At 72.6% G+C, this 112,506-nt stretch carries 107 protein-coding genes (2 of these 107 cut by a window edge); 45 read left to right on the top strand and 62 right to left on the bottom strand.

Features of this window, described 5'->3' with window-relative positions; genetic code table 11:
• The 3 genes from RNL97_RS14130 to RNL97_RS14140 form a co-directional block, all read right to left on the bottom strand.
• Positions 1-155, bottom strand: the start of a protein-coding gene (locus RNL97_RS14130) for an ABC transporter ATP-binding protein (protein WP_313750758.1). Its footprint begins 718 nt before the window's first position; 155 of the gene's 873 nt are visible here — the first part of the coding sequence; the start codon lies at positions 153-155; its stop codon lies off the left edge, out of view.
• A gap of 121 nt (positions 156-276) precedes the next feature.
• The gene (locus tag RNL97_RS14135; RefSeq protein WP_243314271.1) at positions 277-792 is read right to left on the bottom strand and encodes a hypothetical protein; all 516 of its coding nucleotides are present in this window, start codon (positions 790-792) and stop codon (positions 277-279) included.
• A gap of 44 nt (positions 793-836) precedes the next feature.
• A complete protein-coding gene (locus RNL97_RS14140; protein WP_030581644.1) occupies positions 837-1,181 on the bottom strand; it encodes an SH3 domain-containing protein in 345 nt (114 codons plus the stop codon).
• A 133-nt stretch (positions 1,182-1,314) separates the two neighbouring features.
• Between RNL97_RS14140 and RNL97_RS14145 the strand changes: the two genes are divergently transcribed.
• On the top strand, positions 1,315-3,468 hold the full coding sequence (locus RNL97_RS14145; protein WP_030581647.1) for a protein kinase domain-containing protein: 2,154 nt from the start codon (positions 1,315-1,317) through the stop codon (positions 3,466-3,468).
• 162 nt (positions 3,469-3,630) lie between these two features.
• Here the strand turns inward: RNL97_RS14145 and ilvD are convergent, their stop codons facing one another.
• The 4 genes from ilvD to RNL97_RS14165 all read right to left on the bottom strand — a co-directional run bounded on the left by ilvD (position 3,631) and on the right by RNL97_RS14165 (position 8,240).
• Positions 3,631-5,481 carry a dihydroxy-acid dehydratase gene (gene ilvD, locus RNL97_RS14150; protein WP_313750759.1) on the bottom strand — a complete coding sequence of 617 codons (1,851 nt, stop codon included), beginning with the start codon at positions 5,479-5,481 and terminating at the stop codon, positions 3,631-3,633.
• A 170-nt stretch (positions 5,482-5,651) separates the two neighbouring features.
• Positions 5,652-6,296 (bottom strand): TetR/AcrR family transcriptional regulator, encoded by a 645-nt coding sequence (locus RNL97_RS14155; protein ID WP_030581653.1) that lies wholly within the window; start codon positions 6,294-6,296, stop codon positions 5,652-5,654.
• A gap of 22 nt (positions 6,297-6,318) precedes the next feature.
• A complete protein-coding gene (locus tag RNL97_RS14160) occupies positions 6,319-7,152 on the bottom strand; it encodes a sugar phosphate isomerase/epimerase family protein (protein ID WP_030581656.1) in 834 nt (277 codons plus the stop codon).
• A 137-nt stretch (positions 7,153-7,289) separates the two neighbouring features.
• Entirely contained in the window at positions 7,290-8,240 is a 951-nt protein-coding gene (locus RNL97_RS14165) for a Ppx/GppA family phosphatase (protein ID WP_030581660.1), read from the bottom strand.
• A gap of 39 nt (positions 8,241-8,279) precedes the next feature.
• Here RNL97_RS14165 and RNL97_RS14170 point away from each other — a divergent pair, with 39 nt between their 5' ends.
• Positions 8,280-9,143, top strand: coding sequence for a hypothetical protein (locus RNL97_RS14170; RefSeq protein ID WP_030581663.1), 864 nt, complete (start codon positions 8,280-8,282; stop codon positions 9,141-9,143).
• Positions 9,144-9,190: 47 nt separating this feature from the next.
• Here RNL97_RS14170 and RNL97_RS14175 read toward each other — a convergent pair whose 3' ends face one another.
• Positions 9,191-11,122 carry a hypothetical protein gene (locus RNL97_RS14175; protein ID WP_434744435.1) on the bottom strand — a complete coding sequence of 644 codons (1,932 nt, stop codon included), beginning with the start codon at positions 11,120-11,122 and terminating at the stop codon, positions 9,191-9,193.
• A gap of 219 nt (positions 11,123-11,341) precedes the next feature.
• Here RNL97_RS14175 and radA point away from each other — a divergent pair, with 219 nt between their 5' ends.
• Entirely contained in the window at positions 11,342-12,754 is a 1,413-nt protein-coding gene (gene radA, locus RNL97_RS14180; protein WP_313750760.1) for a DNA repair protein RadA, read from the top strand.
• An 80-nt stretch (positions 12,755-12,834) separates the two neighbouring features.
• The gene (gene disA, locus RNL97_RS14185; protein WP_006125491.1) at positions 12,835-13,959 is read left to right on the top strand and encodes a DNA integrity scanning diadenylate cyclase DisA; all 1,125 of its coding nucleotides are present in this window, start codon (positions 12,835-12,837) and stop codon (positions 13,957-13,959) included.
• Between the two features lie 251 nt (positions 13,960-14,210).
• On the opposite strand, the gene RNL97_RS14190 is transcribed toward disA, so the two are convergent.
• Complete coding sequence (locus RNL97_RS14190; protein ID WP_030581674.1) at positions 14,211-14,960, bottom strand: hypothetical protein; 750 nt, start codon at positions 14,958-14,960, stop codon at positions 14,211-14,213.
• A gap of 304 nt (positions 14,961-15,264) precedes the next feature.
• Between RNL97_RS14190 and RNL97_RS14195 the strand changes: the two genes are divergently transcribed.
• The 5 genes from RNL97_RS14195 to cseC all read left to right on the top strand — a co-directional run bounded on the left by RNL97_RS14195 (position 15,265) and on the right by cseC (position 19,874).
• The gene (locus tag RNL97_RS14195) at positions 15,265-16,179 is read left to right on the top strand and encodes an HhH-GPD family protein (protein WP_030581677.1); all 915 of its coding nucleotides are present in this window, start codon (positions 15,265-15,267) and stop codon (positions 16,177-16,179) included.
• 160 nt (positions 16,180-16,339) lie between these two features.
• Positions 16,340-17,011, top strand: coding sequence for a SigE family RNA polymerase sigma factor (locus tag RNL97_RS14200; protein ID WP_243314274.1), 672 nt, complete (start codon positions 16,340-16,342; stop codon positions 17,009-17,011).
• 107 nt (positions 17,012-17,118) lie between these two features.
• Positions 17,119-17,754, top strand: coding sequence for a hypothetical protein (locus tag RNL97_RS14205; RefSeq protein ID WP_313751625.1), 636 nt, complete (start codon positions 17,119-17,121; stop codon positions 17,752-17,754).
• 34 nt (positions 17,755-17,788) lie between these two features.
• Positions 17,789-18,502, top strand: a complete 714-nt coding sequence (cseB, locus tag RNL97_RS14210; protein WP_030581686.1) for a two-component system response regulator CseB — start codon at positions 17,789-17,791, stop codon at positions 18,500-18,502.
• A 34-nt stretch (positions 18,503-18,536) separates the two neighbouring features.
• The gene (gene cseC, locus RNL97_RS14215) at positions 18,537-19,874 is read left to right on the top strand and encodes a two-component system sensor histidine kinase CseC (RefSeq protein WP_030581689.1); all 1,338 of its coding nucleotides are present in this window, start codon (positions 18,537-18,539) and stop codon (positions 19,872-19,874) included.
• 267 nt (positions 19,875-20,141) lie between these two features.
• Here the strand turns inward: cseC and RNL97_RS14220 are convergent, their stop codons facing one another.
• A complete protein-coding gene (locus RNL97_RS14220) occupies positions 20,142-20,855 on the bottom strand; it encodes a M23 family metallopeptidase (RefSeq protein WP_313750761.1) in 714 nt (237 codons plus the stop codon).
• A 456-nt stretch (positions 20,856-21,311) separates the two neighbouring features.
• Between RNL97_RS14220 and RNL97_RS14225 the strand changes: the two genes are divergently transcribed.
• Together RNL97_RS14225 and RNL97_RS14230 are read left to right on the top strand one after the other, a co-directional pair.
• A complete protein-coding gene (locus RNL97_RS14225; RefSeq protein WP_030581695.1) occupies positions 21,312-21,668 on the top strand; it encodes a trypco2 family protein in 357 nt (118 codons plus the stop codon).
• Positions 21,665-24,802, top strand: coding sequence for an NACHT domain-containing protein (locus RNL97_RS14230; RefSeq protein WP_313750762.1), 3,138 nt, complete (start codon positions 21,665-21,667; stop codon positions 24,800-24,802). Before RNL97_RS14225 ends, RNL97_RS14230 begins: the two co-directional genes overlap by 4 nt.
• Positions 24,803-24,857: 55 nt before the next feature.
• Here the strand turns inward: RNL97_RS14230 and RNL97_RS14235 are convergent, their stop codons facing one another.
• Positions 24,858-27,386 (bottom strand): ATP-dependent Clp protease ATP-binding subunit, encoded by a 2,529-nt coding sequence (locus tag RNL97_RS14235; protein ID WP_030581701.1) that lies wholly within the window; start codon positions 27,384-27,386, stop codon positions 24,858-24,860.
• A 450-nt stretch (positions 27,387-27,836) separates the two neighbouring features.
• Between RNL97_RS14235 and RNL97_RS14240 the strand changes: the two genes are divergently transcribed.
• On the top strand, positions 27,837-28,451 hold the full coding sequence (locus RNL97_RS14240; RefSeq protein WP_030581704.1) for an SCO3374 family protein: 615 nt from the start codon (positions 27,837-27,839) through the stop codon (positions 28,449-28,451).
• On the opposite strand, the gene RNL97_RS14245 is transcribed toward RNL97_RS14240, so the two are convergent.
• The 10 genes from RNL97_RS14245 to RNL97_RS14290 all read right to left on the bottom strand — a co-directional run bounded on the left by RNL97_RS14245 (position 28,430) and on the right by RNL97_RS14290 (position 36,775).
• On the bottom strand, positions 28,430-28,765 hold the full coding sequence (locus RNL97_RS14245) for a histone-like nucleoid-structuring protein Lsr2 (protein WP_006125504.1): 336 nt from the start codon (positions 28,763-28,765) through the stop codon (positions 28,430-28,432). The genes RNL97_RS14240 and RNL97_RS14245 overlap by 22 nt on opposite strands.
• Before the next feature lie 144 nt (positions 28,766-28,909).
• The gene (locus RNL97_RS14250; protein WP_030581707.1) at positions 28,910-29,479 is read right to left on the bottom strand and encodes an amino-acid N-acetyltransferase; all 570 of its coding nucleotides are present in this window, start codon (positions 29,477-29,479) and stop codon (positions 28,910-28,912) included.
• Between the two features lie 9 nt (positions 29,480-29,488).
• A complete protein-coding gene (locus RNL97_RS14255) occupies positions 29,489-29,968 on the bottom strand; it encodes a BlaI/MecI/CopY family transcriptional regulator (RefSeq protein WP_078652009.1) in 480 nt (159 codons plus the stop codon).
• 131 nt (positions 29,969-30,099) lie between these two features.
• The gene (locus tag RNL97_RS14260; protein WP_030581713.1) at positions 30,100-30,279 is read right to left on the bottom strand and encodes a hypothetical protein; all 180 of its coding nucleotides are present in this window, start codon (positions 30,277-30,279) and stop codon (positions 30,100-30,102) included.
• Positions 30,280-30,360: 81 nt separating this feature from the next.
• On the bottom strand, positions 30,361-30,945 hold the full coding sequence (locus tag RNL97_RS14265) for a hypothetical protein (protein ID WP_243316323.1): 585 nt from the start codon (positions 30,943-30,945) through the stop codon (positions 30,361-30,363).
• A gap of 159 nt (positions 30,946-31,104) precedes the next feature.
• Complete coding sequence (locus RNL97_RS14270; protein ID WP_030581719.1) at positions 31,105-31,902, bottom strand: type III pantothenate kinase; 798 nt, start codon at positions 31,900-31,902, stop codon at positions 31,105-31,107.
• Positions 31,902-32,969, bottom strand: a complete 1,068-nt coding sequence (gene nadC / locus RNL97_RS14275) for a carboxylating nicotinate-nucleotide diphosphorylase (RefSeq protein ID WP_032765424.1) — start codon at positions 32,967-32,969, stop codon at positions 31,902-31,904. Before nadC ends, RNL97_RS14270 begins: the two co-directional genes overlap by 1 nt.
• A gap of 151 nt (positions 32,970-33,120) precedes the next feature.
• A complete protein-coding gene (locus tag RNL97_RS14280) occupies positions 33,121-34,812 on the bottom strand; it encodes an L-aspartate oxidase (protein WP_313750763.1) in 1,692 nt (563 codons plus the stop codon).
• Positions 34,809-35,828 (bottom strand): pantoate--beta-alanine ligase, encoded by a 1,020-nt coding sequence (gene panC / locus RNL97_RS14285; RefSeq protein ID WP_030581729.1) that lies wholly within the window; start codon positions 35,826-35,828, stop codon positions 34,809-34,811. The genes RNL97_RS14280 and panC overlap by 4 nt, the downstream gene beginning before the upstream one ends.
• On the bottom strand, positions 35,825-36,775 hold the full coding sequence (locus RNL97_RS14290) for a Rossmann-like and DUF2520 domain-containing protein (RefSeq protein WP_030581731.1): 951 nt from the start codon (positions 36,773-36,775) through the stop codon (positions 35,825-35,827). Before RNL97_RS14290 ends, panC begins: the two co-directional genes overlap by 4 nt.
• Positions 36,776-36,943: 168 nt before the next feature.
• On the opposite strand from RNL97_RS14290, the gene RNL97_RS14295 reads away from it, so the two are divergent.
• Positions 36,944-38,107 (top strand): threonine aldolase family protein, encoded by a 1,164-nt coding sequence (locus tag RNL97_RS14295; RefSeq protein WP_313750764.1) that lies wholly within the window; start codon positions 36,944-36,946, stop codon positions 38,105-38,107.
• 107 nt (positions 38,108-38,214) lie between these two features.
• On the opposite strand, the gene RNL97_RS14300 is transcribed toward RNL97_RS14295, so the two are convergent.
• Entirely contained in the window at positions 38,215-38,400 is a 186-nt protein-coding gene (locus tag RNL97_RS14300) for a hypothetical protein (protein ID WP_030581737.1), read from the bottom strand.
• Between the two features lie 103 nt (positions 38,401-38,503).
• Between RNL97_RS14300 and RNL97_RS14305 the strand changes: the two genes are divergently transcribed.
• Complete coding sequence (locus RNL97_RS14305) at positions 38,504-39,616, top strand: DUF5937 family protein (protein ID WP_313751626.1); 1,113 nt, start codon at positions 38,504-38,506, stop codon at positions 39,614-39,616.
• A 23-nt stretch (positions 39,617-39,639) separates the two neighbouring features.
• On the opposite strand, the gene RNL97_RS14310 is transcribed toward RNL97_RS14305, so the two are convergent.
• Together RNL97_RS14310 and RNL97_RS14315 are read right to left on the bottom strand one after the other, a co-directional pair.
• Positions 39,640-40,320 (bottom strand): response regulator transcription factor, encoded by a 681-nt coding sequence (locus tag RNL97_RS14310; protein WP_030581743.1) that lies wholly within the window; start codon positions 40,318-40,320, stop codon positions 39,640-39,642.
• Positions 40,321-40,375: 55 nt separating this feature from the next.
• Positions 40,376-41,578: a sensor histidine kinase gene (locus RNL97_RS14315; RefSeq protein WP_030581745.1), complete on the bottom strand. Its 1,203-nt coding sequence runs from the start codon at positions 41,576-41,578 to the stop codon at positions 40,376-40,378.
• A 96-nt stretch (positions 41,579-41,674) separates the two neighbouring features.
• Between RNL97_RS14315 and RNL97_RS14320 the strand changes: the two genes are divergently transcribed.
• Together RNL97_RS14320 and RNL97_RS14325 are read left to right on the top strand one after the other, a co-directional pair.
• The gene (locus RNL97_RS14320) at positions 41,675-42,688 is read left to right on the top strand and encodes an SAM-dependent methyltransferase (protein ID WP_243314278.1); all 1,014 of its coding nucleotides are present in this window, start codon (positions 41,675-41,677) and stop codon (positions 42,686-42,688) included.
• A gap of 38 nt (positions 42,689-42,726) precedes the next feature.
• Positions 42,727-43,869 carry an NADH-quinone oxidoreductase subunit D gene (locus RNL97_RS14325; RefSeq protein WP_030581751.1) on the top strand — a complete coding sequence of 381 codons (1,143 nt, stop codon included), beginning with the start codon at positions 42,727-42,729 and terminating at the stop codon, positions 43,867-43,869.
• 15 nt (positions 43,870-43,884) lie between these two features.
• On the opposite strand, the gene RNL97_RS14330 is transcribed toward RNL97_RS14325, so the two are convergent.
• The 4 genes from RNL97_RS14330 to RNL97_RS14345 form a co-directional block, all read right to left on the bottom strand.
• Positions 43,885-45,021, bottom strand: coding sequence for a hypothetical protein (locus tag RNL97_RS14330; RefSeq protein WP_243314279.1), 1,137 nt, complete (start codon positions 45,019-45,021; stop codon positions 43,885-43,887).
• Positions 45,022-45,142: 121 nt separating this feature from the next.
• Positions 45,143-46,117 carry an ABC transporter substrate-binding protein gene (locus RNL97_RS14335; protein WP_030581756.1) on the bottom strand — a complete coding sequence of 325 codons (975 nt, stop codon included), beginning with the start codon at positions 46,115-46,117 and terminating at the stop codon, positions 45,143-45,145.
• A gap of 55 nt (positions 46,118-46,172) precedes the next feature.
• Positions 46,173-46,847 carry an ABC transporter permease gene (locus RNL97_RS14340; protein WP_030581758.1) on the bottom strand — a complete coding sequence of 225 codons (675 nt, stop codon included), beginning with the start codon at positions 46,845-46,847 and terminating at the stop codon, positions 46,173-46,175.
• A 3-nt stretch (positions 46,848-46,850) separates the two neighbouring features.
• Positions 46,851-47,591, bottom strand: a complete 741-nt coding sequence (locus RNL97_RS14345; RefSeq protein WP_030581759.1) for an ABC transporter permease — start codon at positions 47,589-47,591, stop codon at positions 46,851-46,853.
• A 151-nt stretch (positions 47,592-47,742) separates the two neighbouring features.
• Between RNL97_RS14345 and RNL97_RS14350 the strand changes: the two genes are divergently transcribed.
• Positions 47,743-48,909, top strand: coding sequence for an ABC transporter ATP-binding protein (locus tag RNL97_RS14350; protein WP_030581761.1), 1,167 nt, complete (start codon positions 47,743-47,745; stop codon positions 48,907-48,909).
• A 20-nt stretch (positions 48,910-48,929) separates the two neighbouring features.
• Here RNL97_RS14350 and RNL97_RS14355 read toward each other — a convergent pair whose 3' ends face one another.
• Complete coding sequence (locus RNL97_RS14355) at positions 48,930-50,060, bottom strand: alpha/beta hydrolase (protein WP_313750765.1); 1,131 nt, start codon at positions 50,058-50,060, stop codon at positions 48,930-48,932.
• A 239-nt stretch (positions 50,061-50,299) separates the two neighbouring features.
• Here RNL97_RS14355 and RNL97_RS14360 point away from each other — a divergent pair, with 239 nt between their 5' ends.
• From RNL97_RS14360 to RNL97_RS14385, 6 genes are all read left to right on the top strand, one after another.
• Entirely contained in the window at positions 50,300-52,090 is a 1,791-nt protein-coding gene (locus RNL97_RS14360) for a phosphatidylglycerol lysyltransferase domain-containing protein (RefSeq protein ID WP_398866651.1), read from the top strand.
• 40 nt (positions 52,091-52,130) lie between these two features.
• On the top strand, positions 52,131-52,991 hold the full coding sequence (folP, locus tag RNL97_RS14365) for a dihydropteroate synthase (protein WP_436850576.1): 861 nt from the start codon (positions 52,131-52,133) through the stop codon (positions 52,989-52,991).
• Positions 52,988-53,461: a nuclear transport factor 2 family protein gene (locus tag RNL97_RS14370; RefSeq protein ID WP_030581770.1), complete on the top strand. Its 474-nt coding sequence runs from the start codon at positions 52,988-52,990 to the stop codon at positions 53,459-53,461. The genes folP and RNL97_RS14370 overlap by 4 nt, the downstream gene beginning before the upstream one ends.
• Before the next feature lie 209 nt (positions 53,462-53,670).
• Complete coding sequence (gene folB, locus RNL97_RS14375; RefSeq protein WP_003968268.1) at positions 53,671-54,030, top strand: dihydroneopterin aldolase; 360 nt, start codon at positions 53,671-53,673, stop codon at positions 54,028-54,030.
• Positions 54,027-54,638, top strand: coding sequence for a 2-amino-4-hydroxy-6-hydroxymethyldihydropteridine diphosphokinase (gene folK, locus RNL97_RS14380; RefSeq protein ID WP_030581773.1), 612 nt, complete (start codon positions 54,027-54,029; stop codon positions 54,636-54,638). The genes folB and folK overlap by 4 nt, the downstream gene beginning before the upstream one ends.
• 74 nt (positions 54,639-54,712) lie before the next feature.
• Positions 54,713-55,201: a DUF3180 domain-containing protein gene (locus RNL97_RS14385; protein WP_030581776.1), complete on the top strand. Its 489-nt coding sequence runs from the start codon at positions 54,713-54,715 to the stop codon at positions 55,199-55,201.
• A 66-nt stretch (positions 55,202-55,267) separates the two neighbouring features.
• Here RNL97_RS14385 and folE read toward each other — a convergent pair whose 3' ends face one another.
• The 6 genes from folE to dacB all read right to left on the bottom strand — a co-directional run bounded on the left by folE (position 55,268) and on the right by dacB (position 62,890).
• Positions 55,268-55,873 carry a GTP cyclohydrolase I FolE gene (gene folE, locus RNL97_RS14390; protein ID WP_243314284.1) on the bottom strand — a complete coding sequence of 202 codons (606 nt, stop codon included), beginning with the start codon at positions 55,871-55,873 and terminating at the stop codon, positions 55,268-55,270.
• A 166-nt stretch (positions 55,874-56,039) separates the two neighbouring features.
• Entirely contained in the window at positions 56,040-58,097 is a 2,058-nt protein-coding gene (ftsH, locus tag RNL97_RS14395) for an ATP-dependent zinc metalloprotease FtsH (protein WP_030581785.1), read from the bottom strand.
• Between the two features lie 183 nt (positions 58,098-58,280).
• Entirely contained in the window at positions 58,281-58,820 is a 540-nt protein-coding gene (hpt, locus tag RNL97_RS14400) for a hypoxanthine phosphoribosyltransferase (protein WP_003968263.1), read from the bottom strand.
• A 107-nt stretch (positions 58,821-58,927) separates the two neighbouring features.
• Complete coding sequence (gene tilS / locus RNL97_RS14405; protein WP_030581788.1) at positions 58,928-60,040, bottom strand: tRNA lysidine(34) synthetase TilS; 1,113 nt, start codon at positions 60,038-60,040, stop codon at positions 58,928-58,930.
• 197 nt (positions 60,041-60,237) lie between these two features.
• Positions 60,238-61,371 carry a zinc-dependent metalloprotease gene (locus RNL97_RS14410; protein ID WP_030581790.1) on the bottom strand — a complete coding sequence of 378 codons (1,134 nt, stop codon included), beginning with the start codon at positions 61,369-61,371 and terminating at the stop codon, positions 60,238-60,240.
• A gap of 70 nt (positions 61,372-61,441) precedes the next feature.
• Positions 61,442-62,890, bottom strand: coding sequence for a D-alanyl-D-alanine carboxypeptidase/D-alanyl-D-alanine endopeptidase (gene dacB, locus RNL97_RS14415; protein ID WP_313751627.1), 1,449 nt, complete (start codon positions 62,888-62,890; stop codon positions 61,442-61,444).
• Positions 62,891-63,003: 113 nt separating this feature from the next.
• On the opposite strand from dacB, the gene RNL97_RS14420 reads away from it, so the two are divergent.
• Together RNL97_RS14420 and RNL97_RS14425 are read left to right on the top strand one after the other, a co-directional pair.
• Positions 63,004-63,498, top strand: coding sequence for an inorganic diphosphatase (locus RNL97_RS14420; protein WP_003968257.1), 495 nt, complete (start codon positions 63,004-63,006; stop codon positions 63,496-63,498).
• A 187-nt stretch (positions 63,499-63,685) separates the two neighbouring features.
• Positions 63,686-65,389, top strand: coding sequence for a threonine/serine exporter family protein (locus tag RNL97_RS14425; protein WP_030581796.1), 1,704 nt, complete (start codon positions 63,686-63,688; stop codon positions 65,387-65,389).
• A gap of 92 nt (positions 65,390-65,481) precedes the next feature.
• On the opposite strand, the gene RNL97_RS14430 is transcribed toward RNL97_RS14425, so the two are convergent.
• The gene (locus tag RNL97_RS14430) at positions 65,482-66,198 is read right to left on the bottom strand and encodes a DedA family protein (RefSeq protein WP_030581799.1); all 717 of its coding nucleotides are present in this window, start codon (positions 66,196-66,198) and stop codon (positions 65,482-65,484) included.
• Between the two features lie 151 nt (positions 66,199-66,349).
• Here RNL97_RS14430 and RNL97_RS14435 point away from each other — a divergent pair, with 151 nt between their 5' ends.
• The 4 genes from RNL97_RS14435 to RNL97_RS14450 all read left to right on the top strand — a co-directional run bounded on the left by RNL97_RS14435 (position 66,350) and on the right by RNL97_RS14450 (position 70,390).
• Positions 66,350-66,715 (top strand): YbjQ family protein, encoded by a 366-nt coding sequence (locus RNL97_RS14435; RefSeq protein ID WP_030581802.1) that lies wholly within the window; start codon positions 66,350-66,352, stop codon positions 66,713-66,715.
• An 88-nt stretch (positions 66,716-66,803) separates the two neighbouring features.
• Entirely contained in the window at positions 66,804-68,096 is a 1,293-nt protein-coding gene (locus RNL97_RS14440) for an ion channel protein (RefSeq protein WP_313750768.1), read from the top strand.
• Positions 68,097-68,283: 187 nt separating this feature from the next.
• Positions 68,284-68,907 carry an NAD(P)H:quinone oxidoreductase gene (gene wrbA / locus RNL97_RS14445; protein ID WP_030581808.1) on the top strand — a complete coding sequence of 208 codons (624 nt, stop codon included), beginning with the start codon at positions 68,284-68,286 and terminating at the stop codon, positions 68,905-68,907.
• Positions 68,908-68,962: 55 nt separating this feature from the next.
• Positions 68,963-70,390 (top strand): glutamate decarboxylase, encoded by a 1,428-nt coding sequence (locus RNL97_RS14450; protein WP_030581811.1) that lies wholly within the window; start codon positions 68,963-68,965, stop codon positions 70,388-70,390.
• A gap of 15 nt (positions 70,391-70,405) precedes the next feature.
• On the opposite strand, the gene RNL97_RS14455 is transcribed toward RNL97_RS14450, so the two are convergent.
• The 5 genes from RNL97_RS14455 to RNL97_RS14475 all read right to left on the bottom strand — a co-directional run bounded on the left by RNL97_RS14455 (position 70,406) and on the right by RNL97_RS14475 (position 75,660).
• Positions 70,406-71,233, bottom strand: coding sequence for an ABC transporter permease (locus RNL97_RS14455; RefSeq protein WP_030581814.1), 828 nt, complete (start codon positions 71,231-71,233; stop codon positions 70,406-70,408).
• Positions 71,230-72,195: an ATP-binding cassette domain-containing protein gene (locus RNL97_RS14460; RefSeq protein WP_313750769.1), complete on the bottom strand. Its 966-nt coding sequence runs from the start codon at positions 72,193-72,195 to the stop codon at positions 71,230-71,232. The genes RNL97_RS14455 and RNL97_RS14460 overlap by 4 nt, the downstream gene beginning before the upstream one ends.
• Positions 72,196-72,289: 94 nt before the next feature.
• Complete coding sequence (locus RNL97_RS14465) at positions 72,290-72,931, bottom strand: PadR family transcriptional regulator (protein WP_030581820.1); 642 nt, start codon at positions 72,929-72,931, stop codon at positions 72,290-72,292.
• A gap of 350 nt (positions 72,932-73,281) precedes the next feature.
• Positions 73,282-74,739: an aldehyde dehydrogenase family protein gene (locus RNL97_RS14470; RefSeq protein ID WP_030581822.1), complete on the bottom strand. Its 1,458-nt coding sequence runs from the start codon at positions 74,737-74,739 to the stop codon at positions 73,282-73,284.
• A 57-nt stretch (positions 74,740-74,796) separates the two neighbouring features.
• The gene (locus tag RNL97_RS14475) at positions 74,797-75,660 is read right to left on the bottom strand and encodes a helix-turn-helix domain-containing protein (RefSeq protein WP_313750770.1); all 864 of its coding nucleotides are present in this window, start codon (positions 75,658-75,660) and stop codon (positions 74,797-74,799) included.
• A 357-nt stretch (positions 75,661-76,017) separates the two neighbouring features.
• Here RNL97_RS14475 and RNL97_RS14480 point away from each other — a divergent pair, with 357 nt between their 5' ends.
• Positions 76,018-76,515, top strand: a complete 498-nt coding sequence (locus RNL97_RS14480; protein WP_006125557.1) for an ATP-binding protein — start codon at positions 76,018-76,020, stop codon at positions 76,513-76,515.
• Between the two features lie 46 nt (positions 76,516-76,561).
• Here the strand turns inward: RNL97_RS14480 and RNL97_RS14485 are convergent, their stop codons facing one another.
• Entirely contained in the window at positions 76,562-76,804 is a 243-nt protein-coding gene (locus RNL97_RS14485; RefSeq protein WP_010063707.1) for a DUF397 domain-containing protein, read from the bottom strand.
• Between the two features lie 220 nt (positions 76,805-77,024).
• Here RNL97_RS14485 and RNL97_RS14490 point away from each other — a divergent pair, with 220 nt between their 5' ends.
• Positions 77,025-77,534: a hypothetical protein gene (locus RNL97_RS14490; RefSeq protein WP_030581832.1), complete on the top strand. Its 510-nt coding sequence runs from the start codon at positions 77,025-77,027 to the stop codon at positions 77,532-77,534.
• A gap of 27 nt (positions 77,535-77,561) precedes the next feature.
• Here RNL97_RS14490 and RNL97_RS14495 read toward each other — a convergent pair whose 3' ends face one another.
• A complete protein-coding gene (locus tag RNL97_RS14495) occupies positions 77,562-79,688 on the bottom strand; it encodes an FUSC family protein (protein ID WP_030581835.1) in 2,127 nt (708 codons plus the stop codon).
• A 38-nt stretch (positions 79,689-79,726) separates the two neighbouring features.
• Positions 79,727-80,920, bottom strand: a complete 1,194-nt coding sequence (locus tag RNL97_RS14500) for a DUF2786 domain-containing protein (RefSeq protein ID WP_030581838.1) — start codon at positions 80,918-80,920, stop codon at positions 79,727-79,729.
• 62 nt (positions 80,921-80,982) lie between these two features.
• Here RNL97_RS14500 and RNL97_RS14505 point away from each other — a divergent pair, with 62 nt between their 5' ends.
• The gene (locus RNL97_RS14505; RefSeq protein WP_313750771.1) at positions 80,983-82,677 is read left to right on the top strand and encodes a bifunctional 3'-5' exonuclease/DNA polymerase; all 1,695 of its coding nucleotides are present in this window, start codon (positions 80,983-80,985) and stop codon (positions 82,675-82,677) included.
• Positions 82,678-82,721: 44 nt separating this feature from the next.
• On the opposite strand, the gene RNL97_RS14510 is transcribed toward RNL97_RS14505, so the two are convergent.
• The 5 genes from RNL97_RS14510 to RNL97_RS14530 form a co-directional block, all read right to left on the bottom strand.
• Positions 82,722-83,132, bottom strand: coding sequence for a hypothetical protein (locus tag RNL97_RS14510; RefSeq protein ID WP_234313387.1), 411 nt, complete (start codon positions 83,130-83,132; stop codon positions 82,722-82,724).
• On the bottom strand, positions 83,132-83,485 hold the full coding sequence (locus tag RNL97_RS14515; protein WP_243314293.1) for a hypothetical protein: 354 nt from the start codon (positions 83,483-83,485) through the stop codon (positions 83,132-83,134). Before RNL97_RS14515 ends, RNL97_RS14510 begins: the two co-directional genes overlap by 1 nt.
• 227 nt (positions 83,486-83,712) lie before the next feature.
• Positions 83,713-84,222, bottom strand: coding sequence for a SigE family RNA polymerase sigma factor (locus RNL97_RS14520; protein WP_030581843.1), 510 nt, complete (start codon positions 84,220-84,222; stop codon positions 83,713-83,715).
• 180 nt (positions 84,223-84,402) lie between these two features.
• A complete protein-coding gene (locus RNL97_RS14525; protein WP_030581846.1) occupies positions 84,403-85,263 on the bottom strand; it encodes a dioxygenase family protein in 861 nt (286 codons plus the stop codon).
• 115 nt (positions 85,264-85,378) lie between these two features.
• Positions 85,379-86,746, bottom strand: coding sequence for an alpha-lytic protease prodomain-containing protein (locus RNL97_RS14530; RefSeq protein WP_030581849.1), 1,368 nt, complete (start codon positions 86,744-86,746; stop codon positions 85,379-85,381).
• A 198-nt stretch (positions 86,747-86,944) separates the two neighbouring features.
• Between RNL97_RS14530 and RNL97_RS14535 the strand changes: the two genes are divergently transcribed.
• Entirely contained in the window at positions 86,945-87,637 is a 693-nt protein-coding gene (locus RNL97_RS14535) for a phosphotransferase (protein WP_030581852.1), read from the top strand.
• Between the two features lie 40 nt (positions 87,638-87,677).
• Here RNL97_RS14535 and RNL97_RS14540 read toward each other — a convergent pair whose 3' ends face one another.
• The gene (locus tag RNL97_RS14540; RefSeq protein ID WP_030581854.1) at positions 87,678-87,959 is read right to left on the bottom strand and encodes a DUF3263 domain-containing protein; all 282 of its coding nucleotides are present in this window, start codon (positions 87,957-87,959) and stop codon (positions 87,678-87,680) included.
• A 56-nt stretch (positions 87,960-88,015) separates the two neighbouring features.
• Positions 88,016-89,293, bottom strand: a complete 1,278-nt coding sequence (locus RNL97_RS14545) for an ABC transporter substrate-binding protein (RefSeq protein WP_030581856.1) — start codon at positions 89,291-89,293, stop codon at positions 88,016-88,018.
• A 432-nt stretch (positions 89,294-89,725) separates the two neighbouring features.
• Between RNL97_RS14545 and RNL97_RS14550 the strand changes: the two genes are divergently transcribed.
• The 3 genes from RNL97_RS14550 (at position 89,726) to RNL97_RS14560 (ending at position 92,856) form a co-directional block, all read left to right on the top strand.
• The gene (locus tag RNL97_RS14550; protein WP_234313391.1) at positions 89,726-90,619 is read left to right on the top strand and encodes an ROK family protein; all 894 of its coding nucleotides are present in this window, start codon (positions 89,726-89,728) and stop codon (positions 90,617-90,619) included.
• Entirely contained in the window at positions 90,619-91,776 is a 1,158-nt protein-coding gene (gene nagA, locus RNL97_RS14555; protein WP_030581860.1) for an N-acetylglucosamine-6-phosphate deacetylase, read from the top strand. The genes RNL97_RS14550 and nagA overlap by 1 nt, the downstream gene beginning before the upstream one ends.
• A gap of 153 nt (positions 91,777-91,929) precedes the next feature.
• Complete coding sequence (locus RNL97_RS14560; RefSeq protein WP_030581862.1) at positions 91,930-92,856, top strand: 1-phosphofructokinase family hexose kinase; 927 nt, start codon at positions 91,930-91,932, stop codon at positions 92,854-92,856.
• A gap of 39 nt (positions 92,857-92,895) precedes the next feature.
• On the opposite strand, the gene RNL97_RS14565 is transcribed toward RNL97_RS14560, so the two are convergent.
• A complete protein-coding gene (locus tag RNL97_RS14565; protein WP_030581865.1) occupies positions 92,896-93,906 on the bottom strand; it encodes a carbohydrate-binding protein in 1,011 nt (336 codons plus the stop codon).
• A 143-nt stretch (positions 93,907-94,049) separates the two neighbouring features.
• Complete coding sequence (cdgB, locus tag RNL97_RS14570) at positions 94,050-95,708, bottom strand: diguanylate cyclase CdgB (protein ID WP_030581868.1); 1,659 nt, start codon at positions 95,706-95,708, stop codon at positions 94,050-94,052.
• Positions 95,709-96,094: 386 nt separating this feature from the next.
• On the opposite strand from cdgB, the gene RNL97_RS14575 reads away from it, so the two are divergent.
• Positions 96,095-96,601, top strand: coding sequence for a flavin reductase family protein (locus RNL97_RS14575; protein ID WP_313750772.1), 507 nt, complete (start codon positions 96,095-96,097; stop codon positions 96,599-96,601).
• Between the two features lie 73 nt (positions 96,602-96,674).
• Here the strand turns inward: RNL97_RS14575 and arfB are convergent, their stop codons facing one another.
• Positions 96,675-97,109, bottom strand: a complete 435-nt coding sequence (arfB, locus tag RNL97_RS14580) for an alternative ribosome rescue aminoacyl-tRNA hydrolase ArfB (protein ID WP_243314295.1) — start codon at positions 97,107-97,109, stop codon at positions 96,675-96,677.
• 185 nt (positions 97,110-97,294) lie between these two features.
• Here arfB and RNL97_RS14585 point away from each other — a divergent pair, with 185 nt between their 5' ends.
• Both RNL97_RS14585 and RNL97_RS14590 read left to right on the top strand, forming a co-directional pair.
• Entirely contained in the window at positions 97,295-97,870 is a 576-nt protein-coding gene (locus RNL97_RS14585; protein ID WP_010063685.1) for a TerD family protein, read from the top strand.
• Positions 97,871-98,139: 269 nt separating this feature from the next.
• A complete protein-coding gene (locus tag RNL97_RS14590; protein WP_313750773.1) occupies positions 98,140-99,750 on the top strand; it encodes a M4 family metallopeptidase in 1,611 nt (536 codons plus the stop codon).
• Positions 99,751-99,778: 28 nt separating this feature from the next.
• Here the strand turns inward: RNL97_RS14590 and RNL97_RS14595 are convergent, their stop codons facing one another.
• The 4 genes from RNL97_RS14595 to RNL97_RS14610 form a co-directional block, all read right to left on the bottom strand.
• Positions 99,779-101,176 carry a M1 family metallopeptidase gene (locus tag RNL97_RS14595; RefSeq protein ID WP_313750774.1) on the bottom strand — a complete coding sequence of 466 codons (1,398 nt, stop codon included), beginning with the start codon at positions 101,174-101,176 and terminating at the stop codon, positions 99,779-99,781.
• A 72-nt stretch (positions 101,177-101,248) separates the two neighbouring features.
• On the bottom strand, positions 101,249-102,103 hold the full coding sequence (locus tag RNL97_RS14600) for a YncE family protein (protein WP_313750775.1): 855 nt from the start codon (positions 102,101-102,103) through the stop codon (positions 101,249-101,251).
• Positions 102,100-102,696 (bottom strand): ankyrin repeat domain-containing protein, encoded by a 597-nt coding sequence (locus RNL97_RS14605; protein ID WP_313750776.1) that lies wholly within the window; start codon positions 102,694-102,696, stop codon positions 102,100-102,102. The genes RNL97_RS14600 and RNL97_RS14605 overlap by 4 nt, the downstream gene beginning before the upstream one ends.
• Positions 102,697-102,739: 43 nt before the next feature.
• The gene (locus RNL97_RS14610) at positions 102,740-103,297 is read right to left on the bottom strand and encodes a GlcG/HbpS family heme-binding protein (RefSeq protein ID WP_030581891.1); all 558 of its coding nucleotides are present in this window, start codon (positions 103,295-103,297) and stop codon (positions 102,740-102,742) included.
• 246 nt (positions 103,298-103,543) lie between these two features.
• Between RNL97_RS14610 and RNL97_RS14615 the strand changes: the two genes are divergently transcribed.
• From RNL97_RS14615 to RNL97_RS14630, 4 genes are all read left to right on the top strand, one after another.
• Complete coding sequence (locus RNL97_RS14615) at positions 103,544-104,854, top strand: sensor histidine kinase (RefSeq protein ID WP_374115128.1); 1,311 nt, start codon at positions 103,544-103,546, stop codon at positions 104,852-104,854.
• Positions 104,851-105,516 (top strand): response regulator, encoded by a 666-nt coding sequence (locus tag RNL97_RS14620; protein ID WP_243314298.1) that lies wholly within the window; start codon positions 104,851-104,853, stop codon positions 105,514-105,516. Before RNL97_RS14615 ends, RNL97_RS14620 begins: the two co-directional genes overlap by 4 nt.
• A 69-nt stretch (positions 105,517-105,585) precedes the next feature.
• Complete coding sequence (locus RNL97_RS14625) at positions 105,586-105,750, top strand: hypothetical protein (protein WP_390334269.1); 165 nt, start codon at positions 105,586-105,588, stop codon at positions 105,748-105,750.
• Between the two features lie 109 nt (positions 105,751-105,859).
• Positions 105,860-106,357 (top strand): hypothetical protein, encoded by a 498-nt coding sequence (locus RNL97_RS14630; protein WP_030581900.1) that lies wholly within the window; start codon positions 105,860-105,862, stop codon positions 106,355-106,357.
• A 119-nt stretch (positions 106,358-106,476) separates the two neighbouring features.
• Here the strand turns inward: RNL97_RS14630 and RNL97_RS14635 are convergent, their stop codons facing one another.
• Positions 106,477-107,160: a pentapeptide repeat-containing protein gene (locus tag RNL97_RS14635; RefSeq protein WP_050500027.1), complete on the bottom strand. Its 684-nt coding sequence runs from the start codon at positions 107,158-107,160 to the stop codon at positions 106,477-106,479.
• A 103-nt stretch (positions 107,161-107,263) separates the two neighbouring features.
• On the opposite strand from RNL97_RS14635, the gene RNL97_RS14640 reads away from it, so the two are divergent.
• Positions 107,264-108,529: an FAD-dependent oxidoreductase gene (locus RNL97_RS14640; RefSeq protein ID WP_313750777.1), complete on the top strand. Its 1,266-nt coding sequence runs from the start codon at positions 107,264-107,266 to the stop codon at positions 108,527-108,529.
• Between the two features lie 86 nt (positions 108,530-108,615).
• On the opposite strand, the gene RNL97_RS14645 is transcribed toward RNL97_RS14640, so the two are convergent.
• Both RNL97_RS14645 and RNL97_RS14650 read right to left on the bottom strand, forming a co-directional pair.
• Positions 108,616-109,107, bottom strand: a complete 492-nt coding sequence (locus tag RNL97_RS14645) for a GNAT family N-acetyltransferase (protein WP_030581909.1) — start codon at positions 109,105-109,107, stop codon at positions 108,616-108,618.
• A gap of 109 nt (positions 109,108-109,216) precedes the next feature.
• Positions 109,217-110,125 (bottom strand): aminoglycoside phosphotransferase family protein, encoded by a 909-nt coding sequence (locus tag RNL97_RS14650; protein ID WP_243314300.1) that lies wholly within the window; start codon positions 110,123-110,125, stop codon positions 109,217-109,219.
• A gap of 98 nt (positions 110,126-110,223) precedes the next feature.
• Between RNL97_RS14650 and RNL97_RS14655 the strand changes: the two genes are divergently transcribed.
• Positions 110,224-111,624, top strand: a complete 1,401-nt coding sequence (locus RNL97_RS14655) for an NAD(P)/FAD-dependent oxidoreductase (protein WP_030581913.1) — start codon at positions 110,224-110,226, stop codon at positions 111,622-111,624.
• A gap of 250 nt (positions 111,625-111,874) precedes the next feature.
• On the opposite strand, the gene RNL97_RS14660 is transcribed toward RNL97_RS14655, so the two are convergent.
• Positions 111,875-112,506 carry the 3' portion of an FAD-dependent oxidoreductase gene (locus RNL97_RS14660; RefSeq protein ID WP_030581916.1) on the bottom strand. 1,027 nt of this gene lie beyond the right edge of the window, so the window shows 632 of its 1,659 coding nt (coding positions 1,028-1,659); its start codon lies off the right edge, out of view; the stop codon is at positions 111,875-111,877.

Genomic DNA, 112,506 nt, shown 5'->3' on the forward strand with positions numbered 1-112,506 from the left:
GGGACGGTGAAGTCGAGGGCGCGCAGGACGGTGCGGGCGCCTCGGACGACGGTGAGGTCGCGGGCCGTGATCGCCGAGGTCGGTGGCGGGGGTGCGTCCGGGGACGGGTGTGTCGTGGGGGCGGTCGGCACCGCCCCGTGTTCGTAATTCATCATGCGATGAATTATTTGCCCGGCAGAGCTGCCCGTCAAGAAGGAGGGGGAGGGAAACGACTCGGCCCGCCGGGCGTGATGCCGGCGGGCCGAGTCGTTCGTGCGGTATGCGGGGCTTCGGGTCTCAGCCGCGCTTCTGGCGCTTGCGGGCCGCCGGGTTGCCCGTGCGGGTCGAGCGGCGCTTCTCGAACTGGGCGCGGGCCTTCTCGTACTCGGTGCGGCGCAGCTTCTCGCCCGGGGCCTCGGTGAGCGAGCGGACGAAGTAGGCGAGGAGCGAACCGATGAAGCCGATGGACTTGAGGCCGCGCAGGGCGTCCTCGCGGGACGGGTCCTCGGGTCGGGCGCCGAAGCCCTCCCAGGTCTTGCGGAACGCGATGGCGCTGCAGATCGAGAACATGGCGATGACCAGCACCCCGACGATCCCTCCGACCTCCGCGATCTCCAGTCCCTCGTAGGCGAAGCGCAGGACGAAGCAGGCGGCCACGGCGGCGGCCAGGGAGCCGACGGCGACGCCGGCCCGGCGGAGCCCGTAACCGCCGTCGTGGTCGACCCACGTCGTGCCGAAGAAACGGATCGGCTCGGGCTGCGGCCCCGGGGCCGTGGCGGGCGGGGTGCCGGGGGCTGCGCTGTTCTCGCTCACGGGGTCGATTATCCCCCGCCGCCCCCGGCCCCCGGGCGGTGCCGTCAGTCGCAGCGCGGTGCGATGTAGCCGTCACGTCCCGTGTAGACGTAGGCGTCCGCGACGAACTGGCCGTTGGCGATGTTGTCCCAGAGGTTCGACGTGCCGTAGGGGCCGGTGACCTGCTCTCCCGGCTTCTGGCAGTAGATCGGGATCTTCTGCCCGTACGGCAGGGTCCTGACGATGCGGTAGCCGGTGCCCGGTCCGGTGCGGACGTTGACCCGGTAGCCCGGGGCGATCGGGTAGCGGGTGCCGGACGCGGTGGTCTCGATCTCCCCTGCCGCCGCGAGTTCCGCGGTCGCCACTCCCTCGACCGCCGCCGGTTCCTGCGTGTGCTCTCCAACGCCCATGTGGGCCTCCCCCGTTGAGACATCGTGTACGCGCGGCGCGTACGACGCGCAGGCTAGCAAGCGCCGTGCCTCTCGCACGCACCATCGACTAGGCTCCGTGCGTCGCATGCGCGTCAAGACACGGGGGTGGGCGATGCCGCCGCTGCGAGAGTCCGGAGCGCATCCGGAAGCGGAGTTTCCGCAGTACGCCGGCGCCTACCGACTCGAAGCCTGTCTCGGCTCGGGCGGCATGGGCGTCGTGCATCTGGCGCGCTCGGCCTCGGGGATGCAGCTCGCGGTGAAGGTCGTGCACGCGCCGTACGCGGCGGATCCCGAGTTCAGGGCGCGGTTCCGGCAGGAGGTGGCGGCCGCGCGGCGGGTGAGCGGGGCGTTCACCGCGCCCGTCGTCGACGCCGATCCGGAGGCCGCCCGGCCCTGGATGGCCACCCTCTACGTTCCCGGGCCCACGCTCGCCGAGCAGGTGAAGCGGAACGGTCCGATGGCCCCCGCCGCGCTGCGCAGGCTGACCGCCGGGCTGGCCGAGGCGTTGCGGGACATCCACCGGGCGGGCGTGATCCACCGCGACCTCAAGCCGAGCAACGTGCTGCTGACCGACGGGGGCCCCAAGGTCATCGACTTCGGGATCTCGCGGCCGTACGACAGTGATCTGCGCACCGAGACCGGCAAGCTGATCGGGTCGCCGCCCTACATGGCCCCCGAGCAGTTCCAGCGGCCGCGCGAGGTGGGGCCGCCGGTCGACGTGTTCGCGCTGGGGGCCGTGATCGTCCACGCGGCGACGGGCCGGGGGCCGTTCGACTCGGACAGCCCGTACATCGTGGCGTACCAGGTGGTCCACGACCAGCCGGATCTGGGCGGGGTGCCCGCGGAGCTGGCCCCGCTGGTCGCCCGGTGCCTGGCGAAGGACCCGGCCGACCGGCCGACGCCGGACGAGGTGATGGCGGCGCTGGGGCCCCCGTCGTACGAGGCCGAGGCGTTCGTACCGGCGCAGCGGCGGCGGGCGGTGGTCGCGGCGGTGCCGGACGGGGAGCGGGGCGGTTCGGAGGAGGACACGCATGTGCGCGCCGCGCCGCCGGTCCGCCGCCGGTGGCTGCGGCGGGCCCGGCTGGTCGTGGCGGCCACGGTGCTTCTGCTGGTGGCGGGTGCGGGGGCGTACGCGGTGTGGGGCGGGGGCGGTAGTGCGGCGAGCCCGCCCGGGGCGGAGGCGGGCGGGCCGAAGGCCGGGGGCGCCCTCGCGCCCTGGCGCACCGAGCTGCGGACCACCGGGAGCGCCACGCCCGTCTGCGCCGGCGCCGGGGCCGGGGGCGCGCTGTACTGCTCGGTGGCCGGGACCGGCACGGTCAGGATCGACCCGGCGGACGGGCGCGTGGTCTGGTCGGCCCCGTCCTCCGCGACCGGGACCGCCCACGCTCCGATCGTCTCGGGCGCGGTCGTGCTGGCCGGCGGCCCGGACGGGAAGCTGCGCGCGTTCGACCCGGTGAAGGGGACGGCCGTCCGGGACACCTCACTGTCCGCGGGGCCCGGGGCGGCGTTCCCCGCCGGTGGCGCCCTGCTGGCCGTCGCGGACGACGGGACGGTGACGGCGCTGGACGGGGCGAGCGGGGCGTCCCGCTGGAGGAAACCGCTGCCGGGGCACGTGCGGCCGGACTTCGCGCTGTACGACGGTGGGTCCGGGCTCGCCTACGCCTTCGAGCACGCGCCCTCGGGTGCGTCGACGCTCGTCACGGCGGTGGACGCGGGGAGCGGCCGGGCGTCCTGGCAGCGGCGGCTGGACGGGGTGCTGACCCCGGTCTCCACGGCCGGGGCCGGGGAGCTGGTACTGACGGCGATGGACGAGAACTCGGACACGGCCGAGCTGGTCCGGTACGCCCCCGCGTCCGGCGTCGCCGCCCGGATCACGCTGCCCTTCACCTTGGACGGGCCTCAGGTGGTCGTGGCCGGGGATGTCGCGTACCTGCTGGGGCGGGGCGGGTCGCTGCTGGCCGTCGACACGGGGGCGGGCGGTGCCGAGGCGGAGCTGTGGCGGCTGGAGACCGGGGTGGGGCGGGCGTCCGCTCCGGTGCTCGGGGAGGGCGGGCACCTGTACTTCTCCGCGGCGGACGGGCGGTTGCTGGCGGTCGATACGGGGCGGGGCGCGCTGGTGGGGCAGTCCCGGGCTCGGCTGAGCGGGGGGAAGCTGACGTATGCGTCGGATCTGCCCGCGCCGGTGGCGGCGGGGCGGACGGTGGTGGGAACGGCTCCGGACGGGTCGGTCTTCGCGCTCGACGGGGCGGACCCGGGCGGCTGGTGAGGCCCGGTCCGCCGCCTGGCGCCCGGGGCTCTGCCCCGGACCCCGCTCCTCGATCGCCGGAGGGGCGCGACTCTCCCGACCGGAGCCGGGGAAGGCGTCGGCGCCTCCGCTGAGAAGGTCGGCGGAGGCGCCGGAAAGCCGGCCCGGGCGCCGGGCGGGGACTCAGCCGAGCTTCGAGATGTCGCGGACCGCTCCCCGGTCGGCGCTCGTTGCCATCGCCGCGTAGGCGCGCAGCGCGGCCGAGACCTTGCGGTCGCGGTTCTTCGGGGCGTACACCCCGTTCAGCGCCTCGCGGCGGGTGGCCAGTTCGGCGTCGTCGACCAGCAGCTCGATGGAGCGGTTCGGGATGTCGATGCGGATCCGGTCGCCGTCCTCGACCAGCGCGATGGTGCCGCCGGAGGCCGCCTCGGGCGAGGCGTGGCCGATGGAGAGACCCGACGTACCGCCGGAGAAGCGGCCGTCGGTGACCAGGGCGCAGACCTTGCCCAGGCCCCGGCCCTTGAGGAAGGAGGTGGGGTAGAGCATCTCCTGCATCCCGGGGCCGCCGCGCGGGCCCTCGTAGCGGATGACGACGACGTCGCCCGGCTGGATCTCCTTGCGGAGGATCTTGTCGACGGCCTCGTCCTGCGATTCGCAGACGACGGCGGGGCCCTCGAAGGTCCAGATCGACTCGTCGACGCCTGCCGTCTTCACGACGCAGCCGTCCACGGCGAGGTTGCCCTTGAGGACGGCGAGGCCGCCGTCCTCTGAGTAGGCGTGCTCGACGTCGCGGATGCAGCCGCCCGCCGCGTCCAGGTCGAGGGTCTCCCACCGCTCGGACTGCGAGAAGGCGGTCGCGGAGCGGACGCAGCCGGGGGCGGCGTGCCAGAGCTCGACGGCCTCGGGGGACGGGGAGCCGCCGCGGACGTCCCATTCCTTCAGCCACTCGGCGAGGGTGTCGGAGTGCACCGAGTGGACGTCCTCGTTGAGCAGGCCGCCGCGGTGGAGCTCGCCGAGGAGGGCCGGGATGCCGCCGGCGCGGTGGACGTCCTCCATGTAGTACGTGCCGCCGGGGGCGACGTTGGGGGCGACCTTGGCGAGGCACGGGACACGGCGCGAGACCTCGTTGATGTCTTCGAGGTCGTAGGCCAGCTCGGCCTCCTGGGCGGCGGCCAGCAGGTGCAGGATCGTGTTGGTCGAGCCGCCCATGGCGATGTCCAGCGCCATCGCGTTGTCGAACGCGGCGCGGGTGCCGATGGAGCGCGGCAGGACGGTGGCGTCGTCCTGCTCGTAGTAGCGCTTGGTGATCTCGACGATCGTGCGGCCGGCCTGCTCGTACAGCGCCTTGCGGGCGGTGTGGGTGGCGAGGACGGAGCCGTTGCCGGGGAGGGAGAGGCCGAGGGCCTCGGTCAGGCAGTTCATCGAGTTGGCGGTGAACATGCCGGAACAGCTGCCGCAGGTGGGGCAGGCGTTCTCCTCGATACGGAGGATGTCCTCGTCGGAGATGGACTCGTCGACCGCGTCGCTGATCGCGTTGACCAGGTCGAGCTTGCGCACGGTCCCGTCGACGAGGGTGGCCTTGCCGGCCTCCATCGGGCCGCCGGAGACGAAGACGGTCGGGATGTTGAGGCGCATCGCGGCGTTCAGCATGCCCGGGGTGATCTTGTCGCAGTTGGAGATGCAGATCAGGGCGTCCGCGCAGTGCGCCTCGACCATGTACTCCACGGAGTCGGCGATCAGGTCGCGGGAGGGCAGGCTGTAGAGCATGCCGCCGTGGCCCATCGCGATGCCGTCGTCCACGGCGATGGTGTTGAACTCGCGCGGGACCGCGCCCGCGGCCTGGATCGCCTCGGAGACGATCCGGCCGACCGGGGCGAGGTGGGTGTGGCCGGGGACGAACTCGGTGAACGAGTTGGCGACGGCGATGATCGGCTTGCCGATGTCCGCGCTCGCTACGCCCGACGCGCGCATAAGGGCGCGCGCGCCCGCCATGTTGCGTCCGTGGGTGACCGTGCGGGACCTCAGCTGGGGCATCGTCGCTCGCTCCTTCGGCAGGGGACCTGCCTCCGACAGTTGAAGAAAAGGCTGTCTTCGAGCGTACGCCCCGGATCCAAGATCTGGACAGACCGTCCGGAATGCGGGACGCGGTGGTCGGTGGGTGGTCACCCCCGCCGGTGCGCGCGCACGGCCTCCGCCCCGCCGCTTCAGCCCTCGCCCAAGTATCTCTGGAGCGTGGGCGCCACCATCGCGACGATGTCCTCCGGGTCGGCGGAGGCGAGCGGCTCGGCGCGGACCACGTACCGGAGCATCGCGATGCCCAGCATGTGCGAGGCGGCCAGCTCGGCCCGGAGGGTCGGGTCCGGTACGTCCAGCTCGGCCGCGACCCGCTCCAGCAGCCGGCGCAGCACGAAGTCGCGCAGGACGTTCGCGGCCGCCTCGTGGGTGACCGCCGAGCGCAGGATCGCCAGCAGGGGCGTACGGGTGCCGGGGTCCTCCCACACGGAGAGGAAGAAGCGCGCCAGCCGCTCCCCCAGGCCGTCCGGATCGCCGCCGAGGACGGCCGGCAGGACCAGGGTGGGTTCGAAGGTGACCTCCACGGCGGCGGCGAAGACCTCGTCCTTCGTACCGAAGTAGTGGTGGACGAGGGCCGCGTCGACCCCGGCGGCCTTGGCGATGCCCCTGATGGACGTCTTGTCGTAGCCGCGCTCGGCGAACTCCGTACGGGCCGCCTCCAGGATGCGCGTACGGGCGTCGGGACCCTCGGACGCGGCCTTGCGGGAGGGGCGGCCCCGGCGGCGCGGGGCGGGAGTGCCGTCGGTCGTGGGGGACGGTTCGGGTTCCTCGGTCACGGGCGGAGGTCCGGCTCCTCGGTCACGGGCGGCGGATCTTGGGGGACGGGTCGGGGGCGGCGGCGGAGGTGGCCAGGTGGAGGCGGGTGAAGGCCAGCGCCTCCGCGAGATCGGCCTCGCGTTCGGCGGAGGACATCGCGCGCCGGGTATTGACCTCGATGACGACATGGCCGTCGAAGCCCGTGCGAGCCAGGCGCTCCAGCAGCTCGGCGCACGGCTGGTCGCCCCGGCCGGGCACCAGGTGCTCGTCCTTGGCCGAGCCCTTGCCGTCGGCGAGGTGGACGTGGGCGAGCCGGTCGCCCATCCGGTCCACCATGGCGAGCGCCTCGGTGCGGGCGGTCGCGGTGTGCGAGAGGTCGACCGTGAAGTGCCGGTAGTCGTCGTTGGTGACGTCCCAGTCGGGGGCGTACGCGAGCATCTCGCGGTCCCGGTAGCGCCAGGGGTACATGTTCTCGACGGCGAACCGGACGTCCGTCTCGTCGGCCATCCGCCAGATCCCGGTCACGAAGTCGCGGGCGTAGGTGCGCTGCCAGCGGAACGGCGGGTGCACCACGACGGTGGAGGCGCCGAGCCTCTCGGCGGCGGCCTTCGCCCGCTGGAGCTTGACCCAGGGGTCGGTGGACCAGACGCGCTGGGTGATCAGGAGGCAGGGGGCGTGCACCGCGAGGATCGGCACCCGGTGGTAGTCGGAGAGCCGGCGCAGGGCCTCGATGTCCTGGCTGACGGGGTCGGTCCAGACCATGACCTCGACGCCGTCGTACCCCAGGCGCGCGGCGATCTCGAAGGCCGTCGCCGTGGACTCGGGGTAGACCGAGGCCGTCGACAGGGCGACCTTCGCATCGGGGATGCGCACCACTGGTTCTGCCACCTGGACAGCGTACGGGCAGTGATGCGCCACTCCGAGGGGTCCTGGCCGAAAGTGATCAGGACCATGGGCCCGTGACCGTACGTCACCGAAGCGGCGCGTCCCGTACGGCCCCACCCCACCTCGCCTCACCCGGGCAGGGCGGCCCGTTCCGTCGGGAGGTGGTCCAGGCGGCGCAGGATGACGCCCTCGCGCAGGGCCCAGGGGCAGATCTCCAGCTCCTCGACGCCGAACAGGTCCATCGCCCCCTCGGCCACCAGCGCCCCGGCGAGCAGTTGGGCGGCCCGGCCCTCGGAGACCCCGGGGAGCCGGCCGCGCTCCTCGACGGTCATCGCCGCCAGTTTGGGCACCCAGTCCTCCAGCGCCTTGCGGCTCAGCGAGCGCTGGACGTACAGGCCCTCGGCGGAGCGGGCGGCCCCGGCGATCCTGGCGAGCTGCTTGAAGGTCTTGGAGGTGGCGACGACGTGGTCGGGCCGGCCGGCCCGGGCGAACTCGCCGACCGTCCGCGCGATGCTGGCCCGTACATGCCGGCGCAACGCCCTGACCTGCTCGGGGTCGGCCGGGTCGTCCGGCAGCCAGGCGCCGGTGAGACGGCCCGCGCCGAGCGGGAGGGAGACGGCGGTGTCCGGCTCCTCGTCGATGCCGAAGGCGATCTCCAGCGAGCCGCCGCCGATGTCCAGGACCAGCAGCTTGCCCGCCGACCAGCCGAACCAGCGGCGGGCGGCCAGAAAGGTCAGCCGGGCCTCCTCCGCACCGCTGAGAACGGCGAGGTCGACGCCTGTCTCCAGCCGTACGCGCTCCAGCACCACGTCCGCGTTGGTCGCCTCGCGCACCGCGGAGGTGGCGAACGGAAGCACGTCCTCGCACCCCTTGTCCTCGGCCGCCTGGACCGCGTCGGCGATCGTCGCCACGAGCCGGTCCACGCCGAGCGGGCCGATCGCGCCGGTCTCGTCGAGGAGTTCGGCGAGCCGGAGTTCGGCCTTGTGCGAGTGCGCGGGCAGCGGGCGGGCACCGGGGTGGGCGTCGACCACCAGCAGATGAACCGTGTTCGATCCCACGTCGAGGACTCCGAGTCTCATGGGGGAACGCTACTGCGCGGTCGGACTTACGCTGTCCGCGTGCCAAAGACGAAAAAGGCTAAGCAGGACAAAGCCACGAAGAAGCCGAAGTCGAACAAGCAGGCGTCACAGCCGGAGGCGAACGGACCTGACCCGTCCGACGAGAAGGACATCGACTTCGCCCGGGCCTGGGTGGAGTTCCCCGACCCGGCCGACGACGAACAGGTCTTCCGCTGCGATCTCACCTGGCTGACGTCCCGTTGGACCTGCATCTTCGGCAGCGGCTGCCAGGGCATCCAGGCGGGCCGTGCCGACGACGGCTGCTGCACGCTGGGCGCGCACTTCTCCGACGAGGACGACGAGAAGCGGGTCGCCGAGAACGTGGCACGGCTCACCCCCGAGCTGTGGCAGTTCCACGACGTCGGTACGGAGACGGGCTGGGTCGGCGTCGACGAGGACGGCGAGCGCCAGACGCGCCGCTGGGAGGGCTCCTGCATCTTCCAGAACCGGCCGGGCTTCCCCGCCGGTGCGGGCTGCTCGCTGCACATCCTGGCGCTGCGGGAGGGCAAGGAGCCCCTGGAGACCAAGCCGGACGTGTGCTGGCAGCTGCCGGTGCGGCGGACGTACGACTGGATCGACCGGCCCGACGACACCCGGGTGCTCCAGGTGACGATCGGGGAGTACGACCGCCGGGGCTGGGGCCCGGGCGGCCATGATCTGCACTGGTGGTGCACCTCGGCCACCTCGGCGCACGGGGCCGGTGACCCGGTGTACGTGTCCTACCGCCCGGAGCTGATCGAGCTGATGGGCAAGGAGGGCTACGACCGGCTGGTCGAGCTGTGCGAGGAGCGGCTGTCCTCGCTGCTGCCGATGGCCCCGCACCCGGCGGACCCGCCGCTGCCCGCCGCGAAGAAGAAGCGCTGAGGCCCGGGGCCCGGGGACGCCACGTCCCCGGGCCCCGTCGTCCTTCCTCAGCCCCTCGGGGCCGGGTCGGTCGGGGCCGGGTCCGTGGGACCCGGGTCGGTCGGGTCCGGCGTCGGTTCGGGCGGGTCCGTGGGGCCGGGCGGATCGGTCGGGTCCGGCGGGTCCGTGGGGTCGGTCGGGCCCGGCCCGGGGTCGGTGGGCCCGGGGTCGGTCGGGCCCGGATCGGTCGGCCCGGGATCGGTCGGGCCCGGATCGGTCGGCCCGGGGTCCGTGGGGCCCGGGTCCGTGGGGCGGGGCGATTCCGTGCCCGGGCGGGTGGGGCGCGGGCCGCCCGTGCTCGGGGCGGCGACCCCGTGGCCCTCGATGAGCACGGCGGAGCCCGAGGGGGTCAGCGAGATCCGGGCCCGCCACGGTCCGGCCGGCTGCGCGTCCCGGATCACCGAGACCGCGATCGTGGTGGACCGCCCGGCCGCGAGCGTGCCCGACGTACGGCTGAGCCGCAGCCACGGAGCGTCCGTCGCCGCCGACCAGCCGACCGGTTCCCGGCCGGAGTTGGTCAGCCTGATCGTCGTGACGGCCCCGGAGGTCCGGGCCGTCACCGTCAGCCGGGCGTCGCCGCGCTGCGCGCCGCCGGTGCTGACCACCTCGGCGGTGACGTCCGGGACACGGGCGCCGAAGCGGTTGCCGGGGCGGCCGTGACCGGTGTTCTCGGGGTCGTACGGGTCGCCGCTCATACCGTCGGCGCCGTCCACCTCCGTGGCGGTGACCGAGGTGCCGTCGTGGCCCTCGCCGGTCTGCGGCGCTCCCCGGTACGCGGCCCAGAGGGCGATCACGGGGGCGGCGACCACCGTCGCGACGACCGTGGTCGTCACGACCCGGGCGCGCAGGCGGTCGCGGCGGGCCGCCTGGTCCTTGGGGTCGAGCGGATATCCGCTCCGGTCGAAGCGCGGGCCCGCGGCCCGGGAACGGTGGGCCTGGGCCATCGCGACGTACACGGAGGGGCGGGGGGCCTCCACGAGGGGCAGGGCGGCGACCGAAGCCAGGACGGCTCCGGGCCAGGGGCCCGCCGCGTCGGCGCGTTCGGCGGCGCGGCGGCAGCGGGGGCAGTCGTCGACATGCCGGACGAGCTCGCGGCGCAGGGCGGCGGAGAGCAGCACCTGGTGGTCGCCGGTGAGCCGGGCGACGGTGGGGCAGTCGCCACCCTCGACGACGGCGAGGGCGGCGCGGGTGCGCTCCACCTCGCAGGCCGCGGCGGCCAGCAGCTCCCGGGCGGTGGCGGGCTCAAGCCCGAGCACGGCGGCGACGGCGCGCGGGGGGAGGCGGTGGCGTACGGCCAGTTCGAGGGCTTCGCGCTGCTCCGGGGTGGTGCCCGCGGCCTCGGGCCAGGCGAGTGTGGCGAGCTCCCGGCGGCGGGCCTCGGCGGCCGGTGACTCGGCGGGGGCGGGGGTGGTGGCGTCCTCGGGGGTGGCGGGGGCCGTGGGCACGGTGCGCGCGGGGGCGGCGGGCGCGGTGTGCTCCGGCGTGCGCTGGGCGGTGCGCGCCCCTCTGCCGGTCCCGATCGTGGTCCCGGTCCCTTGGGCGGTGCCGGTGGCGCCCGTCCCGTCGCGGGTCTCGGAGGCCTTGGCCGTACGGGGTGACTCGACCGTCCCCGAGGGACGGCGGTGCGCCTGGCGGCCGCGCCTGCGCTCGGTGAGCGCCCGCAGGCAGATCCACCGGGCCAGGGCGTACAGCCAGGTTTTACGCTCCTCCTCGGCCGTGGGACCCCGGGCGTCCTGCCGGTCCGCGATCGCCAGGGCGGCGCCGAGCGCTTCGGTGGCCGCCTCGTGGTCGCAGAGCACGGAGAGGCAGTACGTGAAGAGGCCGTCGAGATACGGCTCGTAACGTGCGGGCGGTCGCTGTGCCGGGGCGTCGGTTCCTCGGCGGTGCGCCCGGTGTGCGCCGGTGGTGTGCGTCGGGGTCTCCAGCCTGCTGCTCGTCACCCGGCGACCGTAGGCAAAGGAGCGCATGCCTCAAGTGCCCCCTGAGCACATTTAATCCTTACGGGTGAATGTATCCCTCGAAAGAGTCGTGAAAGCGGACAGAGGTCCCGGATTCCGCCCGTAGTGCTCCGGAGTGCTTCCGTGCGCCCTGCGCGCGGCGGCGCGGTGCGCGCCGACCGCCCGGGCGGCGTTGTCGTACCCCACCTATACGGTGACGCCATGGCTGCCCGTACGAAATCCGCGAAGGACCGCCCGTCCTACCGCTGCACCGAATGCGGCTGGACGACCGCCAAATGGCTCGGCCGTTGCCCCGAGTGCCAGGCGTGGGGGACGGTCGAGGAGTTCGGCGGCGCCCCCGCCGTGCGCACCACCGCGGCGGGCCGGGTCTCCACCGCCGCGCTGCCGATCGGCCAGGTCGACAGCCGGACGGCCACGGCCCGCTCCACCGGCGTCGGCGAGCTGGACCGGGTGCTGGGCGGCGGGCTCGTGCCGGGCGCGGTCGTGCTGCTGGCCGGCGAGCCGGGCGTCGGCAAGTCGACGCTGCTGCTGGACGTGGCGGCCAAGGCCGCGAGCGACGACCACCGCACGCTCTATGTGACCGCCGAGGAGTCCGCGAGCCAGGTCCGGCTGCGGGCCGACCGGATCAAGGCGATCAACGACCACCTCTACCTCGCGGCGGAGACGGACCTGTCGGCGGTGCTCGCGCATCTGGACGAGGTCAAGCCGTCGCTGCTCATCCTGGACTCGGTGCAGACGGTCGCCTCACCCGAGATCGACGGCGCGCCCGGCGGGATGGCCCAGGTCCGGGAGGTCGCCGGGGCGCTGATCCGAGCCTCCAAGGAGCGCGGGATGGCCACGCTGCTGGTCGGCCACGTCACCAAGGACGGCGCGATCGCCGGGCCCCGGCTGCTGGAGCACCTGGTGGACGTGGTGCTGTCCTTCGAGGGCGACCGGCACGCCCGGCTGCGGCTGGTGCGCGGCGTCAAGAACCGTTACGGGGCGACCGACGAGGTCGGCTGCTTCGAGCTGCACGACGAGGGCATCACCGGCCTCACCGACCCCTCGGGCCTCTTCCTGACCCGCCGTGACGTCGCCGTGCCGGGCACGTGTCTGACGGTGACGCTGGAGGGCAAGCGGCCCCTGGTCGCCGAGGTGCAGGGGCTCACCGTCGACTCGCAGATCCCCTCACCACGGCGCACGACCTCCGGTCTGGAGACCTCCCGGGTCTCGATGATGCTCGCCGTGCTGGAGCAGCGGGGACGGATCAGCGCGCTCGGCAAGCGGGACATCTACAGCGCGACGGTGGGCGGCGTGAAGCTCACCGAGCCCGCCGCCGACCTGGCGATCGCGCTCGCGCTGGCCAGCGCGGCGAGCGACACCCCGCTCCCGAAGAACCTGGTCGCGATCGGCGAGGTGGGGCTCGCGGGCGAGGTCAGAAGAGTCACCGGGGTGCAGCGAAGGCTGGCCGAGGCACACCGTCTGGGCTTCACCCACGCCCTCGTACCGACCGACCCGGGGAGGGTCCCGGCCGGTATGAAGGTCACGGAAGTCGCCGACATGGGCGACGCTCTGCGGGTCCTCCCGCGCCGCTCTCGCCAGGAGGCACCACAGGAGGACAACGCGCGCCGGTAGACTTTGCCCTGGTCTTGCCCGCCCGTGGACACGGCATGGGGGACGCAAGGGCACCGCAAACCTGTGACCGGAGGAGTGCAGTGGCAGCCAACGACCGGGCGACGACGCCCGGAAAGTCCGGCCAAGGCACCGGTAACGAGGCGCTGATGCGCGCCTCGCTGAGCGCGGTCGCGCCCGGTATGGCCCTGCGGGACGGCCTGGAGCGCATTCTCCGCGGCAATACCGGTGGCCTGATCGTGCTGGGCATGGACCGGACCGTCGAGTCGATGTGCACCGGCGGATTCGTGCTGGACGTGGAGTTCACGGCGACGCGCCTGCGCGAGCTGTGCAAGCTCGACGGGGCGCTGATCCTCGACAAGGACATGACCAAGATCCTGCGGGCCGGGGTGCAGTTGGTCCCGGACGCCTCGATCCCCACGGAGGAGACGGGCACCCGGCACCGTACGGCGGACCGGGTCTCCAAGGCGTGCGGCTTCCCCGTCGTCTCGGTCTCCCAGTCGATGCGGCTGATCGCGCTGTACGTGGACGGGGAGCGACGGGTCCTGGAGGAGTCCTCCGCGATCCTGTCCCGGGCCAATCAGGCGCTCGCCACCCTGGAGCGGTACAAGCTCCGCCTCGACGAGGTCGCGGGCACGCTGTCCGCGCTGGAGATCGAGGACCTGGTCACCGTCCGGGACGTGACGGCGGTGGCGCAGCGCCTGGAGATGGTGCGGCGGATCGCGACGGAGATCGCGGAGTACGTGGTCGAGCTCGGCACCGACGGACGGCTGCTCTCCCTCCAGCTGGACGAGTTGATCGCGGGTGTGGAGCCGGAGCGGGAGCTGGTCGTCCGGGACTACGTTCCCGAGCCGACGGCGAAACGGTCGCGCACGGTGGCCGAGGCGCTGACCGAGCTGGACTCCCTGAGCCACACGGAGCTGCTGGAGCTGCCGGTGGTGGCGCGGGCGCTGGGCTACAGCGGCTCGCCGGAGACCCTGGACTCAGCGGTGTCCCCGCGGGGCTTCCGGCTGCTGGCGAAGGTGCCGCGGCTGCCGGGGGCGATCATCGAGCGGCTGGTGGAGCACTTCGGGGGGCTGCAGAAGCTGCTGGCCGCGAGCGTGGACGATCTCCAGACGGTGGACGGGGTGGGCGAGGCGCGGGCGCGGAGTGTCCGCGAAGGGCTGTCGCGGCTGGCGGAGTCGTCGATCCTGGAGCGGTACGTCTGAGGCCTGGCCCGCGCCACGTCCGGCCCGTCCGGCGTTTGGGCACGGAACCGTGCGGCCCGGCGGCGGTGCCTTTACCGGCTGGCCCGGCCCCCTTTGCGCCTCGCTCGTCCACGTGGACGGTTCCGTCCTCAAACGCCGGCCCGGCTGGGGTTCCGGGCCCGCCCAACCCCGTGAGCGCGGCGCACGACCACGTGGACGGTTCCGTCCTCAAGCGCCGGACCGGCTGGGGTGGTCGGTCGACCGGTGAAAGGTCAGTCCTTCGCCAGGACGAACGAGGCTCGCTGGACCGGCTCGCCCGGCGCCTTCGCCTCCAGGAGGTACGTCCCCGGGCCCGCCTTCCCCGACGGCGGCGTCGCGCAACCCGGCGCGGACAGGGTGCGGTTCCAGTCCACCGTGTGGATCACCGTCGCCCCCGCCGGCACCTTCAGGAACAGCGGCCCCGCCGCGGCGGGGCAGTCCTTCGAGGACCAGACCGGGTCGTCGTCCTCGCCCCCCGCCTCCGTCACGGTGAGCACCGCGCTCTTCGGGCCGAAGTCGGCCTTGCACGCGGCCGACGACGTGTTCTTCGCGATCAGCTCGAACTTCGGCTTGTCGTCGGGGCCGTAACTGACCTTCGTCCGCAGGCTCAACCGCACTGCCGAGGGCTTGCACTCGGGGAGCGGGGACCCGGCCGGAACCCGCTGGCCCGCACTGCCGCCGCCGCCCGATCCGGCCGTGCCCGCACTCGACGAGTCGCCAGTACCCGTGTCCGTACCGCCTGTTGACGATCCGTCGGACGCACCGCCGTCACCCGAACCGCCCGGGGACTCACCCGAACCGTTTGAACCGCCCGAGCCGCTCTCGTCGCCCGACTCGTCGCGCCCGCCCGGCTGTTGGCTGATCGCGGGACCGGAGCTGCCCGGGCCGGGGGTGATCGACTCGACCGGGTCGGAGCCGCCGGGCTTGGCGTCGTCCCGGCCTCCTCCACCGCCGCCGGACGTCACCGCCCAGGCGATCAGCACGGCGAGCAGCGCAACCAGAAGTCCCGCTACCGCCCTTCGTCGCCAGTAGATGCTGGAGGGAAGCGGACCGACCGGATTGCGCATAGATCCCACGGGCCGAACTCTACGAGAGATCCGGACCGAGTCCGGCCCCACCCGCCGCTCCGCTCACAAGTTTTGCCGATCATCATCACGGGAAAGGGGTCGCGACCCGGTCACAGGGGACAGAACGGGTGGCGTTGTCACCCCCTGGGCCCGCCGCGCGGGCCGACACCCCCGCGCCCGTGACGCCCGCCCCGCCTTCCGTGCCAGGATCGTCAGTGCCATGACTGCCATGACTTCCACTTCACCCCAGACGCCCCCCGCCGCCGCCTCCCTCCACACCCCCGTCATCGGGTGGTTCGAGCAGCACGCCCGCGATCTGCCCTGGCGCCGCCCCGAAGCGGGCGCCTGGGGCGTGATGGTCAGCGAGTTCATGCTGCAGCAGACCCCGGTGAGCCGGGTCCTGCCGGTGTACGAACAGTGGCTCGCCCGCTGGCCCCGCCCAGCCGACCTGGCCGCCGAGGCGCCCGGTGAGGCGGTCCGGGCCTGGGGCAGGCTCGGCTACCCCCGCCGCGCGCTGCGGCTGCACGGGGCCGCGCAGGCGATAACGGAACGGCACGGCGGCGATGTGCCGAGCGAGCACGCCCAGCTCCTGGCGCTGCCCGGGATCGGCGAGTACACGGCGGCGGCCGTGGCCTCGTTCGCGTACGGACAGCGGCACGCGGTACTCGACACGAACGTCCGCCGGGTGTTCGCCCGCGCCGCTACCGGGGTCCAGTACCCGCCGAACGCGACGACGGCCGCCGAGCGCAAGCTGGCCCGGGCGCTGCTCCCGGACGAGGACGAGCGGGCGGCGAAGTGGGCGGCGGCCACGATGGAGCTGGGCGCCCTCGTGTGCACCGCGCGCAACGAGGACTGCGACCGGTGCCCGATCGCCTCGCGGTGCGCCTGGCGGCTGGCCGGGAAGCCGGCGCACGAAGGTCCGCCGCGCAAGGGGCAGACGTACGCCGGTACCGACCGCCAGGTGCGCGGTCGGCTGCTGGCGGTGTTGCGGGACGCGGTGAACCCCGTACCGCAGGCCGCCCTGGACGCGGTGTGGGAGGAGCCGGTGCAACGGGCCCGGGCGCTGGACGGGCTGGTGGCGGACGGTCTCGTCGAGCCGCTGGCCGACGGGCGGTACCGGCTGCCGCTGACCTGATCCCGCCACCGTTCCCGGGGCCCCGGCCCCCCGCTGTTACACAACCGATGGGCAGCCGTGCACCGGCCTACGGCTGCTCCGCACATCGCCGTGACAACGCCTCCGTAGCGTCTCCGACAGCAGTGACCACGGGGATTCATCGGGGACGGAGGCGGTTGTCATGGCGCAGGGCGAGGTGCTCGCGTTCGAGGACTACGTACGCACACGGCAGGACGCGCTGCTGCGCAGCGCACGCCGACTGGTTCCCGACCCCGTCGACGCCCAGGACCTCCTGCAGACCGCTCTGGTGCGCACGTACGGCCGCTGGGACGGCATCGCCGACAAGTCCCTGGCCGACGCCTATCTGCGCCGCGTCATGATCAACACCCGTACGGAGTGGTGGCGGGCGCGCAAGCTCGACGAGGTCCCGACCGAGCAGCTGCCCGACGCGAGCGTCGACGACGGCAGCGAGCAGCGCGCCGACCGCGCCCTACTGATGGACATCCTGGGGATTCTGGCTCCGAAGCAGCGCAGCGTCGTCGTGCTGCGACACTGGGAGCAGATGAGCACGGAGGAGACGGCCGCGGCGCTCGGCATGTCGGCCGGTACGGTCAAGAGCACGCTGCACCGGGCCCTGGCGCGGCTGCGCCAGGAGCTGGAGAGCCGCGAGCTGGACAGCCGCGAGGCGGTCGCCCGGGAGCACCGGGGCCGCCGGGGCGTGGCGCCGGCTGCCTCCGCCCGTGTCCCCGCCCAGCGGTCGCCGCTGACGTCGGTGCCGGGGGCGAAGGCACACACACCGGCGCAGCGGAACGGGCGTCACGACGAGCGGGGGATGGAGCGGTGCGCGGCCTGAGCGGCAGCAGCGGCGGTGGGGGCGGCGGCCACGGGGACGGCGACGGTCCGGGCAGACCTGGCCCGAGGCCGCGCTTCCGGGGCGGTACGGCGGCGAGTGGCACGGCCTTGGCCGGACTCGTCGCCTTCGGGCTGTTCGGCGTCGGCTGCTCCACGGGCGGTACCGGCACCCGGGACGAGGGCCCTGCCGGCAGTCAGCCGGTCGCCCAGATCACCCAGCGGCCCAGCCCGTCCGGCACGACCCCGCCCGTGCGGCGGGTCGACGCCGTACGGCTTCTGAAGGGCGACCCCGAAGTGGGCGAGCGGGTCAGGGAGGGGCTCAAGCCCTGCGCGGGCAAGGCCTACCCGATCGACACCTCCTACGGGTCGCTGACCGGCGGCCGGACCGCCGACGTGGTGGTCAACGTGATGAGCTGCGCCGACTCGGTGAGCGTCGGGACGTATGTGTACCGGGCGGGCGACGACGGCTCGTACAAGAACGTCTTCGCGGCCGAGGTCCCCGCCGTCTACGGGACGATCGACCGGGGCGATCTGGTGGTGACGACCCAGGTCTACGGTTCGAAGGATCCGCTGGCGTCCCCGTCCGGCTCGGAAGTGGTCACCTACCGTTGGGCGAGCGACCGCTTCACCGAGCACGACCGGGTGCACAACGACTTCAGCCGGGCCGTCGAGGGCACGGACGGCGATCTGCCCGTGCAGTCGGAACCGCTGGAACCGGAGCCGGCTCAGCCGGGCAGGAACTGACACCGGGCAGGAACGGAAAGCGAGAAGCAGCCCCATGGCCGAGACCCACGTCCTCTTCGTCGAGGACGACGACGTGATCCGCGAGGCCACCCAGCTCGCCCTGGAGCGGGTCGGCTTCACGGTCACCGCGATGCCCGACGGGCTCTCCGGTCTGGAGGCGTTCCGCGCCGACCGGCCGGACATCGCCCTGCTCGACGTGATGGTGCCGGGCCTGGACGGGGTGAGCCTGTGCCGCCGTATCCGGGACGAGTCGACCGTACCGGTGATCATGCTCTCCGCGCGGGCCGACTCGATCGACGTGGTGCTCGGCCTGGAGGCCGGCGCCGACGACTACGTGACCAAGCCCTTTGACGGGGCCGTCCTGGTCGCCCGCATCCGGGCGGTGCTGCGCCGCTTCGGCCACGCTGCCGGGCCCGACGCCGCGGGGCCGGGCGGTACGCAGGCGGAGGACGAGGCGCTCGGCGGGGTGCTGGTCTTCGGCGATCTGGAGGTCGACACGGACGGTATGGAGGTGCGGCGCGCCGGTGAGCAGGTGGCGCTGACGCCCACCGAGATGCGGCTGTTGCTGGAGTTCTCGTCCGCGCCGGGCACGGTCCTGTCCCGCGACCGGCTCCTGGAGCGGGTCTGGGACTACGGCTGGGGCGGGGACACGCGGGTCGTGGACGTCCATGTGCAGCGGCTGCGCACCAAGATCGGCCAGGACCGGATCGACACGGTCCGCGGCTTCGGCTACAAGCTGCGCGGATGAGACGGGCACAGGTGGAGCGGCCGGTGGTGGGCCCATGAAGCGGCTGGCCCTGCGGACCGGTGTCCGCTGGAAGATCAGCATCGCCATCGCGGCGGTCGGCGCGCTCATCGCGGTGGCGCTGAGCCTCGTGGTGCACAACGCGGCCCGCGTCTCGATGATCGAGAACGCCCGCGAGGTGCAGTTGGAGCGGCTGCTGGGCGCCCAGCGCTTCTACGAGGCGACGAGCATGCAGAAGGGCGGCCCGAAGTTCGGGACGAAGCTCAACGACCCGGCCATCCCGCCGAGCCTGCGCGACGAGGTCCGCAAGAACCGCCGGGCCACCCATGTCGAGCAGGGGGCCGACGGGGTCCCCGAGGTCTGGGCGGCGGTGCCGCTGGCGGGCGGGGACGTGCTGTCGCTGCACACCCGGTTGGCGGACCGCTCCGCCACGATCATGGACGATCTGGACCGGGCCCTGATCATCGGCTCGGTCTCGGTGGTCTTCGGCGGCTGCGCGCTCGGGGTGCTCATCGGCGGCCAGCTCTCCCGCCGGCTGCGCAAGGCGGCGGCCGCGGCGGGCCGGGTCGCCCAGGGGCAGACGGACGTACGGGTCAGGGAGGCCGTCGGCGGGGTCGTCCGCGACGAGACGGACGAGCTGGCGCGGGCGGTCGACGCGCTGACCGACGCGCTGAACGAGCGGATCGAGGCGGAGCGCCGGGTCACCGCGGACATCGCCCATGAGCTGCGTACCCCGGTGACCGGGCTGCTCACGGCGGCCGAGCTGCTGCCACCGGGCCGCCCCACCGAGCTGGTACGGGACCGGGCCCAGGCGATGCGGACGCTGGTCGAGGACGTGCTGGAGGTGGCCCGCCTGGACAGCGCGTCGGAGCGGGCGGAGCTGCAGGAGCTGCGGCTCGGGGAGTTCGTCAGCCGCCGGATCGGGCTGCTGGATCCCGATGTGACCGTGCGGGTGATCCATGAGTCGTGGGTCTCCACCGATCCGCGCCGGCTGGAGCGCATCCTCGGCAATCTGCTCGGGAACGCCGCCAAGCACGGCTCCACCCCGGTGGAGGTCTCGGTCGAGGGCCGGGTGGTCCGGGTCCGCGACCACGGTCCGGGGTTCCCGGAGGAGCTGCTGCGGGACGGGCCGAGCCGGTTCCGTACCGGAAGCGTGGACCGGGCCGGGCACGGGCACGGGCTCGGTCTGACGATCGCGGCGGGCCAGGCGAGGGTGCTCGGGGCCCGGCTGACCTTCCGCAACGCGGCGCCCTCGGGTGCGGCGGAGGGCACGGGCGGGGCGATCGCGGTGCTGTGGCTGCCGGAGCACGCGCCGACGGTGACGGGGAGCTTCCCGGTGCTGCGGATGGCGGACCAGCGGCAGCCGTCGGACTGAGCGGCATCGGGTGGTCCGACGGAGAACCGCCGACGGCGGCCCCGCGCCCACGGGCCGGGCGGGGGAACGCCGACGGCGACCCCGAGGAGTGAGCCGTGAGGCTGTCCTCGACGTCGCCGTCGGTCGGGTGACCCGGGCGCACGCCCCGGGTACCGGGGTGTAACGGGTCCACTGAACGCTCTTCGGTTGTGCTGCGCGGCCGCCGGGTGCCGTGCGGCGCCGGGCGCCTGGCCTCCGGCTGGGGGTCGCGCGGTTACGCCGGCCGGATCAGATGGAGACGTGCACCGAGCGGAGGAACGCGGCCGGGTTCAGCGCCGAGCCGTAGTTCGGGGTGGTGCGGATCTCGAAGTGCAGGTGCGGGCCGCTGGAGTTGCCGGTGTTGCCGGACAGGGCGATCTTCTGGCCCGTCTTCACGGTCTGGCCGATCTTCACGTTGACCTTCGACAGGTGCGCGTACTGCGAGTACTTGCCGTTGGAGTGCTTGATCACGACGGCGTTGCCGTACGCGGGCCCGTCACCGGCGCCGTTCGGGCCGGCCTTCACGACGGTGCCCTTGTGGGCGGCCACGACGCTGGTGCCGATCGGCACGGCGAAGTCCTGGCCGGAGTGCTTGGCGGCCCAGCGGGCGCCGCCGGTGCCGTAGCTGGCGGTCAGCTTGTACTTCTTGACCGGGGTCTTCCAGGAGGCGGCGTTCTTCTTCGCGGTCTTCTTCTTGTCCTCGGCCTTCTTCTTGGCGTCGGAGGCCTTCTTCGCGGCCGTCTTCTTCGCCGCGTCCGCGGCCTTGGCCTGCGCGGCAGCCTGCTGGGCGACCGAGTCGGCGGTCGTGCTCGCGGCAAGGGGGGCGGCGGCGTCGGTGCCGCTGGAGGCGAACGCCGTTCCGGCACCCAGCACCACGGACGCCCCCAGGCCGGCGGCCAGGACGGCGCCACGGACGCGGAAGGCGGACGGGCGGACGGTGTGCTGGTTCGTTGCGCGCTTCATACGAGGAAGTCCTCCGAAGGTGAGTGGACCCGGCGTGCTGTCCGGGCTTGCTCAACCTTGGTAACCCGCACCCCGGCCGATGCTCAAACACCCCATCTACGAAGAAAAGCCGTAGAGAGGGTGGGGGGAATTGACCGAAGTTGTCCCTCCGTGAGGGGTTGGAGCGGGCGACGAAATCCTCCGCGCGAAAGGCGTTTAACCCCTGTTCCATGGAGTTCTTTCCGGACATGGAACCGCGAAACGGTCGTATCACCCAGAACCTCGGAAGGGCCTGTCGACGCCGGGCCGAAGGTCCCGCGGCCGATCCCGGCCACTCCTCCTAGCCCGGGTAGTAGGCCTGTTTCGGGCTGTGCGCCTTGTCACCGCCGGTGGGACCGAAGTCCTTCCGATTCGGGACCTTCGGCCCGCTACTTCACTACGCTGACGGGAAAGCGACACCGCACCCCGGGGGACCCCATGACGGCCGAGAACACCCATGCACTGGACGGCATCGAGCTCGCGGACGCCGTCGCGTCCATCCGCAACCAGCTCATCGACGCGGCGACCCGGGGCACGGACCACCCCGTCTCCTTCGCGGTCGGCGACATCCAGATGGAGTTCACCCTCGAACTGCGCCGGGAGGCGAAGGCGGGCGGCAAGGTGAAGGCCTGGGTGGTCGAGGCGGGCGCGGACGCCGCCCGCACCACGGGCCGCACGCACAAGGTCGCCTTCACCCTGACCCCGCGCAACGCCGCGACGGGCGAGGCGTGGGAGATCGGGACCGAGGACGACGGGTCGACGGCGGGGTTCGGTGACGGGGCCTCCCGTCCATGAGCCCGCCCGTCGTCCACCCCGCCGACCGTACGGTGGTCGTCACCGCGATCCAGCAGGGCAGCGGCGTCCTGCTCACCGACCGGCTGGTCCTCACCTGCGCCCACGTGGTCAAGTCCGGCTCCGTCCTGATCGCCCACCCGGCCGTCTCCGACCGGGTACGGGCCACGGTCGCCTGGATCGACTACCGGCTGGACGTGGCCCTGCTGGAGGCCGTCGAACCGGTGCGCCCGGTCCCGCCCGTGCGGCTCGGCGTGGTCGACACCCGCCAGGCGATACCCGAGTGCGAGATCACCGGCTTCCCCCGCGTCCAGCGGTACGGCCCCGACCGGCGGCTGGAGGCCGACCAGTACACGGCGACCGTCCTGCCCCTGGCGGGCCGGCTCCGCGACCTGCTGGTCTGCGACCTCGACGGCCCGCCCGCCACCCGCCCGGACGACGAGCCGGCCGCCCTGTCCGGGCTGTCCGGCGGCCCCGTCTTCATGGGGGACGTGCTGCTGGGCGTGGCCCGCCGGGTTCCGCAGCAGCGCGACGGCCGCCGGGTCGAGTGCGTGCCGCTCGCTCCCGTCCTGGCGGCCGGCCCCTTCCGCCTCGTCTACCGGCGGACCGGGGTCGACCTGCGCGAAGAGCGCGTCCACGGCAGCTTCCCGCGCGACCTGCGGTACGAGGCGGAGTACGCGCAGGCGCTCGGCGTCGCCTACCGCCGTACGAAGATCTTCGGGCTGGACGAGCTGAGCCGGCACGACCGGGAATGGGACCTGGACACCGCGTATCTGAGCCTGGAGGCCCAGGCCCAGGACCGGGCCGCCCCGGGCCCGCCCCTCCCCCGCCGCATCGACGACCTGCTCGCCGACCGCCCCCGGGTCCTGCTGCGCGGCGAGGCGGGCGCGGGCAAGACGACGCTGCTGTGGTGGCTGGCCGCCCACGCCTCGGCCCGCACCCTGGACGACGCGCTGGCCCCGCTCAACGGACTGATCCCCTTTGTGGTGCCCCTGCGCACCCTGCGCGCCCGCGGGGCGACGTTCCCGGGACCGGCCGAGCTGTCGGGTGCGGCGGGGCTGGTGGTCGACACGGCGCCGGAGGGCTGGGCGGGCCGGGTATTGGAGTCGGGCCGGGCGCTCTTGCTGGTGGACGGGCTGGACGAGGTGCCGCCCGAGGAGCGCGAGCAGGCCCATTCCTGGCTCTCGCAGCTCCTGGGCCGCTACCCGGACACCCGGTGCGTCGTGACCGTACGGCCGCTCGCCGTCGAGCCGGACTGGCTGCGGTCGGAGGGCTTCGCCGAGTTACGACTGCTGCCGATGCGGAACGAGGACATCCAGGCGTTCGTGGCCTCCTGGCACCGGGCGGCCCGGTTGTCGGAGGAGGAGGACGCCGAACGGCTGGACGAGCTGGAACGCGACCTCTCGCACCAGTTCGACCAGAACTCCACGCTCCGTGACCTGGCCCGTACACCGCTGCTCTGCGCGGTGATCTGCGCCCTGCACCGCCGCCGCGACGGCTTCCTCCCGGAGACCCGCTGGAAGCTGTACCGCTCGGCCCTGGAGATGCTGCTGGGCCACCGCGACCACCGCCGCCGGATCGGGAGCCCCGAGGGCATCGACCTGGACGTCGAGGAGCACACGCAGCTCCTCCAGCGGATCGCGGTGTGGCTGGTCCGGGAGGGCCAGTCGGAGTTCACCCGGGACCAGGCGCTGCGCCAGCTCCGGCGCGCCCTGGCCGGGATGGAGCGGGTCAGCGTCCAGGGCCCGCCGGAGAAGATCCTCACGCATCTGCTCAACCGCAGCGGTCTGCTCCAGGAGCACGGGGACGACACCTACCAGTTCATCCACCGCACCTTCCAGGACTACCTGGCCGCGAAGGAGCTCGTCGAGGACGACCACCTGGGCGAACTGCTCCGCCACGCGGACGAGGAGCCCTGGCAGGACGTGATCCTGCTGGCGGCGGGGCATTGCGGGCGGCGCGAACTGGGCCTGCTGGTCACCGGATTGCTGGACGCGGGCGAGAGGCGCGAGCCAGGACTCGACCGGACCGACCTCCACGTCCTGGCCGCCCTGTGCGCCCAGCACGCGGCGTGGCTGGACGGGGCGGTACGGGACCGGGTCCGGGCGAGCGTCGCGGCGCTGTTCCCGCCGACGGACGACGACCAGGTGGAGACCCTGAGCCGACTGGGCGAGGCGGCGTTGGAGTTTCTGCCCGGTCCGGAGAGCTTGCTGTCCGATCACCCGTCAGTTCGGTGCGTCATCCGGTTGCTGGGCTGGATCGGAGGCCAGGCGGCTGTCCCCCACGCCCGAGCGTGGGCCTTGACGCATACCGAGCTGGGTCACGAATTCATCAGGGCCTGGGACAACTTCCCGCCGGGCGAGTACGCGTCACAGGTGCTGGAGTCCTGCCGACTCGCAGGGGACTTCGTCCTGGTCTCCCGCAGGCATGTGAGTTACCTGCCTCGTCTGAAGGAGATCGACCAGGTCCTGATGACGGGCGACCTCACCGAGGCGGAGTTCCGGAAGGCCGTCGAGGCTCACCGCCTCACCCGGCTGGGGTTCGACGACAACCAGCTGATCAGCGACCTCGGATCACTGGCCTCGTCCGTGCCGGGCCTGGTCCTCCTCCATCTGTCGCGATGCTCTGCCATCCAGGACTTCGAGCCCCTGGTGGACTTCCCCGCACTGGACAGCCTGGGCCTGTATCACTGTGGTCCGGCTCGGCTGGACAAGCTGCCGGCCCTTCCCAGGGTCGTCTACTTGAGCATGCACGGTGACAGTCCCATCAGCCTGGGCGGGCTCTCGTCCTGGCATTCACTCACCTCGCTCGCTCTGTCCCGGCCCGCCTCGTTCGCCGATGTGGCAGCGGAGTTGCGAGCGCACACGGGCATCGTCATCCTCAGGCTCGCCGCACCCCCGTCACCTGCCGACTGCGGCGCCGCTGGCCCGGTTCCCTCCGTCGAGCACCTCACCCTCGACACCCCTGGGCAGGAAGGCTTTGCCCTCCTGCGACAGACCTTTCCCGCACTCCGGTCGCTCACGGTCATCAACGCCGCCGCGTACCCGCAGGTCGACCTGACGCCGCTGCGCAACTGGCCGGGCCTGGAAGTGACCATTCAGGACTACGGGAAAGGGGCTGCCCCGGACCGGCCGTGAAGCCGATTCCGGGGCAGCCCCTCACACGCGCTCGGGCTGACGCCCTACCCGCGCGTCACGCGTCCTTCGACAGGTTCGGGCCGGCGCCGCCTGCCGCCTGCTCGATCGGGGGGACGTCGGGCAGAGCCGACTTCTCCTCGCCGCGGAAGGTGAACGTCTTGTCGTCACCCTCGCCCTCCGTGCCCACGACCACGATGTGACCGGGACGCAGCTCACCGAAGAGGATCTTCTCGGAGAGGATGTCCTCGATCTGCCGCTGGATCGTCCGGCGCAGCGGCCGGGCGCCCATCACGGGGTCGTAGCCCTTCTTCGCGAGCAGCGTCTTGGCCTCGCCACTGAGCTCGATGCCCATGTCGCGGTCCTTGAGGCGCTCGTCGACCTTGGCGAGCATGAGGTCGACGATCTGAATGATGTCTTCCTCGGTCAGCTGGTGGAAGACCACCGTGTCGTCGACACGGTTGAGGAATTCCGGTCGGAAGTGCTGCTTGAGCTCTTCGTTGACCTTGATCTTCATGCGCTCGTAGTTGGTCTTGACGTCGCCCTGGGCGGCGAAGCCCAGGTTGAAGCCCTTGGAGATGTCCCGGGTCCCGAGGTTGGTCGTCATGATGATGACCGTGTTCTTGAAGTCCACGACCCGGCCCTGGGAGTCGGTCAGGCGACCGTCCTCCAGAATCTGGAGCAGGGAATTGAAGATATCGGGGTGGGCCTTCTCGACCTCGTCGAAGAGGACGACGGAGAACGGCTTGCGGCGCACCTTCTCGGTGAGCTGGCCGCCCTCCTCGTAGCCCACGTAACCGGGGGGCGAACCGAAGAGGCGGGAAACCGTGTGCTTCTCGCTGAACTCCGACATGTCGAGGGAGATCAGCGCGTCCTCGTCGCCGAAGAGGAATTCGGCGAGCGTCTTGGACAGCTCCGTCTTACCGACACCGGACGGGCCGGCGAAGATGAACGAGCCACCGGGGCGCTTCGGGTCCTTCAGACCGGCTCGCGTACGGCGGATCGCCTGCGAGAGGGCCTTGATGGCGTCCTTCTGGCCGATGACGCGCTTGTGGAGCTCGTCCTCCATGCGCAGCAGACGGGAGGACTCCTCCTCCGTCAGCTTGAAGACCGGGATGCCGGTGGCTGTGGCCAGGACCTCGGCGATCAGCTCGCCGTCGACCTCGGCGACGACGTCCATGTCGCCGGCCTTCCACTCCTTCTCCCGCTTGGCCTTCGCCGCCAGCAGCTGCTTCTCCTTGTCGCGGAGGGAAGCCGCCTTCTCGAAGTCCTGGGAGTCGATGGCCGACTCCTTGTCGCGGCGGACACCCGCGATCTTCTCGTCGAACTCGCGGAGGTCCGGCGGCGCGGTCATCCGGCGGATGCGCATCCGGGAGCCGGCCTCGTCGATCAGGTCGATCGCCTTGTCCGGCAGGAAGCGGTCCGAGATGTACCGGTCGGCCAGGGTCGCGGCCTGGACGAGGGCCTCGTCCGTGATGGAGACCCGGTGGTGGGCCTCGTAGCGGTCGCGCAGACCCTTGAGGATCTCGATGGTGTGCGGCAGCGACGGCTCCGCGACCTGGATGGGCTGGAAGCGCCGCTCCAGGGCCGCGTCCTTCTCCAGGTGCTTGCGGTACTCGTCGAGCGTGGTGGCACCGATGGTCTGGAGCTCACCGCGCGCCAGCATGGGCTTCAGGATCGAAGCCGCGTCGATGGCGCCCTCCGCGGCACCCGCACCGACCAGCGTGTGGAGCTCGTCGATGAACAGGATGATGTCGCCGCGGGTGCGGATCTCCTTGAGGACCTTCTTCAGGCGCTCCTCGAAGTCACCCCGGTACCGCGAACCGGCGACCAGGGCGCCGAGGTCCAGGGTGTAGAGGTGCTTGTCCTTGAGGGTCTCGGGCACCTCGCCCTTGACGATCGCCTGGGCCAGGCCCTCGACGACCGCCGTCTTGCCGACACCGGGCTCGCCGATGAGGACGGGGTTGTTCTTGGTCCGGCGGGACAGCACCTGCATGACCCGCTCGATCTCCTTCTCGCGCCCGATGACCGGGTCGAGCTTGGACTCACGAGCGGCCTGGGTGAGATTCCGGCCGAACTGGTCGAGCACCAGGGACGTGGAGGGCGTGCCCTCGGCGGGGCCGCCCGCGGCCGCCGTCTCCTTGCCGCCCGAGTATCCGGAAAGCAGCTGGATGACCTGCTGCCGGACCCGGTTCAGGTCGGCGCCCAGCTTCACGAGGACCTGGGCGGCGACGCCCTCGCCCTCGCGGATCAGGCCGAGCAGGATGTGCTCGGTGCCGATGTAGTTGTGGCCCAGCTGAAGGGCCTCGCGGAGCGACAGCTCCAGGACCTTCTTGGCTCGCGGGGTGAAGGGGATGTGCCCGGAAGGAGCCTGCTGCCCCTGCCCGATGATCTCCTCCACCTGCTGGCGGACCGCCTCGAGCGAAATCCCGAGGCTCTCCAGGGCCTTAGCGGCGACACCCTCACCCTCGTGGATCAGGCCCAGGAGGATGTGCTCGGTGCCGATGTAGTTGTGGTTGAGCATCCGGGCTTCTTCCTGAGCCAGGACGACAACCCGCCGCGCGCGGTCGGTGAACCTCTCGAACATCGTTAATCGCTCCTCAGAGCGGTCGGTCAGTGAGGGGTCGGTCCCCTCCCAGTCCTTCCGCATGCTAGTCCCGCAGGACGGGACAGCTCATTCCAACTGCCGACATCCGTCCGGATCACCCCGCGCCGGGCGGGGATTCTTACTGCCGAACAGCTGACAACTGCTCCAACCCGATGGTGCGAGACGATGTTCCCGCAGGCCAGGCAGATACCCCTTTCGCCAGTACGCCGATGGCGAACGTGAGACGCCTCGGCCAGCGTGTCGCCCCTTCCCACTAGGAAAGTCTTACCCGCAATCACTGACAGTCCATGCGGCGCGCCCCGGTTCCCTCCGCTACGGGCGAACATCCTTGCGCTGCTGCATGCTCCCGAGCGCCCCCTCGGCCAGGACACGCCGTGACGCAGCGCGGACGGTGCGTAACTCCGGAGGTGATTCGGCGGTTCATCGGACATGACCCCTGCCGTCCCGCAGCCCCGCTCGTCGCCCGATGCCGCTCCGGGTCCCGCCGACGCCGCACTCGCCCGGCGGTACGCGCGGGAGCTGGGCTGGGCCACCGCGGGGCGGAATCCGCTGCACCTGCTCACCGGAGAGTCCTTCGATGTGCTGGAGCTGCCCGCCGAGGCCGGCCACGCCGTGCTGCGGCGCGGTGTGCGTACCGGCCCGGTGCTGCTGTCCGGTACGCGGATGGGGCTGCTGGTCGCCGCGGGCGGCGCCGATGAGCTGCCGGGGCTGCTCGACTGGCTGGAGTGGCGCCCCCTCGCGCCGGACCTGACCGCCGTGGGCGCGGAGGGCCGGGTCGTCGCCCCGCCCCTCCCGGGCTCCGCGGGGGGCTCGACGGGGGCCGCTGTCTGGCTGCGGCCCCCAGAGCCGAGGCACGCGCCCGGGCCGGCGCTGCCGGCCCTCGCAGGCTTCGGGAGCAGCGGTGGGGGTGCCCCCGATCTCGTACGCCTGGTGGACGCGGCGGCGACGGAATGCCATCGGGTCCGGTTGTCACACGCCCGTTCCGGCGTGCCGACAGGGGTGCTGACAAGGGGTTCGGCAGATCAGCCGTTGGCCTTCTCGTAAGCCTCACGGATCTCGGCGGGAACACGGCCGCGGTCATTCACATTGTGGCCGTTCTCCCGGGCCCACCGGCGGATTTCCGCGGTGTCCTTGTTACCGCCGGCGGCGGCGCGGCCCTTGCCGCGGCCCGTGGCGGCACGGCCACCGGTGCGACGTCCACCCTTGGTGTAGGGCTCGAGAAGGCCGCGAAGCTTGTCCGCGTTGGCCGTGGTGAGGTCGATCTCGTACGTCTTGCCGTCGAGGGCGAACGTGACGGTCTCGTCAGCCTCGACACCGTCGAGGTCATCGACAAGAAGGACCTGAACCTTCTGTGCCACGGGATTTCCTTTCATCGAAAATGGAGTACGCGGAAAGGAAACCGCTTTTCCCGGGAAAACACAAACCCTCGGGAGAGGTTCAGCAGCCCGGGAAGACGGGAAACATGCGCGATTCGGACATAGGGAGGCAGGTCCTTCTGCAGATCACAGGTGCAGAAGCATCCGGCTGTTGCCCAAGGTGTTCGGCTTCACTCGTTCGAGACCGAGGAACTCCGCGACACCCTCGTCGTAGGAACGCAGCAGCTCGCTGTAGACATCGGTGTCGACGGGCGTCTCTCCGATCTCGACGAAGCCGTGCTTGGCGAAGAAGTCCACTTCGAAGGTGAGACAGAAAACCCTGCGGACACCGAGCCATCGCGCGGTCTGCAAGAGCTTCTCCAGCACGTGATGCCCGACTCCCGCACCCTTCAGGCGGGGGTCGACGGCAAGCGTCCGCACTTCTGCCAGGTCTTCCCACATGACATGAAGTGCGCCGCAGCCGATGACGGTCGCGTCCTCGTCGCGTTCCGCGACCCAGAACTCCTGGATGTCCTCGTAAAGGGTGACGGTCGCTTTGTCGAGCAGGATGCCCCCGGACACGTACCCGTCGAGGAGTCGTCGTACCGCCCCGACATCACTCGTCCTGGCCCGCCGGACGGAGATGGCGGGCTTATTTACCGACGGGTCGGTATGGAGTTCGGTATCGGGATCGCTTTGCGGCTGCTCTGAGGACATGCCCCGACGCTATCGCCCGCTCTCCGGGGTCGCGTCATCGGTCGGGGCGTCATCTCCGGCGGCGCCGGCGGTCGGTTCCGCGGGGCTGCCCGGGGTGGTTTCGGTCGGACCGGGGGCGGTTCCCGTGAGATTGGGGGAAACCATACGAACGGCGTCCTGCAGTGCTTCGCGCTGCTCGGCGGACATCATCCCGAAGAACGCGACAAGCGCTGCGGCGGGGTTGTCGCTCTGTGACCAGGCTTCGTTCATCAGTGCGGCCGAGTAGGCGGCCCTGGTGGAGACGGCCGTATATCGATAGGCGCGGCCGTCGACTTCCCTGCGGACCCAGCCCTTCTGATGGAGATTGTCCATTACCGTCATCACGGTCGTGTACGCGATGGACCGTTCCCGCTGGAGGTCCTCAAGGACTTCCCGCACCGTGACCGGTCGGTTCCATTGCCAGACGCGCGTCATCACGGCGTCTTCGAGGTCTCCCAATTGACGGGGCACGCGATCACTTTAGTGCCAGATGTCCCGAATGGTCGGCTCTTTACGCAGCAAAAAGCGCACGGCTCTCGACGAGTCGCGCACTCGGGGTCGCGCGCCGGGAAGACGCGGGGCGGGGGTCGCCGCTCCCGCGGTCAGACATTCTCCGGACGAGCGGTCTGCTTTGCGGATTCCGCGCGGGCGATCGCCGCGTCCACCGCGTCGTCCTCCTTGGACTTGTTCGGACCGCCCTGGCTCTTGACGATGATCACGATCAGGGAGACGAAGAAGACGGCCATCACCACGGGGGGCACAAGCGCGGATACGTAGTCCATGCCGTCCAGAGTAGCGAGCCCGGAACGGCCGGACGCGGCGACCTCCCGGTGGAGGCCGCCGCGTCGGGGAGCACCGGAGGGTCAGCCGGCCGCCCGCTCCTCGGACGGGGGCGGTGCGGGCCGTCGGCGCGGCGGGAAGACCTCGGAGGGCTTGGGCATGGGGCGGTCGCCGGGCTTCTGCGGCTTGCCGGGCGCGGCCGGGGTGCTGGGCCGTTCCGGCTCCCGGGAGGCCGCGCGGCCGCCGGGCAGGGCGAGCAGTCGGCTGCGGGGGCCGGGGGCCGCGGCGCCGGCGGAGCGGCCGGCGAGCCGGGCGCGCACGGAGCGCTCGGCGAGCACCTGGCAGCGCTCCAGGAGGGCCGCCGCGAGCGGTCCGCCGCGCAGGGCCCGCAGGGCGGCCAGATCGTCCGGGCGGGGGTCGTAGCCGGCCGCCAGGGCGTCCTGGAGCAGCTCCAGATAGCCGGCGGCGGAGCCGGGGAGGGCGCTGCGGTAGCGGGCGAGGTCGGCGAGGAGGAACGCTCGCAGCCGACCCGCCTCGCCGACCGCCTCGTCCACGGAGCCCGCGAGCCGCAGGCAGTCCTGGACGTCCTCGTCGGACAGGGGCATGGGGTGGAGGGCGATGGCGAGGGCACGTCGGAGCACCCGCAGCTCGTCCGCGCTGAACGCCATGCCGCCTCGTGAACCGTAGGGCGTGGGCATAACGCGACAATACGTGCTAAATGGACAAAATCCGTTTAACTGGTCGTCGGTGGCGCGGCGTGGCAGAACGGTCCGACGGCCGCGGCCCCGGCCGTTCCCGCAGGTACGCCGGGGTCTTGTGCGGCCCCCCTAGGCGCGGGACACGTTCCGCTCGTAGACCAGGCGCAGCCCGATGAGCGTCAGCCACGGCTCGTGCTCGTCGATGGCCGAGGACTCCCCCAACACCATCGGAGCAAGGCCGCCCGTCGCGATGACGGTGACGTCGTCCGGGTCGGCGGCCAGCTCCTTCTTCATCCGGGCCACCACCCCGTCGACCTGGCCCGCGAAGCCGTAGATGATGCCGGACTGCATGGCCTCGACGGTGTTCTTGCCGATCACGCTGCGCGGCCGGGCCAGCTCGATCTTGCGGAGCTGGGCGCCCCGGACGCCGAGCGCCTCGACCGAGATCTCGATGCCGGGGGCGATCACCCCGCCCGCGTACTCGCCGCGCGGGGAGACCGCGTCGAAGGTGGTGGCGGTGCCGAAGTCCACGACGATCGCCGGGCCCCCGTACAGCTCGACGGCGGCGACCGCGTTGATGATGCGGTCCGCGCCGACCTCCTTGGGGTTGTCCATCAGGATCGGCACGCCCGTCTTGACCCCGGGCTCGACCAGCACGGCGGGGACGTCGCCGTAGTAGCGGCGGGTGACCTCGCGCAGCTCGTGCAGGACCGAGGGGACGGTGGCGCAGATCGCGATGCCCTCGATGCCGTCGCCCAGCTCCATGCCGAGCAGCGGGTGCATGCCCATCAGGCCCTGGAGCAGGACGGCCAGCTCGTCCGCGGTGCGGCGGGCGTCGGTGGAGATCCGCCAGTGCTCGACGATCTCCTCGCCGTCGAAGAGGCCGAGGACCGTGTGCGTGTTGCCGACGTCGATGGTGAGCAGCATCAGACGTCGGCCCCGTCCCCGGCGGAGGGGGACGCGTCCGCGTCGCGGAAGTCCAGGCCGATGTCGAGGATCGGCGAGGAGTGGGTGAGCGCGCCGACCGCGAGATAGTCGACGCCCGCGTCGGCGTAGGCGCGGGCCGATTCGAGGGTGAGGCGCCCCGACGACTCCAGGATCGCCCGGCCGTCGACCAGGGCGACCGCCTCGGCGGTCTCGGCCGGGGTGAAGTTGTCCAGCAGGATCAGGTCGACGCCCGCGTCCAGCACCTCGCGGACCTGCTCCATCGTGTCGACCTCGACCTCGATGGGCAGCTCGGGGAACTCGGCGCGCACGCGCTTGAACGCCTCCGCGACGCCTCCCGCGGCGATCACGTGGTTGTCCTTGACCAGGGCCGCGTCGGAGAGCGACATCCGGTGGTTGACGCCGCCACCGCAGCGCACCGCGTACTTCTCCAGCGCGCGCAGGCCCGCCGTCGTCTTGCGGGTGTCGCGGACCTTGGCCTTGGAGCCCTCCAGCGCGTCCGCCCAGGCACGGGTGGCGGTCGCGATGCCGGAGAGGCGGCAGAGCAGGTTCAGCGCGCTGCGCTCGCCGGTCAGCAGGTCGCGGGTGCGGGTGGTGACGGTCAGCAGCTTCTGGCCGGGGACGATCCGGTCGCCGTCCTCGACGTGCCGCTCGACCTCGAACTCCTCGGTGCAGACGATCGACAGGACCGCCTCGGCGACCCGGAGCCCGGCGACCACGCCGGCCTCCCGGGCGGTGAAGTCACCGGTGATCACGGCGTCCTCGGGGACGGTCGCCACGGTCGTGACGTCCACCCCGCCGTCGAGGTCCTCCTCGATCGCCACATGCGCGACGTCCTCGACCTGGACCGGGTCGAGCCCCGCCTCGGCCAGCAGCAGGGCGAGCGCGGGGTCGAGGCCGCACTCCAGGGCGTCGGGGTCGAAGCCGTCGCCACAGCCGCAGCCGTCGCCGCAGCCGCCTTCCGCCGGTGCGGACGCTGCGGGCGCGCCGACGCTGATCAGCGGTACGTCCACGGGAGTGGGGCGCGGATTCTCTTCGGGCGTGCTCACGGTGTCGGCTCCTCGGGGGCGTGGCGGGTGGTGCGGGTGCGACTGGTGCTTCGGGTGGTGCCGGTGGTGCGTGTGTTGTTGCGTGCGGTGCCGGGTGTGGTGCCTGTGCTGCTCCGCGGGTGCGGCGGAGCGGCTGCTTCCAGCAGTCTGCTCAATCCGACGGGCGTACGGGCGGGAATGCGGCGGTCTCCGTGCGGTGGACGACCGGGGTGCGGTCCGGTCCGATGCGGACGACCAGGTGGCGGCGGCCGTGGGCGTCGTCGCGGTCGGGCCGGTCCTCCCGCCAGTGGCAGCCTCGGGTCTCCTCGCGTTCCCTGGCGGCGGCCACCAGGACCCGGGAGACCAGGAGCAGGTTGGTGACCTCCCAGGCGTCGACCCCCGGGACGACCGCCTTGGCTCCGTCCGCCTCCGCGGCGGCGGCGGCCTCGCGGTGCAGGGCCTCCAGCCCCTCGGCCGCGGCGCCCAGGGAACCGGCGGAGCGCAGGACTCCGGCGCCCCGGGTCATCGTGCGCTGGACCGCCGTACGGGCCTCGGGGGACAGCAGCGGGACGAGGTCGTCCGCGTCACGGGAGGCCTCCACCGGTTCGGTGCGGGGCGGGCGGGCCTCGGCGATGTCGGCGGCGATGCGCTCGGCGAAGACCAGGCCCTCCAGCAGGGAGTTGGACGCGAGCCGGTTGGCCCCGTGCACTCCGGTGCAGGCGACCTCGCCGCAGGCGTACAGGCCGGGGACGGTGGTGCGGCCCCGCAGGTCGGTGCGGACGCCGCCGGAGGCGTAGTGCGCGGCCGGGGCGACCGGGATCGGCTCGGTCACCGGGTCGATGCCGTGGGACCGGCAGGCGGCCAGGATGGTGGGGAAACGCTGCTCCCACATGGCCGCCCCGAAGTGCCGGGCGTCCAGATACATGTGCTCGGCGCCCGTCTCGTGCATCCGGCGCGTGATGCCCTTGGCGACGATGTCGCGCGGGGCCAGCTCGGCCAGCTCGTGCTGTCCGAGCATGAAGCGGACGCCGTCGGCGTCGACGAGATGCGCGCCCTCGCCCCGTACGGCTTCGGAGACCAGCGGCTGCTGGCCCTCGGAGTCCGCACCGAGGAAGAGAACCGTGGGGTGGAACTGGACGAACTCCAGGTCGGAGACCTCAGCCCCGGCCCGCAGGGCGAGCGCGACCCCGTCGCCGGTGGAGACGGGGGGGTTGGTGGTGGCGGAGAAGACCTGGCCCATGCCGCCGGTGGCGAGGACCACGGAGGGGGCCCGGACCGCGCCGACGCCGTCGTGCTGCCCCTCGCCCATGACGTGCAGCGAGACGCCCGCCGTACGGCCTTCGGCGTCCGTGAGCAGGTCCAGGACGAGCGCGTTCTCGATGGTGTGGAGGGCGGCCTCGCGGACCGCCTCGACCAGGGCGCGGGAGATCTCCGCGCCGGTCGCGTCGCCGCCCGCGTGGGCGATGCGGCGGCGGTGGTGGCCGCCCTCGCGGGTGAGTGCGATGTCGCCGCTGTCGGTGGTGTCGAAGTGGGCGCCGGTGGTGATCAGCCGGCGTACGGCGTCGGGGCCCTCGGTGACCAGGGTGCGGACGGCCTCCTCGTCGCAGAGGCCCGCGCCCGCGACGAGGGTGTCGTCGAGGTGCTGCTCGGGGGTGTCGCCCTCGCCGAGCGCCGCCGCGATGCCGCCCTGGGCCCAGCGGGTCGAGCCGTCGTCCAGGCGGGCCTTGGTGACGACGACGGTGTCCAGGCCGGCGTCGGCGCAGCGCAGGGCTGCGGTGAGCCCGGCGACGCCGGAGCCGACCACCACGACGTCCGCGTCGATGGACCAGCCGGGGGCGGGGGCGGTCAGCCGTATTCCGGTCACGTCAGGGCTCCGAAGGTGAGGGGGATGTTGTCGATGAGGCGGGTGTTCCCGACCCGGGCCGCGACGGCGAGGATCGCCTCCCCGCTCTCGCGGTCGTCCGGGATCTCGGTGAAGTCCGCCGGGTCCACCAGGGCCAGGTAGTCCAGGACGAGCGGAACGCTGTTCCGGGCGGCGGCCTCGTCCAGGATGGTCCGGGCGGCGGCGCGGACGGCGGCGGGCGCCCCGCCCGGCCGGACCAGCGCCACGGCCTGGGCGTCGGCGGCGGCCCGGGCCTCGCCGAGCCTGTTGAGCCCGGCGGCCCGGTCGCCGCCGGGCGCGGTGGCCCTGGCCCGCTCGTGCAGGGCCTGCTGGGCGGCGAGCCGGTCCCGGGCCGCGAACAGGGCGCGGGGCAGGGCGAGGGCGGTGTGCCGCTCGGGCGGGGAGAGGAAGCGGTTGCGGCTGGAGAGCGCGAGGCCGTCCGCGTCCCGGACGGTGGGGACGCCGGTGATCCGGACGCCGAAATTCAGGTCCCGGACCATACGGCGGATCAGGGCGAGCTGCTGGGCGTCCTTCTGCCCGTAGAACGCCTCGTCGGGGCGGGTGAGGTGGAGGAGCTTGGCGACGACGGTGAGCATCCCGTCGAAGTGCCCGGGGCGGGACGCTCCTTCGAGGCGCTCGCCCATCGGGCCCGCGGTGATCCGGACCTGGGGCTCGCCCCCCGGGTAGACCTCGTCGACGCCGGGGGCGAAGACCGCGTCGGCGCCCGCCGCCGCGGCGGTCTCCAGGTCTGCGTCCAGGGTGCGCGGATAGCGCTCCAGGTCGGCGGCCTCGCCGAACTGGAGCGGGTTCACGAAGACGGTGACCACGACCTGCCCGTCCGGTCCGGCCGCTTCGCGGGCCGCGCGGATCAGGGTGGCGTGGCCCTCGTGCAGCGCGCCCATCGTCATGACGACGGCCCGCTCGGCCCCGGCGGGGCGGGGCAGCGCGTCCAGCTCGGCGGCCGTGCGAAGGAGGGCCGGCCGCATCGTGCGGGTCATCGGGTCTCCCCCGGTCCGGGGCCGCCGGGGCGGCGCTCCTGGTCGGCCAGGACGACGAGGAGGTCCTCGGCCAGCTCGGCCTTGAGCAGGCCGTGGGCGAGCGCCCGGTCGGCCGTGGCGCGGGCCATCGCGACATATCCGGCCACCGCCTGCGGGGCGTGGGCGCGCAGCTCACCGATGTGGGCGGCGACCGTGCCCGCGTCCCCGCGGGCGACCGGGCCGGTCAGCGCGGCGTCGCCGGAGCGCAGGGCGTTGTCCAGGGCGGCGCCGAGCAGCGGGCCGAGCATCCGGTCGGGGGCGGCGACCCCGGCCCTGGCCAGCAGCTCCATCGACTGGGCGACCAGGGTGACCAGGTGGTTCGCACCGAGGGCGAGGGCCGCGTGGTAGAGCGGACGCGCCTCCTCGGCGATCCACTCGGGCTCGCCGCCCATCTCGATGACCAGGGCCTCGGCCGCGAGCCGCAGCTCGTCGGGGGCGGTGACGCCGAAGGAGCAACCGGCGAGCCGCTGGACGTCCACGGCGGTGCCGGTGAACGTCATCGCGGGGTGCAGCGCGAGCGGCAGCGCCCCGGCCCGCAGCGCGGGGTCCAGCACGCGTGTCCCGTACCGCCCGGAGGTGTGGACGAGGAGCTGGCCCGGCCGTACGGCGCCGGTCTCGACGAGGCCCTCGACCAGCGTGGGCAGCACATCGTCGGGGACGGTCAGGAGCACCAGCTCGGCGCGGGCCAGCACCTCGGCGGGCTCCACCAGGGGCACGTCGGGGAGCAGCGCCGCCGCGCGGCGGCGGGAGGCGTCGGAGACGCCGGACACGGCGACCGGGCGGTGCCCGGCGAGCTGGAGCGAGGCGGCGAGGGCGGGTCCGACCCGGCCCGCGCCGACGACGCCGACCGTGAGACGGGCGGGGCGGTCCCTCGCGTCGAGGGGTTCCTTCGAAACTGATGCGTTCACGCGGCGATGGCCTTCCGTTCCAGTCCGCGGGGGGTACCGGACGACTTCTCTGCATGCTACGCCAGCGTTTCGGGGAAGCCCCGCCCCCGCCCACAGCCTGTGGATAACTTTCCGGGCGGGACGGAATACCGCGGGCGCGCCGCCGGAGGTCCGGGTGATGATCGTCCCATGGCGACCATGGATGAGCAGGAGCAGCGGCGGCGCAGGCTGACCGCTTGGCGGGGTGCGCGGCGGGTGCTGGCCCGGGTGGGCGCGGACGGCTCGCTGGGCGAACGGCTGGCGGCGCTGGCCGCCGACGCCCCGTCCGTACACGATCCGAACGACTGGACCGATGTGTACGGCGGCGGGGTCGTCGCCGATCTGGAACGGCGGACGGCACGGCTGCTGGGGATGGAGGCGGCGGCGTTCTTCCCGACCGGGACGATGGCCCAGCAGGTCGCGCTGCGGTGCTGGGCGGGGCGTACGGGCAACGCGACGGTGGCGCTGCATCCGCTGTCCCACCCGGAGGTGCACGAGGGCGGGGCGCTGGGGGTGGTGAGCGGGCTGCGCACGGTGCATCCGACGTCGGAGCCGAGGCTGCCGGACCCCGAGGAGGTCCGGGAGTTTCCCGAGCCGTTCGGCACGCTGATGCTGGAGCTGCCGTTGCGGGACGCCGGGTTCGTCCTGCCGTCCTGGGAGGAGCTGACGGCGGTGGTGGATGCGGCCCGGGAGCGGGACGCGGTCGTCCACTTCGACGGGGCGCGGCTGTGGGAGTGCGGTCCGCACTTCGGGCGGGAGCTGGCGGAGATCGCGGGGCTGGCGGACAGCGTGTACGTGTCCTTCTACAAGTCGCTGGACGGGCTGTCGGGGGCGGTGCTGGCGGGGCCTTCGACGCTGGTGGAGGAGGCGCGGGTGTGGCGCCACCGGTACGGGGGTCAGCTCTTCCAGCAGTTCCCGGCGGCGCTGTCCGCCCTGCTGGGGCTGGAGCGGGAGCTGCCGCGCCTTCCGTCGTACGTGGCCCACGCGAAGGTGGTGGCCGGGGCGCTGGCGGAGGGGTTCGCGGCGGCGGGGGTGCCGTGGTCCCGGGTGCATCCGGAGCCGCCGCACACGCACCAGTTCCAGGTCTGGCTGCCGTACGGGACGGAGGTGCTGGACGAGGCGTCGGTACGGCAGGCGGAGGAGACGGGGGTGGCCCTCTTCCGGCGCTGGTTCGCGGGGACGGGCGGGGCGGGGCTGCCGCCCGGGACCTCGTTCACCGAGGTGACGGTGGGGGGTGCGGGGCTGGAGTGGTCGGCGGGGGATGTGCGGGATGCGGTGGCGGGGTTCGTGGGGCTCGTGCGGGGGCTCGCGTAGCGCCGGGGCCGGCCCGGAGGCGGGAGCCGCTTCAGTGCCGGGGCCCCGGCCCTCCGGGTTCCGTCCTCAAGCACCGGACGGGCTGGAGATGCCGGGGCCCCGGGTCCTCAAACGCCGGACGGGCTGGGTGGGGCGGGTGGGCTGGAGAGGCCGCGGGTCGGAGGGTGCGTCAGCCAGTGCCTGTACATGTCGCGCAGGACCTCGCGGTCGTGGCGGCCCGGGGGCGGCGGGGCGGGCTCCGAGAGCTGGGCCGCGCGGTAGGTGTCGAGCATGTGCTGCTGGATGGCGTCCATGGCTTCAGCCTGCGCGGCTCGCGACGGACCCGCGCGTTGATTGACGCGCCCCGTCAATCGGATCGTCGGCCCGGGCCCGTACCCCCACTATGGAGGGGTGAGCGTGCACATAGACATCGCGGGACTGCCCGCCGGCCACGTCGTCTTCTCGACCTCCCCCCTCGCCGAGCTGGGTCTCGCCCTGCACGCGCTCTCCGAGCCCGGCCACCATCCCGGGCTGCACGGCTGGGCCACCGCGACCGCCGCGGCGCTGGAGCCCGACCTCGCGGACAGGATGCTGGAGGCGGAGTTCCTCTGGCGGAACACCTTCTCCGATGTGTTCATGCCGTTCGCCGGCGTCCGGGGCGGCGACGGGCAGACCGGGGCTAGTCTCGCCGAGGACCTCGACCTGCTGGACAAGCTGGACGACGAGCGCTTCGTCGGCGCGGCGCTGGAGTTCACCTGCGCCAGCCATTACGAGGCCGGGGCGCCGTCCCCGCTGAAGGACGCGGGGATGCGGGGGCGCGCCCTGGACCTGGCGGCGGCTCGCGGTCCGCAGCAACTGGACTTCACCCGACGGCTGCTGGCCGACCCCGCCTCCGTACGCGGTTGGATCCGGCGCCTCTTCGAGGACTGCGACCAGGCCTTCTTCGCCGACACCTGGCGCCGGGTCTCCGTCCAGATGGCCGCCGACGCCCGGCACAAGACGGAGCTGCTGCGGCGCAAGGGGCTCGCCGACGCGGTGGGGGCCGTGTCCCCCGCCGTGACGCTCGACCCGACCGGCACCCGGATCAGCGTGGACAAGCTCTCCGAAGCCCGGACCACCGCCACCGACCCCGAGGTCGGCGAGGGCCTGACGCTCATCCCGACGAGCTTCGGCTGGCCGCACCTGATGGTGCTGCACGCCCCGGGCTGGCGGCCGGTGATCCACTACCCGGTCCATCTGCCCGACCTGCCGGCGCCCGCCTCCGTGGAACTGCTGCAACTGCGGCTGGAGGCGCTGGCCCACCCGATGCGGATGCGGCTCTGCCGGAACCTGGCCCGCTCCCCGTACACCACCGGCGAACTGGCCGACTCCAACGGCATCACCTCCCCCGAGGTCTCCCGCCATCTCTCCGTGCTCAAGAAAGCCGGCCTGGTCACCACGCGCCGCCGGGGCCGCTATGTCCTGCACCAGCTGGACCTGACGGTCGTCGCCCGGCTCGGCAGCGACTTCCTGGAGGGCGTCCTGCGCTGAGCCCCGGCCCGCGCCCCGGCTCCTCAGCCCGCGCCGCCGCCGGCCCGGACCAGGCCGGTCTCGTAGGCGAGGACGACGACCTGGACCCGGTCGCGGAGGTTCAGCTTGGTGAGGATGCGGCCGACGTGTGTCTTGACCGTGGCCTCGGAGAGCACCAGCCGGGCCGCGATCTCCCCGTTGGAGAGGCCCTGGGCGACCAGGAGCATGACCTCCCGTTCGCGTTCGGTGAGCTTGCCGACGTGCTTGTTCTTCGGCTCCTTCTCACCGCTGGGCAGCATCGGCGAGAAGCGGTCGAGCAGCCGGCGGGTGGTGGACGGGGCGACGACCGCGTCGCCGCTGTGCACCGAACGGATCGCGGCGAGCAGCTCGGCGGGCGGCACGTCCTTGAGCATGAAGCCGCTGGCCCCGGCCTTCAGCCCGGAGAAGGCGTACTCGTCGAGGTCGAAGGTGGTCAGGATGAGCACCTTCGGCGGGTCCTGCTGCGCGCAGATCCGGCGGGTCGCCTCGACGCCGTCCAGGCGGGGCATGCGGACGTCCATCAGGACCACGTCGACGGCGGTGGACCGCAGCATCTCGATCGCCTCCGCCCCGTCCCCGGCCTCGGCGACGACCTCCATGTCGGGCTGGGCGGCGAGCACCATCCGGAAACCGGTCCGCAGCAGCACCTGGTCGTCGACGAGCATCACGCGGATGGCGGTGGTCATGAGGATCGTGTCCTGTCCTGGGGGTCAGTCGTGGTCGGGGTGGTCGTGAGGCCGGTCAGCCCGGGGGTTTCAGCGGCAGCAGGGCGCTGATCCGGAATCCGCCGCCGGGCCGGGGCCCCGCGTCCAGGGTGCCGCCGACCATGCCGACCCGCTCCCGCATCCCGATCATCCCGTGCCCGGCGCCGTCCGCGCCGCCGTCCTCGTACAGCTCGTGCGCCGCGCCCCGGCCGTCGTCCTCGATGAGCAGCCCGAGGCCGTCGTCGAAGTAGACCAGCCGGACGCTGGCCGCGGCGTCGGGTCCGCCGTGCTTGCGGGTGTTCGTCAGGGCTTCCTGCACGACCCGGTACGCGGTCAGCTCGACACCGCTGGGCAGCGGACGCGGGGTGCCCTCGACCTTGAAGTCGACCTCCAGGCCGGTCTGCCGCACCTGCGCGACCAGGTCCTCGATCTGTTCGACGTCGGGCTGGGGGACGTACTCCCCGCTCTCCGGGGCGTCACCGGTCCGCAGCACCCCGAGCAGCCGCCGCATCTCGGCGAGCGCCTGGCGGCCGGTGCTGGAGATGGTCTCCAGGGCCTGCTTGGCCTGGTCGGGGGCCGCGTCCATGACATAGGCGGCACCGTCGGCCTGGACGACCATCACGGACACGTTGTGCGCGACGACGTCGTGCAGCTCCCGGGCGATCCGGGCCCGCTCGGCGGCGACGGCGACCTTGGACTGCGCCTCGCGTTCCCGCTCCAGGCGGGCGGCACGCTCCTCCAGCTGGTCGAAGTAGGCGCGCCGGGTCCGCAGCGAGTCCCCGAGCACCCAGGCCAGCACGAACGGCACGGTCATGATGACCGTCACGAAGATCACCTGGGCCCAGGACCCGCCGGGCTCGGCCTCCCACCGCAGCTGGGAGAGGGCCGCCGCGCTCAGACTGCCGATCAGGGCGAGCCGGGACGCCCAGCGCTCCCCGACCGTGGCCACCGTGTAGGTGATCACCAGCATCGCGAAGTTCCCGATGCCCGGCCGGACGTCGAACACCAGCTGGACGACGCCCACCAGGATGGCGAGCAGCAGCATCTTCTCGGGGGCCTTGCGGCGCAGCGCCACGACGGTGGAGAACCCCAGCGCGACCGGGACCGCGACGATCTCCTCGCGCCCGGCGTCGTACATGCCCGAGACCATCGACATGCCGGAGAGCCCGAGGAGGAAGACGGCCCAGAAGACGTCGACGCCCGTCGGGTGTCTGCGGATGAAGTCGTAGAGGCGCTGCACGTGACTAAGCGTAGGGACAGGTGATCGGTGCCCGGGTCAACCGGAGGGTCGATCCGGGTCCTGGGACCGTACTCCCCAAGGTGGAGACTTGCCTACGTGACGGACGAATGGCGCGGTTGGCGGGAGGCGGCTCAGGCCGCTCTGTACGGGGATGAGGGCTTTTATCGCAGCCCGGTGCGGAGCCCGGCGGGGCCCGCGGGCCACTTCCGTACCTCGGTGCACGCCTCGCCCCTCTTCGCGACGGCGGTGGCCCGGCTGTTGACCGGAATCGCCCGGGAGCTGAACACCGGCACGGTCGCGCTGGTCGATGTGGGGGCGGGCCGCGGTGAGCTGCTGACCGGAGTGCTGGCCGCGCTGGCCGCACGGCCGGAGGCTCCGGACGTGACCCCGTACGCCGTCGAGGTCGCCGCCCGGCCGCCGGGTCTCGATCCCCGGATCGAGTGGTGCGCCGAGCCGCCGGCCGGGGTCACCGGGCTGCTGTTCGCCAACGAGTGGCTGGACAACGTTCCGGTGGAGGTGGCGGAGGCGGACGCGGAGGGTGTTCCCCGGTACGTCCGGGTGCGGACCTCGGACGGTGCGGAGCGCCTGGGTGCCCCGGTGACCGGGGCGGACGCCGCGTGGCTGGAGCGCTGGTGGCCGCTGTCCGCGCCGGGTGAGCGGGCGGAGATCGGCCGCCCCCGGGACGCGGCCTGGGCCCGGGCCGTGGGCTCCCTGACCGCCGGTCTCGCGGTGGCGGTGGACTACACGCATGTACGGGGCGCCCGCCCGCCCTTCGGGACGCTGACCGGCTTCCGGGGCGGGCGCGAGGTGCGCCCGGTGCCGGACGGCTCCTGCGACCTGACCGCGCATGTGGCGCTGGACGCCTGCGCGGCGGCGGTCGCGGAGGCGAGGGCGGAGGCGAGCACCGAGCTGACCGACCAGCGGGCGGCGCTGCGCCGTCTCGGCGTCGGCGGCGACCGGCCGCCGCTGGGCCTGGCCGGCACCGATCCGGCGGGTTACGTGCGCGCGCTGGCGGCGGCGGGCGAGGCGGCGGAGCTGACCGCGCGCGGCGGCCTCGGCGACTTCGGCTGGCTGCTGCACCGGGTGGGGCTGCCGGCCCTGCCCCCGTGACGCCCGCCCCCGGACCCGGTCAGGGAATACTGTCCCGCATGACGGAGACGACGATCGGCATCGGCGGAGCGGCGGAGAGCACCGACATGGTGCTCAACATCGGTCCCCAGCACCCCTCGACGCACGGGGTCCTCCGGCTGCGGATCGTGCTGGACGGCGAACGCGTCCAGCACGCGGAGCCGGTCATCGGCTACATGCACCGGGGCGCGGAGAAGCTCTTCGAGGCCCGTGACTACCGGCAGATCGTCATGCTGGCCAACCGCCACGACTGGCTGTCCGCGTTCTCGAACGAGCTGGGCGTCGTGATGGCCGTCGAGCGGATGCTCGGCATGGAGGTCCCCGAGCGCGCCGTGTGGACGCGGACGCTGCTCGCCGAGCTGAACCGGGTCCTCAACCACCTGATGTTCCTCGGCTCCTACCCCCTCGAACTCGGCGGCATCACCCCCGTCTTCCACGCCTTCCGGGAGCGCGAGGAGCTCCAGGCGGTGATGGAGGAGGTCTCCGGCGGGCGGATGCACTACATGTTCAACCGGGTCGGCGGTCTGAAGGAGGACATTCCGGCGGGCTGGACCGGCCGGGTCCGGGACGCCGTCGCCTCCGTCCGCTCCCGTATGGACGTGTACGAGAACCTCGTCCTCGGCAACGAGATCTTCCGGGGCCGTACGCGCGACGTGGGCGTGCTGTCCGCCGCGGCGGTGCACGCCTACGGGGTCTCGGGGCCGATCGCCCGCGCCTCGGGCGTCGGCTTCGACCTGCGGCGCGACGAGCCCTATCTGGCGTACGGGGAGCTCCAGGACACCCTGAAGGTGGTCACCCGGACCGAGGGCGACTGCCTGGCCCGCTTCGAGTGCCTGCTGGAGCAGACCCTCAACTCTCTGGACCTGGCGGACGCCTGCCTGGACCGGATGGCCCACCTGGAGCCCGGGCCGATCAACCAGCGGCTGCCCAAGGTGCTCAAGGCCCCCGAGGGCCACACCTACGCCTGGACGGAGAACCCGCTCGGCGTCAACGGCTACTACCTGGTGTCCAAGGGCGAGAAGACGCCCTACCGGCTGAAGCTGCGCTCCGCCTCGTTCAACAACATCCAGGCGCTGACCGAGCTGCTGCCGGGCACCCTGGTCGCCGACATGGTGGCGATCCTGGGCTCGCTGTTCTTCGTCGTCGGCGACATCGACAAGTAGCGGGCGGCCCCTGCCTCAGGAGACCGCGCCGCGCAGTCGCGCCACGTCGATCTGCTCGGTCTCGTCGTGCGCGGTGAGGTCGATGACCTTGCCGACGGCCCGGTTGTCCACGGCCCCGGTGCGGTGGGCGGCGAGCGCCTCCTCGCCGACGACGTCCGCGAGGTCCTCGTTCTGCACGGACTCGATCGCGGCGTTCGCCTTCTGGGCGTTCTGGGTGCCGAAGAAGTCGAAGTTCCCCTGGGGGACCAGCTGACGGCGGGCGGCGTAGGGGACGACGGCCGAGGCGGCCGCGATCGCGCGCGGCGTCCGCACCGGCGCTATGGAGGCCGGGGCGGTGTTCTGCGTGTTCGCGGTGTTCTGCGTGTTCGCGGTGTTCTGCGTGTTCGCGGTGTTCTGCGTGTTCGCGGTGTTCTGCGTGTCCGTGGCCGGGGCGGGCGGGGAGGTCGAGGGGCGGCCGTGCTGGTGGTCCCGGTGCTCGCCCGCCCCGGTGGCCGCCGCGTGCTTCCCCTTGGGGCTCTCCGCCTCCGCGTCCCGGTGCCGGTCGGCGACGGCGAGCTGGCGCTGCCGGACCGCCTCCACCGTGCGGCGGGTCTCCTGGAGCGCCGCGTTGCGCGTGAGGTTCATCAGGGCCTCGTCCGCGCGACGGTACGCCTCGGGGGTCGGCGTCGAGCGCGCGGGCAGCAGCTCCTTGGGGGCCGCGGCCTCGATGGCGAGCTGCCTGCGGCCCTCCAGCGCACTGGCCCGCTCGGTCTCGGCGTTGGCGTAACGGCGGAGCAGTCCGGCGTGCTCCCCGCGCAGCCCCGCGAGCTCCACCCGCTTGCGGCGGAGCTTGGTCTCCAGACGGGTGCGCAGCTCGCGCGACTCCTCCAGATCCTGCTCCAGCTCGGCTATCCGCTCCTCGGCCCGCCATTCGTCACTGGCCCGGGCCCGGGTCAGCTCGGCGACCCGCAGCCCGGCGGCCCGGTCCCAGCTGCGCATCAGATACGCGCCGGTGACGGCGGCGGCCGCCACAGCGGCCACCAGGCCGCGCAGGGCCAGGGGTTCGGCCAGCAGCCAGGCGCCCGCGGCGCCGACGACCGACACGCCCGCCACCACGGAGGGAGGCAGGATTCTGTGGAGAGGCGGCGAATGGCGGTGGCGTCCACGTGGCATGGCCTGAAATTTACCGTGTGTGCGGGCCACTTGGGGAGCCGCCCGGGAATCTGTTCCCCGCCGGTTACCTCGCGGCTCCCCGAAGGCGCCCCGCCCCGCCCTTTTCGCCGAGATCGCGTGCCTACTTCTTGATCAGGTTCTTCGACTCCAGATAGTCCTTGGCGACATCGGCAGGCTTGGCGCGCTCGGCGTCGACCTTGCGGTTCAGCTCGGCGAGATCTTCCGTGGTGAGGGTGCCGGTGAGCTTGCCGAGGGTGTCGGCGATCTCCGGGTCGCCCGCGTCCTTGGTGTTCAGGACCGGAAGGACGTTGTCCGCGTTCTGGAGCTTCTTGTCGTCCTCCAGGAACACCAGCCCGTCCAGCACCGCGTCCGTGGTGGTCGTCAGGACCAGCTGGACCTTGCCGTCACGGACGGCCTGCTTGGACTGCGGGGTGCCGACGCCCTTGGGGTCGATCCCGGTGACGTCGATGCCGTACGTCTTCTTCAGACCGGGTGCGCAGAACGGCCGCACCTCGCACTCGTCGCCCGCCGCGATCTTCACCTTCAGCTTCGACTTCCCGAGATCGGAAAGGGTCTTGAGGCTGTTCTTCTCGGCGAATTCCTCCGAGACCGCGAAGGCGTTCTGGTCCACGGCCTTTCCGGGCGGGAGGACCGTGAGACCCAGCGGGGCGGCCAGCTTCTTCAGCGCGGCGACCGTGGCGTCCGCGTCTCCGGAGGCCACCGGCTTCTCCTGAGCCTCTTTTGCCCCGTTGACCTTGGCGTTGAGGAACTCGGCGATCGTGGCGGCGTACTCCGGTACGACGTCGATCTCGCCCTTCTCCAGCGAGGGCTCGTACAGCTCACGGTTCTTCACCGTGGTGACCGAGGTGCTGTATCCGGCGTCGCCGAGGATCTGCGCGTACAGCTCGGCGAGCACCTTGGACTCGGTGAAGGAGGCCGACCCGACGACCAGGGTCCCCTTCTTGCCGTCGCCGCCGGCCGAGGAGCCGGAGCCGCTCTCCTCCTGCTCCAGGCTGTCGCCACCGCAGGCCGCGAGCGACCCGGCCAGCGCCACCATGCCGATGACCGCTCCGGCTATCCGCGAGGTCCTGCTCATGTGTTGTTCTCCGTCCGAACAGAAGAAAGGTGATCAGAAACGAGATGCTGTGCGTTCACGCGGGCCTGCGGCGGCGCAGCGGGGACAGCAGGCGGTCGAGGCCCACCAGTACGCCCTCCACCACCAGTGCGAGACCGGCGACCAGGACCGCGCCCGCGAAGACCTGGGCGGTGTCGTAGGTGTTGAACCCGGCGGTGATGATCCGGCCGAGACCGCCGAGGCCGACCATCGCGGCGATCGACGCGGTGGCCACGACCTGGACGGCGGCGGACCGCAGCCCGGTCATGATCATCGGGTAGGCGAGCGGCAGCTCGACCCGGACGAAGAGCTGCCCGCCCGACATCCCCATGCCGCGCGCGGCCTCCACCACGGCCCGGTCCACCTCCCGCATGCCGACATAGGCGTTGGTCAGCAGCGGCGGCACCGCGAACAGGACCAGCGCGATGATCGTGGGCCAGTACCCCGAGTTGCGCAGGGACGTGACCATGAACAGGGCCAGCACCGCGAAGACCGGCACGGCCCGCCCCACGTTGGAGAGGTTCACCGCGAGCGCGCCGCCCTTGCCGATGTGCCCCAGATACAGCGCGATCGGCAGGGCTATCGCGCAGGCCACCGCGAGGGCGACCCCGCTCACGTACAGATGCTCGCCGAGCCGGTGCGCGGCCCCGCCGTCGCCCGACCAGTTGGCCCCGGTGGTGAGCCAGGTCCAGGCCTCGCCGATGACTCCCACGGGTCAGCCCGCCTTCACTGTCGCCGGGGCGTGCGGTCCCGCGTCCGTCTTCGCCGGGGCGGACGGGGCGGCCGCCCCGGATATCCGCGTCCAGGGCGTCAGCAGCCGCTGGAGGCCGAGCAGCAGCAGGTCCGCCACCACCGCGAGCAGCACGCACAGGACCGAGGCGGCGAGCACCTGGGCCTTGAAGAAGCTGGGCAGCGCGTCCTCGATGAGATTTCCGAGGCCCCCTTTGCCGACGAGCGAGCCGACCGTGGTCAGCGCGACCGTCGACACGGTGGCTATCCGCAGCCCCGCCATCACCGCGGGCAGCGCCAGCGGGAGCTCCACCTCCCACAGCAGCCGGGCCGGCCCGTACCCCATGCCGCGAGCGGCGTCCTTGGCCTCCTGCGGAACCGCTGCCAGCCCGGCCAGGATGTTGCGCACGAGGATGGTCAGCGAATAGAGCACGAGCCCCGTCACCACGAGCGCGGCCGACAGCCCGAACAGGGGCAGCAGCAGCGAGAACATCGCCAGCGATGGCACGGTGTAGAGCACGGTCGTCAGCCCGAGCACCGGTCCTGCGAAGCGCGGTCCCCGGCGGGCGAGCAACGCCAGCGGAAAGGCCACCGCGAGCCCGATCAGCACCGAGACCACGGTGATCCCGATGTGCTGCACGGTCGCGTCGGCCAACTCCTGGCTGCGGGAGCGCAGATACTCCCCGCAGATCCAGTCGTTCGTCACCAGGCAGCTCTGCTCGGCCATCCGCCCCCACCTCCTGCTTTCCCTCGTCTGCCCGGATCACCCCGGATCGAACTGATGACTGGCGAGCCTATCCTCGACCACTGACAATCGCGGCGGGCTGTCGCATTCCGGCAACATGCCCTTCACGAATCGCCCTCCACAATGGGGAACCATGATCCGTTTCGAGCACGTCACCAAGCGGTACGCCGATGGCACCACCGCCGTCGACGACCTTTCCTTCGAGGTCGCCGAGGGTGAACTGGTCACGCTCGTCGGACCTTCCGGATGCGGCAAGACGACCACCATGAAGATGGTGAACCGGCTGATCGAACCGACCGAGGGCGTGATATCCCTCGGCGGGGACGACATATCCACCATCGACCCCGTCCAACTGCGCCGCCGCATCGGCTATGTGATCCAGCAGGTGGGCCTTTTCCCGCACAAGACGGTGCTGGAGAACACCGCGACCGTTCCCCATCTGCTGGGCTGGAAGCGCGGAAAGGGACGCGAACGCGCCGCCGAACTCCTCGACCTCGTCGGACTCGACCCTTCCCTTTACGGTGACCGCTATCCGGAACAGCTTTCCGGCGGTCAGCGCCAACGCGTCGGCGTGGCCCGCGCACTGGCCGCCGATCCGCCCGTCCTCCTGATGGACGAGCCTTTCGGGGCGGTCGACCCGGTCGTCCGCGAACGCCTCCAGAACGAATTCCTGAAACTCCAGGCCCAGGTCCGCAAGACTGTGCTGTTCGTCACGCACGACATCGAGGAGGCCGTGCGCCTGGGCGACCGCATCGCCGTCTACGGGCAGGGCCGCATCGAGCAGTTCGACTCCCCGGCCACCGTGCTCGGCGCCCCCGCGACCCCGTACGTGGCCGACTTCGTCGGCGCGGACCGCGGGCTGAAGCGGCTCTCGGTGACGCCCATCGAGGAGAGCGACCTCGACCAGCCGCCGGTCGTCCACCTCGACGACCCGCTGGCCACGGCCACCGAACGGCTCCGGGCCGAGGGCGCGCGCTGGGCGGTCGTCCTGGACGGCCGGGACAACCTCCACGGCTGGATCCCCGCCGACGCGACCACCACCGCGAAGGGCACCGTCCGCGAACACGCCCGCCGGATGGAGGCCTGGCTTCCGCTCGGCGCGCCCCTCAAGCAGGCGTTCGCCACCATGCTCCAGCACGACGCGGGCTGGATCGCGGTCATCGACAAGGAGAGCGAGGGCCGCTTCCTCGGTGTGCTGACCCCCGCCCGGCTGCACGAGGCCCTGCGCCGCTCGATCGACGCCGACGCCCAGGACGTACCGCGCGCGGAGGTCGCGGTGGAGACGGTGGCGACCGCTTAGACGAGACGGGCCGACCCGGTTCAGTGCTCGCCGAGCCGGGCGCTCAGCCACTGGAGGGCCGGCGGGATCTCCCGCCGCCAGGTCGTGAAGTTGTGCCCGCCGCTGTCGAGCACGATGGAGGACACTCTCGCGGGCGCCTTCACCCTCTCGATGAACTTCATCGTGCTCCCGATGTTGTCCTCGCCCTGCCGGGACGTCGTCACCAGGAACGAACCGCCGGACGGCGGCCGGTTCTCCAGGGTCCAGAGCAGGTCGGCGCGGTCGCGCAGGTCCTGCCTCCCGTGGAAGAGGTCGCCCGTCGTCGGGTCCTCGGCCGCCTTGTAGTACGCGGAGAGGCCGGCGCTCGCCGCGTACCGGTCCGGGTGGTGCAGCCCGATCTTCAACGCGCAGTAACCGCCGGTGGAGTTGCCGATGATGCCCCAGTCACGGGCCTCCTTCCCGGCCCGGTAGGACCCCGTGACCGCCTCCGGGAGGTCCTTCGCGAAGAACGTCTCGGTCTGCGGGCCCCCGGGGATGTCCACGCACTCGGTGTCCCGGGGCGGCGCGACCGTCGGCCGCAGCATCACCAGGATCATCGGCCGGGCCTTCCCCGCCGTCACCAGGTCATGCGCGGTCTGCGGGTAGCGCAGCCCCTTCAGCAGGTTCTCCGCCGTGCCCGGGTAGCCGGTGAGGACCACGGCCGCCGGGAACGTCCGCCCGGCGTGCGCGCTTTGGAAGTACTCCGGCGGCAGATAGACGTACGCCGGGGACTCGATGCCCGACGTACGGCCCGAGATCACCACCTCGTCGATCCGCCCGCCGACCGAGGGCACCCGCCCGCCCGGCACGTCCGGGTGCTGGGTGCCGACGCGCGTCATGTGCCGGGAGCCGGCCGCGCCCGCCTCCCCGTCCGCGTGGTCGGTGACGACGCCCAGCTCCTGCTTCCGCCCGAAGAGGTCGGCCCAGGAACCGTAGAAGAGGAAGGCGTTGTTGGCCGCGAGACCCAGCGCGGCGAACAGCGTCAGCTGGGTCGCCAGCAGCAGCCCGATCCGGCCCGACACCGCCGCCGCTCCGGGCCGGGCCAGCTGCGGCCAGAGCCGGACCGTGGCGGCGAACAGCGCGACGGCCAGCGCGGCCACGACCGCCAGAACTGCGGTGCTGGTGAGACCCATGAGCGTGCCTTCTCCGTGATTCCTTGATTCCTTGGCAGGGGGCCGGGCGGCGGGATGCGGGAAATTTCCGGAATGTGGGTGAACCCGCGCCCACCGGCCCACGTCCTAGAGGGCGCACATCGTCCGCAGGGCCCGGCCCGCGGACGGACCCAAGAGAATCTCTCGCGAAGCCACGGGAAACGATGTCTGTCACGCTAGATGGGGATAAGTCGGTATCGGTTCCGCGCCGTACGCACGCGATGCGCGGCGTACGGCGGTTGCTGCGCGGGCCGCGTCCGGAATCCGTACCGGCCCTCGTCGGTACCGCCTGCACCGTCGTCGGGCTGATCGACGTCGCCGCCGGGGTCTTCCCCCGCTTCCGGCACAGCCGGATGCACACCCTCGCCGAGGTGCTCCCCGGGGCGCTCGGCCCGTTCGCCGCCGCCCTCTCGCTCAGTGCGGGCATGCTGCTCCTCCTGCTCGCCCACGGGCTGAAGCGGCACAAGCGGCGGGCGTGGCGGGCGGCGGTGGTCCTGCTCCCCGTGGGGGCCGTGGCCCAGTTCGCCTACCGCCACTCGATCGTCGGGGTGCTCGTCCCGCTGACGCTCTGCTGGCTGCTGGTACGCCACCGCGACCAGTTCCGGGCGCTGCCCGACCCGCGCAGCCGCTGGCGCGCGCTCGCCAACTTCGTCCTGCTCGGCGCCGGTTCGCTCGGGCTCGGGCTGATCATCGTCAGCGTCCACCCCGGCCGGGTCGTCGGCGACCCCTCCATCGCCGACCGCCTCCAGCACGTGCTGTACGGCCTGTTCGGCATCGAGGGCCCCGTGGACTACGCGGGCAGGACCAGCTGGACCGTGGCCTACTCGCTGGGCGCGCTCGGCCTGCTGACCGCCGTCACCACCATCTACCTCGCCTTCCGCCCCGAACACCCGGCGGCCCTCCTCACCGAGGACGACGAGAGCCGGCTGCGGGAGCTGCTGGATCGGCACGGCGGCCGGGACTCGCTCGGCCACTTCGCGCTCCGCCGCGACAAGGGCGTCGTCTTCTCCCCCAGCGGCAAAGCGGCCGTCTGCTACCGGGTCGTCTCCGGGGTGATGCTGGCCGGCGGCGACCCCATCGGCGACGTGGAGGCCTGGCCGGGCGCGATCGAACGCTTCATGGACGAGGCGCAGGCGCACTCCTGGACCCCCGCCGTGATGGGCTGCAGCGAGACCGGCGGCCAGGTCTGGACCCGCGAGACCGGGCTCACCGCCCTGGAGCTGGGCGACGAGGCGGTGGTCGACGTGGCGGATTTCTCCCTCGCCGGACGGGCCATGCGGAACGTGCGGCAGATGGTCAAGCGCATCGAACGGGGCGGTTACGAGACCCGGGTCCGGCGGGCCCGTGACATCGGCGACGCCGAGCTGGACCGGATCCGCCGCGCCGCCGCCGACTGGCGCGGCACCGACACCGAACGTGGCTTCTCCATGGCGCTGGGCCGGATCGGCGACCCGGCCGACGGCGACTGCGTGATCGCCACCGCCCACCTGCCCGGATCCGGTACGGAGGACTCCCCGCACGGGGACCTGAAGGCCGTCCTCCACTTCGTACCGTGGGGGCGCGACGGGATGTCCCTGGAGCTGATGCGCCGCGACCGATCGGCCGACCCCGGCATGAACGAGCTCCTGATCGTCGCCTCCCTCCAGGCCGCCGGGAACCTCGGTGTCGAGCGGGTCTCGCTGAACTTCGCGATGTTCCGCTCGGCGCTGGCCCGCGGCGAGCGGCTCGGCGCGGGACCGGTGCTGCGCTGCTGGCGCGGGCTGCTGATCTTCCTCTCGCGCTGGTTCCAGATCGAGTCGCTGTACAAGTTCAACGCCAAGTTCAAGCCCCGCTGGGAGCCCCGCTTCGTGGTGTTCCGCACCAGCCGGGACCTGCCCCGCATCGGGATCGCGGCGATGCGGGCGGAGGGCTTCGTGAACCTCTCGCTGCCCCGCCCGTTCCGGCCCCGCACGCCCCGCCCGTGCGGTCACACCGTGCGTACGCGCCCGGAGCGCGAGGTGAGCGCGGCGTGAGGCGTCGTACGGCGGCCACGGCAGGTCCTAGTCTGGTCGTATGAGTACGACACGCACGCGGGGCACGGTCCGAGGGCTGCCGGAGTGGGACCGCTGCGCGGTCATGGGGGTCGTCAACGTGACGCCCGACTCCTTCTCCGACGGGGGCCGCTGGTTCGACACCACGGCCGCGGTCAAGCACGGCCTGCACCTGGTGTCCGAGGGCGCGGACCTGATCGACGTGGGCGGCGAGTCGACCCGCCCCGGCGCCAGCCGGGTGGACGAGGCCGAGGAGTTGCGCCGGGTGATCCCGGTCGTGCGGGGCCTGGCCTCCGAGGGCGTCACCGTCTCCGTGGACACCATGCGCGCCCGCGTCGCCGAGCAGGCCGTCGCCGCCGGGGCCGCCCTGGTCAACGACGTCAGCGGCGGCCTCGCCGACCCGGACATGATCCCGGCCGTCGCCGCCGCCGAGGTCCCGTTCGTCGTGATGCACTGGCGCGGCTTCAGCGAGTCGATGAACAGCCGCGCGGTGTACGAGGACGTCGTCGCCGAGGTCCTCGACGAGCTGCGGCAGCGGATGGACGCGGTGATCGCGGGCGGGGTCGCCCCGGACCGCGTCGTGATCGACCCCGGCCTCGGCTTCGCGAAGGACGCCGCCCACGACCTGGCGCTCGTCGCGCACCTGGCCGAGCTGCACGCCCTGGGCCGCCCCCTGCTGGTGGCCGCCTCCCGCAAACGCTTCCTCGGCCACGTCCTGGCCGGTCCGGGCTCGGCCCCGCCGCCCGCACGCGAACGCGACGCGGCCACCGCCGCCGTCTCCGCCCTGTCCGCGCAGGCCGGCGCCTGGGCGGTCCGGGTCCACGAGGTGCGCGCCACCGCCGACGCGGTCCGCGTCGCCCGCGCGGTCGAGGGAGCCGCGTGAACGAGGAGCACGCACGGGCCGCCGCCGACATCGCGGAGGTCGAGGCGGCCAACACCGCCTTCTACGAAGCGCTGGAACGCGGCGACCACGAAGCACTCTCCGGCAGCTGGCTGCCCGGCGAGGACCTCACCGTCTCCTGCGTCCACCCCGGCTGGCCGGTGCTCACGGGGCGGGGCGAGGTGCTGCGCAGCTACGCCCTGATCATGGCGAACACCGAGTACATCCAGTTCTTCCTGACCGACGTCAACATCGCGATGACCGGCGACACCGCGCTGGTCACCTGCACCGAGAACATCCTCAGCGGCGGCCCGGCCGAGGAGGGCAACGCGCTGGGCCCGCTGGTGGGCCAGCTGGTCGTCGCGACGAACGTGTTCCGGCGCACCCCCGACGGCTGGAAGCTCTGGTCCCACCACGGGTCGCCGGTCCTCACGGAGTCCGACGAGGACGACGACGAGGAAGCTCCCTCCTGAGGAGGAAACACCCTCCCGAGTGGGTACGGGACCGATAGGGATTCGAACCGATCTCCAAGGGGTAGGGGCGGCTACCAGCCCGGTGAGGCGCCGTCCATGGCACCCACGGGCGAGCACTGTCGGTGCTCGCAGGTAGATTCGAAAGAAGGCTCCTCGCCGCCCGCACGCGGCCGGGTGCCTCTCGACCAACGACAGCAGGAGTGATTCGCGTGGATCGTGTCGCGCTGCGCGGCCTCAAGGCCCGCGGGCACCACGGCGTCTTCCCCCGGGAGCGGGAAGAGGGCCAGACCTTCATCGTCGACCTGGTGCTCGGCCTCGACACCCGCCCCGCGGCAGCCACCGACGACCTGGCCCGCACCGTGCACTACGGCGTGGTGGCCGAGGAGGTCGTCGACGTGGTGACGGGCGAACCGGTCGATCTGATCGAGACGCTCGCCGAGCGCATCGCCCAGCAGTGCCTGAAGCACGAAGGCGTCCAGGAGGTCGAGGTCGTGGTGCACAAGCCGGACGCGCCGATCACCGTCCCCTTCGACGACGTGACCATCACCATCACCCGGAGCCGAGCATGACCGCATTTTCGACCGAGGGGCAGAGCGACCCGACCGTACAGCCGGTTCCGACCGCCGTCGTCCGGCAGGTGGACGCCGCCGACGTCACGCTCTCCAACCCCAAGATGGCCGTGATCTCCCTCGGTTCCAACCTGGGCAACCGCCTGGAGACCCTCCAGGGGGCCGTCGACGCCCTGGAGGACACCCCGGGCCTCCGGGTCAAGGCCGTCTCCCCGGTGTACGAGACGGAGCCCTGGGGCGTCGAGGCGGACACCCAGCCGTCGTACTTCAACGCGGTCATCCTCGTGAAGACGACGCTGCCCCCCGCCTCCCTGCTGGAGCGCGGCCAGGCCGTCGAGGAGGCCTTCGACCGGGTCCGCGAGGAGCGCTGGGGCCCGCGCACCATCGACGTCGACATCGTGTCGTACGCCGACGTCCTCTCCGACGACCCGGTGCTCACGCTCCCCCACCCGCGCGCCCACGAGCGGGCCTTCGTCCTCGCCCCCTGGCACGACGTGGACCCCGAGGCCCAGCTGCCCGGCGCCGGCCCTGTGGCCCAGCTCCTCGCGCAGGTCGGCCGCGACAGCGTGCTGCCCCGCGCCGACCTGGAACTGCGCCTGCCGGAGTAATCGTTAGGCTCGACGGACGGTGGTCCGGCGCACGGCCGGACCGGGCACAGGCGGCGCGAAGGGCGGCTCACTCGGTGAAGCAACTACGGCTCGGGGTACTGGCGGGCCTCTTCGCCGCCGCCGGTGTCCTCTCCTGGGGCGGAGCCCGCCTCTGGGACTCCTTCGGCACCCTGCCGAGCGTCCCGCTGGCCGCGTCGATCGTGCTCGCCGTGATCGCGGTGATCCTCCTCGCGACCGCCCTCTCCACCCGCACCCGCCTCCGCGCCCAACGCGAGCGCCGCCCCGGCGCCAAGGGTGTCGAGCCCCTGTTCGCGGCCCGCGCGGTCGTCTTCGGCCAGGCGAGCGCGCTGGTGGCCGCCCTGGTCGCCGGCATGTACGGCGGCACCGGCGTCTTCCTCCTGGGCTACCTCGACATCCCGCCCCGCCGCGACCAGGCCATCTACGCGGGCGCGGCGGTGATCGCCGGCATCGGCGTCATCGCGGCCGCCCTCTTCCTGGAGCGCGTCTGCCGCCTCCCGGAGGACGGCAACGACCACGACGGCACGGGCACGGCGGCGGCGTGAGGCACGACACGGGCCCGGCTGCCGCTGGTCAGCGGCAGCCGGGCCCGTGTCGCGTATTCCAGGGCGTCAGCGCGCCATGATGAGACTCATCGCCTCGGCGCGGGTCGCGGGGTCGCGGAGCTGGCCGCGCACCGCGGAGGTCAGGGTCTTCGCGCCCGGCTTGCGGATCCCGCGCATCGACATGCACATGTGCTCGCACTCGACGACGACGATGACGCCGCGCGGCTCCAGTATCGACATGAGGGACTCGGCGATCTGGGTCGTCAGCCGCTCCTGGACCTGCGGGCGGCGGGCGTATACGTCGACCAGCCGGGCCAGCTTGGACAGGCCGGTGATCTTGCCGGTGGAGGCGGGGATGTAGCCGACGTGCGCGACGCCCCTGAACGGCACCAGATGATGTTCACAGGTCGAGAACACCTCGATGTCCTTGACCAGCACCATCTCGTCGTGACCCAGGTCGAATGTGGTCGTCAGGACGTCCTCGGGCTGCTGGTAGAGGCCCGCGAATATCTCCTTGTAGGCCCGCGCCACCCGCCCCGGCGTCTCGCGCAGGCCCTCGCGGTCCGGGTCCTCTCCGACGGCGAGCAGCAGCTCGCGTACGGCTGCCTCGGCCCGCTTCTCGTCGAATTCACCGATCGAACCCTGGCCGTCCAGCGTCACCGGGTCGGTCATCTGTGCCTCGTTCCTCTGTGCTGCTCCGTGCGCGGGGTCGCGATCGGACATCGCGGGCATACGGAAAAGCCGCGCCCCCACAGGCTAGAACCTGGGGGGCGCGGCGTGCATTCCGGAGCCGGTGCGGCGGCCCGTGACGGGCGTCTCACCTGGCGTGGAGCGCGGACTAGCTGTTGTTGTCCGGACGGTCCTCGGGGATCGCCTCGGTGGACGGGGCGATGTCCTTGGTCAGGCCCGTCGGGGCGATCTCCGGCGGGGTGGCCGAGCCGTTGGCGCTGCCGTTGGTGAGGGCCAGCTCCTTGGGCGAGAGCACCGGGGGCCGCGTCGACGGGGTGCGCCGGGCGGATCCGGTCCAGGCCGGGCGGGCGGGGCGCTTGACGATGGGGGCGAAGATCTCGGCGATCTCGTCCTTGCCGAGCGTCTCCTTCTCCAGCAGTTCGAGCACCAGGGCGTCGAGGATGTCGCGGTTCTCGACGAGGATCTCCCACGCGTCGTTGTGGGCGGTCTCGATGAGCTTCTTGACCTCCTCGTCGACCAGGGCCGCGACTTCTTCCGAGTAGTCGCGCTGGTGGCCCATCTCGCGGCCCAGGAAGGGCTCCGAGTTGTCGCCGCCGAACTTGATCGCGCCGAGGCGCTCCGTCATGCCGTACTGCGTGACCATCGCGCGGGCCGTCGCCGTGGCCTTCTCGATGTCGTTCGCCGCACCGGTCGTCGGGTCGTGGAAGACCAGCTCCTCGGCCGCGCGCCCGCCCAGCATGTATGCCAGCTGGTCGAGCATCTCGTTGCGGGTCGTGGAGTACTTGTCCTCCTCCGGGAGCACCATCGTGTAACCGAGGGCGCGGCCGCGGGAGAGGATCGTGATCTTGTGGACCGGGTCCGACTGGGGGGAGGCCGCCGCGACCAGGGCGTGTCCGCCCTCGTGGTACGCGGTGATCTTCTTCTCCTTCTCGGACATGATCCGGGTCCGCTTCTGCGGGCCCGCCACGACGCGGTCGATCGCCTCGTCGAGGCTCTCGTTGTCGATGAGCTTCTTGTTGCTGCGCGCCGTCAGGAGCGCCGCTTCGTTCAGCACGTTCGACAGGTCGGCGCCGGTGAAGCCGGGCGTGCGCCGGGCGACGGCGCCGAGGTCGACGCCCTCCGCCACGGGCTTGCCCTTCTGGTGCACCTTGAGGATCTCCAGGCGGCCCTGCATGTCGGGGCGGTCGACCGCGATCTGCCGGTCGAAGCGGCCCGGGCGCAGGAGCGCCGGGTCGAGGATGTCCGGGCGGTTCGTGGCGGCGATCAGGATGACGCCGCCCTTCACGTCGAACCCGTCCATCTCGACGAGCAGCTGGTTGAGCGTCTGCTCGCGCTCGTCGTGACCGCCGCCCATGCCGGCGCCGCGGTGGCGGCCGACGGCGTCGATCTCGTCGACGAAGACGATCGCCGGGGCGTTCGCCTTGGCCTGTTCGAAGAGGTCACGCACCCGGGAGGCACCGACACCGACGAACATCTCGACGAAGTCGGAACCGGAGATCGAGTAGAACGGGACGCCCGCCTCGCCGGCGACGGCCCGGGCGAGCAGCGTCTTGCCCGTACCGGGCGGGCCGTAGAGCAGGACGCCCTTGGGGATCTTGGCGCCGACGGCCTGGAACTTCGCCGGCTCCTGGAGGAACTCCTTGATCTCGTGGAGCTCCTCGACGGCCTCGTCGGACCCCGCCACATCGGCGAAGGTCGTCTTGGGGGTGTCCTTGGTGATCAGCTTGGCCTTGGACTTGCCGAACTGCATGACCTTGGAACCGCCGCCCTGCATCTGATTCATCAGAAACAGGAAGACGACCACGATGAGGACGAAGGGCAGCAGCGAGAGGAGGATCGAGACGAACGGGGACTGCTTCGACGGCGAGACGGTGTAACCCTTCTCGATGTCACCCGCCTCGAACTTCGTCTGCAGCGTGTCGGCGAGCTCGACGCCCTGGTTGCCGATGTAGCTCGCCTGGAACTTGCTGCCGGACTCGCCTTCGAGCTTCTGGCCGTCCTTCAGTTCGATCTTGAGGATTTGTTCGTCACCGGTGGTCAGCTTTGCCTGCTCCACCTGGTCCTTGCTGATCGCCTGGATCACCTTGCCGGTGTCCACCGTCTTGTAGCCGCCCGACGAGCCGACGACCTGCATCAACACGACCACGGCGAGGACGGCCAGCACGATCCAGATGACCGGCCCACGGAAGTATCGCTTCACGTCCATCCATACGGAGCGAAGACGCCCCGTCCCTCCTGCCCGTAGGTAAATGCTGCTGTTTGAAAAGAGTGTTCTTCGGACGGTACCTCAGCATGGGCACCCGCGACCGCTGGGTGCAGCGGAGAAACCTGCTTTCGAAGCTCCAACGGCCCGGAGGCGGTGAGGGTTCCCCGGCGGCCTGCCCGGGGGTCAGCCGCCGTAGACGTGCGGGGCCAGGGTGCCGACGAAGGGCAGGTTGCGGTACTTCTCCGCGTAGTCCAGCCCGTAGCCGACGACGAACTCGTTGGGGATGTCGAAACCGATCCACTTCACGTCGATCGCGACCTTTGCGGCATCCGGCTTGCGCAGCAGGGTGCACACCTCCAGCGAGGCTGGTTCCCGGGAGCCCAGGTTGGACAGCAGCCAGGACAGCGTCAGCCCGGAGTCGATGATGTCCTCGACGATCAGGACGTGCTTGCCCTTGATGTCGGTGTCGAGGTCCTTGAGGATCCGCACGACGCCGGAGGACTGGGTGCCCGCCCCGTACGAGGAGACGGCCATCCAGTCCATCGTGACGGGGGTGGACAGCGCGCGCGCCAGGTCCGCCATGACCATCACCGCGCCCTTGAGGACGCCGACGATCAGCAGGTCCTTGCCCGCGTACTCCGCGTCGATCTTCGCGGCCAGCTCGACGAGCTTCGCGTCGATCTCTTCCTTGGTGAGGAGCACCGACTGAAGGTCGGTACCCATGTCCTTCTCGTTCACCCACGTCTCTTTCTGTGCTGCCGACGGCCCGACCGCCGGTCCGGGTGTGCCCGGGCGGGCGGCGGTTCGTCTGCACTTCAGCCGCTCGCGCGTCAGCTCTGCCGAATGACCAGTCTGCCACCCTGCCGCAGCGCCTCGACGCGGCCGGGCAGGTTGATGGCCCGCTGGCCGCGCCAGCCGGTGATCAGGCGGTCGACTTCTTCGAGGTGCCGGGCGAAGAGGGAGCCGGCGGGCGACCCGGCCTCGATCAGGGCGCGGCGCAGCACCCGGCGGCGTACGGCGGGGGGCAGGGCGTAGAGCCCCGCGCACTCCAGGCGGCCGGTCTCGTCGCGGACGGACACCTCGGCCTCGGCGGCCCAGGTGTCCAGGGCGTCGGCGTCGTCGCGGGAGAGCTGGGCGGTGCGGGCGAGGGCTTCGACGACACCTTTGCCGAGCGCCTTCTCCAGGGCGGGCAGCCCTTCGTGGCGGAGCCGCGAGCGGGTGTAGGCGGGGTCGATGTTGTGCGGGTCGTCCCAGACGGGGATCGACTGGACCAGGCAGGCCTTGCGGGCGGTCTGCCGGTCGAGCTGGAGGAAGGGGCGCCGGTAGCGGCCGGCCGGTCCGGAGGCGGCGGCCATGCCGGAGAGCGAGCGGATGCCGGAGCCGCGGGCGAGGCCGAGGAGGACGGTCTCGGCCTGGTCGTCGCGGGTGTGGCCGAGGAGGACGGCGGCGGCGCCGTGGCGTTCGGCGGCGGCGTCCAGCGCGGCGTAGCGGGCGTCGCGGGCGGCGGCCTCGGGGCCGCCCTCGCGTCCGACGTGCACGGCGACGGCCTCGACGGGGTCGAGGTCCATGGCGGTGAGCCGGGTGACGACCTCGGCGGCGCGGAGGGCGGAGCCCGGCTGGAGGTTGTGGTCGACGGTGATGCCGCCGGCCCGGACGTCGAGCTTGCGGGCCTCGAAGGCGAGCGCGGAGGCGAGTGCCATGGAGTCGGCGCCGCCGGAGCAGGCGACGAGGACGAGCGGGGTGTCGGGCCGTTCGGGGAGGGCGGTGCGGGAGCTGCCCGCGGCGCCGGCCTCGGCGTAGGGGGAGCCGGCGGCGTGCGCGGGGCGCCTGGCCGCTTCGGCGGGCCGGTCGTGGCCGGCGTTCCGCTGGAATTCGGTGATGACGTCGTGGAGTACGCGGCGGACCGCCAGGCGTATCGCCGCGACCGCAGGATGGGGACCCATGTCCGGTGCCCTTCGTGGAGTTCGGGAGGTGCGTCGAGCGCCGGAACGCGTGAGTCCCGTCACTCAGAGTGCGTCGATGGTGACAGAGGCAAGCTGTTCATCGAGCATTGCACGCCTTCCCGGGCCTCCATGGTCCCTCGGATGGGTGATTGGGGGGCGAATATCGGTACCTCGGGGCGGTCCGGGGCGCCGGAGGGTCAGGATTCGGCCTTACGGTGCACGCGCGCGACCCAATCGGCGGGCTTGGCGATCTCGGCCTTGGTCGGGAGGGTGTTGGGCGAGGTCCAGACGCGGTTGAAGCCGTCCATGCCGACCTCGTCGACGACCGACCGTACGAACTTCTCGCCGTCCTTGTACTGGCGGAGCTTGGCGTCGAGGCCGAGGAGCTTGCGCAGGGCCTGGTCGAGGCGGCCGGCGCCCTGGGCGCGGCGCTGCTGGAACTTCTCCCGGATCTCGGAGACGGAGCCGACGACGTCGGGGCCGACGCCGTCCATGACGTAGTCGGCGTGTCCTTCGAGGAGGGACATGACGGCGGTGAGGCGGCCGAGGACCTCGCGCTGGGCGGGGGTCTGGACGATGTCGACGAGGCTGCGGGTGTCGCTCTCGCCCTGTTCGCCCTCGGGGCGGCCGCCGGAGAGGGACTGGGCGGCCTCGCGGAGGCGTTCCAGGAAGGTCGTCGGGTCGACGTCGGTCTCGTCGAGGAACGTCTGGATCTCGCCCCGGAGGTGGTCGCGGAGCCAGGGCACGCCGGTGAACTGGGTGCGGTGGGTCTCCTCGTGGAGGGCGACCCAGAGCCGGAAGTCGTGCGGGTCGACGTCCAGCTCGCGTTCGACGTGGACGATGTTGGGGGCGACGAGAAGGAGCCGGCCGCCGCCGTCGGCGGAGGCGGGCAGCTCTCTGGTGGCGGGGGCGAACGTCTCGTACTGGCCGAGCACCCGGGAGGCGAGGAACGAGAGCAGCATGCCCAGTTCGACGCCGGTGACCTTGCCGCCGACCGCGCCGAGGACGGCGCCGCCGGGTCCGCCGGAGCGGCGGCTCTCCATCTTGGCGAGCAGGGGCTGGAGGAGTTCGCGGAAGCCGGCGACGTTGGCCCTGATCCAGCCGGGGCGGTCGACGACGAGGACGGGGGTGTCCTCGGGTTCGGCGCCTTCGGGGATCATCCGGGTGAAGAGCCGGACGTGCTCCTCGGAGGCTTTGGCGTGCCGCCGGAGCTCCGCGACGACGGCGCGCGCTTCCTCGCGGCTGATGTCGGGTCCGGGCCGCACGAGTCGGGTCGCGGTCGCCACCGCGAGATTCCAGTCGACCATCTGGGCACCACCGATGCTCGTCATGCGTCAACCGTACGTGAGCCTGTCGTCCCTTGGTGGGGTCTTGCAGGGCTCTTCGGGTACGGCCCTGTGCTCAGCCGCCTGTTCCGGCGAGTGCGGTGGCCAGGGCGTCGAGGGCGGGTTCGGCCTCGGTCGCGTGGCGGCTGCCGGAGGCGAGGAAGGCGAAGGCGAGCAGGCGGCCCTGGCGGTCGACGACGGTGCCGGCGAGGGAGTTGACGCCCAGGAGGGTGCCGGTCTTGGCGCGGATCAGGCCGGTGCCTTCGGCGTCCGGCGCGTACCGGCCGCCGAGGGTGCCGCTGAAGCCGGCGATCGGGAGGCCGGTGAAGACCGGGCGGAGTCCGGGGCGGTCGGGGTCGGCGACGCGGGCGAGGAGCGCGGTGAGGAGGGCGGGGGTGACCCGGTCCTTGCGGTCCAGGCCGCTGCCGTCGGCGAAGCGGGCGCCGGCCACCGGGACCTTGAGCTTCCTCAACTCGTTGGTGACGGCGCGGCGGGCCCCGGCGAACGAGGCGCTCTCGCCCTTGGCGATGGCGGTCTGCCGGGCGAGGGCCTCGGCGATGTCGTTGTCGCTGTTGGTGAGGGTGCGCTCGACGAGGGCGGCGAGCGGGGCGGAGCGGTGGGTGGCGACGGTGCGGGCCTCGTCGGCGGCTCGGGCCTCGCGGGGGGCGCCGGTGACCTTGACGCCCGCCTTCTTCAGCGTTGCGGCGAAGGTGCGGGCGGCGTCGCCCGCGGGGTCTTCGGTGCGCTTGGCGGGTCCGCGGTCCGTGTCGTTGACGCGGCCCTCGTTGACCATCAGGGCGGTGACGGGCGCGATGTTCTCGTTGGGGCTGATCGGGTGGAGCACGGGGCCGGTGTAGCGGGAGATGTCGTACGTGAGCCGTACGGAGTCCTGGTCCTCCTCGCGCAGAGCCTCGGCGGCGTCGGCGGCCATCTCGCGCAGGGCCGCCCTGCTGAGCGTGGGGTCGCCGCCGCCGACGAGGGTGAGGGTGCGGGAGTCGGGGGACAGCGCGGCGGTGGTCGTGATGCGGTGGTCGGGGCCGAGGACGGAGAGGGCCGCGGTGGCGGTGGCGATCTTGATGGTGGAGGCCGGGGTCATCGGGGCGGTGGCGCCCTGCCCGTACAGCTGCTCGCCGGTGGCGGTGTCGATGACGGACGCGGCGACCTTGTCGCCGAGGCCGGGCGCGCCGATGAGCGGGGCGAGGGTGTCGCGGAGCGCGGCGGGGTCCTGGGGAGCGTCGTGGGTGGTGGTGCCGAGGGCGGGCAGGACGGCCGGGGCGCTGGGGGCCGGGCGGGGGCCCTCGGGCGTCGGGCGTCCGTGATGTGCGCCACCTGTGCGGTCACCGGCGGCTGCCAGTGCCCGCTCGGCCTTACGCTGACCGTTGTCCCAGGGGCCGGCGGCGAGGACGGCGCCGGTTGCGACGACCAGGCCGAGCGTTGCGGAGCCTGCGATCACCTGCCAGGTGTACGCCCCGTTGCGCTTCTTCGTCAGGATCTTCGGCCCGCCCCACCGGTCCGAGGGGCGCATCGAGGGTTCTTCCACCTGCTCGGCCACCGCTGACCAGCCCCTTTCGCGAGCACACTTCTGCGTGGGGGACACTTAATCACCAGTCGTATGTGTTGATCATGGAGGAGCCACCCGTGGAGTTCGACGTCACCATCGAGATCCCGAAGGGTTCGCGGAACAAGTACGAGGTGGACCACGAGACCGGTCGGATCCGCCTGGACCGTCGACTCTTCACCTCGACCAGCTACCCGGCCGACTACGGCTTCGTCGAGAACACCCTCGGCGAGGACGGCGACCCGCTGGACGCGCTGGTCATCCTGGACGAGCCGACCTTCCCCGGTTGCCTCATCAAGTGCCGTGCCATCGGCATGTTCCGGATGACCGACGAGGCGGGCGGCGACGACAAGCTGCTCTGCGTCCCGGCGTCCGACCCGCGCGTGGAGCACCTGCGCGACATCCACCACGTGTCGGAGTTCGACCGCCTGGAGATCCAGCACTTCTTCGAGGTCTACAAGGACCTGGAGCCGGGCAAGTCCGTCGAGGGCGCCGACTGGGTCGGCCGCGCCGAGGCGGAGGCCGAGATCGAGGCCTCCTACAAGCGTCTTGAGGCGCAGGGCGGCGCGCACTGACGTCCCTCTTCCGGTTCCGTTTGTGAGCCGGGCGGCCGTCTTCGAACGGGCGGCACACCTTCATGGGTGTGCCGCCCGTTTCGCTGTCCGCACTTCCACGCGTGCGGGGCCCATGGCGGTGGCCATACTGGGCACACGTGCGGCGGGGCACCCCCAATGACGTGCAGTCGAGCAGGAACGAGGTCGAGTGGTGGCGGAATCGGGCGGTCCTGAGGACCAGAAGCCCCAGTCCGACGAGGCGCGGAGCGCTTTCGCTCCGCCCGCCGGGACGATGCATCCGGTGTCGCCGCCCGAGGAGGACCACCCGACGTCGGAGTTCGCGATCCCGACCGGGGTGCAGCCGGAACCGCACGGTCCGGCCGGCTCGGGCGGGGGCTCCGGGGGCGGTTCGAACTCCGACACGCTGAGTTCCGCTTTCACCCCGCCGAGCACGTACACGGCCCAGCAGTCACCGCCCGCCTTCACCCCGGCGCAGGGCATTCCGATGGTCAAGCTGACCAAGGAGGCGCCCTGGCAGGACCGGATGCGCACGATGCTGCGGATGCCGGTGACCGAGCGTCCCGCGGCCGAGTCGATCCAGCGCACCGACGACGACACGGGTCCGGCCGTGCCGCGCGTGCTCGACCTGACGCTGCGTATCGGGGAGCTGCTGCTGGCGGGCGGCGAGGGCGCCGAGGACGTCGAGGCGGCGATGTTCGCGGTGACCCGGTCCTACGGCCTGGACCGCAGCGAGCCGACGGTCACGTTCACCCTGCTGTCCATCTCGCACCAGCCGTCGCTGGTCGACGACCCCGTGACGGCGAGCCGCACCGTACGCCGCCGGGGCACCGACTACACCCGCCTGGCCGCGGTGTTCCGGCTGGTCGACGACATCACGAGCGCGGACACCGAGGTGTCGCTGGAGGAGGCCTACCGGCGGCTCGCGGAGATCCGCCGTAACCGTCACCCGTACCCGGGCTGGGTGCTGACGGCGGCCGCCGGGCTGCTGGCCGGTTCGGCCTCCGTACTGGTCGGCGGTGGGTTCCTGGTGTTCCTGGTGGCGGCGGCGGGCGCGATGCTCGGCGACCGGCTGGCGTGGCTGTGCGCCGGGCGCGGGCTGCCGGAGTTCTACCAGTTCACGGTGGCCGCGATGCCGCCCGCCGCGATGGGGGTGGCCCTGACCCTGACCCATTCGACGGACGTCCGCCCCTCCGCGGTGATCACCGGTGGGCTGTTCGCGCTGCTGCCGGGGCGGGCGCTGGTGGCGGGCGTCCAGGACGGGCTGACCGGTTACTACATCACCGCCTCGGCCCGGCTGCTCGAAGTCATGTACTTCTTCATCGGGATCGTCGCGGGCGTCCTGATCGTCCTCTACCTGGGGCTCCAGCTGGGGGCGCAGCTCAACCCCGAGGCCCGGTTCACGCCGTACAACGAGCCGGTGGTCCAGATCCTGGCGTCGATGGCGCTGAGCCTCGCCTTCGCCGTGCTGCTCCAGCAGGAGCGGTCGACCGTGCTGGCGGTCACCCTGAACGGCGGGGTGGCCTGGATCATCTTCGGGGCGATGGCCCGGACCGGGGACATCTCGCCGGTCGCGGCGACGGCGGTGGCGGCCGGTCTGGTGGGCCTGTTCGGCCAGCTGTTCTCGCGCTACCGGTTCCACTCCTCGCTGCCGTACATCACGGCGGCGATCGGGCCGCTGCTGCCCGGTTCGGCGACGTACTTCGGTCTGCTGGGCGTGGCGCAGAACGAGCTGGACACCGGGCTGGCCTCGCTGTCGACGGCGGTCGCGACGGCGCTGGCCATCGCGATCGGGGTGAACCTGGGGAGCGAGATCTCGCGGCTGTTCATGGGGGCGCCGGGCGCGATCGGCGGGGCGAGCCGCCGGGCGGCGAAGCGGACCAGGGGGTTCTGAGCCCGCGCCCGGGCCGCGCCCCGTACGGACGACAGCGCCCCACCCCGGAGCTTCCGGGGTGGGGCGTTCTCCTGCCCGCGTACGGAGTGGGGTCAGCGCTTGGCGTGCCGGCCGCGCTGGCCGGAGGAGGGGCCGCTACCGCCCGGGGGGCGGCCGGAGCCGTCGCCCGCCTCGGCCACGGCGGCCTTCTTGCCCTGGCTGCGGGCCCGCAGCACCTCGATCACGATCGGCACGACGGAGATGAGCACGATCAGGATGAGGATCATCTCGATGTGCTCGTGCACGAAGTCGATCTTGCCGAGGAGGGCTCCGAGCACGGTGACGCCGACGCCCCAGAGGACCGCGCCGACGATGTTGTACGTGATGAAGGAGCGGTAGTTCATCCGGCTGACGCCCGCGATGATCGGCGTGAACGTACGCACGATGGGCACGAAGCGCGCCAGGACCAGGGACTTCGGGCCGTGCTTCTCGAAGAACTCGTGGGCCTTCTCCACGTTCTCCTGCTTGAAGAGGCGGGAGTCGGGGCGCTTGAAGAGGGCGGGGCCGACCTTGCGGCCGAAGAGATAGCCCACCTGGTCGCCGACGATCGCGGCCACCGCGATCAGCGTGCAGACCAGCCAGAGCGGGTACTTCAGCTGTCCCGTGGTCACCAGCAGACCCGTGGTGAACAGCAGCGAGTCGCCGGGCAGGAAGAACCCGATCAGGAGGCCGGACTCGGCGAAGACGATGAGGAGCAGGCCGGGGAGCCCGAACGTGTTGAGCAGATAGTCCGGGTCCAGCCAGCTCGGTCCGAGCGCAAGCGTATTCAAGGGTCCGGGCTCCAGGATGAGGGGTGCGATGGCGGCTCTGTGGCCGCCCCAAGCTATCAACGCCCGATGCGTGCCCGTGGTTCCAGTGGCGTACAGCGGGAATGCGCATCCTACGAAGCGGCCCGAAGCTGATCACAGGAGGTGCCACCACATGGGCATTGAGGAATTCGGCGGCGGCCAGACGGCACAGGCGGACGTGCTGGTCGTCACCACGAACGACGTGCCCGGCTACCAGGTGACCCAGGTCATCGGCGAGGTCTTCGGGCTGACCGTACGGTCGCGGCACCTCGGCAGCCAGATCGGGGCCGGGCTGAAGTCGATGATCGGCGGCGAGCTGAAGGGGCTGACCAAGACGCTGGTCGAGACCCGTAACCAGGCGATGGAGCGGCTCGTGGAGCAGGCGCGGGTCCGGGGCGCCAACGCGGTCCTGATGATGCGCTTCGACGTGACCGAGGCGGCGGACGTGGGCACGGAGGTCTGCGCGTACGGGACGGCGGCGGTGATCAGCAAGGTGTGACGCGGTGCGGCCCGGCGCCCGGCAGGACGCGGCTTCGACCCGGTCAGCCTTGGGCGTTATGTACGTTTTGCCGCTCTAGGGTGGGCCGGTGGTCCCCGAAACCCCCGCCCCCTCGCCCACTCCCCCGCACCCCCCGGCCACCCCGGCCCGGCGACTGCTGCCGCTCGCTCTGCCCGCGATCTCCGTCGGCGTCGTCTGCGCACTGATCCTGCTCGGGGTGAGCCTGCTGGCAAAGCAGCTCCAGGACGTGCTCTGGGAGTCCCTGCCCGACGCGCTCGGGGTGGGGCGGTTCAGCTCACTGTGGATGGCCGCCATGCTCACCGCGACCGGCCTCGCGGTGGGGCTCGTCCTGCGGGGCGCACCCGGTCACGGCGGGCCCGATCCGGCCACCACCGGGCTGGTCGACACCCCGATGCGGCCCGGCATCGTGCCCGGGCTTCTCGTGGTGACCGTTCTGGCGCTGGCGGGCGGGGTGAGCCTCGGGCCGGAGAACCCGATCACCGCCGCCAACATCGCCCTGGCCTTCTGGCTCGGCCGGCGGTTCGCACCCGGCGCCCCGGGCGAGGTGTGGGTGGCGCTCGCGGCGGCCGGAACGGTCGGGGCCCTGTTCGGCACCCCGGTCGCCGCCGCACTGATCCTCTCCGAGGTGCTGGCCTCGCAGCCGGGCCCCGGGGCGTTCTGGGACCGGCTGTTCGCCCCGCTCGCGTCCGGAACGGCGGGCGCGCTGACCATGTCGCTGATCGCGGAGCCCAGCTTCGACCTGTCCCTCCCCGCGTACGCCGGACCGCACTGGGGCGATCTGCTCTCCGCTCTGCTGACCGCCTCGGCGGGCGCGCTCCTCGGGCTGCTCGCGGTGTACGCGTTCCCGGTGGCGCACCGGGTCTTCGCGGCGCTGAGGCATCCGGTGCCCGCCCTGACGGTGGGCGGTCTCGTACTGGGGCTGCTGGGTGCGCTGGGCGGCCATCTCACCCTGTTCAAAGGGCTCGACGAGGTGAAGACGCTCGCCGGGGACCCGGACGGGTGGTCGGCCGGGGAGTTCGCGGGGATGGCGATCGTGAAGATGGCCGCCCTCATGATCGCGGCCGCCTGCGGTTTCCGGGGCGGCCGGATCTTCCCGGCGGTCTTCGCGGGGGTGTCCCTCGGGCTGTGCGCCCACGCTCTGGTGGACGCGGTCCCGCCGTCGCTCGCGGTGTCCTGCGCGGTGCTGGGCGTGCTGCTCGCCGTCACCCGGCAGGGCTGGGTGAGCCTGTTCACCGCGGCCGTGCTGGTCAGTGACGCGTCCGTGCTGCCGCTGCTCTGTGCGGCGACCCTGCCCGCGTGGCTGCTGGTCACGGGGCGGGCCCAGATGCAGCTGGACGCGGAAGGGAAGTCGCTGCGGTGAACGGGACGGTCGGGCACGAGGCCGCCGCGGTGAGCGGGAGTCCACGAAGCCGCCGCGGTAGGCGCGGGGGCGCTCCCTCACGGGAAAGCCCCGCCCGGCGCGCCGGATGCGCTGAACCTCCGTATCGTCTGGTTGGTGCGCTTTTGCACCGATCTGTACCGGTTCCGCTTCGACGGAGGTTCCCCGCATGCCCACGCCCGTCAACGTCGCCGTCGTCTACTACTCGTCCACCGGCACCGTCGCCACGATCGCGAAGGCGATGGCCGAGGACGCCGAGCGGGCCGGGGCGCGGGTGCGGCTGCGCCGGGCGGCGGAACTCGCCCCGCAGGCGGCCATCGACTCCAACCCGGCGTGGGCGGAGAACGCGAGGGCCACCGCGGACATCCCCGAGGTCTCGCCGGACGACATGATCTGGGCGGACGCGGTGATCTTCGGTTCGCCGACCCGGTACGGGAACATCACCGCCCAGCTGAAGCAGTTCATCGACACGCTCGGCGGGCTGTGGCAGTCGGGGCAGCTCGCCGACAAGGTCTACAGCGGCTTCACCTCCACGGCCACCGCCCACGGCGGCCAGGAGTCCACGCTGCTCGCGCTGTACAACACGATCCACCACTTCGGCGGCATCCTCGTCACCCCCGGGTACACCGACCCCACGAAGTTCGTCGACGGCAACCCGTACGGCACCTCGCACATCGCCGGGCAGGGCGACATCCCGGTCGGCGAGCAGACGCTCACCGCCGCCCGCGTGCAGGCCGAGCGGGTCGTGAAGTTCACCCGGGCCATCAAGGCGGGCCTGGCCGCCGGGAACTGACCCCGCACCCGGACCGCGCACCGACCCCGTCTGCCGAGAGAAGGGCTCCCCCACCATGCCGCTCCACCGCGGTGCCCACCCGGACCAGGCCGAGCCCTCCGACGAGCGGCGCAGGCTCGCCCTGAACCCGTTCTTCGGCGAGGCGGACCCGACAGCCGCGATGAACACCGCGCCGCCCCGGCACCGGCTGCCCGACGGGCCGCTGCCGCCGCTCACGGCGTACCGGCTGGTCCACGACGAGCTGATGCTCGACGGCAACTCCCGGCTCAACCTCGCCACGTTCGTCACCACCTGGATGGAGCCGCAGGCCGGCCTCCTGATGGGCGAGTGCCGGGACAAGAACATGATCGACAAGGACGAGTACCCGCGCACCGCCGAGCTGGAGAAGCGCTGTGTGGCGATGCTCGCCGACCTGTGGAACGCGCCCGATCCGGCGGCGGCCGTGGGGTGTTCGACCACCGGGTCGAGCGAAGCGTGCATGCTCGCGGGGCTCGCCCTGAAGCGGCGCTGGGCCAAGCGGAACGCGGACCGCTATCCGGCGACGGCACGGCCCAATCTGGTGATGGGCGTCAACGTGCAGGTCTGCTGGGAGAAGTTCTGCAACTTCTGGGAGGTGGAGGCCCGGCAGGTCCCGATGGAGGGCGGTCGCTTCCATATCGACCCGCAGGCCGCCGCCGAGCTCTGCGACGAGAACACCATCGGGGTCGTCGGCATCCTCGGCTCCACCTTCGACGGGTCCTACGAGCCGATCGCCGACCTCTGCGCGGCCCTGGACGCCCTCCAGGAGCGCACCGGGCTCGATGTCCCGGTCCATGTGGACGGGGCGTCCGGCGCGATGGTGGCGCCCTTCCTCGACCCGGACCTGGTGTGGGACTTCCGGCTGCCGAGGGTCGCGTCGGTCAACACCTCGGGCCACAAGTACGGCCTGGTCTACCCGGGGGTCGGCTGGGCGCTGTGGCGTACGGCGGACGAGCTGCCGGAGGAGCTGGTCTTCCGGGTCAACTACCTGGGCGGCGACATGCCGACGTTCGCGCTGAACTTCTCCCGGCCCGGGGCGCAGGTGGTCGCGCAGTACTACACGTTCCTGCGCCTCGGGCGCGACGGTTACCGGGCGGTCCAGCAGGCCTCCCGGGACGTGGCGCGCGGGCTCGCCCGCGCGGTGGAGGACCTCGGCGACTTCCGGCTCCTCACCCGAGGGGACGAGTTGCCGGTGTTCGCGTTCACGACGACCGCCGAGGTCCACGCGTACGACGTGTTCGACGTGTCGCGCCGGCTGCGGGAGCGCGGCTGGCTGGTGCCCGCGTACACCTTCCCCGCCAACCGGCAGGACCTGTCGGTGCTGCGGGTGGTGTGCCGCAACGGCTTCTCCTCCGACCTGGCCGAGCTGCTGGTCGAGGACCTGAAGCTGTTCCTGCCCGAACTGCGGGCGCAGAAGCACCCGGTGAGCCATGACCGGCCGGCGCCGACGGCCTTCCACCACTGAGGCGGCGGCCCGCCGCTACCGGCTGAGCCGCGCGAACCTGCCTACGGCCAGCGGGAAGAACACCGCGATGATGGCCACCGGCCAGAGCACCGCGAGGAGCCCGGCGTGCTCGGCGGCCCAGGAGCCGGTGGCGCCACCGGGGTTGCCGAACAGGTCCCGTACGGCGGTGGCGGTCGCGGACATGGGGTTCCACTCGACCACCGCGCCCAGCCAGCCGGGCATCGACGCGGGGGTGGCGAAGACGTTGGAGAGGAAGCCGACCGGCCAGACCAGGATCTGGACCGCCGTGACCATCTCCGGCCTGCCCGCCACCATGGCGAGGTGGATGCCGACCCACAGCATCGCGAACCGCAGCAGGAGCAGCAGCCCCACCGCCCCCAGCGCGGCCGCCGCCCCGTTGTGCCAGCGCCAGCCGACCGCGTAGCCGACCCCGGTCATCACGGCGAGCGAGAGAACCGACTGGAGCATGTCCGCGGCGCTGCGGCCCACCAGCACCGCCCCGGTGACCATCGGCATCGAGCGGAAGCGGTCGATGACGCCTTTGCCGAGGTCCTGGGTGACCGCGAGCATCGTGGCCTCCAGTCCGAAGGCCATGGTCAGCGCGAGCATCCCGGGGACCAGGTACTCGGTGGGGTCGCCCGGCACGCCCCGGCCGCCGCCCACCAGATAGGTGAACATCAGCAGCAGCATCACCGGGAACACCAGGTTGACGAGGGCCCCCACCGGCTGCCTGGCCCAGTGCGCCAGTTCGCGGCGGGTCATCGTCCAGGAGTCGGCCAGCGCCCAGCCCAGCCGGGAGGCCGCCCCGCCCGGTCCGGGGGCCGTCGTCGTCGCCGCGCTCATGCCGCCACCTCCGCCTTCTCCGTACGCCGCTCCTCGCCGGGCCGCCCGGTCAGGGAGAGGAACACCTCGTCCAGGGTCGGACGGCGCACCGCGATGTCCTCCGCCTCGATGCCCGCCTCGTCCAGCACCCGCACCGTCCGGGTCAGGGCCGCCATCCGGTCCGGCGCCGGCGCGCCGATCCGCCGCCGGTCAGGGTCGAGCGTCAGGTCCTCCCCGCCGAGCAGCGCGGCCGCCTGAGCCAGCCGGGACGCGTCGCGCAGCACGACGTGGATCCGGTCGCCGCCGACGCGGGCCTTCAGCTCGTCGGGGGTCCCCTCGGCGACCGCCCGGCCGTGGTCGATGAGGGAGATCCGGTCGGCCAGCTGGTCCGCCTCCTCCAGATACTGAGTGGTCAGCAGCACCGTGGTGCCGCCGCCGACCAGGGACCGCACCGCGTCCCACACCTCGGTGCGGCCGCGCGGGTCGAGGCCGGTCGTCGGCTCGTCCAGGAACAGCACGTCCGGATCGGTGATCAGCGACGCGGCCAGGTCGAGCCGCCTGCGCATGCCGCCGCTGTACTGCTTGACCGCCTTGCGGCCGGTGTCCGCGAGGCCGAACCGCTCCAGCAGCTCGTCCGCCCGGCTGCCGGCCCGGCGTGCGCCCAGGTGGTACAGCCGCCCGAACATCTCCAGGTTCTGCCGTCCGCCGAGCTGTTCGTCCACCGCCGCGTGCTGCCCGAGCAGGCCGATCCTGCGCCGCACCTCGCCCGCCCGCTCGCGGACGTCGAGGCCGGCCACGGTGACCCGGCCCGCGTCGTGGCGCAGCAGCGTCGACACGATCCGTACGGCGGTGGTCTTGCCCGCCCCGTTCGGGCCGAGCACCCCGTGGACGGTGCCGCGGCCGACGACCAGGTCCAGTCCGTCCAGGGCGCGTTTCTCCCCGTACCGCTTGTGCACTTTGTCCATGATGATCGCTTCCGTCACGTTCCCCGCCGCCCTTCCACGCCTCACCACACCTGTAGTCAAACTTGACTAGCAGCTCGAAGGTAAACCCCGATCCAGCATTCGTCAAACTTGATCAGTCGTTGTCACCGGGGTCGGGCACACCGGTGGCGTAGGGATTCTCCTCACCGTCGGCGAGCACCCCGACGAACGGGTCGCCCTCGCCCGCGAAGGTGTACGCGCCGCCCTCGATACGGGCGACCAGGCCCCGGGTCCACTCCGCGCCGCTGTCCGCCGAGTGCACCCACAGGTTCATGATCTCGCCGATGTGGCCGAGGGATTCGGGACCTTCCTCGGGGGTGTAGTACTCCGTGACCGCCCTGCGCCACTCCCGGATGCCCTCGATCCGCTCCTTGAGCAGCGCGACCGCCTCCTCGCGGGGCAGGTCGACGATGAAGCCGACCGCCGCCGAGAGCACGTCCATGTTCCGGTCGTAGGAGCGGATGGCGTCCCGCAGCAGGGTGCGGTACTCCTCAAGCCCCTCCTCCGTGACCTCGTACTCGGTGCGCGGCGGGCCGCCTGCCGTGGAGGGGGCCGTCTCGTGCGCGAGGAGCAGTCCCTGCTTCGCCATCTGCTTCAGGGCGTGGTAGATCGACCCGGGCTTGGCGTTGGACCACTCGTGCGCGCCCCAGTACTCCAGGTCGTTGCGGACCTGGTAGCCGTGCGCGCGGCCGTGCATGCGCACCGCGCCGAGGACCAGCAGCCGGATCGCGGACATGGCACTCCTTCGTATTCAACTTTGACTAGGGTAGCCCCGCCCGCTTGCGTCCGGGCCGCAGGTGTGCCCCGCACCCGGACGGAGGGCCGACAGGGCCGCGACCACGCATCCGGCCGCCGGCGCCGCCCGCACCACGCCGCGACGGCATTACGCGTCCCGGGCGGTGGCCCCGAGGAACGCCGAGGCACCCGTGGGGCAGGTGGCGGCCCGCCCCGGGCCCGGTACGGCGGCCGATCCGCGGCGGCGCTTCCCTGCGGCGCCGGGCGTCTCACCGGCCGCCTGCCGCACCACGTTCCGGGGTCCGGCGCGCCGGTCGTGACGGGGCCGGGCCCCGGGGCGCAACCGGCTCGTCAGTAGGGGAAGACCGAGCGGCCGTGCTGGATCGACATCCACCGCTGCGTGGTGAACGCCTCCACCACGGCTTCGCCGTTCAGCCGCCCCACCCCGGACGTCTTCTCGCCGCCGAAGGCGACCAGCGGATCGTCCTGCACGGTGGAGTCGTTGACGTGGAACATCCCGCTGACGATGCGCTGGGCGAACTGCACGCCGCGCTCCGCGTCCCGGGTGTGCACCGCGCCGCTGAGACCGTACGGGCCCTCGTTGACGATCCGTACGGCCTCCTCCTCGCCGTCGAACGTCATCAGCAGAGCCACGGGGCCGAGGATCTCCTGCTGAAGCAGCGGGGAGTCCTCCGCGAGGCCGGTGAGGACGGTCGGTCCGACGACGTTGCCGACGGTCCGGCCCCGGACGAGGGCCGTCGCGCCGTCCGCGACCGCCCGGTCCACCAGGGCGTCCAGCGCGTCGGCCTGGAAGGCGTTGATGACGGGCCCGATCCGGGTCTCCGGGTCCCTCGGGTCGCCGGCCCTGAGCGCGGCCACCTCGGCGGTGAACCGCTCGGTGAACTCCTCGGCCACCGACCGGTCCACCAGGATCCGGTTGGCCGCCATGCTGACCTGCCCCTGGTGCAGGAAGCGGCTGAAGACGGCGGACCGGACCGCGTAGTCGATGTCGGCGTCCTCCAGCACCACCAGGGCGCTGTTCCCGCTCAGTTCGAGGATGGTCCGCTTGAAGGCGCCGGCCGCCGTGGCGGCGATGTGCCGGCCGACCCGGTCGGAGCCGGTGAACGAGATCACCTTGGGCACGGGGTGCTCGACGAACGCGTCGCCGATCTCGGCGCTGTCGGTGATCACCACATTGAGCAGCCCGGCCGGAAGCCCCGCGTCCTCGAATATCTTCGCTATCAGTCCGCCACCGACGACCGGGGCGTTCTGGTGGGGTTTCACGACGACCGCGTTGCCGAGTGCCAGGGCGGGCGCGACCGACTTCATCGTCACCAGAAAAGGGAAGTTGAATGCGCTGATGACCCCCACGACGCCGACGGGCAGCCGGTAGAGCCGGTTCTCCCGGCCGTCCCCCACGGCGGGCAGCAGCCGCCCGGTGGGCCGCAGCGCCTGGCGGATCGCCTCGCGCAGGAACTCGGTGGCGCTGTCGACCTCGTACCGCGCGCGCGGCCGGGTGCCGCCCAGTTCGTCGATGATCGCCTCGGCGATCTCCTCGGCGCGCTCGCCGGTGATGCGGAGCGCGCGTTCGAGGACGGCACGCCGCTCGTACGGGTTGACCCCGGCCCATTCCCGCTGCGCCCGCTCGGCGGCCCGGTAGGCCCGGTCGACCTCCAGCGCGGTGGCCACGGTGACGGCGGCGAGTTTCTCACCGTTGTAGGGATTGAAATCGATGATGTCCCACGAGCCGCTGCCGGTCAGCCACTCGCCGTCGATGTACTGGTGGGCCAGTTCATGGAAGAAGGACATGCAATCCCTTACTGCAGGCTTCGCAGACTCCTGATGCGACGTCATCGTAACGAGAAATTACGTCAGTTGGAGTAGACCGCGCAGAAGATCCCGGCTCTCTTCCGGAGCCGGGCTCTCCTGGGCGAGGCCCGCCATCGCCTTTTCGTACTGCGCGACTTCTTCGGGCTTGTCCAGATAGAGCGCGCTCGTCAGCTGCTCCAAATAGACAATGTCCGACAGATCGGATTCCGGAAAACGCAGCATCGTGAATGAGCCGCTCTCGCCCGCATGGCCGCCGTGGCTGAAGGGCATGACCTGGAGCGTGATGTTCGGCTGCTCCGACATATCGATCAGATGCCGCAATTGGGCGCGCATGACCTCACGTTCACCGTACGGACGACGCAGCGCCGCCTCGTCGAGCACGGCGTGGAACGCGGGGGCGCGCTCCGAGACGAGGGCCTTCTGGCGCTCCAGGCGCAGGGCGACGCGGCGGTCGATCTCGGCGGGCGAGGCTCCGCGCATCCCGCGCGAGACGACGGCGTGGGCATACGCCTCGGTCTGCAACAGCCCGTGGACGAACTGGACTTCGTAGATACGGATGAGGGAGGCGGCGCCCTCCAGGCCGATGTACGTCTGGAACCAGCCGGGCAGCACATCGCCGTAACTGTGCCACCAGCCCGCCACATTGGCCTCACGGGCCAGGCCGAGAAGGGAGTCGCGCTCCGCCTCGTCGGCCACTCCGTAGAGCGTGAGCAGGTCCTCGACGTCCCTGGCCTTGAAGCTCACCCGTCCCAACTCCATGCGGCTGATCTTCGATTCGGAGGCCCGGATCGAGTAGCCGGCCGCCTCACGGGTGATACCGCGCGACTCCCGCAGTCTCCTGAGCTGAGAGCCCAGGAGGATGCGCCGCACCACCGATCCACTCGACTCGCCTGCCGACACTGGCCCGACCCTCCCCATCGCTCACGCTGACACCGGAGCCCCCCGGAACCCCGACTGCCGGATTCTGCCACCAAAACGCTTCAGCCCGTACTCATTCGATTACGGAAATGAGAAGACGTCCGGAAAGCTCCGAAACTGACCCCGGGAAGAAATGCCCTGTAACCACCACGGTATCGGGCAGGTCCGGCGCGTGCACGTGCATCTGCCCTTGCATCTGCTGTGCGCATTCGGAACCATGGTCCCCGCGCACCTGCGTGCTCGTGTTGTGCCGCTGTACCCCCCGCAGTACCGCTACAGGCAGTGCCGCTACAGCCGCGAATCCCGGGAGTGCCTCGTATGGGGACGAATGGATCGACGATGCTCGAGCCGTTACGGCAGGGGCTTCCCCCCACCGACCCCTCAGGGGTTGCCGGATCGGCCTCGTGCGCTCTGCCCGCGCGTTACGAAGCGGTCGGCGGGGCACGGAAGTTCACCCGGACCACACTGGAGCGGTGGGAGCTGGGCGACCGGTTCGACGATGTCGCCCTGGTGGTGTCCGAACTCGTCACCAACGCCCTTCGCCACGCGCTGCCCGGCGACCCGCCCCGGGAGTTCCAGGACCCGCCGGTGCGCCTGCATCTGATGCGGTGGACCTCGCGGCTGGTGTGCGCGGTGCGCGACCCCAGCCGGGAGAGCCCGGTGGCGGGCGAGGCGGCGGATTCCGCCGAATCGGGCCGCGGACTGTTCCTGGTGGAATGCGTCAGCGACAGCTGGGGCTGGCACCCCTCTCCCGTACCGCTCGGAGAACTGCCTTCGGGACCGCTGTACGGCAAGGTCGTCTGGGCCCTTTTCCGGCTGCCGGAGAAGACGGAGTAGGCGTCACGGAAGCCCGGTCCGGCCCCCTCACGGGCCGGACCCGGCGTCAGGCGCCTGCCGCGAGGTGGTCGAACTCGCCGTCCTTGACGCCCAGCAGCAACGCCTCGATCTCCGCGGGCGTATAGACGAGGGCGGGCCCGTCGGGGTGACGGGAGTTCCGCATCGCCACATCCCCTCCTGGCAGCCGCGCGAACTCCACGCAGGATCCCTGGGAGTTGCTGTGCCTGCTCTTCTGCCAGACGACTCCGCGAAGCTCTGTGGCCGCCATGCCGTTGTACACGTGGTGCACAGGACGCTCCCCGAGTTGCAAGGTGCAAGTGTCAACTAGCTCGGATCATAGCTCTGTTCATATGCCAATGCATGAGCAGATGCACGTGCACGGCGGGTGTTCCTTTGATTACAAGACGAACGGCGCGCCTATTTCGCTCCCTCTTACCGGAGTTGATCCGTGTGGACCTTGGTAACGTGGCGCGGTCTTTCGACCGGAAAACAGCAAGGGGGAACTCCACGTGACCAGGTTTCTACGCACCGGCGCCATCGCGGTGGCCGCTCTGGCCGCATCGTTCGCGCTGACCGCCTGCGGCAGCGACGGCCCGAAGAAGGAGTCCGACGCGGACGCGCCGGCGAGCGCGACGCCCGGCACCGGCGAGGACTCCGGGGAGTCCGGCGGGAGCGCCGTCGACACCGCCGCGCTGGAGGGCACCTGGGTGGGGCTGACGGACGGCAAGAACGTCACTGTGTCCATCGCCTCCAGCAAGGTCGCCCTCGTCGCCGACCAGTCCGTGTGCCAGGGCGACGTGAAGGACATGGGCGGCGAGCCGATGCTCGCGCTGAAGTGCACCGACGGCGGCACCGAGCGCACGATGGGCGCGATCGACTCCGTCGACGGCTCGAAGCTGGTCGTCTCGTGGGACGGCGGCGCCAAGGACACCCTCGCCAAGGCGGAGGCGGGCAAGCTGCCGAGCGGCATGCCCTCGCTGCCCGACCTGGGGGACCTGCCCGAGGTCCCCGCTCCGTAAGGCCGCCGCCCGACCCGCCGGGGGCGCTCAGCTCTCGGCGAGGACGCTGCTGACGCGAGTGGAGCCGCCGCGCTCGTCCAGGGCGCGGGTGAACTCCTCCAGCGCGTCCAGGAGCAGCGCCGCGCCCCGGCGCACGACCGGGTCGCCGACCGGTGTCGTGCCGTCGTCCGTCGGGGTGGGCATGTCCCAGTGGGCCACCGCGTCCACCACCGGCTGCCAGTCGGGCAGCCGTCGCTCCCGTACCGCCCTGGCGCCCTTCTCGGTGGCCCGGCGCAACGCCTCGGCCAACTGGGCCGCGCCGGGCACCGGGTCGGCCGACCGGGCCGGCAGATGGGCTTCCAGGACCATCGCGGACCGGCCCAGCTGGGCCAGCGCGTGCTGGGCGTCGGTGGCGGCGGCCCGGGAGATGCCCCGGTGGCGTACGGGTTCGTGCTGGGCGGTAGCCAGCGCCTCCTGCCACGCGACACGGGCCTCCCGGGTGGCGATCAGCGCTTCCCGGACCTCCTCGTCGTCCCGGGAGGCGGGGTCGGCGTACCGGTCGACGACCGCGGCCGCGTACCGCCCGTCCGCCACCAGCCACTCGGCCAGCCGGTTGCGCAGCCTCGGGGTCTCCCAGGCCGGGTAGAGGGCGTACGCGATCATCGCGAGGAGTCCGCCGACGAGGGTCAGCACGATGCGTTCGGTGACGGTCTGGGACCAGTCGTCGCCGGCCATGCCGAGCAGGAAGACGACGTACGCCGCGACGCAGACCTGGCCGACCGCGTAGCCGGTGCCCATCAGCAGGTACATCAGCCCGGCGCAGATCACCGCGAGGAGCGCGGAGAGCCGGGCGTCGGGGTGGGCGGTCTGCACGATCGCGGTGGCGAGCCCGACCCCGACCAGGGTGCCGCCGAAGCGTCCGGCGGAGCGGGCGTACGTCTGGGAGAACTCGGGCCGCATCACCATGACGGCGGTCATCGGCGCCCAGTAGCCGTGGCCGAGCGGGACGGCCTCGCCCACGAAGTAGCCGGAGACGGCGACCACCGCGACCCGGATCGCGTGGCGCAGGATCGGCGAGCCGGGGTGCATCTCGCGGCGCATCGCGGTCAGCACCACCGGGACCAGCCTCAGCAGCGAGGGCCGGTGCCGGGTGTCCGGGGCGAGGTCGGTGGGGATCCCGCTGTCGGTCCCGGTGCCCTCCGCGATCTCCAGGACGTCGTCGAGCAGGGCCGCGAGCCGGTCGGCGGCGCGACGGGCGGGGCCGACGAGGATCACGTCGTTGTCGGGGGTCTTCAGGACGCCCAGGTCGGTGGCGGAGAGGTGGACGGGCTCGCCGTGCCGGACGGCCCGCGCCGCGGCGTCCAGGACCGATCCGGCCGCGCCCAGCAGCTCGTTCACCCAGAGCCGCTCCAGGCCGTCGCCGGGCACCCCCATCGCCGGGTCCGCCAGCGAGGCCAGTACCGGGCGCAGCCGCTCGGCCACCCCCCGGGCCCCGTGCAGCTCGGCGGGGCGGCGGCGGGCCTCGCGCCGGGTGACGGCGGCGGCGCTGCGGGCGGTCATCAGGGGCAGCGGGTCGAAGGGGGCGACCGGGTCGTGGCGCAGCCGGCGGGCGTAGTCGGCCTCGGCGGCCAGGGCGTCGGCGAGCGCGTCGCGCTGGGCGCCCCATCTGCGGACGGGGAAGAGGACGATGAGCGCGGCCTGCACGAGGCCGCCGACGGCGATCATCGCCGCGTGGGCGGCGGCGTCCACGACCGAGGTGGGCAGGGTGATCGTCACCAGCATGATCGCGACGTTGGACGCGGCGATGATGCCGGCCGTGGGGCCCGCCGCCCAGGCGAGCCCGGCGAGGAAGGTCCAGAGGCCGAGCAGGCAGAGGAAGAGCACGGCGTGCGCGCCGCTGACGTACCCGACGAACGTCGAGACGGCGAGGCTCGCCCCGGAGACGAGGGCCAGGACGGGGCGCGGCCGCCAACTGCGCTGGAAGGTGGCGATGGCCGCCTGGAACGCGCCGAACGCGGAGCTCGCCGCGATCTCCGGACCGAACAGCACGAGGCCGGCGCCGACGACGAGGGCGAGTCCGGCCGCACCGCGGAAGGCGATGAGGGGTTCCAGCTTCTGCCGCTCGATCTCCAGCCCCGAGCGGGCGGTCTCCTTCAGCGCCCGGAGCCAGCTCATGGGCCGAGCCTAACGGTGCAGTCCCGGACAAGCCCGACTTACGCCGTGATTTCTCCGTCGGGTCGGTGGGATGTGCCGCCCCGCGCGCCTCCCGTCCGGGCCCGGTCGGCGGCCTCGGTGCCGTGCGTCCAGCCCGCCAGGTCCGAGACCCCGCGGAGCCGGGTGGTCGTCGTCCTCGGGAACATCCGCTCGGCGGTGTCGGCGACCGCGACGTCCCGGGCGGCGAGGACGGGAAGCAGCCCGCCACCGGTACCGCCGTCCCCGCCCGTACCGGTGTGCGCTTCCACCGTGATCCGCTCGGCTTCCTCGGCCAGCCGTCGGCCGAGGCGCTGGGCGTACCCCATCCAGAACGCCTGCCGGAAGGTCTTGGTCCGCTTACGGCCCCCGGCGCGCTGTCCGGCCTCCGCCCGGGTCATCGCCGTCGCCCCCTGGACGAGCAGCGAGGTGAACAGCAGCTCGACCGCCTCCAGATCCGGTTCGAAGCCGACGACCGTGGAGAAGCCCAGGTCCTCGTTCCACACGGCCCGACAGCGGTTCGTGGAGGCGACGGCGTCCAGCAGGACCGCCTTGGCGCTCTCGTACGGGGGTTCCACCCCGATCCGGCAGGCTCCCGGCGTCTCGCGGCTCCGCGTCCGGACGGCGAGGAGGGCCTCGTCGATGGTGTGCCGGGCCATCAGCTCCTGCGCCTTGGTGGTCAGTGCCTCGGCCTCCTCCGGGAAGCCGGTCGCCTCCGCCTTCGCCAGCAGCGCCCGGATGCGGGTGAGCATGCGGGGCTCGTCGGCGGCGGGCGGCCGGTGCAGCCGGTCGGCGGCGGCGCCGGGCGGCGGCCCCACGGGCTCGATGGCGGGCAGCCGCAGCAGCACCCGGTAGAGCTCCAGCAGATCGGCGGCGTAAGCGAACCGGTCGGGTCGGTTGCGCGGTACGGGTGGCGGAAGCTCGGCGAGCTGCTGCCGCCACCGGGGCGGCAGCTCCGGGTACCGGGCGGTCTCGGCGGTGATCAGGGTCCCGGCCAGCGCCGCCCGCCGCTCGTCCAGCTCCCGGCGGACGAACCGGACCAGGTCGGCGGGGTGCCAGCCCCGCTCCCACGCCCGGCCCACGAACTCCTCACCGCGCCGGTGCGCCGCGTCGTCGGCGTCCGGGGCGGCGGCGAGCAGGGAAGCGCCGGTGTCCAGGGCTGCGTCGCCCTCCGCGTAGAGGGCCGCCGCGCACGCCCGGTCGATCACGGATTCCATCCGGCCAAGGGTAGGCGCGCGGCTGCCGGGCGTTGTCAGTGGCGGGTGCCAGACTCGCACCCATGACCGAACGGTGGGCGGTGGCGGCCGCGGACGGGGACGGGGCGTTGCTCGCGCCGCTCGCCCGGGACGGCACGCCCGCCGGCCCCGCCGGCCCCGTCGTCGCCGAGCCCGATCTCGTGGAGGCGGTCCGCTCCCGCCCCGACGTGGTGCGCTGGGTGTGGCGGTCGACCGCCGCGATCTACCCCCGGCTGCTCGCCGCCGGGGTCCGGGTCGAGCGGTGCTACGACATCGAGTGCGCCGAGCTGCTGCTGCTCGGCCACGCCGGGCGGCTCGGCGAGCCCCGGTCGGCCGCCGCCGCGCTGGCCCGGCTGGACCATGCGCCGGTGCCGCCCGATCCGCCGGCCCGGTCCGCCGAACCGGGCGCGCAGTCCTCCCTCTTCGAGCCGTCGCCCGGGACCGGTGTGCCGTTCGAGGGGCTCCTGCGGGTCTACGCGGACCAGCTGCGCCGCCATGACGCGGCGGAGCACCCGGACCGGATGCGGCTGCTCACCGCGTCGGAGTCGGCGGGGATGCTCGTGGCCGCCGAGATGCACCGGGCCGGGCTGCCCTGGCGTGCCGACGTCCACCGGGCGGTGCTGGACGGGCTGCTGGGCGAGCGGTACGCGGGCGGCGGCGAGCCCCGCAGACTCGCCGAGCTGGCGGACGAGGTGTCGGCGGCGTTCGGCAGACGAGTGCGCCCGGATCTGCCCGCCGATGTGGTGAAGGCGTTCGCGCAGGCGGGCATCCCGGTGAAGTCGACCCGGCGGTGGGAGCTGGAGGGGCTGGACCACCCGGCGGTCGCACCGCTGATCGCGTACAAGAAGCTGTACCGGATCTGGACCGCGCACGGCTGGTCCTGGCTCCAGGACTGGGTGCGCGAGGGCCGCTTCCGCCCGGAGTACCAGCCGGGCGGCACGGTCAGCGGCCGCTGGACGACCAACGGCGGCGGGGCCCTCCAGATCCCCAAGGTGATCCGGCAGGCCGTCGTCGCCGATCCGGGGTGGCGGCTCGTCGTCGCGGACGCCGACCAGATGGAGCCCCGGGTGCTGGCGGCGATCTCCCGCGACCGGGGTCTCATGGAGGTGGCCGGTCATGACGGCGACCTCTACAAGGCCCTGTCCGACCGGGCGTTCTCCGGCGACCGCGAGCACGCCAAGCTGGCGCTGCTCGGAGCGGTCTACGGCCAGACCTCAGGGGACGGCCTGAAGAACCTGGCCGCGCTGCGCCGCCGCTTCCCGCTGGCCGTCGCCCATGTCGACGACGCGGCACGGGCGGGCGAGGAGGGGCGCGTGGTGCGGACCTGGCTGGGCCGCACCAGCCCGCCGGTCGCGCTGGCGGGCCAGGACGAGGAGGCGGGCATCCCCCAGGAGGACCCGGAGGACGGCCGGGGCGCCGGGGCCGCGTCCGGCGGCGGCACGGCCCGGGCCAGGGGCCGCTTCACGCGCAACTTCGTGGTGCAGGGCAGCGCGGCCGACTGGGCGCTGCTGCTCCTGGCCGGGCTGCGCCGGACGCTCTTCGAGCAGGGGCTGCGGGCGCAGCTGGTGTTCTTCCAGCACGATGAGGTGATCGTGCACTGCCCGGCCGAGGAGAGCGCCGCCGTCGCCGAGGCGATCCGCGCGGCGGGCGAGCTGGCCGGGCGGACCGCCTTCGGTGAGACTCCGGTGCGGTTCCCCTTCACGACGGCGGTGGTGGAGCGGTACGCGGACGCGAAGTGACACCCGGGGCGCGGCGTCTCGGCCCCGCGCCTGTGGCCTGCGGCCTACCGCTGCTGGAGCTTGGGCCACTCCGGGCTGACGACCAGGGCGGTGAGCTGGTCCAGGGTGAGCGCGGGCGCCGTGCGGGTGGCGGCGCTCGACTGCTCGCCGGAGTTGAAGGCCGAGACGACGACCCGCATACCGTCCGGGCGCATGCTGTCGGCCGTCCACATGACGACCCCCGAGCCGCCCTCCTCCCCGGGCTTCTTCGAGGTGGCGAGCAGGGTGCCGTCGGGCAGGGTGGTCGCGTCGCGGTACAGCTGGTCGGCGACGTCCCGCATGTCCTGCTGCACATTGACCTGCACGAGGGAGCGGCCCTTGCCGTCGTTCACGACGACCGAGGCGAACTCGCCCCCGCTGCCCGTCACGTCCGTCACGGTCAGCCCCTCGGGCAGCAACCCGCGGAAGGTGTCCATCAGAGCCGCGTAATCGAGCGGCGGCGCCGGCTCCCCGGCGTCGTGCGTTCCGCGCGAGGCCGGGGCGGCAAGGGCTCACCGGTGCCCGCACCCGCCGTGGGGGTGTCGGTGGCGCCGGCCGTCGGCGCGTCCGACGGCGAGGGGGTCACCGTCGCGGCGTCCCCGTCCGGGGCCGCCGGCGTGGGCGTGGCGGTCGCCGTCGGGAGCGTGCCGGTCGCCGGTGCGAGCGTCGGAGTCTGGCCGACCGGTCCGCTGCTCGCGACGTTCACCCCGCCGCCGGAGGTGCCCGACTGGCCTGTGGCGAAGGTGACTCCGCCGCCGACGAGGGCCAGGGTCAGCACACTTCCGGCCACGGCGGCGCACGGTGCGCCGCCCCTGTTCCAGCGCGCCGTCCACCAGGGCGGCACGGCCGGACAGCTCGAAGGTCTCTCCGGCACGGCGCAGTTCCGTACCGAGGCTGTCCTCGAACGGCAGCTCGTCTTCGCTGGGCATGGGGAACCACCACTTCTCGTATCGGATTGCTCGACAGTTTCGACGGCCCGCGGGCGCGGTGGGCCGGGGGGCGGGGAGTGCCCGTACGTCAGCGGGCGGCGAACTCCGCGATGCTGCCGCCCAGCTGTTCCCGCAGCCGTCCGAGCGCCCGCACGCAGCGGGTCCGTACGGCGGCCGGGCTGACCTGGAGGGCGGCGGCGGTCTCCTCGATGCTGCGGTCTTCCCAGTACCGCAGGACCACGACCGCGCGGTCCTTGGGCGCCAGTTGGGACAGGGCGCGCAGCAGCGTCATCCGCAGCGCCGGATCGTCGGGGTCGGCCGAGGCGCCCTCGGGCAGTTCGGCCAGCGGGCGTTCGCTCGCGGAGCGGCGCCGCCGATGGGTCAGGAACGTCCTCACCAGCACGGTCTGTGCGTACGCGGCCGGGTCGTCGATCCGGCGGGCGCGGCCCCACGCCACGTACATCCGGCTCAGCGTCTCCTGCGCCGGATCCTCGGCGAGATGCACATCACCGCTGGTCAACAGGCAGGCCGAGCGGAACAGATGGCCGGCCCGGCCGGCCGCGAACACCCTGAACCCGTCGGTACGCGCAGCCTTCATGCTCTCCCCCGTCCACCCACCCGTTCCGCCCTTCCTCCTCCACGACGCGACGGGGCCGGGCAAATGTTTCGGACGGTCCGCGAGAACTTCTCCCGGCCGCACACGGAGAAGCGCCCCGTTCACGCGCCGGACGGCGTGAACGGGGCGCGGGCGGTGGTGCGCGCTCGCTGTTTCTGCTCTCTACCCGCGTTCCCACAACGCGGGGACGTTCGGCGGCTCCCAGCCGGAGATGGCCTGGTGCGCCTGCAGACAGCGGTAGGCGACCCCGCCGTAGGTCACGCGGTCGCCCGCGCGGTAGGAGGTGCCGGAGGCCCAGCTGGTCCCCGGCTCGGTGGGTGGGTCGGTGGGCGGATCGGTCGGAACGGGCGTCTGGGCCACGTCCAGGACGAAGTCGAAGGACCCCTGGCGCCCGTTGCCGACGTTGCGGACGTTCATCAGCAGCTCGGGGTCGAACAGGGCGTCGGTGTTGTTGCGCGGCTCGTTCGGGAAGTACAGCTGGGTGGTGAGGATGCGGCCGCCGGGCGCCTGCGCCTTCACGTGGATGTGGCGCGTACGGCCCGGGTAGAGGCCCGGCACGATCGTGGTGAGGCTGAACGAGCCGTCCGCACCGGTGAACTGGTGTCCCCGGAAGGCGAACTGAGCCATGTCGTAGGCCCCGTTCGTGTCCGCCTGCCAGAAGTCGAGCAGGGCCCCGGAGACGGGCCGGCAGGCCCGCCCGAAGACGTAGCCGCTCACGGTGAGCGGTACGCCGGGGGTGCCGGGGGTCACCAGGCTGGTGCGGCGCGGCGAGTTGGGCTTGAAGTACGGCCCCTCCATCTGCGGCGGCGTCGTGTCGTCGCCGTCGTCGCACTCCGGGGTGGGGGCCAGGGGACCGCTTCCGGTGGAGGCGGCGTCGCGGGCGAGCGCGACGCCCCCTCCGGCGAGCAGGGGCGCGGCGCTCGCGACGAGCGCGGCCTTCAGGAGGCCTTTGCGGCTGATCCGCCGCCGGTCGCCCGACGCCTCGTCGGAGGCGCCCGGGTCGTGCGGGGTTGCGTTGTCCATGGGTGGGGTCATAACGGTTTCCTCGGAGTCCTCGGGGGGCCTCGACGCGGGGAGGCGGGAGGCGGGGAGGTTCAGGAGGTGCTGTTGCGGGGGTGCCGTCCCGGGTCCGGGACGGTCAGATCCGCTGCCAGAGGGCGGGGACGGCAGCAGGGGTCCAGCCGGGCTGCGCCGTGTGCGCCTGGAGGCAGCGGTAGGCCGCTCCGTCGTACGTCACCGTGGCTCCGGCGGCGTACGCGGTGCCGGCCGCCCAGGTGCCGCCCGGCGGGTCGGTCGGCGGCGTGGTCGGCGGGTCAGTGGGCGTCCCGCTGGTGACCAGGGTCAGCCCGTACGCCTGGAGCAGCGGGTTGAGCGGCTGGAAGTACGTCGTACCTCCCGACGAGCAGGTGCCCGAGCCGCCGGAGGTGACGCCCTGCGCCTGGTTGCCGGAGATGTACGAGCCGCCGGAGTCGCCGGGCTCCGCGCAGACGCTGGTGCGGGTCACGCCGGAGATGGTGCCTTCCGGGTAGGTGACGCTGGTGTTGAGCTGCTGGATGGTGCCGCAGTGCCAGCCGGTGGTGGAGCCGGAGCGGCAGACCGAGGCGCCGACGACGGAGGCGGTGGATCCGGCCACGGTGACGTCGCCCCGCCCGTAGCCGTTGACCGTCGGACGCGGGGTCCAGTTGGCGTTGGTGGCGACCCAGGCGTAGTCGCGGCCGGGGAAGGTGGAGCCCTGGAAGGTGCCCTGGGCCTGCTGGTTGAAGCCGTTGGTGGTCGTGCCGACCCGGCCGCAGTGGCCCGCCGTGGCGAAGCCGTCCTGTGTGCCGCGCTTGACGGAGAAGCCGATGGAACAGCGGCCGGAGCCGTTCATGTAGTACGCGTCGCCGCCCCGGAGGTCGGCGAAGGTGCGGGGCTTCTCGGCGGAGCGGGCGACGGTGACGAGGGAGCTGTCGACCCCGGCCGCCTTGCGGAACGCCGTTCCGGCGGCGGTGTTCGCGGCGTTCACGACGACCCGGTTGGCCTCGACGTCGACGTACCAGACGGGCACGTCCTTCGGGGCCTCGCGCCGGGCTGCCCGGTCGAGGCTCTCCTTGACGCCTTCGAGCCGGTCCAGGCTGTGGGCGACGACCTCGGCCCGCGCCCCGGCCCCGGTGATCCGGGCGGTCTGGGAGGCGTCGGTGGTGGAGACGGTCAGGGTCGCCCGCGCGCCGCCGACCCGGGCTCCGGCGAAGTCGGCGCCGAGGGACTTCTCCAGACCGGCGGCCACGGCCGCGGCGCGGTACTCGTTCGCCATCCGGCTCCGGGCGTCGTCCGCGTCCAGGCCGAGGTCGCGTTCCATGGCGGCCAGCAGTCCGGGCGACAGGCTGTCGGCGGAGACCGGCGGTGCGGTGCTGTCCGCCGGGTCGGCGGACGCCACGCCGGTCAGCCCGGCGAGGGCGAGCGCACCCACGGCCACCGTGGCGGTGCCGACGGCGAGGGCGCGTCTGCGGAGCGTGGTTCTCTCCACGTGACTCTCCTTGGTTCAGGGGTGTCCCGATCCGGCGGGGGTTGGTCCGGACCAGGGAATTGCCGAAACCGTAGCGGCGGTGACACCCGGCACAGGAGATCCCGTTCACCCCCCTCCCTCCGCGTTATGGGGGCCGGACGCCCTCGGGAGCCGGAAGCCGTCTCCCCTTCGGCGGAGCGCCCGGGTAGGTTCGCCCTCATGCACACAGGGCAACTTCTGGGCTCGGGACGCACCGCCGACGTGTACGCACTCGACGGCTCCTGGGTCCTTCGCCGCTACCGGGACCGCTCCGACACCACGGAGGAGCTGGCCGTGATGAGTTACGTCAGCGCCTTCGGCTTCCCGGTGCCGCGCATCGGTCCGCCCGCCCGGGGGGCCCGCCCCACGGACCTGGTGCTCCAGCGGCTGACCGGCCCGACCCTGGCCGAGGCCCTGCTGGCGGGGCGGCTGGAGGCGGCGGAGGCGGGGGCCCTGCTCGCCCGTCTGCTGCGGGAGTTGCACGCGATACCGCCCCGGGTCTCGACGAACCCGGAGGACTGCGTGCTCCATCTGGACCTGCATCCGGAGAACGTCATGCTGACGGCTCAGGGCGCGGTGGTGATCGGCTGGTCCAGTGCGGCGGAGGGCCCGCCCGGACTCGACCGGGCGATGTCGGCGCTCGCCCTGGCCCGGATCGCACTGGACCCGGCGTTCCCGGCCGGGGCCGACGTACGGCCGCTGCTGGCGGCGCTCCTCGCCGAACTCGCCGACGACGGGGGCGCGTCGGCCGCCGATCTGGCACTGGCCCGGACCCGCCAGCGGCAGAACCCGTATCTGACGGAGGCCGAACGGGGCCGCCTGGACGAGGCGGTGGACCTGGTGCTGGACCAGTCCAGCCCCTCCGGCGGCTGAGGAGCGGGAGCGCGGGAGCGGAGCCCCCGGCAGGAAGCGCTCAGCGGCGCCCGCGCCGCGCGTCCCGCACCCGCCGCAGCCGGTTCACCGTGACCGGATCCTCCCGCAGCGCCCGCTCGTCCTCGATCAGCGCGTTCAGCAGCTGGTAGTAGCGGACCGGCGAGATCCCGAGCTCCTCGCGGATCGCCCGCTCCTTCGCCCCGGGCCCCGGCCAGGGCCGCCGCTCCAGGGCGAGCAGGGCCCGGTCCCGTACGGACAGCTCGTCCGCACCGGGCGCGGGCGCGGCCGGGGCTTCGTGGTGTTCGCGGTCGGGGGCGGTCATATCAACCAACCTAATACCCGCCCCCGACACCCACGCGCGGCCCGGCACCGCCCGGGCTACTCGGCGGCTTCCGCCTGCGCCGCCTCGGCGGCTATCTCCCCGAGGATGCTCTCGGGGTTGCTGCCCGGCGCGACCGCGCTGCCGATCTTCTTCTTGATCGCGTCGCTGACCGTGGCCCAGGAGGTCTTGCCGAACGGGGGCAGGGTCGAGTTGGGCAGTGCGGCCAGGAACTCGTGCAGCTTGTTGTGCTTCTTGTCGGTCTCCATCGCGGCGGAGGCGCTGCCGGTCACCGGGAGGAGGTCGTACTCCTCGGCGAACTCCAGCACGTTCTCGTCGGAGTAGGCGTAGTCCAGGAACGTGCCGATCTCCTTGCGGTGGCCGTTCTCCTTGAAGCCCATCATCCAGTCGGCGACACCCATGGAGCCCTTGGTCGGGCCGTCGGCGCCGGGCAGCGGCACCATGCCGACCTTGACGCCCTTGGCCTCGGCCTCGTCCATCAGGGTGGGGTGGCCGTTGAGCATGCCGACCTTGCCGGCGGTGAACGCCTCGAAGGCCTTGGCCCGGTCCAGCTTGCCCGGCGCGACCGGGCCGGTGAGGCCCTTGCCGACGAGGTTGTCCCGCAGCCAGCGGAACGTGGCGACGTTCTCGGCCGAGTCGATGTCGTACGAGCCGACGTCGTCCGTGTAGCCGCCGTTGCCGCTGAGCAGCCACATCAGGGTCTCGGCCTGGGCCTCCTCCTGGCCGAGCGGCAGGGCGAAGGGGTAGTCGACGCCCTTCGCCTTGAGGGCCGCGGCGCTGCCGCTGATGTCGTCCCAGGTCTCGGGGGCGTCCAGGCCGGCCTGCTCGAAGAGCTTCTGGTTGTAGAAGAGCAGCCGGGTGCTGGCGACGAAGGGCAGGCCGTACAGCGTGCCGTCGACCTTGCCCGCGTCGGTGAGCGAGGGCAGGAAGTTGGCCGCGGTGCGGATCGCCAGCATCTCGTCGGCGCTGTAGAGCTTGCCCGCCTTGGCGTAGTCCGCGTAGGCGCCGATCTGGGCGATGTCCGGAGCGTCGCCGGCCTTGACCATCGCCGCGACCTCGCGGTCGACGTCCTTCCAGGACAGGACGGTGACCTCGACCTTGATGCCGGGGTGCTCCTTCTCGAAGCCCGAGGCGACCCCGCTCCAGTACTTCTCGGAGCTGTTCTCCGGACCGGTGCCGTAGTCCGCGGCGACCAGCTTCAGCGTGACGTCGCCCGAAGCGGCGTCACCCCCGCAGGCCGACAACGTTGCCGTCATTCCCAGCGCGGCCACCGCCGCGGTCAGACCCAAAAAGCGCCGCTGCACAGCCTCGCCCATCCTCGTCGATCGCCTTGCCACGGGCGGTGCGCGCGGCACAGGCCGCAGGCCTCGTTCGGCCGCGGCAGTGCCGCCCTGTCCTGGGCACCGTCCGGATGAACTGCGATTTTCCCCCATTGCCGACGCGAAGGTCTACACCACCGGCGTATCGCTTCGGCAACGTATACGGGCCTCGGAAGCCACAACTGGCCTGCGGGCACTGGAAGTCGGAGGCCCCTGCCCGTATCTTGGTCCAGACCTTTGACCCGGATTCCCGCCGACCCGCGGTTCCCATACGTGATGTTCCGGAAGAAAAAGGTCCGTTCTTCACTCGTTCATCATTTTGTATGGGTGCGCAACAAACCGCGCTAGTGGACTAGACCTTTTGGGGGTCGGCGGGCGAAACTGTCTCCCGTGAGACACGTCATCGCCCTCGATGTGGGCGGCACCGGAATGAAGGCCGCACTGGTCGGGACCGACGGCACCCTCCTTCACGAGGCGCGGCGGGCCACCGACCGGGAGCGCGGCGCCGAAGCGGTCATCGAGTCGATCCTCGCGTTCGCGGCGGATCTGCGGGCCCACGGCGAGGAGCACCTCGGCGAGAGCGCCGTCGCCGCCGGGGTCGCCGTGCCCGGCATCGTCGACTCCGCGAAGGGCATCGCGGTGTACGCCGCGAACCTGGGCTGGCGCGACGTACCGCTGCGGGCCCTGCTCTCCGAGCGCCTGGGAGCCATCCCGGTCGCCCTCGGCCACGACGTCCGCACCGGCGGGCTCGCCGAGGGGCGTATCGGGGCCGGGCGCGGCACGGACCGCTTCCTGTTCGTCCCGCTCGGCACCGGCATCGCCGGGGCCATCGGCATCGCGGGCGCCATCGAGGCGGGCGCCCACGGGGACGCGGGCGAGATCGGCCACATCGTCGTCCGCCCGGACGGCCCCGACTGCAGCTGCGGCCAGCGCGGCTGCCTGGAGACGCTGGCCTCGGCCGCCGCGGTGACCCGGGCCTGGGCCGCCGCCTCCGGGGACCCCGGGGCGGACGCCGCGGACTGCGCGAAGGCCGTCGAGTCGGGCGACCCGGCGGCGATCGAGGTCTGGCGGAACGCGGTCGACGCGCTCGCCGCCGGCCTCGTCACCGCGCTCACCCTGCTCGACCCGGGCACGCTCATCATCGGTGGCGGTCTCGCCGAAGCCGGGGAAACCTTGTTCACACCACTGCGTGCGGCCGTCGAGGAACGCGTCACGTTCCAGAAGCTGCCCCACATCGTCCCGGCGGCCCTCGGGGACACCGCCGGATGCCTGGGCGCGGGGCTGCTCGCCTGGGATCTACTCGCCACGGAGGTTTCCGCCTGATGGCCCCACGCGCAGCAGACAGCACCGTTCTCGCCGGCGCCCGGGTGGTGCTTCCCACCGGCACGGTCGAGGACGGCCGGGTGACCGTCGAAGGCACCCGCATCGCCGACTCCGCACCGGAGGGCGCCCGGACCGTCGACCTCTCCGGCCACTGGGTGGTCCCGGGCTTCGTGGACATGCACAACCACGGCGGCGGCGGGGCCTCCTTCACCTCCGGCACCGTGGACGAGGTCCTCACCGGCATCCGTACGCACCGCGAGCACGGCACCACCACGATGGTCGCCTCCACCGTCACCGGCGAGATGGACTTCCTCGCCCGGCGGGCGGGCGTCCTGTCCGAACTGGTCGAGCAGGGCGATCTTGCGGGGATCCACTTCGAGGGCCCCTTCATCTCGCCGTGCCGCAAGGGCGCCCACAGCGAGGAGCTGCTGCGCGACCCGGACCCGGCCGAGGTCCGCAAGCTGCTGGACGCCGCGCGCGGCACCGCCCGGATGTTCACCCTCGCCACCGAACTGCCCGGCGGCATCGATTCCGTACGGCTGCTCGCCCAGCACGGGGTCATCGCCGCCATCGGCCACACGGACGCGACGTACGAGCAGACCGTCGAGGCCATCGACGCGGGTGCGACCGTCGCCACGCATCTGTTCAACGCGATGCCGCCGCTGGCCCACCGCGAGCCCGGACCGATCGCCGCCCTCCTGGAGGACGACCGGATCACCGTCGAGCTGATCAACGACGGTACGCATCTGCACCCGGCCGTCCTGGAGCTGGCCTACCGGCACAAGGGCGCCGGCCGGGTCGCGCTGATCACCGACGCGATGGACGCGGCCGGCTTCGGCGACGGGGAGTACCAGCTCGGCCCGCTCGCGGTCGAGGTCACCGACGGGGTGGCCCGGCTGGTGGACGGCGGCTCGATCGCCGGATCCACGCTCACCCTGGACACCGCGTTCCGCCGGGCGGTCACCCTCGACGAGATCCCCGTCGAGGACGTCGTCCGGTCCATCTCCGCCAACCCGGCCCGGCTGCTCGGCGTCGACGACCGGGTCGGCTCGCTCGACCCGGGCAAGGACGCCGACCTGGTGGTGCTCGACGAGGACTTCGTCCTCAAGGGCGTCATGCGTCAGGGCGAGTGGATCATCGAGCCGAAGACGGCCTGAGGCCGGCGGGCCGTTGAGCACGTAACGAAGCGATGGCGGTCGGCGCCCGGGACTGGGCCGACCGCCGTCGCTTTGACATGATCATCGGCATCGCCTGCCGCGGACGGCCGGCGTGCACCGCTGGGCCACGCACCGAGGGAGGGACCGGACGACGTGATCCTGACCGTCACCCTGAACACCGCGCTCGACGTGACGTACACCGTCGACGCTCTCGTCCCGCACGGCAGCCACCGGGTCGGCGAGGTCACCGAACGCCCCGGCGGCAAGGGCCTCAACGTCGCCCGGGTGCTGGGCTCCCTCGGCCACGACGCCGTCGTCACCGGCTTCGTCGGCGGCGCCACCGGAGACGTCCTGCGCGGCCTGCTCGCCCCGCTCCCGCCGCGCGACGCCCTCGTCCACGTCACCGGGAACACCCGCCGCACCCTCGCGATCACCGACCGCTCGACCGGTGACACCACCCAGCTCAACGAACCCGGACCGCAGGTGAGCCCCGCCGAATGGGCCGCCTTCCTGCGGACGTACGAGGAGCTGGTCGCCGGGGCCGACGCGGTCGCCCTCTGCGGCTCCCTGCCGCCCGGCATCCACGTCGGGGCCTATGCCGAACTGGTCCGGATCGCCCGCGCCGCCGCCGTGCCCGTGCTGCTGGACACCAGCGGCGAACCGCTGCGCCGGGGCATCGCCGCCCGCCCCGACCTGGTCAAGCCGAACGCGGAGGAGCTGGCCCGGCTGACCGGTTCCCGCGACCCGCTGCGCGCCGCGGGGGACGCCCGCCGCCGAGGGGCCCACGCCGTGGTCGCCTCGCTCGGCCCCAAGGGTGTGCTCGCACTCACCCCGGACGGCGTCTGGCGGGCGGCCCCGCCCGCCCCCGTGCGCGGCAACCCGACCGGCGCGGGCGACTCCGCGGTCGCCGGGCTCCTGTCCGCCCTGGCCGAGGGCCTCGACTGGCCGGAGCGGCTGGCCCGGGCGGTGGCGCTGTCGACGGCGACGGTGCTGGCCCCGGCGGCGGGCGAGTTCGACGCGGCGGCCTACGCGGAGCTGCTGCCGCGCGTCACGGTGGAGCCGCACACGCCGACGCCCTGACCACCGGGCCGGTGGTCAGGGCGTGAGCAGAGGGAGCGGTCAGCCGTTCTTCTGGATGTGGCCGGACTTCAGCTCCAGCTGGTCGAGATTGGCGTCGCACTCGTCGCCCGTCTCGCAGGACAGCTTGAGGGTGTTGGCTCCCTTGTCGAGCTGGACGTACGCGTAGGTGTTCGTCCAGCCCTTCTCCAGGTCGCCCTCGGGAGCGTTCGCGAAGTTCTTCATGTTGATGGAGCGGGGCTCCTGGTCGTTGACCGTCAGGGTCGTCTTCGCGTCCTTGCCGGGCACGCCGTAGGTCACGTACAGGGTGTACGCGCCGGCTTCGGGCACCTCCACCGACCAGGTGGCCGACCGGCCGACCTCGTTGAGGTTGATGTAGTTGCCGTTCGCGCCCTTGGCGCCCTTGACCGTGGAGTCCAGGGCCGCGGTGCCGCCCAGCGTCAGCGTCGCCGCGTCCTGCTTCGGCAGCTCGACCGGCTTGGGGGTCTTCTCGGGCTTCTTCTCCGGCTTCTTCGACTCCTCGACCTCGCCGGCGGGGCCCTCCGAGGAGGACGCCTCGTTCTTCTTGTCGTCCTTGTCGCCGTCGTCGCCCGTGAGCAGGGCGGCGCCGATGCCGATGAGGACGACCGCGACCACGGCGACCGCCGCGATCAGGAGCGCCTTGGTGTTCGGGCCGCCGCGGCCCGTGCCGCCGCCGTGGCCGCCCTGGGCCGGGGGCTGCCCGTGGGACGCGCCGCCGGGGTAGGTCTCGGGGGCCGCGTACTGCGGGTTCGGCCGGTCGTACTGCTGCGCGGGCCGGCCGTAGGTCTGCTGGGGCGGGTAGCCGTACCCGCCCTGCTGCTGCGGCGCCTGCTGCTGGCCGTACTGGCGCTCCCCGACGGCACGCACCTGGTTGTAGGACGTTCTGGGCACGCCCGGCTGCGCGGCCGGACCCGGGTAGCCGTAACCGCCCTGGCCGGGCGCCTGGGCGCCTGCCGCCTGTCCGTCCGCGTACAGATAGCCGAACGGATCGTCGTCCTCGGGCTTGCTCGCGCCGTTGTTTCCGGCCGTCATCCCTGGGTCACTCCTCACCATCTCGCCAGCCGTCGCCGACCGGCCGAGCCTACCTCGAACGGAGCAGCCCCCGAATTGCGCTCATCCACGGGGACGGCCCCGGGGGAACGGGTACGGGGTAGGGGGGGAATGCGTCGTGAACGTCATCCGGCTCTGCGGTGAACCTTCGACCGGGACCGTTTTTCCACGTACATCCGCTGGTCGGCGGAGCGCAGGACCTCTTCGACGGTCATGCCGCACTCGGCCCAGCCGATGCCGAAGCTCGCCCCGACCCGGACCGCACGACCGTCGACCCTTATGGGCGGAATGATGGCATTTCTCAGACGAACGGCCAGGTCAGCGGCGTCCGCCGCCCCGAGGCCGTCGGCGAGAACGACGAATTCGTCACCCCCGAGCCGGGCGACGGTGTCGCCGTCCCGCACACAGGCGCTCAGCCGCCGGGCGACCTCGATGAGCACGGCGTCGCCGGTGTGGTGCCCGAAGCGGTCGTTGATGGACTTGAAACCGTCGAGGTCGCAGAAGAGGACCGCGAGCCCCTTTGTCCCGTCGTCGTGCTCCGGGTCCGGGGCCACCGTGTGCACGTGGTGGTCGAAGGGACCGCCGCCGGGGATCGCCTCGCCCTCGTAGCCGTCGGCCTGGTAGCTGTGGGTGAGGGACGACTCGACGTCGCCGTACGCCGCGTCCAGCGCCTCGATCGCGGTCGCGGCCGGGGAGGAGTGCGGCCGCTCGCAGATCCGGGCGGAGAGCCGCGACTTCAGCTCGGCGCTGTTGGGCAGCCCGGTCAGCGCGTCGTGCGAAGCGCGGTGGGCGAGGTTCAGCTCGTGGCGCTTGCGCTCCTCTATGTCCTCGACATGGGTGAGCAGGAAACGCGGCCCGTCGGTGGTGTCCGCGACGACCGAGTTGCGCAGCGAGACCCAGAGGTAGGTGCCGTCCCGGCGGCTGAGGCGCAGCTCGGCCCGGCCGCCCTCGGCGGAGGTGCGCAGCAGGGTGCCGATGTCCTCGGGGTGGACCAGGTCGGCGAAGGAGTAGCGGCGCATCACGGAGGCCGGCCGGCCGAGCAGCCGGCACAGGGCGTCGTTGGTCCGCAGCAGCCTGCCCTGCTGGTCGCCGCCCATCTCGGCGATGGCCATGCCGCTGGGCGCGTACTCGAAGGCCTGCCGGAAGGACTCCTCGCTGGCCCGCAGCGCCTGCTGCTCCCGCTCCAGGCGGACGAGGGCGCGCTGCATGTTGGACCGCAGGCGTGCGTTGCTGATGGCGATGGCGGCCTGGGAGGCGTACATCTGGAGCGCTTCGCGCCCCCATGCGCCGGGACGGCGTCCGTTGCGCGGCCGGTCGACGGATATGACCCCGAGGAGGTCGCCCCCGCCCGCCGATGCGTACATCGGGGCATAGAGCCGGTCGAGCGGGTGCCACTCGTCCTCGAACCGGGGTTCGGGCCCTTCGGTGTGCCACTGCGGTACGTCGTCGTCGAGGAGGACCCAGCCCTCGGTGTGCGGGATGAAGCGGAGACTGCCCCATGCCTCGCCCATGGAGAGCCGGCGGTTCCAGGAGTCGCGGGAGCCGACGCGGCCGGTGATCAGGGCCTCGGCGGCGGCGTTGCCCGCGAAGGCGGCGATGACGAGGTCACCTTCGGGCCGGACCAGGTTGACGCAGGCCAGCTCGTAGCCGAGGCCCTCGACGATCCCGTCGACCACGCTCTGGAGCGTGTCCGCGAGACTCCGCGCCGTGTTGAGATCGGCGACGGCCTGATGCAGCTGACGCAGGGTCGCCAGGCGGACGTACGGTTCCGACTCGGCCTCCATCGCTCGCACCCCCGGGACCTCGACAGCAACTCCAGGTTTCATATCGACGTACTTGTTGCAGTGTCACGGCCACTGAATCACAGTGAGCTGTGCACCCGGTACACAGGGTCAGCAGAAAATGGACTCTGTGACTCAAGTCACAACAGATGACCGGGGGGTGCCGGTGACTCACGGCGACGACGATCGTTCCGCGGTCACCGGGAGAGACGGATTCCCGTTGTGTGCGCCCGCGCACGCCCCTCTCCCGCTCTTCACCCTCCCGGGGTCCTAGGACCCGCCTGGTCCCCTGGCCCGATGCGGCCGTCCGCCCCCGCGGTTAGCGTCGGGGTGTGCTCCAGACGAAGCCCCCCACCCCGCGCCCCGAGCCCATCCCCCATGCTGAGGGAGTGAGCAACGACGAGTTCCGCGCCGCCCTCGCGCGGCTGGCCGCCGGGGTGGTGCTGGTCACCGCCCAGGAGCCGCCCCTCGACGAGGACGGCCGGGGCGAGGACGTGGGCATGACGGCGACCGCCTTCATGTCCGTGTCCCTGGAACCGCCCCTGGTGATGGTGAGCCTGCGCAACGGCTCCCGGATGGACGACCTGCTGGACGAGCAGCCGCTGTGGGCGGTCTCCGTCCTGGCCGCGAGCCAGCGGCACATCGCGGGCCGGTTCGCCATGAAGGGCCGGATCAGCGACCGGCTGCTGTTCGAGGACGTCGCGTACGTACGGGGCGAGGTGACGCGGGCCCCGCTGATCGGCGGGGCGCTGGCGACGCTGGAGTGCCGGACCGAGCAGCGCGTGGGGGCCGGGGACCACACCCTGGTGATCGGGCGGGTGCTCACGGCAAAGCTGCCGAGCCCGGAGGGCGACCCGCTGACGTACTTCAAGGGCCGCTACCGCCACCTGGGCTGACGTCCCGCCCGGGACACCCGCCCGCCGACCGCCCGGGCCGCCGCCCCGCCCCGCGTCCGCCCGGGGCAGTCGACTACCAGTCGCGGCCGGAGCGCCCGCGCTTCGTGTCACTGCGCTGCTTCTTCTCGCGCAGCCTGCGCTCGTTGATCCCGCGCGGGATCTTCCGCTTGATCCGGGGCTTGGGCGGCGGCGCGGTGGCCTCGGCGAGGAGGGAGGCGAGCCGCACGGCGGCCGTCTCGCGGTTGCGCCACTGGGAGCGGTGCTCGGAGGCCCGCACGGAGACCACCCCACTCACCAGCCGGCCCGCGAGCCGCTCCAGCGCCCGCGCCTTCCACACCTCGGGGAGCGCGTCGGTCGCCGCCAGGTCGAAGCGCAGCTCCACCTGGGAGTCGCTGGTGTTGACGTGCTGACCGCCGGGCCCGGAGGACCGCGAGAAACGCCACATGAGCTCGGCCTCCGGGAGGGAGACCGAGCCGCGGATGACATAGGGCCCGGACATGACACCCATGGTCCCTCCCCCGCACCCCGCCCGTCACCTTCTTTTGCACTGCCCGCACCCCTCGCGTCCGGAGGAAGTTCGTAAAGAAAGTAAAGCCGGCAGGAACCTCGTGGTCCGCCGCACGCGTTAGGACGGGTGACGGGTAGCTTTCGTGATGGCACGAAGCCCGCACACGACGAGGAAAGGGACTTCCCATGGCAGTAAGCCTGTCCAAGGGCGGCAACGTCTCGCTCACCAAGGAGGCACCGGGCCTTACCGCCGTCACGGTCGGCCTCGGCTGGGACGTCCGCACCACCACCGGCACCGACTTCGACCTCGACGCCTCGGCGATCGCGGTCAACCCGACGGGGAAGGTCGTCTCGGACGGACACTTCGTCTTCTTCAACAACAAGTCGACGCCGGACCAGACCATCGTGCACACCGGTGACAACGTCACGGGTGAGGGCGAGGGCGACGACGAGCAGATCAACGTCAACCTGGCGGGCCTGCCGGCCGACGTGGACAAGATCGTCTTCCCGGTCTCCATCTACGACGCCGAGACCCGCAGCCAGAACTTCGGCCAGGTCCGCAACGCGTTCATCCGCATCCTCAACCAGGCCGGCGGCGCCGAGATCGCCCGCTACGACCTGAGCGAGGACGCCGCCACCGAGACCGCCATGGTCTTCGGCGAGCTCTACCGCAACGGCGCCGAGTGGAAGTTCCGCGCGGTCGGCCAGGGGTACGCCTCCGGCCTGCGCGGCATCGCCCAGGACTTCGGCGTCAACCTCTGACGCCTCGCCCGAGCGCACGACAGTTTCACCGGAGCCCCCGGCCGCGATCGCGGCCGGGGGCTCCGGTGTGTGTGAGCCGCCGTCAAGCCGACTGCCGCGCACCGCTGAAACCCGCCACTTCACCGAATACCGGACAGCGCGGCACCCCATTCGTACAAGGACTGGTCAAAAACTTGTGAGGCAATTGTCGGCACACCGTCAATTTCGCTCATTCGATGGCACGCTCTCCGCTCGTAGTCCCCCCACAGGACGACCGACGGAGAACACACATGAACCTCCACACCACCCCCCACAACTCCCGCGCCCCGCGCACCACGCGTCGACTCGCAGCACTCGCGGCCGTGGCCGCGATGGTCGTCGCCGGTGTCCAGGCCGGATCCGCCGTCGCCGCACCCGACGACGACGCCCGCACCACCGCGGAGAAGCCCGCCACGGCCGCCGTCCTCGGCGTGAACCCCTCCGCCCAGCGCGCCACCGCCATCAAGTCGGCGCAGGCGGAGGCCTCCTCGGCGGCGAAGGCCCTGAAGCTCGGCGGCCGGGAGAAGCTGATCGCCCGCGACGTCATCAAGGACGCCCAGGGCACCGTCCACACCCGCTACGAGCGCACCTACGACGGCCTGCCCGTCCTCGGCGGCGACCTCGTCACCCACACCACCGCCGACGGCAAGCTCAAGAGCGTCGACAAGGCGACCGACGCGAAGATAGCCGTGGCGTCCACGACGCCGGAACTGAAGGCCGCGGCGAGCGCACGCAAGGTGATCTACGCGGGCGGCGAGAACCCGGTCCTCGCCTGGGAGACCGTCAAGAAGGGCGTCCAGAAGGACGGCACGCCCAGCCGCGTCCACACCATCACCGACGCCACCACCGGCAAGAAGCTGCACAGCTACGAGGCGATCGAGACCGGCACCGGCAACAGCCAGTACAGCGGCGAGGTCGAGATCACCACGACGAAGTCCGACGCGGGCTTCGAGCTGACCGACGGCGAGCGCGGCGGACACAAGACGTACGACCTGAACCAGGGCTCCTCCGGCACCGGCGACCTCGTCACGGACGACGACGACACCTGGGGCGACGGCACCGGCGAGGACCGGCAGACCGCCGCCGTCGACGCCCACTACGGCGCGGCGAAGACCTGGGACTTCTACAAGACGGCCCTCGGGCGCGACGGCATCGCGGGCGACGGCAAGGCCGCCTACTCCCGGGTCCACTACGGCGAGAACTACGTCAACGCCTTCTGGGACGACAGCTGCTTCTGCATGACGTACGGCGACGGCGAGGGCAACAAGAACGCCCTCACCTCCATCGACGTCGCGGCCCACGAGATGACCCACGGCCTCACCTCCGCCACCGCCAACCTGGACTACGCGGGCGAGTCCGGCGGCCTCAACGAGGCGACAAGCGACATCCTCGGCGCCTCGGTGGAGTTCTTCGCCGACAACGCGTCGGACGCCGGTGACTACCTCATCGGCGAGAAGATCGACATCAACGGCGACGGCACCCCGCTGCGCTACATGGACAAGCCCTCCAAGGACGGCAACTCCGCCGACTTCTGGGACGAGAACCTCGGCGACCTGGACGTCCACCACTCCTCCGGCGTCGCCAACCACTTCTTCTACCTGCTCGCCGAGGGCAGCGGAAAGAAGACGGTCAACGGTGTCGAGTACGACTCCCCGACCTCCGACGGTTCGACGCTGACGGGCATCGGGCGGGAGAAGGCGTACCAGATCTGGTACAAGGCGCTCTCGGTCTACATGACCTCCACCACCGACTACGCCGGCGCGCGGGTCGCGACCGAGAAGGCGGCGACCGACCTGTTCGGGGCGGACAGCGGGGAGCTGAAGGCGGTCTCGGCCACCTGGACCGGGGTCAACGTCAAGTAGCCCCATCCGTAGGGAACACGGAAGCCGGTCAGCCCTCCCGGGCGGGCCGGCTTCCGCCGTACAGCCAGGCGTCCCACAGCCCGGTGAGGTCCCGGCCGGTCTCCTCCTCCACGTACGCGGTGAAGTCGTCGGTGGAGGCGTTGGCGTGCCGGTACTTCTCCGTCCAGCCCCGCACCAGCGCGAAGAACGCCTTGTCGTCGTCCATCGCGAGCCGGATCCGATGGACGACCATGGCCCCGCGCCCGTAGACCGGCGGGTCGGAGAGATCGGGGGCGGCGGGCGGGTCGGCGGGCGGGAAGGCCCAGTTGGCGTCGGACTCGTACGCCGCCTCGAAGCTCTCCCCGACCGGTACGTCGTCGTGGTCGGCGGCCCAGAGCCACTCCGCGTACGTGGCGAAGCCCTCGTTCAGCCACATGTCCCGCCAGGTCTTCGGGGTGACGGAGTTCCCGAACCACTGGTGGGCCAACTCGTGGACGAGGAGGCCGGTGTCGGGCGGGCCGGGGAAGACGGGCCGGTTCTGGGTCTCCAGGGCGTACGCCGAGTCGCCCGTACGCTCCACGATCGCCCCGGCGGAGGTGAAGGGGTACGGCCCGAACCTGGCCTGCGACCACGCCAGCACCGCCGGAATCTCCGCCAGCACGTCCTCGCTCGCCGCCGCCGACCGCGGGTCCACGGCGGTGAACAGGCGGATGCCGTCGGGGGTGCGTGACTGCTCGGTGGTGAACCGGCCGACGGCCACGGTCGCCAGGTGGCTCGCCATCGGCTCGGTGGTCCGCCAGTGGTAGGCGGTGCGGTCGTTCTCCGTACGCCGGCCGACGAGTTGCCCGTTGGAGACGGCCTTCAGCGGATCGGGGACGGTGACCTCGATGTCGTACGCGGCCTTGTCGCTCGGATGGTGGTTGCCGGGGAACCAGGCCAGGGAGCCGGTCGGCTCGCCGAGGGCGACCGAGCCGTCCGCCGTCCGCAGCCAGCCCTCCTCCGCGCCGTCGGCGTCGGTGATGGTCTGCGGGGAGCCGGAGTAGCGGACGACGGTGGTGAACGTGCGCCCCTCGCGCATCCGGTCGTCCACCGCCGCGTCGGGGCGGATCGTCAGCTCCTTGCCCGCCCGGTTCACGGCGGCCGGCTCCCCCTCGACGGCGGCGCTCTCCACGTCGAGCCCGGCGAGGTCGAGATGGAAGGCGCTCAGGTGCTGGGTGGCGCGGGCGGTGATCGTGGCCGTGCCGTGCAGCCGGCCGACGCGGTCGACGTCGAGCTTCAGGCCGTAGTGGGTGACGTCGTAGCCGCCGTTGCCGAGCCCGGGGACGTACGGATCGCGCAGGCCGACCGCGCCCGGGGTCCCCTCGACACCGCCGGTGCAGCCCGAGCCGAGGAGGGCGAGGGCCAGGGCCAACAGGAGGGGGGCGGCGGCCGGGGCGCGGTGGTTCACCGGTCGATATTAGGCGCGCCCCGGGCCGGGAAGGAGCCGCCCGCCTCGGGGGACGAGCGGACGGCTCCCGGCTCAGAGGACGGCGATACCGAGGGGCCGGTTGCCTGCCGTCAGCCGGACGGGCTCGCTCTCCTCGTCGTCCAGGCCGACGACCGTGATCCCGTTCCAGTAGCCGTCGCGGGTGAAGCCGCCGGTCACGTACGCCGTGCGGCCGTCCGCCGACACCGCCACGTCCTCGTGCGGACCGTCCAGCGGAACGACCCGTTCCGAGCCGTCGGGGGCGCGGATGGTGAGTGAGGGGTCCTCGTCGTCCGAGCCGATTGGGCCCGTGCCCACCACGAGGAGGGTGCCGTCGGGGGCCGGAGTCGCGCCGTGCTGGTGGGTGTCGGCCGTCATCCGCTCGACCGTCACCTTCCCGGTGTGCGGGTCGAGCACGGCCAGCCGCTCCCCCTCGAAGGGCAGCAGCAGCTTGCCGTCGGCGGGGCGTACGACGGCGTAGTGCGGCTTCAGCCAGGAGCCGAGCCCGCCCTCCGTGCCGTACGGGGCGACCTCCATACGCCGGGTCTTCAACGTGTCGGCGTCGACCGCCGTCACGTCGAAGGAGTCGTGATCGGTGGCGTACACCTCGCGGCCGTCCGGTGAGACGTCCACGTCGAAGGGGCGCATGCCGACCGGCGCGGTGCCGGTGACCTCGCGGGTCGCGGTGTCGCTGCCGAAGTCGGCGACGAGAAGGGTGCCGTCGGGGGTGCGGCCGTCGGGGGCCCGGGCGGGGTCGGGGGTCGCCGCGGCGGCGGGCCCGCCCGGGGTGGAGGCTGCCTCCGGGGCCGCCTCCGTCGTCCCGGACGCGCATCCGGCGAGGAGGGCGGCGGCGATCAGGGCGAGGCCGAGGCGGCGGGCGGCGCGCGGGCCGCCGCCGGTGCCGGTCATGCGGCGGCCCGCAGCTGGGCGGCCAGCTCGGCGAAGCCGCGTCGCTCGGCGTGGGCGAGCGGGGTCACCCCGTCCCCGTCGGGCAGGTCCGGCGTCGCCCCGGCCGCGAGCAGCAGCTCCACGATCTGCCGGTGCGCGAGGCCGCCCTCGCCGAGGATCACCGCCTCCAGCAGGGCGGTCCAGCCGAGCCGGTTGACGTGGTCGACGTCGATGTCGGTGACCCGCAGCACCTCCCGTACGTACGCGACATGGCCGCGTTCGCCCGCCGGGATGAGGGAGACGCCGCCGAACCGGTTGCACAGGGTCAGGTCCGGTCCGGCCGGCAGCAGCACGTGCAGCATCGCGACGCTGCCGGTGACCCCGGTGGCCAGCCACGGACTGTCCTCGCGCCGGTCCTGGGCGTTCGGGTCTGCCCCGGCGGCCACCAGCAGCCGCGCCGTCTCGACGTGGTCGCCGAGGACGGCGAGGAGCAGCGGCGTACGCAACTCCTCGTCGCGGACGTCGACCCGCGAGCCGCCCTCGATCGCGGTGCGCACCCGGTCGGTGTCGCCGGTGCGCGCGGCGGTCAGCAGGTCGTGATCGAGGGCGTTCATGGGTCTTCCTTCCGCTGGGGGCTTCCGCTGGGAGCGGGCGTGACTACCGGGCGAGCGAGGCGACGCCCTCCCGGGCGAACTTCTCGTCGAGGTCGCCGCTGGGCGCGCCGGCCACGCCGATGCCGGCCACCGGGGCGCCCTTGACCTGGACCGGGGCGCCGCCGCCGAGGAACAGGGTGCCGGGGATGTCCTTCAGATTCGGGGTCTGCTCCAGGCGCTTGACCAGCTCGGAGGTGGGGGCGTTCCAGGAGACGGCGGTGTAAGCCTTCTTCACCGCGGACTCGGGGGACTGCGGGCCTGCGCCGTCGCCGCGCAGGGAGACGATGGTGTTGCCGTTGCGGTCGACGACCGCGACGGAGATCCGCTGGTTCTCCTTCTTCGCCGCGTCCAGCGTGGCCTGCGCGGCCTTGGTGGCGGCGGCGACCGTCAGATGCGTCGTCTGCTGGAGGTTGCGGTTGTCGGTGTCGGCCTTGACCGCGGCGGCGGGGGCGGCCGCCGGGGAGGAGGCGCTCGCGGACATCGCGCCGACCGTACCGGCCCCGAGGGCGGCGACGACGACGGCGCCGGTGACGGCACGGGTGCGCAGCGACAGCTTCTTCATGGTGGCTCCTTGGTGATCCGGGTTGGCCCGGTGGCGTGCGGTGCGGGGCGGCCCGGAGTGGCCCGGGCGTTTCGCTCTGGTATCGATCCTCCCGGCGGATCCGGCCCCGTACGGTCGACGTACCGGCTGGAAGCGGCGGGCGGGACGGTCGACACCCCCGTCAGCCGATCGGTTGATGCGGGGGTGGCCGGATCGGGTCACCATGGGGGGGTTTACGCAGGTCAGCGACGGAACGGGAGGTACGTGGTGGAGCACCGCAGCGGTTCGCCGGACCACGGGCCCGGCACCGGCGCGGACGGCGGCGGGCCGGCCGGTGGCGAGGCCGAAGGCCCCGGGATCGCCGGGTCCGACCCCGACGCCCGCTGGCTCGCGCTCCTCATGCACGCCGCGTTCTTCCTCCTGCTCGGCGCCTCGCTCACCCGGTTCCTGATGCGGCACCCCGGCGAGGCCCGCACCCCGTGGATCATCGCCCTGTCGATCACCCTGGCGGTGCTGTACCTCCTGGGCCCGGTCCTCGGCTCGCGCCCCACCCCGCGCCGGCTCGCCTGGCTCGCGGTGCTCGTGGTCGTCTGGATGGTGCTGGTCGTCCTGGCGCCGAGCTTCGCGTGGTGCGCGGTGCCGCTGTTCTACACCGGGCTGCGGATCCTGCCGCCGCGTGCGGCCCTCGCGCTGGTCGCCCTGCTCACCGTGTTCGTCGTGGCCGCGCAACTGCGCCTGGCCGACGGGTTCGACCCGAACCTGGTCCTCGCCCCGCCCGCCGTCGCCGCCGTGGCGACCGCGGTCTTCGTCCATATGCGGCGTCAGGCGGTACGCCAGCGGGAACTGGCCGCACGCCAGCGGGAGCTGATCGACGACCTGCTGCGGACCCGGCGCGAACTGGCCGCCACCGAACGGCGCGAGGGGACCCTCGCCGAGCGCCAGCGGCTCTCCATGGAGATCCACGACACCCTCGCGCAGGGCCTGTCCAGCCAGCAGATGCTGCTCCAGGCCGCCGACCGCACCTGGAGCACCGACCCGGACGCCGCCCGCCGCCACGTCCGTACGGCCACGGGCATCGCCGAACGCAACCTCGCCGAGGCCCGCCGCTTCGTCCACGACCTGGCCCCCGCCGACCTGGCGGAGGGCGGCGGCCTGGAGGCGGCCCTGGGGGCGCTGGCGGCCCGCGAGAGCGCCCAGGCGGAGGGCGTGCTCACCGTCCACTGCCATGTGGAGGGCACCCCGCACGCTCCGCTGCCGGACCGGGTGCAGTCCGCCCTGCTGCGCATCGCCCAGGGAGCCCTGGCCAACGTGCGGGAGCACTCCGGGGCGACGGCCGCCGGGCTGACCCTGACCCACCTCGACGACCGGGTGGTCCTGGACATCGGCGACAACGGCCGGGGCTTCACCGCCGAGGCCGAGGGCGTACGCGGCGCCCGCACCGTACGCGGCCACGGGCTTCCCGCGATGCGGGCCCGGGTGCGGCAGCTCGGCGGATCGCTCACCATCGAGTCGGCGCCGGGCGAGGGCACCGTGCTCTCCGCAGAGGTTCCGCTCACCACCACGGAGGACCCCACATGACCGGCGAGACGACCGGCGCGGCGGGCCCGCCCCCCGCCGCCGCCCCCGTACGCATCCTGCTCTGCGACGACCACGTGGTCGTCCGGGCCGGGCTGCTCGCGCTGCTCGGCAGCGAACCGGACATCGAGGTCGTCGGCGAGGCGGGCAGCGGCGAGGAGGCCGTGGTGCTCGCCGCCCGCCTCACCCCGGACGTCGTCCTCATGGACCTCCAGCTCGGCGAGGGCATCGACGGCGTCGAGGCGACCCGCCGCATCGCGGCCGACGGCACGGTCCACGTCCTGGTGCTGACCACGTACGACACCGACGCCGACATCACCCGCGCCATCGAGGCGGGGGCCACCGGCTATCTGCTGAAGGCGGAGCACCCCGAGGAGCTGTTCGCCGCGATCCGGTCCGCCGCCCAGGGCCGCACCACCCTCTCCGCCCCCGTCGCCAGCCGGGTCATGGCCCGGATGCGCAGCCCCCGCCCCGGCCTCACCGACCGCGAACGCGACATCCTGGCCCAGCTCTCCCAGGGCCTCGGCAACCGCGACATCGCCCGCGCCCTGTTCATCAGCGAGGCCACGGTCAAGACCCACCTGGGCCGGATCTACGACAAGCTCGGCGTCGACACCCGCGCGGGCGCGGTGTCGGTGGCGAAGGAGCAGCGGCTGCTGCCCTGAGCCCCGGACGCGAGCCCGGCCGGCGGAGCATTCGTCCACGGCACCACCGCCGATGGTGCCGACGGCGGAATGACGTATCTGTGCGACCTCACCATGCTGGTGAACGTGGGCGTCCGGGAGCGCACCCGTCCGGACTTCGAGGAGCTGTGCCGCCGCGCGGGCCTGAGCCTCACCTCCGTCACCCCGCTCGCCGGGGCCGCGTCGTTCGCCCTCATCGAGGCTGTGGCCGCCTGACCGGAGGACGCCACGCGGATCGGCCGAGCGGGCGCGGGGCCGCCCCACGGGGCCCGCTCCGCTCACCCGATCGTGTCAGCGCCGCCCCCGGGCATGACACCATCGATCCGTGCTCGACATCGGCTACTCCCTCTCCCGTCGCTTCCCCGATCCCCCGCAGACCGACTACCGCCGCGCGGACGTCCGGGCGCTGCGGCACGATCTGTTCTCCGGCGACGTCTACCTCGCGGACACGAAGGCGGACCGCGAGCTGTCCACAGCCTGGGGATGGGTGCCGGTGCTCGACTTCGCGTGGGCGCTGTGCGACATCGTCGAGCAGATCGACCAGGACCCGCGCGGCAACCGCTCGCACCGGCGGCAGTACGCGGAGCTGGACTTCACCGAGTCCTCGGACGTCATGGTCTTCGAACGGCGCTTCGGCTGGGTCGACATCGAGGCGGACTGGATGCCCGGCGACGAGCCGCCGCTCACCTTCAGCCACTCCCTCCTGCGCCGCGAGGCCCGCGACTTCCTGCACGACCTGATCGCCGACCTGGCCGACCTGCACGACGGCCTCGCCGACAACCCCGTGATCTGGGACCTCCAGGCCCGCTTCCCCCGTATGTGAGCCACTCGGCCCCCGGAACCCCGCCGGGGTCAAGGCGCCCCGGGCACTGCGAGGCCCCGCCGCCCCGCAGTCACCGGCGCTCCCGAGGCGCCGGACGGGGTCCCCCGACCCGCCTCCCCTTACCCCTCCACCCGCACCCCGATCTGCGCCGCGAACGCGGGAGCCAGCTCCATCAGCTGCGCCGGGCTGATCACCGCGCCCGCCAGCCGCTCCACGCCCCGGGCGATGTCCAGCTCGGCCACCGTGCGCAGGTCCACCGACTCCAGCCGGGCACCGCTGAAGTCCGCCCGCTTCAGCACGCAGTCGCGGAACTCGACCCGGACCAGGTGCGCGTCCCCGAAGTCCGGCTCGGACAGCACGCAGCCCTCGAAGACGACGTCCTTCAGCCGGGCCTTGCGCAGATTCAGGTAGTCGATCTTGCCGCCCCGGACCACCACACGCTCCAGCACCGCACCGTGCAGCTGCACCCCGCCCAGGCGGGCGTCGACCACCTCGACGTCCCGCAGCGACGCCTCCGCGAGGTCCGTGCCCACGCCCCGTACGCCCGTCAGCACCGCGTCGACGAAGCGGGCCCGCGCCAGCTCCGCCCGGTCCAGGGCGCAGCCGTCCAGGGCGCAGTCCATGAACCGGGCTCCCCGGCCCGAGGCATCCGTCAGGTCCACCCCGTCGAACCGCACCCCGTCGTAGTCCCCGTCCGGCTCCAGGCCGTCCCCGTCCCACGGAACGAGCGGGGGCAACCGGACATCCGGCCGCCGCGCCGCCGTCACGCCCGTCGTGCTCTTCTTCCTGCCGCTCGCTGCCATGCCCCCCATCGTGACGCACACCACTGACAACGCCCCGCCGCCGATGTCACGGGCCGCCGCCCCCGATCCGTCGCATCATCAAAGAAGCGAAGGAGATCCAGCCATGGGACACCGGGGATACACGGGAAACTCGGGATACACCGGATACACCGGATACACCGGATACACCGGATACACGGGACACATCCACATCGTCGGCGGCGGCCTCGCCGGACTCACCGCCGCGATCACCGCCGCCGAATCCGGTGCGCGCGTCACCCTGCACGAAGGCCACCGGGCCCTCGGCGGCCGGGCCAGGACGGCCGCGGGCCCGTACCGCACCAACGAGGGGCCGCACGCCGTGTACCACCGCGGGCCGTTCGGCACCTGGCTCGCCCGGCGCGATCTGCTCGGCCCCGTCGTCTCCGTACCGCCCCGCGAAGGGCTCCGCTTCCGCTTCCGGCGGGCGGGCACCCTGCGCAAGCTGCCGCCCGCCGCCCTGCTGCGGCTCTCCCGCCGGGACCCCCGCACCGCCCCGGTGGACGACACCTTCCGGGAGTGGGCCACCGGTCAGGTCGGCGCGGACGGGGCCCGGGCCGCCGCGAACTTCGCCGCCACCGCGCTCTTCCACCACGACCCCGGCGCGCTCTCGGCACGGTTCGTCCAGGAGCGCTTCCACCGGCTGACCTCGCTTCCGCCCGAGGCCCGCTACCCGGTCGGCGGCTGGGCCCGGCTCGTCGAGCGGATGGCAGCGCACGCCCGGGGCCTCGGGGTCCGTGTCGAGACGGGTGCCCGCGTCGGCACCCGGACGCTCGGCGAACTGGCCCGTACCGGCCCGGTGGTCGTCGCCACCTCCCTCGACTCCGCCCGCGCCCTCCTCGACGACGCCTCCCTCTCCTGGGAGAGCGGCCGCACCGTCCTCGTGGACCTGGCGGTCCGCACCCGGCGCGGCGACGCGTTCATCGTGTCGGACCTGGACGCGCCCGGCTGGCTGGAGCGGTTCACCGCCCAGGACCCCGCTCTCGCCCCGGTCGGCGAACAGCTGCTCCAGGGCCAGTTCCCCATCGGCCCCGACGCACGGCGGGCGGAGGGCGTCGCCCGCGCCGAGTCCCTCCTGGACCTCGGGTTCCCCGGCTGGCGTGAGCGCACCACGTGGCGCGTCGAGGCCCTCGCCGACGGCCGCACCGGAGCCGTCGACCGCCCCGGCACCACCTGGCGGGACCGGCCCTCCGTGATCCGGGGCGACGACGTCTTCCTGGCGGGCGACCAGGTCGCCGCCCCCGGACTCCTCAGCGAGGTCTCCTTCACCAGCGGCCTCGAAGCCGCGATGCTCGCCGTGAAGGCGGTCGGCCGGCGCTCGTCATCCGGGGTTGACCTCAACCGAACCTGACGTACGAGGGCGGGGTCACGGCCCGCCGCAGCCGTGGGCGGGACCGCCAGGACCATGCCCCGGGGGGGCGGGGTCGTCAGCCTCGGCTACGGGGTGCCGTCGCGGCCCCCGAGGCGCGCCAGCGCCCCGTCCGTCAGCCGGTACACCGTCCATTCGTCCTGCGGCCGTGCGCCCAGCGACTCGTAGAAGGCGATGGAGGGGGCGTTCCAGTCGAGCACCGACCACTCCAGCCGCCCGTATCCGCGCTCCACGCAGATCCGTGCCAGCTCCGTCAGCAGCGCCTTGCCGTGGCCGCCGCCGCGCCGCTCGGGGCGGACGTACAGGTCCTCCAGGTAGATGCCGTGCACCCCACGCCAGGTGGAGAAGTTCAGGAACCACAGGGCGAACCCGACGACCTCACTGCTGTCGTCGTCAGCCACCGCCACATGCGCGTACGCGGCGGGCCGGTCGCCGAACAGGGCCTCGGCCAACTGCTCCTCGGAGGCGACGGCTTCGTCGAGGGCCTTCTCGTACGCGGCGAGTTCACGCACCAGGGCGTGCAGGACGGGAATGTCGTCGGGCGTGGCGATACGAATCATGGGCGCAGCGTAGACAGACCGCCGCCCCGGCCACACGCCGGTTTCCCGGCCGCCCCGCCGCCCCGGCCACACGCCGGTCTCCCGGCCGCCCCCGGCCCCGTCCCCGCCCTCACCGCCCCAGCAGCCGCCGCGCGATCTCCGCGTGGTCGGGGGCGAGCCGGACCTTCCCCTCCTCGGCCCCCCACAGTCCGTTCTGGAGCACCCGGCCCAGCGTCCAGGCCCGCGCCCGGTCCCGCTCCAGGCCCAGGGCCTCCGTCAACGCGTCGAACCGCCACACCACCTCGTCCGCGTCGAAGAGGTTGTCCAGCGCCGGGAACAGCTCGAAGCCCGGGTCCCCCGCCAGCGGCTTCGGGTCGAGCGCGATCCACGCCCCCGCCCGCCCCGCGTCCGCACGCCCGGCCAGGACGTTGTCGTAGTGCAGGTCCCAGTGCAGCAGCCGGTCCCCCGGCTCGCCGGCGACCTCCCGTACCGCCGCCGCGCAGTCGGCGAGCAGCCGCCGGTCCGCCGCGTCGGCCAGCAGGCCCACCCGCTCCGGCGCCTCCGCGAGCATCCGCTCCACCACACCGCCCAGCGTGCGCAACCCCTCGGGCGCGGGCACCGCCACCAGCCGGGCCAGCACCCCGCCGAGGATGCCCACGGCCTCCCGTACGTCGGTCTCGCCGGACAACGGCCGCCGCTCGTCGAGCCGTTCCAGCAGCAGCGCACCGCTCTCCGGGTCGTGGTCGAGCAGCTCCACCGCCCCCGCGCCCGCCGCCGACCACGCCCGCAGGGCGACCGGTTCGCCCGCCGTCTCCCCGTCCACCGCCTGGAGCTTCAACGCTGCGGGCCGCCCGTCCGCCTCCCGCACCACCGGCAGGACCAGCGCGCACATCCCGTACATCGACGGGCCGTCCGGCCGCAACTCCCACCGTTCCAACAGCCTCGCGGCGAGGTCCGGCAGCCCGGCGACGAAGGCCCGCCCGGCCGCTCCGTTGAAGCGGGACTGGGTCTCGACGAGTTCATCGGGGATGTCGATCACGCAACCGATCCTAGGCGGGAGACGAAACGGCCCGCGCGCAGTAACGTCCCGCCACACGTACGCTCGGCATCTCACCGGACAGGGACACCAGGGGCATCATGAGCACCGTCAGTACCGTCGTCGGCGGCATATCGTTCTGGTACGCGCAGGAGGGCACCCCCGCCCCGCGCGAACCGCTCCCCGGCGACACGAACGTCGACGTCTGCATCGTCGGCGGCGGCTACACCGGCCTCTGGACGGCGTACTACCTGAAGAAGGCCGTCCCCTTCCTCAACATCACCGTTCTGGAAGCCAAGTTCTGCGGCTACGGGGCCTCCGGCCGTAACGGCGGCTGGCTGTACAACGGCATCGCGGGCCGCGACCGGTACGCCAGACTGCACGGCCACGACGCCGCCGTACGGCTCCAGAAGGCGATGAACGAGACCGTCGGCGAGGTGGTCAGGACCGCCGCCGAGGAGAAGATCGACGCCGACATCCACCGGGGCGGCGTTCTGGAGGTGGCCCACACCCCGGCCCAGCTCGCCCGCCTCAAGGACTTCCACAGCGTCGAGATCGCGTTCGGGGAGACCGACCGGATCCTGCGCGGCGCCCGCGAGACCGCCGAGCGCGTTCAGGTGACCGGGGTGGTCGGCTCCACCTGGACCCCGCACGGCGCCCGGCTGCACCCGGCCAAGCTGGTCAAGGGCCTCGCGGACGCGGTGGAGGCGCTCGGCGTGACCATCCACGAGTCGACGCCGGTCACCGAGATCAAGCCCAAGCACGCCGTCACCCCGTACGGCACGGTCCGCGCCCCGTACGTCCTGCGCTGCACCGAGGGCTTCACCGCGGGCCTCAAGGGCCAGAAGCGCACCTGGCTCCCGATGAACTCCTCCATGATCGTCACCGAGCCGCTGCCCGCCAGGATCTGGGACGCGATCGGCTGGGAGGGCCGCGAGACCCTCGGCGACATGGCCCACGCCTACTTCTACGCCCAGCGCACCGCCGACGACCGCATCGCGCTCGGCGGCCGCGGCTACCCCTACCGCTTCGGCTCGGCCACCGACAACGACGGCCGCACCCAGCCCGCCACCGTCACCGCCCTGCGCGACCTGATGGTCCGGCTCTTCCCCATCACGGCGGGCGTCCACGTCGACCACGCCTGGTCGGGCGTCCTCGGCGTGCCGCGCGACTGGTGCGCCACCGTCACGCTCGACCGCTCCACGGGCCTGGGATACGCGGGCGGATACGTCGGCTCGGGCGTCGCCACCGCCAACCTCGCCGCCCGCACCCTGCGCGACCTGATCCAGCAGGACTCCGGCCAGGCGGGCCCCACCGACCTCACCGCCCTGCCGTGGGTGAACCACAAGGTCCGCCGCTGGGAACCCGAACCCTTCCGCTGGCTCGGCGTCCACGGCATGTACGCGGCCTACCGCGCCGCCGACCGCCGCGAGAGCACCTCGCCGCGCCCCGGCACGGACCCCATCGCCAAGGCGGCGGACCGCATCGCGGGCCGCCACTGAGGCCCGGCCACGGCGCGGGCGCTCCGCCGCCGGCGCCCACCTTGTCGATGCGGTGCTCGGGGCTGCCGAACGCGTCCCGCCAGAAGTTCCCGGCCCCGTCGTCCTCCCGCCCGCGACCGGACCGGCCCGGGTGCCGGAGACGTCGGAGGCCAAGGCCTGAGCGGCGACGGTACGGGCCGCCCGAGGCCCGGCGAGGGTGAACCGCCGTTCCCCGGACCGGACTCCGTACGCCGCCGGTCCGGGCATACGGTCAGCGGGTCAGGCGCAGCAGCCGCCCCGACCGTGCCGTGGCCACCAGCTCCTCGACGGTGGCGAGCTTCACCCGGGGCCGGCCGTCCCGCCGCCCCCGGTCCCGTTCGGCGCGGTCGATCGCGGCCAGGCCCCGGGCGTCCACGACCCGGCGGTTGCGCTGCCGGGCCAGGCGCCGGAACGCCTTGGCGTCGCCCGTCGGCGCGGGCAGCTCCCCGGCGACCGCGTCGGCCAGGAGCGTGCCGACCGTCTCCGCGGCGCACGTGCGGTTGGCGCCGATCCCGCCGGACGGCCCCCGCTTGATCCAGCCGACCACATAGCTGCCGGGCACCCCTGCCACCCGGCCGCCCTCGTGCGGGACGGTGCCCGAAACCTCGTCGAACGGCAGCCCGGGCACCGGGAGTCCGCGGTATCCGATGGCCCGCAGCAACAGCCCGGCACCCAGGTCGGCCGCGCCGCCGCCGTCCGTGACGCGTACGGAGCGCACACCGCCGCCCTCGCCCCGGATCTCCACGACCTCGGAGTGGAAGCGGAGCACGATGCGCCGCTCACCGCCCGTGGGGGAAGGGGCGTCCGTCCGTACCCGGGCGAGCCCCTTGAGCACCCCGGCCCGGTCGCCCGCCCCGGCCGCGT

This window comes from Streptomyces parvus (assembly GCF_032121415.1).
Lineage (GTDB): Bacteria > Actinomycetota > Actinomycetes > Streptomycetales > Streptomycetaceae > Streptomyces > Streptomyces globisporus_A.

Excerpts from the sequence above, each read along its gene's own strand:
- RNL97_RS14140 (WP_030581644.1), bottom strand. The coding sequence starts at position 1,181 with ATGGGCGTTGGAGAGCACACGCAGGAACCGGCGGCGGTCGAGGGAGTG.
- RNL97_RS14145 (WP_030581647.1), top strand. The coding sequence starts at position 1,315 with ATGCCGCCGCTGCGAGAGTCCGGAGCGCATCCGGAAGCGGAGTTTCCG.
- ilvD (WP_313750759.1), bottom strand. The coding sequence starts at position 5,481 with ATGCCCCAGCTGAGGTCCCGCACGGTCACCCACGGACGCAACATGGCG.
- RNL97_RS14165 (WP_030581660.1), bottom strand. The coding sequence starts at position 8,240 with ATGAGACTCGGAGTCCTCGACGTGGGATCGAACACGGTTCATCTGCTG.
- radA (WP_313750760.1), top strand. The coding sequence starts at position 11,342 with ATGGCTGCCCGTACGAAATCCGCGAAGGACCGCCCGTCCTACCGCTGC.
- RNL97_RS14195 (WP_030581677.1), top strand. The coding sequence starts at position 15,265 with ATGACTGCCATGACTTCCACTTCACCCCAGACGCCCCCCGCCGCCGCC.
- RNL97_RS14200 (WP_243314274.1), top strand. The coding sequence starts at position 16,340 with ATGGCGCAGGGCGAGGTGCTCGCGTTCGAGGACTACGTACGCACACGG.
- cseB (WP_030581686.1), top strand. The coding sequence starts at position 17,789 with ATGGCCGAGACCCACGTCCTCTTCGTCGAGGACGACGACGTGATCCGC.
- cseC (WP_030581689.1), top strand. The coding sequence starts at position 18,537 with ATGAAGCGGCTGGCCCTGCGGACCGGTGTCCGCTGGAAGATCAGCATC.
- RNL97_RS14220 (WP_313750761.1), bottom strand. The coding sequence starts at position 20,855 with ATGAAGCGCGCAACGAACCAGCACACCGTCCGCCCGTCCGCCTTCCGC.
- RNL97_RS14225 (WP_030581695.1), top strand. The coding sequence starts at position 21,312 with ATGACGGCCGAGAACACCCATGCACTGGACGGCATCGAGCTCGCGGAC.
- RNL97_RS14230 (WP_313750762.1), top strand. The coding sequence starts at position 21,665 with ATGAGCCCGCCCGTCGTCCACCCCGCCGACCGTACGGTGGTCGTCACC.
- RNL97_RS14235 (WP_030581701.1), bottom strand. The coding sequence starts at position 27,386 with ATGTTCGAGAGGTTCACCGACCGCGCGCGGCGGGTTGTCGTCCTGGCT.
- RNL97_RS14240 (WP_030581704.1), top strand. The coding sequence starts at position 27,837 with ATGACCCCTGCCGTCCCGCAGCCCCGCTCGTCGCCCGATGCCGCTCCG.
- RNL97_RS14250 (WP_030581707.1), bottom strand. The coding sequence starts at position 29,479 with ATGTCCTCAGAGCAGCCGCAAAGCGATCCCGATACCGAACTCCATACC.
- RNL97_RS14260 (WP_030581713.1), bottom strand. The coding sequence starts at position 30,279 with ATGGACTACGTATCCGCGCTTGTGCCCCCCGTGGTGATGGCCGTCTTC.
- RNL97_RS14265 (WP_243316323.1), bottom strand. The coding sequence starts at position 30,945 with ATGGCGTTCAGCGCGGACGAGCTGCGGGTGCTCCGACGTGCCCTCGCC.
- RNL97_RS14270 (WP_030581719.1), bottom strand. The coding sequence starts at position 31,902 with ATGCTGCTCACCATCGACGTCGGCAACACGCACACGGTCCTCGGCCTC.
- panC (WP_030581729.1), bottom strand. The coding sequence starts at position 35,828 with ATGACCCGCACGATGCGGCCGGCCCTCCTTCGCACGGCCGCCGAGCTG.
- RNL97_RS14295 (WP_313750764.1), top strand. The coding sequence starts at position 36,944 with ATGGCGACCATGGATGAGCAGGAGCAGCGGCGGCGCAGGCTGACCGCT.
- RNL97_RS14300 (WP_030581737.1), bottom strand. The coding sequence starts at position 38,400 with ATGGACGCCATCCAGCAGCACATGCTCGACACCTACCGCGCGGCCCAG.
- RNL97_RS14310 (WP_030581743.1), bottom strand. The coding sequence starts at position 40,320 with ATGACCACCGCCATCCGCGTGATGCTCGTCGACGACCAGGTGCTGCTG.
- RNL97_RS14325 (WP_030581751.1), top strand. The coding sequence starts at position 42,727 with ATGACGGAGACGACGATCGGCATCGGCGGAGCGGCGGAGAGCACCGAC.
- RNL97_RS14330 (WP_243314279.1), bottom strand. The coding sequence starts at position 45,021 with ATGCCACGTGGACGCCACCGCCATTCGCCGCCTCTCCACAGAATCCTG.
- RNL97_RS14335 (WP_030581756.1), bottom strand. The coding sequence starts at position 46,117 with ATGAGCAGGACCTCGCGGATAGCCGGAGCGGTCATCGGCATGGTGGCG.
- RNL97_RS14345 (WP_030581759.1), bottom strand. The coding sequence starts at position 47,591 with ATGGCCGAGCAGAGCTGCCTGGTGACGAACGACTGGATCTGCGGGGAG.
- RNL97_RS14350 (WP_030581761.1), top strand. The coding sequence starts at position 47,743 with ATGATCCGTTTCGAGCACGTCACCAAGCGGTACGCCGATGGCACCACC.
- RNL97_RS14355 (WP_313750765.1), bottom strand. The coding sequence starts at position 50,060 with ATGGGTCTCACCAGCACCGCAGTTCTGGCGGTCGTGGCCGCGCTGGCC.
- RNL97_RS14360 (WP_398866651.1), top strand. The coding sequence starts at position 50,300 with ATGCGCGGCGTACGGCGGTTGCTGCGCGGGCCGCGTCCGGAATCCGTA.
- folP (WP_436850576.1), top strand. The coding sequence starts at position 52,131 with ATGAGTACGACACGCACGCGGGGCACGGTCCGAGGGCTGCCGGAGTGG.
- folK (WP_030581773.1), top strand. The coding sequence starts at position 54,027 with ATGACCGCATTTTCGACCGAGGGGCAGAGCGACCCGACCGTACAGCCG.
- folE (WP_243314284.1), bottom strand. The coding sequence starts at position 55,873 with ATGACCGACCCGGTGACGCTGGACGGCCAGGGTTCGATCGGTGAATTC.
- ftsH (WP_030581785.1), bottom strand. The coding sequence starts at position 58,097 with ATGGACGTGAAGCGATACTTCCGTGGGCCGGTCATCTGGATCGTGCTG.
- hpt (WP_003968263.1), bottom strand. The coding sequence starts at position 58,820 with ATGGGTACCGACCTTCAGTCGGTGCTCCTCACCAAGGAAGAGATCGAC.
- tilS (WP_030581788.1), bottom strand. The coding sequence starts at position 60,040 with ATGGGTCCCCATCCTGCGGTCGCGGCGATACGCCTGGCGGTCCGCCGC.
- RNL97_RS14410 (WP_030581790.1), bottom strand. The coding sequence starts at position 61,371 with ATGACGAGCATCGGTGGTGCCCAGATGGTCGACTGGAATCTCGCGGTG.
- dacB (WP_313751627.1), bottom strand. The coding sequence starts at position 62,890 with ATGCGCCCCTCGGACCGGTGGGGCGGGCCGAAGATCCTGACGAAGAAG.
- RNL97_RS14435 (WP_030581802.1), top strand. The coding sequence starts at position 66,350 with ATGGGCATTGAGGAATTCGGCGGCGGCCAGACGGCACAGGCGGACGTG.
- wrbA (WP_030581808.1), top strand. The coding sequence starts at position 68,284 with ATGCCCACGCCCGTCAACGTCGCCGTCGTCTACTACTCGTCCACCGGC.
- RNL97_RS14450 (WP_030581811.1), top strand. The coding sequence starts at position 68,963 with ATGCCGCTCCACCGCGGTGCCCACCCGGACCAGGCCGAGCCCTCCGAC.
- RNL97_RS14455 (WP_030581814.1), bottom strand. The coding sequence starts at position 71,233 with ATGAGCGCGGCGACGACGACGGCCCCCGGACCGGGCGGGGCGGCCTCC.
- RNL97_RS14465 (WP_030581820.1), bottom strand. The coding sequence starts at position 72,931 with ATGTCCGCGATCCGGCTGCTGGTCCTCGGCGCGGTGCGCATGCACGGC.
- RNL97_RS14470 (WP_030581822.1), bottom strand. The coding sequence starts at position 74,739 with ATGTCCTTCTTCCATGAACTGGCCCACCAGTACATCGACGGCGAGTGG.
- RNL97_RS14480 (WP_006125557.1), top strand. The coding sequence starts at position 76,018 with ATGCTCGAGCCGTTACGGCAGGGGCTTCCCCCCACCGACCCCTCAGGG.
- RNL97_RS14495 (WP_030581835.1), bottom strand. The coding sequence starts at position 79,688 with ATGAGCTGGCTCCGGGCGCTGAAGGAGACCGCCCGCTCGGGGCTGGAG.
- RNL97_RS14500 (WP_030581838.1), bottom strand. The coding sequence starts at position 80,920 with ATGGAATCCGTGATCGACCGGGCGTGCGCGGCGGCCCTCTACGCGGAG.
- RNL97_RS14505 (WP_313750771.1), top strand. The coding sequence starts at position 80,983 with ATGACCGAACGGTGGGCGGTGGCGGCCGCGGACGGGGACGGGGCGTTG.
- RNL97_RS14510 (WP_234313387.1), bottom strand. The coding sequence starts at position 83,132 with ATGGACACCTTCCGCGGGTTGCTGCCCGAGGGGCTGACCGTGACGGAC.
- RNL97_RS14520 (WP_030581843.1), bottom strand. The coding sequence starts at position 84,222 with ATGAAGGCTGCGCGTACCGACGGGTTCAGGGTGTTCGCGGCCGGCCGG.
- RNL97_RS14525 (WP_030581846.1), bottom strand. The coding sequence starts at position 85,263 with ATGGACAACGCAACCCCGCACGACCCGGGCGCCTCCGACGAGGCGTCG.
- RNL97_RS14535 (WP_030581852.1), top strand. The coding sequence starts at position 86,945 with ATGCACACAGGGCAACTTCTGGGCTCGGGACGCACCGCCGACGTGTAC.
- RNL97_RS14540 (WP_030581854.1), bottom strand. The coding sequence starts at position 87,959 with ATGACCGCCCCCGACCGCGAACACCACGAAGCCCCGGCCGCGCCCGCG.
- RNL97_RS14545 (WP_030581856.1), bottom strand. The coding sequence starts at position 89,293 with ATGGGCGAGGCTGTGCAGCGGCGCTTTTTGGGTCTGACCGCGGCGGTG.
- RNL97_RS14550 (WP_234313391.1), top strand. The coding sequence starts at position 89,726 with ATGAAGGCCGCACTGGTCGGGACCGACGGCACCCTCCTTCACGAGGCG.
- nagA (WP_030581860.1), top strand. The coding sequence starts at position 90,619 with ATGGCCCCACGCGCAGCAGACAGCACCGTTCTCGCCGGCGCCCGGGTG.
- RNL97_RS14565 (WP_030581865.1), bottom strand. The coding sequence starts at position 93,906 with ATGACGGCCGGAAACAACGGCGCGAGCAAGCCCGAGGACGACGATCCG.
- cdgB (WP_030581868.1), bottom strand. The coding sequence starts at position 95,708 with ATGGAGGCCGAGTCGGAACCGTACGTCCGCCTGGCGACCCTGCGTCAG.
- arfB (WP_243314295.1), bottom strand. The coding sequence starts at position 97,109 with ATGGGTGTCATGTCCGGGCCCTATGTCATCCGCGGCTCGGTCTCCCTC.
- RNL97_RS14585 (WP_010063685.1), top strand. The coding sequence starts at position 97,295 with ATGGCAGTAAGCCTGTCCAAGGGCGGCAACGTCTCGCTCACCAAGGAG.
- RNL97_RS14590 (WP_313750773.1), top strand. The coding sequence starts at position 98,140 with ATGAACCTCCACACCACCCCCCACAACTCCCGCGCCCCGCGCACCACG.
- RNL97_RS14600 (WP_313750775.1), bottom strand. The coding sequence starts at position 102,103 with ATGACCGGCACCGGCGGCGGCCCGCGCGCCGCCCGCCGCCTCGGCCTC.
- RNL97_RS14605 (WP_313750776.1), bottom strand. The coding sequence starts at position 102,696 with ATGAACGCCCTCGATCACGACCTGCTGACCGCCGCGCGCACCGGCGAC.
- RNL97_RS14610 (WP_030581891.1), bottom strand. The coding sequence starts at position 103,297 with ATGAAGAAGCTGTCGCTGCGCACCCGTGCCGTCACCGGCGCCGTCGTC.
- RNL97_RS14620 (WP_243314298.1), top strand. The coding sequence starts at position 104,851 with ATGACCGGCGAGACGACCGGCGCGGCGGGCCCGCCCCCCGCCGCCGCC.
- RNL97_RS14625 (WP_390334269.1), top strand. The coding sequence starts at position 105,586 with ATGACGTATCTGTGCGACCTCACCATGCTGGTGAACGTGGGCGTCCGG.
- RNL97_RS14635 (WP_050500027.1), bottom strand. The coding sequence starts at position 107,160 with ATGGCAGCGAGCGGCAGGAAGAAGAGCACGACGGGCGTGACGGCGGCG.
- RNL97_RS14640 (WP_313750777.1), top strand. The coding sequence starts at position 107,264 with ATGGGACACCGGGGATACACGGGAAACTCGGGATACACCGGATACACC.
- RNL97_RS14645 (WP_030581909.1), bottom strand. The coding sequence starts at position 109,107 with ATGATTCGTATCGCCACGCCCGACGACATTCCCGTCCTGCACGCCCTG.
- RNL97_RS14655 (WP_030581913.1), top strand. The coding sequence starts at position 110,224 with ATGAGCACCGTCAGTACCGTCGTCGGCGGCATATCGTTCTGGTACGCG.